Origin of the sequence: Subtercola boreus (assembly GCF_003399625.1) — a bacterium.
Classification (GTDB): Bacteria; Actinomycetota; Actinomycetes; order Actinomycetales; family Microbacteriaceae; genus Subtercola; species Subtercola boreus_C.
On the sequence record NZ_NBXA01000007.1, the window covers coordinates 173,014 to 286,665 of the forward strand.

Sequence of the window (113,652 nt, forward strand, 5' to 3'; positions counted from 1 at the left end):
GCGGTGACGCGACGATGCTCGTGCACAAGGGTCGCGAGTTCGAGCTGGCGGGCGCGGTTCCGGATGCCCAGCCGACCGATTCGTACGAATACACCGTCGTGCTCGACCTCCTGCGCCGCTCGCTCACTTCGTCGACCGACCGGTGGGGCACGATCGCCGACGAGATCGGCGGGGTCACCGAAGAGACCACCACCGGTGTGCACCGCCTCTACGAACTCGCCGCTGCGGGCGACCTGCGGTTTCCCGCCATCAACGTGAACGACTCGGTCACGAAGTCGAAGTTCGACAACAAATACGGCATCCGCCACTCCCTGCCCGACGGCCTCAACCGTGCCACCGATGTGCTGATCGGCGGCAAGGTCGTCTTCGTCGTCGGCTACGGCGACGTCGGCAAGGGCGCCGCCGAGGCCCTCAAGGGCCAGGGTGCGCGCGTGATCGTCAGCGAGATCGATCCGATCAACGCCCTGCAGGCCGCGATGGACGGCTTCCAGGTCGCCCGCATCGAGACGGTGCTCGACCAGGTCGACATCTTCGTGACCACCACCGGCAACCAGCACGTCATCACCGTCGACCACATCCTCGGCATGAAGCACCTCGCGATCGTCTCGAACGTCGGCCACTTCGACGACGAGATCGACATCGCGGGCCTCGAACGTGTCGCCGGCGCCGAGAAGGTCGAGATCAAGCCGCAGGTGCACGAGTGGCGCCTGCCGACCGGCCGCTCGGTGCTCGTTCTGTCGGAGGGTCGCCTGATGAACCTCGGCAACGCCACCGGCCACCCCAGCTTCGTGATGAGCAACTCGTTCACGAACCAGGTGCTCGCGCAGATCGAGCTGTTCGTCCGCCCCGAGAACTACCCCGTCGGCGTCTACGTGCTGCCGAAGATCCTCGACGAGAAGGTCGCGCGCCTGCACCTCGACGCCCTCGGTGTGGAGCTCACAGAACTCACCCCCGCGCAGGCCGCCTACATCGGTGTGCCCGTCGATGGCCCTTACAAGGTGGATCACTACCGCTACTGATCGCCGGGGGGGTCGCCCCGCCCTTGACGTGAAAGAGGAGGAGAGCCCCGCAGCGTGCCCATGGCACTCAATGGGGCTCTCCTCCTCTTTTGTGCAGTAGTGGTGTGGTGCGAAGGTCAGCGACGCTTCGTTGTTGCCCTGACGTTGGCCACGAACGCGGCCGTGCCGCTCAGCGGTCGGGGAACCCGTGCGGGCTGCCCGTCAGGGCCGGTGCGAGCCGCTCGAGCCGCGACGCCTCGAGGGCGAGAGAACGCGCCTCGCGCTCCCGGCGGAGTGCCGCGATGCCGAGCAACAGCACCTCGGGCGGCACCGGGGGCACGGGCGAGACGAACGGGGCCGCCTCGGCGGCAAGAGCCGCAGCGTGGCGGGCGCGGGCATCCGGAACCATCCGCGGCGACTCCGCGAGGAACTGCGCGATGCGCCGGGAGAGCCGGTCGGGCAGGCGCGCCACGTCGGCGACGGACGCCCAGGTAGCGAGCCCGGGCGGAACCGGCTGCGCATGCGACACGAGGTGCGGCACCCGCTCGTGCTGGCTGTAGGTTCCGGCGAGCAGGTCCCCGAGCCGCTTCGCGCGCGGGTTCAGCAGCGAGACCAGGATCGCCAGGCCGCCGAACGTGCCGTAGATCTCGAGCACGCCGGTCAGCGAGCGGATGAGGGCGTGCCGGAGCGAGATGGATCCGCCGTCGTCCCGCACCACCCGCGCACCGATCACCAGCTTTCCGACCGAACGGCCGTGCGTCAGCGTCTCGACTACGGTCGGCACCACCACGACGGCGAAGACGACGCTCGACAGGATGATCGCCTGCGAGATCGCATCGTCCGCCCGCGTCGCCGCCTGCCAGATGCTCGTGAGCAGACCCGCCAGCACAACCAGCAGCACTGAGATCAGCACGTCGATCAGGGTGCCAGCGGCCCGCAGGATGAAGCTTGCGGGGCGCACGTCGAGCGCCACGGCCTCGCCGGTGACGAGAACCTCGTCGTCGTAGTCGAGCGAGTTCGCCCGGGCGACGGGGCGGAGGATCGGCGCTGCCATGGCTATTATCTAAGCAGATGGACCTCGACGCCTACACTGCCGCCCATCGAGCCGACTGGGATCGCCTCGATGACCTCGGGCGACGCCGCGCATACTCGGGGCCCGAGGCCGACGAGCTGATCGAGCGGTACCAGTCCGGTGCAACCGACCTGTCCGCTCTGAAGACGGCCGCCGGATCCACCGTCGCGGGCGACCGGCTCTCGGTCTCGTTGTCCCGGGCGCGGCTCCGTTTCACCGCGTCCTCCGGCAACGCCCTCAGGCAGCTGCCGGCATTCTTCGCACTGCAGCTGCCCGCAGCGCTCTACCGGCTGCGCTGGATCGTGCTCACCGTCGCCCTCGTGACCGTCGTCGTCAGCTCCCTCTACGCGATCTGGGCGCTGAACGACCCGCGGGTGCTGGCGAACTTCGGCAGCGACGCCGACCTGCGGAAGATCGCCGAGCAGGACTTCGTGGACTACTACTCCGAGAACCCGTCTGCCTCGTTCACCGGCCAGGTCTGGACCAACAATGCCTGGCTCGCAGCCCAGTGCGTGGCATTCGGCATCGTGGGAGTCTATGTTCCCTATCTGCTGCTGCAGAACGCCCTGAACCTGGGGGTGAATGCCGCGGTGCTGTTCCACTTCGGGCATGCCGACGTGTTCTTCCAGTACATCCTGCCGCACGGGATGCTCGAACTCACAGCGATCTTCGTGGCCGCTGCCGCGGGCCTCCGCATCTTCTGGGCCTGGATCGCGCCGGGCGGAAGAACCCGCGCCCAGGCGCTCGCTGCCGACGGCCGCGCCCTGTTCACGGTCGCGATCGGGCTGGTGTTCGTGCTCCTCGTCTCCGGCATCATCGAGGGTTTCGTGACACCCTCACCGCTGCCGTGGCCCGTCAAACTGGCGATCGGTGCGATGGCACTCGCGGCCTTCCTCTTCTACATGATCCGGGTCGGCGGGCGCGCCCACCGCGCAGGCGAGACCGGCGACCTCGAGGAGTTCGACAGGGGCGCCCAGCGCCTCGTCGCAACCTGAGCCCTCCCTGAGGAGCACCCGCACGACTCGCGCCGCACGACGCCGCCCGCTGCCGCCCACCCCGCAGTGCGCCGCGCGCGGCCCCCAGCAGCTCAGAGCCGCCCGGCGGCCTTCAGCGCGAGGTACCGGTCGGCCACCGCCGGCGGGAGGTCGGCAGGCGAGCCTGTCACCACGTCCGCACCCTGCTGGCGGGCCGCGGCCGACACCCGCGCGACATCCAGAAGCGCGCGCTCCGCGGCTGCAGCCGTGTACGTCTGTTCGAGGTCGGCCCGCTGCCCCACCCGTTCGAACGTGCCGTGGTCGGTGACCGACGCGACCAGCACGGTGTGCCGCTGGGTCAGCTGCGGCAGCACGGAGAGGAGGCCCCGCGAGGATCCGGGCGTCTCGAGCGAGGTCAGCAACACCACGAGGGCGCGCTGGTTCGTGATCTCGCGCACGCGCGCCGGAACCGCCGACCAGTCCGTCTCGAGCAACTCAGGATCGACAGAGGCGAGAGCATCGACCATCCGCGAGAGCAGCTCCGCCCCCGTCTGGCCCTGCACCCGGGCACGCACCCGGCGATCCCACGCGATGACATCGATGCGGTCTCCGGCGCGGCTCGCCAACGCCGCCAGCAGCAGCGCGGCCTCGAAGGCCGTGTCGAGCCTCGGTTCGTCGTCGATCCGGGCGGCACTGGTCCGCCCGGAGTCGATCACGATCACCACCCGACGGTCGCGTTCGGGTCGCCAGGTGCGCACCACGAGTTCATCGCGTCGGGCCGTTGCGCGCCAGTCGATCGAACGCACGTCGTCGCCGCGCACGTACTCCCGCAGCGAGTCGAACTCGGTTCCCTGCCCTCGGATCATCACGCTGGTGCGACCGTCCAGTTCCCTCAGCCGGGCGAGGCGGCTGGGCAGGTGCCGCCGCGAATGGAAGGGCGGCAGAACGCGGATCCGCCCCGGTGCAGTGATGTTCGCCTGCCGCGCCCAGAGCCCCAGCGGACCGAACGAACGGATGGCCACCTCCTCGACGCGGCGTTCACCCCGTCGGAACGGGCGGAGCTCAGAGCCCACCATCCGCCGCTCGCCGGCCGGAAGGTGCACGGCGAAACGTGTGGTCACTGCGCCGGCCGAGGGCTGCCAGGCATCGCGCACCGTTCCGCGGAGGGCACGCCGACCGCTGTTCGTCAGGTACAGGTCGCTCCTCGCCGGTTGCCCGAGCCGCACCCGCAGAGGCAGATCGCGTTCGATGCCCACGCGCCGCGGGGAGCCCGCCAACAGGAGGTCGACGATGCCGAGCAGCACAGCAAGCGCAAGCCATCCGCCGAGCGCCTCGAACGCGAGCCCGTAGGCCTGCCCGAGCAGCACGACCGGCACGGCGCCGAGCGCGAGCAGCAGCACGAACCGCCCCGAGACGGCCATCAGCGACGCCCGCCCCTCGGACGGAGCGACTGCCGGCTCTGCTGCCGGGCATCCGCCGAACCAGTGTTCTCCATCAGATCGGCACCTGCACCTGCGACAGCACACCGCGGAGGATCGTGTCGACCGACACCCCCTCGAGCTCCGCCTCCGGTCGCAACTGGATGCGGTGCCGGAGCACGGGCAGCACCATCGCCTGCACGTGGTCGGGAGTGATCGACGAGAACCCGTTCAGCCAGGCCCACGCCTTCGCTGAGGCGAGCAGCGCCGTGCTCCCGCGCGGGCTCACGCCGAGCTTCACCGACGGGCTCTGCCGTGTGGCGCGCGCGAGGTCCACGGTGTAGGCGAGCACATCGGGTGCCGCGCCGACCCGGGCGGCCGCTGCCTGCGCCTGGTGAAGCTGGGCCGCGCCGAGCACGGGGCGCACGCCCGCAGCGGCGAGGTCGCGCGGGTTGAAGCCGGCCGCATGCCGGGCCAGCACCTGGATCTCGACATCGCGCTCAGGGATCTCGAGCGTGAGTTTCAGCAGGAACCGGTCGAGCTGCGCCTCGGGCAGCATGTAGGTGCCCTCGTACTCGATCGGGTTCATCGTCGCCGCCACCAGGAACGGGTCGGGCAGCGGCCGCGACATCCCGTCGACACTCACCTGGCGTTCCTCCATCGCCTCCAGCAGAGCCGACTGCGTCTTCGGGGGTGTGCGGTTGATCTCGTCGGCGAGCAGGATGTTCGTGAAGACCGGCCCGTCCCGAAACTGGAACTCGCCCGAACGGGCGTCGTACACGAGCGAACCGGTGACATCGCCCGGCATCAGGTCGGGCGTGAACTGCACCCGTTTCGTGTCGAGGCTGAGTGCCGCCGAGAGCGAGCGCACCAACAGCGTCTTCGCGACGCCCGGAACGCCTTCGAGCAGCACATGCCCCCGCGCGAGCAGCGCGATGAGCAGCCCGGTGACCGCGCCATCCTGCCCCACGACGGCTCTGCCGACCTCGGTGCGCACACGCAGGAGCGCCTGCCGGAGTTCGTCGTCGGATGCCCGGGGTGCCGCGCCCGGCGCCGGATCGGTGTTCGCTGCTGGTGTCTGGTTCGGCGGGGTGTCGCTCATGACCGGCTTCCTGTGGGAGGGGAGGGGGGAGAAGGTGGGGAGGCTGGTGTGCGTCCGACCGCGACCTGCACGCGGCGTTCGATCACCGACAGCTGGTGCGAGAGTTCGAGCAGCTCGGCGTCGGTTCGGGGGAGCCGGTTCACGAGAATTCCGGCAACGTCGGCAGCCGCGAGTTCGGCGACGGAGGCGACGGCGTCCACGACCTCCGGCAGCGTGGCGGAACGGGGGAGGCCGAGCAGCCCGGAGAGCCTCGTCACGGTGCCGATCCGCAGGGCATCCAGAGCCCGGGTGCGCGCGTTCGAGCGCGCATACAGCCGCGCACGACCCGTGACGGTCTCTGAGCCGCGAACGATAACCGGCAGATTCTCGACCACCACGGGCCCGAGCCTGCGGCCCCGCCAGAGTGCCGCGGCCAGGAACACCACGACCAGGAGCAGAACGAGCGGGGTGACCCAGCCGGGCGTGAGGGCGCCGAGGCTCGGGGGGCCCGTCTGGGAGAGGTCGGCCGCCGAGGGCAGGTACCAGACCAGCTGGTCGACGCCGCCGAGGAGGCCGAGCGCCACGCTCGCGTTGCCGGCCTCGAGGATGTGTTCGTTCGTAAGGATTCCGGATGCCCCGAGCACCGTCACGACGGAATCTCCCCGCTGCTCCTCGACGAGTGAGAAGCCGCCGTCACCGGCCGGAAAGCATCCGGCACCGGCACCGCCGCTGCCGGATCCTCCCTCTAACCGGTACCCGCTCCCCGACGTGGAGATCGTGCCGGCGCGTTCGGCCACGGGCAGTGCGCAGCCGGCGTCGGCGACGGAGGGAGAACCGACCACACCTGTCACCGAGACGCCGGGCGCGAGGGCGTCGAGTGTGAAGATGTCCGGTTCGACGAGCACGATCCGGCCGCCGAGCGCGGCGAGGTCTGCCGTGCGGTCCACGGGCAGGAAGCTGTTCGGGTCGTAGATGAGCACGGTCGGATCGCCGCCCGCCCCGCTCGCGCGGGCGTCGGCCACCGCCCGCACCGCCGCGTCGAGCGAGTCCGCCGTCGTCACCGTCACGCCCTGCTGGCCGAGCACCTGGGCGACCGCCTTCGCGCCGGTCGGGGCTGCGCTCGTCGTCGACATGTCTGAGCCGCCGTCCGCGCCGGAGACACCGCGGATGAGCAGCAGCACCAGGCTCGCGATCACAAGGAGCACGCCGGCGCCCAGCCAGAACGACCAGCGGCGGAAGAAGACCCGCACGGTGGGCGTCGACGTCGGCGGTGGTCCGGGCGTCACCGACGGCGGGGCGGTCGCACCCGCCTTCAGGGCGGTCACCGGGCCCCGATCCGTTCACGTCCCGCCGGAACCGCATCCCGCAGCGTCGCCTCGAGCGCCACCAGCTGCTCGTACGACTCGAGGGTCCCGGATGCCCCCAGGTACCGCACCTCGTCGAACACCCTCGCAGCCGACGCGAGCCGCCCTGCTTCGCCCGGGTACGACACGGCCGCGCGCAGAGCGACGTCCTGCGCCGTGCTGCCCGGATCGATGCGGATGACCGTGCGTTCCGCCTGTCGCCGTGCAAGAGACCGGTAGAGCTCTTCAATCGCCGTGCGATAGTCGCCCGACCGGGCCGCCTTCACCGCGGACGCCCGCAACTCAGCCGAGCTCCGCCGGTCATCCGACCCGAACAGGGAGCCCAGTTCCACGGGGGCCGAGCGGTTCCGGCGGGGACGCCCGAAGACGATGAAGGCCACCACGATGAGCGCGACCAGAACGATTGTCGCGAGCACCGGGAGGATGCCGCCGAAGTCACCGCCCGACGGCAGAACCAGACTGTTGAGCCAGTGCTCCACCGCCGATGCGGCCTGGTCGAGCCAGGTGGGTTTCGCCGACTGGTACTCGGGCCTGCCCAGTTCGCCCTGGAGGAGCTGGCGGGCATCCGGGGCCGAGGGATCGACCGGCACGTCGCCGAGAAGGAACACGACCGGGCCGCCCTCAGGCCCGCCCGGCAACCCGGAACGGATCCTCGTCAGCGTCTTGGCGCGCGCTCTCCCGGGCCTCGACGAACCGGATCAGTTCGAGATCGAGCCCCTCCTTGCGGATGCGGAGGTCGACGTAGATGACCGACACCGTCGCCGCCTGCACCACGGAGCTGATCGCGCCGAACACGAGCTGGATGACGCCGATCACCAGGTAGAGGCCGCCGATCAGCAGTATGTCGGACGGGAACCCCGAGCCATCCGTTCCGTTCGGTGCAAGCACGCCGACGCCGAGCCCGAAGATCAGGCTGATCGGCTGGACGACCACCTGCGACGCCACCGACACGATCGCACCGACGAGCCACTCGGTGCCGAGCGTCCGCCAGAAGTACCGGTCGGTCAGCCGCCACGACCGGGCGATCGCCGCCCGCACACCGGCCCGTTCGAGCACGATGACGCAGGGTACGAGCGACAGCTTCGTCGTGAGCCAGGCCGCCAGCACCGCGAGGGCGAGGAAGGCGAGGATGCCGAACACCACCGCCAGCACGGCCCCGACCGTGCCGATGAAGGTCAGCAGCACGATCACGCCGACCACGGCGCCCAGCACGACGACCGCGACGGCGGCCTGCAGGAGCGTCCAGAGGGCGAGCGGCCAGATGCGGCGGGCAGCGGCTCGCCAGAGTTCGCCCAGCCGGCGCTTCTCGCCGAGGATCTCCCGCGACACTTCGATGACCAGGATGCTCTGCAGCAGGGCGCTCGTGATGAGGGCGACGGCCAGCGGAATCAGGGTGCTGAGCAGCACGATCGCCGTCGATCCGGCCTGGATGGAGTCGTAGTCGGCTGCCGAGGCGGAATCCACCCGCGTGAACGCGAGCAGCGCGGCGCCACCCACGATGACCGCAGTGACGAGACCGATCGCGAACTGGATGATCAGGGCGCTGCCGAGCGTCGCCCGGGGGTTTCGGCGGAGCACCTGGAACGGCGCTCCGAGCAGTGTGCCGAAGCTGAGGGGCCGGAGCGGCACGAGCCCCGGCTTCGGCGGCGGCGCCCACTGCTGCTGCCCCGGGTACTGCTGCTGCCCCGGCTGCCCCGGGTACTGCTGCTGCCCCGGGTACGGCTGCCCCGGCTGGGGCTCGGGAGGGTACGGCAGGGGTGACTGTCGACCGAAAGCCGGAGGCGCTTCGACAGGCGGAACCCCCGCCGCCCATCCATCGTTGTTCTCGCTCACCGGTCAATGCTCGCACACCGCCGAGCGAGCATCCCGGCGGAAAGTGCGCCACATGGCCCCCACGGTGTCCGTTCGCGACAAAAACTCACTTGGACGACGCAGTGATGTCGTCCATGGGGAACATCGTGACGGTGACGGCAGGCACCCCGACAGCTCGAACGGGCACTGAACGCCCGGAGGGGACTGCCTCGCAGCCCTCCCCGGGCCCGCTCGACTATCCTCTACAGCATGGATGCTCGCATACTCGTGGTCGATGACGACCCCGCGCTCGCCGAGATGATCGGCATCGTGCTGCAGACCGAGGGTTTCGAGCCGATCTTCTGTGCCGACGGCTCCGAGGCGCTCGCCGCGTTCCAGCAGTCGAAACCGGAACTGGTGCTGCTCGACCTCATGCTCCCGGGGCTCGACGGCATCGAGGTGTGCGCCCAGATCCGGGCGGAGTCGGGGGTGCCGATCATCATGCTCACCGCGAAATCCGACACGATGGATGTGGTGAAGGGGCTGGAGTCCGGCGCCGACGACTACATCGTGAAGCCGTTCAACCCGAAGGAACTGGTGGCGCGCATCCGCACCAGGCTGAGACAGAACCCCGTGAACGCCCCCACCAGCGGAGTGCTCCGGATCGGCGACCTCGAGCTCGACATCGAGGGGCACGAGGTTCGCCGGGGCGCCGGTCGCATTAACCTCACCCCGCTCGAGTTCGACCTGCTTCAGGCGCTCTCCTCCAAACCCCAGCAGGTATTCACCCGCGAGATGCTGCTCGAGCAGGTCTGGGGCTATCACTACAAGGCCGACACGAGGCTCGTGAATGTGCACGTGCAGCGGCTGCGGGCGAAGGTCGAGGAAGACCCCGACAACCCCCGTATCGTCATGACCGTGCGGGGTGTCGGTTACCGGGCCGGCGCCGTCATCTGACGTGACGGCCCCCTGACGTGACGGCGGCGGATGCCCGGCAGGGCCGGAGCCACATCGGACCCTTCCTGGCGAGGGAGTGGCGCGCCTGGCCGCGGCAGTTGCGGGGCGCCTGGCGCCAGTCGCTGCAGTTCCGCACGATCGTCATCACCATCGCCCTCACGACGGTCGCCCTGCTGGGCGCGGGCATCTACACCTCGGTCAGCATCGGCAACGACCTGTTCCATTCGCGCCTGAACCAGGTGCTCGCCGACTCCAACCAGGCCGCCCAGGCCGCCCAGACCATCTTCGATGCCTCCGATTCCACGTCGGAGACCTCGGTGAGCACATTGCTGAACTCCGCGCAGTCGAAGATCACGTCATCCTCGTCGTCGCGCCTCATCGCCATCCTCACAGCGCCGGGCAACGACCAGGGAACCACCTCGTTCCTGCCGTTCGCGAGCCCCGCTCTGAATGCCAAGGGCCTGATCTCCGACTCCCTGAAGGGCCAGGTCACCGGCGGCGACGGAACCCAGACCCAGTACTGGCAGTCTGTGGCGCTGCCGAACAGCACCGGTGGCACCGACCCGGGCATCATCGTGGGGACCCCGCTCACCATCCCGAGCGCCGGCCAGTACCAGCTCTATCTCGGCTACAACCTCGCCGACGCCGGCCAGACCCTCAGCTTCGTGCAGCAGACGCTCTGGATCGCCGGCCTCCTGCTCACTCTCCTGATCGCTGTGGTGGCCTGGGTGATCGTGCGGCTGGTGATCGAGCCCATCCGCATCACGGCCGAGACCAGCGAGCAGCTCGCTGCGGGCCGGCTGGAGGTGCGCATCCCCGAGAAGGGCGACGACATCCTCGCCACGCTGGCGCGCTCCTTCAACGGCATGGCCGACAGCATGCAGGGGCAGATCACCCAGCTCGCCGAACTCTCCCAACTGCAGCAGAGATTCGTGTCGGATGTCTCGCACGAACTCCGCACGCCCCTGACGACCATCAGACTGGCCGGTGACATGCTCTACGACCAACGCGACACCTTCGAACCGGCGATCGGCCGCACCGCGGAGCTGCTGCACACCCAGACGGTTCGTTTCGAGATGCTGCTCGGAGACCTGCTGGAGATCAGCCGGTTCGACGCCGGATCCGCCGACCTGAACGTCGAGTCGACCAACCTCGTGCGCCTGGCAGAGGACGCGGTCGACCAGATGCAGCCGCTGGCCGCCTCGGCGGGCTCCGAGATCCGTGTCTTCGCCCCCGGCGGCTATGTCGAAGTCGAACTCGACGCGAGCCGCATCCGGCGCATCCTGACCAACCTGCTCGGCAATGCGATCGAGCACGGCGAGGGGCGGCCGATCGTGGTCTCGGTCGACAGCAACGTGTCCTCCATCGCCGTGGCGGTGCGCGACTACGGCATCGGCATGAGCCCCGACGAGGCCGAGCGCGTGTTCGAGCGCTTCTGGCGGGCGGACCCCTCCCGAAAGCGCACCATCGGTGGCACGGGCCTCGGCCTCGCGATCTCGCTCGAAGACGCAGCTCTTCACCGGGGTGCGCTCGAGGTGTGGTCCGAGAGCGGTGCGGGCAGCTGCTTCCGCCTCACGCTGCCGCGCATCCACGGGCATTCCGCCGGAACGTCGCCGCTGCCGCTGCCGCCGGAAGACGCGGGCCAGCCATACGGGGAGATCCAGTGAGGGCCGGGCGCCTGCGGGCGACAGCCGTGCTGGCGGTGGCCGTCGCCGCCGTTTTCGCGGTCTCCGGATGCACGGGCATCCCCGACAGCGGGGGAGTGCACGCCCAGCCCGCGAGTTCGGCACCCGACGACATCGACGTGATCCTGCTGCCGCCGGGGCCGGTGCCTGATGCGAACCAGACGCAGATCCTGAACGGGTTCCTGCAGGCCGCGGCGAGCCCGCAGAACGACTACGCGGTCGCTCGGAGTTTCCTCTCCACGGGTTTCCAGAAGCAGTGGGATCCGAACGCGGGCGTTCTGATCGATGCGGGACAACTCTCTTTCACCACCCAGTCCGACACCGCGATGAGCGTCAGTGTGACTCCGCAGGCCGAGGTGGACGGTATGGGGGACTACGTCGAGAACTCGTCGACCGCGGCCGTGACGATCCCGTTCCAGTTCACGCAGGAAGACGGCCAGTGGCGCATCAACCTGGCCAACCCGGGCATCATCCTCGAACAGACACGGTTCAACCAGGTGTTCAGTTCGCACTCCCTCTACTTCTACGATCCGACATACACCTACCTGGTACCGGATGTGCGGTGGTTCCCGAAAGACGAGACGACCGGTACGCGCGTGGTCAAGGCCCTCCTCGCGGGCCCCACGGCGTGGCTCGGACAGGGCGCTGTCGTCACCGCCTTCCCGGACGGCACCGAGACGTCGTCTGTGGTGGTGTCGTCGGGCAAGGCGAACGTCGACCTGTCGAATCAGGTGCTCACCCAGACGCCGGAGGCGCAGCAGCGGATGCAGGCACAGCTCGATGCCTCGCTCGGGTCGGTGGCGTCTGTCGCCGCGGTCGCGATCACTGTCAACCAGGCCCTGCTCGCCATTCCCGCGGGCGTGGCCCCGGTGTTCGCGCCGCGGGTCGATTCGAAGGCGCTCGTGCTGCAGTCGGGGGCCTTCGGCTACCTCAGCAGCAGTGCGCTCGTGCCCATTCCCACGGTGAGCGACAAGGTGCAGGCGCTCGCCCCTCTGTCGGTGACCTCGTCGTCGAAGGTGCTGGCGGTCGGTACCGCGACCGGCGTGTTCGCCGTGCAGTCGGGCGACAACCAGCCGGTGCTGGTCGACAGCCGGCCAGGGCTGCTGGCTCCGACACTCGACCCGTCAGGGTACGTGTGGACCGTTCCCGCAGGCGCGCCCGAGGCGGTGCAGGCCTACGGCAGCGACGGTTCCGTGCATCCGGTGGCGGTCGATTGGGATGGAGCCTCCTCCATCGTGTCGCTGGATGTCTCCCGCGACGGCACCCGGGCACTGGCGTTCACCCTCACAGACGGCGCTCCGCGGCTGATCGTTGCCGCGATCATCCGCAACTCGGCCGGGGCGCCCGAGAGGCTGGGAGACCCGGTGACTCTCGCGTCGGGCTCGGGAACGCCCCTCGACGCGACCTGGGTCGACTCGTCGAATGTCGCGTCGCTCACCGTGACGTCGGGCGGTGACGACAGGGTGGTTCTGCAGGAGATCGGTGGCATGAGTTCGCCACTCGGCATTCCGACGAACGGTGCTTCCCTCGCGGGGTCGAACGACGTGACCGGGCTCTGGCTGCTGACCTCGACGGGTGAGCTGCAGCAGCAACGCGGAAGCGGCTGGCAGACCACGGCGAAGTCGGTCTCGCTCCTCGCCACGCAGACCTGATCCATCGCGCTTCCCGTCTTCTCCTCCACAGGCCCGGGCCGGGCGGAGTTCTCCACCGATCGCACGGATGCCCGTTTCCCTCACCGGTGCCAGCGGAAGAGTGGGGGCCATGAACCTTCGAACCCTTTCCTTCCTGAAGACCGCCGTCGGCCGGGCGCTCGCGGCAGCCGTGGCCGTGATGCTGCCGACCGAGTGTGTCGGGTGCGGAGCACCCGACAGCGCGCTCTGCGCGGTGTGCAGCGAGACGATCGGGGCGTCGCTGCCGCCCTCGTCTGTTCCGCTGCCCCCGCCCGGCGCCCGATCGTGCGCACTCGTCATCGAGATGCCTCCCGAGCCGCCGCTCCGGGTGTGGGCGGGCACGCCCTACGGCACAGTGGTGAGTTCGGCGCTCTCGGCGTTCAAAGAGTCGGGCCGAACCGATGCCGCCCGTTCTCTGGCCCGCGTTCTCGAATCGGCGATCCTGGATGCGCGAGCTGAGCTCGAGGGCGGGTTGCCTCCGGGCGCGGTGCTCGAGCTCACGGTCACACCGTCGTCACGCGCCGCGTTCCGCCGGCGTGGCTACCACCCGGTGGAGCTTCTCGCGGCGCGGGCGCGCGGGGTGCTCCCGCTCGTGCGCACACTGCGGGTCGCCCGGCCCGTCGTTGACCAGGCCGGCCTCGGCAGAGAGGCGCGGAGGGCGAATCTCAGCGGATCCCTGGAGGTTCGGAGCAAGCTCTCAGGGGCGCTCGACGGGCGCCATTTCCTGGTCGTCGACGATGTCATCACGACCGGTTCCACGCTGGTGGAATGCCGCAGGGCGCTGGAATCAGCGGGTGCGACGGTGTGGGGTGCGGCGACGCTCGCTTACACGCCGAAGCACCGCGGAGCATCCACCGTGCGTCCGCTGGGCGAACGGGAGGGGCAGATGGGATGAACGGATGACACGGGGTGCTCCAGAGCACTACGGTGGGGGAAAAGGCGCGGAAGAACTCGCTTTGGTTCCAGGGCGGCACGTCTTTTTGAGACTAGGAGATTGCCATGGAGATCAACATCACGGGCCGAAACCTAGGGATCACCGATCGATTCCGGAGCTACGCGACCGAGAAGGCCGAGAAGGTCTCGCACCTCGCCGACCGGGCACTCGCCCTCGAGATCAAGGTGTGCCGGCACAGTTCTGCGAACGCCTCCGGTGGAGACGACCGGGTCGAGCTCACCCTCATCGGGCCCGGGCCGATCGTTCGGGCGGAGAGCGCGGGCAGCGACAAGTACGTGGCCTTCGATCTCGCGATCGCCAAGCTCCTCGAACGGATCCGGCGCGCGAAGGACCGCAAGAAGGTTCACCGCGGACAGCACCGGCCGGTCTCGCTCCGTGAGGCGTCGATGACCGACTTCAATCTCACCGACCTGAAGCCTGCCGAAGCCGAGGTGCTCGCCCAGGTGAGCACGGGAGCCGTGCAGCCGGCGCCGGCCGCGGTCGGTGCGGCAGAGTCCGAGTCGATCGATCCGGTCGAGGAGGCCTGGTCGCCGGTCGTCATCCGCACGAAGGTCTTCGCGGCGGCCCCGATGACGGTGGATGACGCGCTCTACCTGATGGAGCTCGTCGGGCACGACTTCTACCTCTTCGTCGACTCGGAATCCGGAAGGCCGAGTGTGGTCTACCGCCGGAAGGGCTGGGACTACGGAGTGATCGGGCTCGATGACAGCGCGTCGGCGCTGCTCGTGGATGCCCGCCAGGCTGAAGGAGTTCTCTCGTAGGGATCTCTCCCGCAGTATGGAGACGGACCGAGCTGGGGGGTGCGGCGCTGAGGCGCCGCACCCCCCAGCGTTCGTTGGACAGACCCTCAGGTACGACAACTAGTATTGCTATGATTACCGGCTGGATCATGGCTGGTTCGGTAGGAGATTCAACGTGGCTTCAGTTTTGGAAAAGGTCCTTCGTGTCGGCGAGGGCCGGGTGCTTCGTCGCCTCGAGAACTACGCGAAGGCGATCAACGCCCTCGAGGAGGACTTCACGCACCTCACAGACGAGGAGCTGAAAGACGAGACACCGCGGCTCCGAGAGCGCTTCGAAGACGGCGAGAGCCTCGACCATCTCCTCCCGGAGGCGTTCGCCGCCGTGCGTGAGGCCTCGAGGCGAACCCTCGGCCTCCGGCACTTCGACGTTCAGCTCATGGGCGGCGCGGCCCTTCACCTCGGCAACATCGCCGAGATGAAGACCGGTGAGGGCAAGACCCTCGTCGCCACGCTCCCCGCCTACCTGAACGCGATCGCCGGCAAGGGCGTGCACATCGTCACGGTGAACGACTACCTCGCCAACTACCAGAGCGAGCTGATGGGTCGCGTCTTCCGTGCCCTCGGCATGACGACAGGCGTCATCCTCTCGGGCCAGACTCCGCCCGAACGCCGCGACCAGTACGCAGCCGACATCACCTACGGCACCAACAACGAGTTCGGCTTCGACTACCTGCGCGACAACATGGCGTGGCAGGCGAGCGACATGGTGCAGCGGGGCCACAACTTCGCGATCGTCGACGAGGTCGACAGCATCCTGATCGACGAGGCGCGCACGCCGCTGATCATCTCCGGTCCCGCCTCGGGTGAGGCGAACCGCTGGTTCACCGAGTTCGCATCGATCTCGACCCGCCTCACGGCCGGCGACGACTACGAGGTCGATGAGAAGAAGCGCACCGTGGGCATCCTGGAGCCCGGTATCGAGAAGGTCGAGGACTACCTCGGCATCGACAACCTCTACGAATCCGCCAACACGCCCCTTATCTCGTTCCTCAACAACTCCTTGAAGGCCTCGGCCCTGTTCAAGAAGGACAAGGACTACGTCGTCATGAACGGCGAGGTGCTGATCGTCGACGAGCACACCGGTCGCATCCTGGCCGGGCGCCGCTACAACGAGGGCATCCACCAGGCGATCGAGGCCAAGGAGGGCGTGGTCGTCAAGGCCGAGAACCAGACCCTCGCCACGGTGACGCTGCAGAACTACTTCCGTCTCTACGACAAGCTCGCGGGCATGACCGGTACGGCCGAGACCGAGGCCGCCGAGTTCATGAGCACCTACAAGCTCGGCGTCGTCGCCATCCCGACGAACCGCCCGATGCAGCGGAAGGACCAGTCTGACCTGGTCTACAAGAACGAGCAGGCCAAGTTCGAGCAGGTCGTCGAGGACATCGTCGAACGGCACGCCACCGGCCAGCCTGTGCTGGTCGGAACGACGAGCGTCGAGAAGAGCGAGTACCTCTCGCGCCTGCTGGCCAAGAAGGGCGTGCGGCACGAGGTGCTGAACGCCAAGAACCACGCACGGGAGGCCGCGATCATCGCCCAGGCCGGTCGACTCGGCGCGGTCACCGTGGCCACGAACATGGCGGGGCGCGGCACCGACATCATGCTCGGCGGCAACACCGAGTTCCTGGCCGTGACGGAGATGAACTCCCGCGGTCTCAGCCCGGTCGACACCCCCGACGAGTACGAGGCCGCGTGGGACGACGTCTTCGCCGAGGTCAAGTCGGGTGTCGAGGAGGAGGCCGAGAAGGTCGTCGAGGCCGGCGGTCTCTACGTGCTCGGCACCGAGCGTCACGAGTCGCGCCGCATCGACAACCAGCTGCGCGGTCGGAGCGGTCGCCAGGGCGACCCGGGTGAGAGCCGGTTCTACCTCTCGCTGACCGACGACCTCATGCGCCTGTTCAACGCCGGAGCCGCGGAGAGCCTGATGGGTCGGGGCAATGTGCCCGACGACCTCGCGATCGAGTCGAAGGTCGTCTCGCGCGCCATCCGCAGCGCCCAGTCGCAGGTCGAGGGCCGGAACGCAGAGATCCGCAAGAACGTGCTGAAGTACGACGACGTTCTGAACCGGCAGCGCGAGGCCATCTACGGTGACCGCCGCCACATCCTCGAAGGCGACGACCTGCACGAGCGTGCACAGAAGTTCCTGAAGGACGTCGTCGAAGACGTGCTCGAGACCCACGCGGGCGAGGGCAACGGCGACGACTGGGACTTCGACGCCATGTGGACCGAGCTGAAGACGCTCTACCCGGTGTCGATCTCGATCGACGAGGTCGTGGCCGAAGCCGGTAGCCGTGGCAAGATCAGCCGGGAGTTCGTCGGCCGGGAGATCCTGTCCGATGCGCAGATCGCCTACCAGAACCGTGAGGCGACGCTCGGCGAGGCCGCGATGCGCGAGCTCGAGCGGCGCGTGGTGCTCACCGTCATCGACCGTCGCTGGCGAGACCACCTCTACGAGATGGACTACCTCAAAGACGGCATCGGCCTGCGGGCGATGGCGCAGCGCGATCCGCTCGTCGAGTACCAGCGCGAGGGCTTCGCGCTCTTCCAGCAGATGATGGGCCAGATCCGCGAAGAGGCCGTGGGCTTCCTGTTCAACCTCGAGGTCGAGGTGAACACCCCGGCAGGTTCTGTGGATGCGCCGAGTGTGCAGGCCAAGGGTCTCGAGAGCGGCAGTGCCAGCGTGGAGCAGCTCAGCTACACGGCGCCGAGCGACTCCGGCGGAGTCGAAGTGCGGAACCAGCGCGGACAGCTCGAGCAGGCCGCCACGGCTCTCGCCCAGCGCGCAGAGGCCGAGGGCAATCCGCTTGCTCCCGGTTCGACGCCCGTGCCTCCTGCGGCGAAGAACCCGCCCCGCGGCCAGGCTCCGCGGAGCCAGCCCACGACCACCGGGGCCTTCGGCCAGAAGTCGCCCGTCGGAGCGCCGCCCGCGGTCAACCGTGCCGACCGTCGGGGCCAGGGCAAGAAGAAGTAACGGCCAGACCGAGCGCCATCCACAGGGCCCCGCCATGCACCTGCGCAGGCGGGGCTCTGTCGCTCCGGGCTCGTCGAGGCCCGCTCAGAGCACGTTGATCGCGCTCGCCCGCCACCTCGTCTCGAGCCGTTCGAGGCGGAGCGCCACAGCCCGGGTGCGCGCCTTGCCGTGAACGATGACCACCCCTTCGATGACACCCGGCGCCGGTTCGCTGTGCACCGTTCTGCCGATCGTGAACGTCGGCCTGATCAGCCGCTCGCCCTTCACCTGCCGCGCCCGGGCGGAGAGAACGACGCGCTGCATCAGATGGTGGTACACATCTTCGGACACCCAGCGGGCGACCTGGTCGAGGTCGCGTACCCCGGCCAGCACCTCCAGCACGCACAGTGTCAGACTCTCGAGGATGCTCTGCGTCTCGGTGAACGGCTGATCGGTGTCGATGAGGTCGACGACTGCGGGGAACGAAATCATGGTGTGCGGCTCCGGTGGATTTGGTCGAACGGCGCACGACAGCTGGGTCTGCTGGCGGGAACCGCGACGACTGAACATTTATCAGGTTCGGGTGTTGTCATGAAAGCAGGGGAACCCACAGGTGTCCAGAGCGGCCCCTGCTCTGTGGAAAGAAAGCGCTGAGGCCGGGCCCTGTGGAGGACGTGTGCGACGTCGCAGAGCACTCAGCCGGGGAGCCGTAGGCTAGAGGCGTGTCAACATTGAGCGATCTCGTCCTCGCGCAGGGCAATTCCACCGAAGCCGACGTCGAGTGGCTGCATCTCCTCGTGGGTGACTGGCAGCTCCTCGCCGACCTGGCCTTCGCCGACATCGTGCTGTGGGTTCCGTCGAAGGACGGCAGCTTCGTCGCGGTGGCGCACGCACGGCCATCCAGTTCCGCGACTCTCTTCTACCGCGACTTCGTCGGGCAGGCCGTCAAAGCCGAATGGCGGAAGCAGGTCACCGACGCTTTCGAGAGCGCCCAGATCGTCGACACCGCGGCTCCCGACTGGTACGAGGAGACGCCGACCCGTGTGCGGGCCGTACCGGTGCTCCGGCGGCTCTCTCACACCGACATGAAGACGACAGACAACCCGATCGCGGTCGTCACCCGGCACACGAACCTGAGCGAGGCGCGCACGCCGAGCCGCCAGGAGCTCACCTTCAACGAGTGCGCCAACGATCTCTTCGCGATGATCGCGGCGGGGGACTTCCCCGACCTCGGTGCCCCCACAGGTCCACGGAGGGGTGCTCCCCGCGCATCCGACGGCCTGATCCGGCTGGACGCAGACGGCATGGTGACCTTCGCGAGCCCCAACGGCTTGTCAGCGTTCAACCGCATGGGCTACACCGAGGAACTCGAGGGCCAGGCGCTGGCCGAGGTGACGACGATCCTCCTGAACGGCACACTGGTCGTCGACGAGTCGCTTCCGCTCGTGGTCACCGGGCGGGCGCCCTGGCGCACAGACATCGATGCGAAGGGTGTGACAGTGTCGCTCCGCGCGATCCCTCTCCGCACCCGTGGCCAGCGCTTCGGCGCGATCGTGCTGTGCCGCGACGTCACCGAGCTGCGCCACGACGAGCGTGAGCTGATCACCAAGGATGCGACCATCCGGGAGATCCACCACCGGGTGAAGAACAACCTGCAGACGGTCGCGTCGCTGCTGCGCATCCAGGCCCGTCGCACCCACTCCGACGACGCGAAGGATGCCCTCTCGCAGGCCATGCGCCGCGTCGCCGCGATCGCGGTCGTGCACGACACGCTCTCGGAGGGGCTCAGCCAGAAGGTCGACTTCGACGTAGTCTTCGAGCGCGTGCTCATGCTCGTCACCGAGGTTGCCTCGGCCCACAACACGACCGTGCATCCGAAGTTCAGCGGGAGCTTCGGCGTGCTGCCGAGTGAATACGCGACACCTCTCGCGCTGGCTCTCACAGAGCTCGTCACCAATGCGGTCGAACACGGGCTCGCCGGCCAGGAGGGTCAGGTCGAGATCGTCGCCTCGCGGTCGGAGGAGACGCTCACCGTCGAGGTGCGGGACACCGGATCCGGTCTGCCGGAGGGCAAGGTCGGTTCGGGGCTCGGCACCCAGATCGTGCGCACCCTCATCCAGGGCGAACTGGGCGGAATCATCGACTGGCACACCATGGTGGGAAGCGGAACGGTCGTGACGATAGAGATCCCGTTCCGCTGGCTGAAGAAGCGCTGAAACCCTCCACCCGCCGGCTGTGGCCGGGCGGAGGGAGGGTTCCAGTGGTTGACCGGAATCCGGTCAGTCCTTCGTCGTGAGACCTACGAGGCGCGGCGTGCGCGAGCGGCGCGGCGCTTCAGGGCGCGGCGCTCGTCTTCGCTGAGGCCACCCCAGACGCCGGAGTCCTGGCCGGTCTCGAGGGCGTACTGCAGGCAGACCTCGGTGACGGTGCATCGGGCGCAGACGGCTTTCGCCTTGTCGATCTGGTCGACTGCCGGGCCGGTGTTGCCGACGGGGAAGAACAGTTCGGGGTCTGCAGTCAGGCATGCGGCCTTGTCGCGCCAATCCATGCGGGGTACTCCTTTGGGGTAATGCGTATGCCTCGGTCGAGCGACCTAAGATTCGGGTTCAGACGACGAGCAGCGGGAGAGGACGCGAATTGTGGATGAACCACGGCACGCCAAGACCAGCATCGGGTGCATAGGGATTACTCTCACGTCGCACCCCCACGACATTGTGAGCAACAATCGACCTCAAATATGGTCGCATACTGGTAGAGGCAAATCAAGGATTTTCTGGGTTGTGGAGATATGAGCGATCAGTCAGACGTGCGCGGACCGGGCTCTGCCGAGCATCCGGAAGCACCGTTCAGGCGGCCCGTACTGCTGGTGCTGCTCGCAGTGCTCCTGCTCGTGGAGGCCCTCGCGGTGCTCGCGATCGGTGCGTGGCTGATCGCCGAGCTCGGTCTCGCCGAGCCCGCATCGTATGCCACCGCAATCGCCCTCATCGTGCTGGTGCTGGCGGCGGGCGTCTGGGTGCTGTGCATCGCGATCGGGGTCTACCGGCTGAGGCCGTGGACGCGCGGCGCCGCTCTGACCTGGCAGATCCTGCAGGTGATTGTGGCGATCTGCATCTTCCAGGGGCTGTTCGCCGAGCCGGTCGACGGATGGCCGTTGCTGGTGGTCTCGCTTCTCGGCGTCGCCCTGCTGCTGTCGCCCTCGGTCGTCGCGGCCACCCGCCGACAGGACTAGGCGTCGATCTTCAGCTTCTTGCGGAGCGACGCAACATGGCCGGTCGCTTTCACGTTGTAGAGCGGCAGGCTGACAGCACCGTTCTCGTCGATCACGAACGTCGAACGGAGCACCCCGGTGACGGTCTTGCCGTAGAGCGATTTCTCGCCGTACGCCGCATACGCCTTGTGCACGGCGAGGTCGGGGTCGGAGAGCAGCGGGAAGTTGAGCCCCTGCGCCTCGGCGAAACCCTTCAGCACATCGGGGGAGTCCTTCGAGATGCCGAGCACCTGGTATCCGGCGCCCTTCAGCGAGTTGATGTTGTCGCGGAAGTCGCAGGCCTGGGTCGTGCACCCCGGCGTGTTCGCGGCCGGGTAGAAGTAGACGACGACCTTCTGGCCGCGAAGACCGGAGAGCGAGACATCCGTCCCGTTCTCGTCGGACAGCGTGAAGTCGGGAGCCTCGAGGCCGGCGGTCAGTCGTTCTGAAGTGTCGCTCACAGTGCGTCTCTCTCGTGGTCGTGGGGCCCCGTTCGCGGGCCCGCCAGACTCATGCTAGTGTTTGTCCTCGGCCGGGTTCACATCGGCCGGCCATGCACCTCTAGCTCAATTGGCAGAGCAACTGACTCTTAATCAGTGGGTTCCGGGTTCAAGTCCCGGGGGGTGCACCACAAGCGTCTTATAGTGGTGTCACGCGTTCTTCGTACGCACACCCCGACGGTCAAAGGAGACCGCTATGACACAGACCGAGATCCTTCGAGCGACCGATCCCCACGCCGGCCTCAAGCGGGCCGTCACCGTGGGCGGGTTGTCCCTCCTCAGCACCGTCACGGCGATTCTCGTTGTCGTAGCCTTCGTGCACTGAGATACGGTGTTCTCATGAATGAGAGCGCTTCCACAGATATTCCCGTGACCGCCGGCGACGCCGACTACCGCGACGCCGGGCTGCAGTTCCCCGCCGGCTTCACCTTCGGTTCGGCAACGGCGTCGTACCAGATCGAGGGTGCCTTCGACGAGGATGGGCGCGGCCCGTCCATCTGGGACACCTTCAGCAAGACCCCCGGCAAGGTGCTCAACGGGGACACCGGCGACGTCGCCGACGACCACTACCACCGGCTCGACGAAGACCTCGACCTGATGGCGTCCCTGAACCTGCAGGCCTACCGGTTCTCGATCGCGTGGCCACGGATCCAGCCCACCGGGCGCGGGCCGGCGAACCAGGCGGGCCTCGACTTCTACGGCCGGCTCATCGACGGTCTGCTCGCCCGCGGGATCAAGCCCGTGGCGACGCTCTACCACTGGGATCTGCCGCAGGCCCTCGAGGACGAGGGCGGCTGGCTGTCCAGATCCACGTCCAAGGCGTTCGCCGACTATGCACGCATCGTGGGCGAAGCGTTCGGTGACCGCGTGCACACCTGGACGACCATGAACGAGCCGTGGTGCTCGGCGTATCTCGGCTACGGTTCGGGCGCCCACGCCCCGGGGATCATGTCGGCAGAGGGCGCCCTGAAGGCCGTTCACCACCTGAACCTCGGCCACGGGTTGGCTGTGCTGGCGCTCCGCGAGGTCGTCACGAACGATCCGCAGTTCTCCATCACCCTGAATCTGCACAGCATCCGCGGCCACGGCCCCTCCGGCGCGGAGGCGGCGCGCCAAATCAGTGCCCTCGCGAACCGCGCCTTCACCGGACCGCTCCTGGAGGGTGCCTACCCCGACGACCTGCTCGACGACACCAAAGGCGTCACCGACTGGTCGTTCGTCGAGGACGGCGACCTTCCGCTCATCAACCAGCCGATCGACGTGCTGGGCGTCAACTACTACTCGACTGTGACCGTCGCGGTGTGGGACGGCGTGAGCCCCCGCGAGAGCGCCGACGGCCACCAGAACGTGGGCGGGTCGCCCTGGCCCGGAGCCGAGCGCATCGAGTTCCTGGTGCAGCCCGGGCCGTACACCGAGATGGGCTGGAACATCGACCCGTCGGGCCTTCTCGACCTGCTGACGTCTCTTCGCGACGAGTTCCCGGACCAGGCGCTCATGATCACCGAGAACGGGGCGGCCTTCGCCGACACGGTGACGGATGGCGCTGTGCACGACGATCTGCGGATCGACTACCTGCGCCGGCACATCACCGCGGCGCACCGAGCGATCGACGCGGGAGTCGATCTGAGGGGCTACTTCGTCTGGTCGCTGATGGACAACTTCGAATGGAGCCTCGGCTACTCCCGGCGGTTCGGTATCGTCCGCGTCGACTACGACACGCTCGAGCGGCTGCCGAAGGACAGCGCGCACTGGTACGCGGCGCTGGCGGGCAGCAACGTCATCCCCGCGTGACGCGCAGGTAAATTCCCCGGCCGTCCTCTGGCCTGCCGGGGGAGGGCCGACGTAAGCTCGGGCCATGGGGATCGTCCGGGAGAGCGGGTCAGGAGGCCGGCGCGCCAGGCTGCGCCTTCACCGGAACGTGCCGCTGGGCGTCTGCCTGGTCGTGGCTGTGGCCGGCACCGCCACGCTCTGCGGCCTGGCGCTCGATCGCACCGCTCCGCGCCAGCCCGCCGTCGAGGCCTCGGTCGATGTGGCGGCGACGGCGGGCGCGGTGCCGGGAGCGGATGGCGCCGGCGGTGCCGCGACCGCCCCGCCGTCCGAGCCCGGGGCTGCGAGCGGTTCCGCTGACGCGAATTCGGCGGCCTCTGCCGCACCTGTTGTGCCTGCCGGTGGTGTCGATCCTGCTGGTGGCGGGCCTGCCGCTGGCGGGCAGGATGCCGCACCGTCTGCCAGCGGGTCGACAATGGCATCGGGTTTCTCGGCCATCGACTTCACCTCGGGCGCCGGCTCGGAAAGCGGAGTGGAAAGCGCGGATTCCGGATCCGCGGGGGAGACGACACCGGGTGGCGGAGGCGTGACGGGGCCGGTGCCCGCCGATCCCCAGCCTGCTGATCCCGCTCCCGCTGATCCCGCACCGGCCGACCCGGCTCCGGCTGATCCGGCTCCGGCCGATCCGGCGCCGTCGGATCCCGTCGCTCCCGACCCGCTCCCCTTCGATCCCGAACCGGCCGAGCCTGTGCCGGCCGATCCGCTCCCGTTCGATCCGGCGCCGCCGTCGGATCCTGCGCCGCAATCGGATCCTGCGCCGGTCGCCCCTGCGCCGGTCGCCCCCGCGCCCCCCGCGGTCTCGCCGACCGATCCGCTGGTCTGAACCGCGCAGCCTCACGCGGCCTCCCGGCGCCGTGATCTAGGGTGAGCACATGAGTCAGTTGATCGGCACCCTCGTCATTCTCGGAGCATCCGGAGACCTCTCGGCCCGGCTGCTGCTGCCCGGCCTCGCGCAGCTGTTGACCTCCGAACCCGACCGCCGCCTGACCCTCATCGGAGCGGGCACAGAGGCTTGGACCGATGAGGAGTGGCACAAGGTCGTCACCACCTCTTTCGCTGAAGTGAACGCTTCGGGCGAGACGGTCGCGGGCATCCTGAAGGATTCGCACTACTTCCAGGCCGACGTCACGAAGCCGGATGACCTGCAGATGATCCTCGATGCCTGCGACGGTGTGCCCGCGATCTATTTCGCGCTTCCGCCGGCCGTCGCGGCACTGGCCTGTGAGGCGCTGGCGTCGGTGAAGCGGCCCGATGGCCTCACGCTCGCCCTCGAGAAGCCGTTCGGCACCGACGAGCAGAGCGCGATCGCCCTGAACGAGCTGCTGCTGAAGCTGGTGCCCGAGGAGCAGGTGCACCGGGTCGACCACTTCCTCGGCCGGTCCACCGTGCTGAACCTCCTGGGCCTGCGTTTCGCGAACCGCATCTTCGAGCCGGTCTGGAATGCCGAGCACATCGAGAAGATCGAGATCATCTACGACGAGCAGCTGGCGCTCGAGGGCCGCGCGCGCTACTACGACAAGGCGGGTGCGCTGGTCGACATGGTCCAGAGCCACCTGCTGCAGGTGATGGCGGTCGTGGCGATGGAGCCGCCGTCGACACTGCAGTCGAACGACCTGCGCGACGCCAAGCAGCTCGTGCTGCGGGCCACTCAGGTCTGGCAGGGAGACGCCATAGCGGCGTCGAGGCGCGCCCGGTACACGTCGGGGGAGGTGCAGGGGCGGCAGTTGCCGTCGTACGTCGACGAGGCGGGTGTCGACCCGAGCCGTGAGACCGAGACGCTGGCCGAGGTCACCTTCGAGGTGAACACGTGGCGCTGGGCGGGCATCCCGTTCACGCTGCGCTCGGGCAAGGCGCTGGCGGAGCGACGCCGGGAGATCGTGATCACGTTCCGGCCGGCCAGGCAGCTGCCGGTGGGGCTGAAGGGGCACAACGACCCCACGGTGCTGCGCGTGTTCCTGGCACCGGATGAGATGTCGCTCGAGATCAACATCAACGGCCCGGGCGACCCCTACGAGCTGGAACGCATCAGCCTCGACGCGCACTTCGGCGACGGGCAGCTGCTGGCGTACCGCGAAGTGCTGGCGGGCATCCTCGACGGCGACTCATCGCTGTCGGTGCGGGGCGACTCCGCGGTGGAGGGCTGGCGGATCGTGGCACCCATCGTGGAGGCGTGGAGGCACGACGAGGTTCCGATCGACGACTATCACGCCGGCACGGAGGGTCCGACCTTCTGGCCGCGGATCTGACGCCTGCCTGCCCGGAGTCCGGCGGGTGGCAGTTACCGGCCGGCGTCGACCAGATGGGTGCGCACGGCCGCGATGGGCGCGGGCATCGCGATCTCGCCGGTCTCGTCGAGCACGGTGAGGGCTGCGGCGAGGTCGGCCGAGACGGGAACGGCGACGATGGGTGCCAGCGGCGGCGCGGACACCTCCGCGGCTGACTCGGCTGCGGAGGCGCCCAGCGCAACGACCGGCGCCGCGGCGGCCGGCACCGAAACGACCGGCGCCGCGGCGGCCCCCACCGAAGCGACCGGCGCTGCGCTGACGATCGGTGCAGCGAGATCGGCCTCAGCAGCGAAGGCCCGAGCAGCGTGGCTCCCGACACGAATCTCGACAGGAGCCTCCGCTGGGGCGGCGAGGGGGTGTGCGGGCAGCGCGCGGGTCTCCGCGAACGCCGAGGTGGCGGCGACGAACGAACCCCCGAGCGGCGCGGGAGCCACCAGTGGCACGGCCTGGTGGTTGATGAGGGTACTGACGATGTCGTGGGCGACCGAGGAGGCGAGCATCGTGTGGAAGATGTCGTCGGTGTCGCTGTTCGCGCGCCGGGTGATCGCGTAGGAGCCGAGCGGGCCGAAGTTCGCGTGCAGAGTCTGGTTCACAAGCTCGTAGAGCCGCTCTGACGACATCGGGTTCTGCACCGCTTGAGCCTCGAGCCGGGCTCGTTCCGCTCGTGCCTTGCGCCGCCAACCAATCATCATGAGCCCTTCTCACCGCACCGTTCAGACAAGTCTGGCCGCTGGGCCGCCCGATCGCCGTCGGGACACGCCGGAAGAGTGCTTCGGGCCCTGCTACTTCTCGTTCAACTCGCGGGCTTCGCGGTCATCCTGCTGCACACTGCCGACCGCCAGCGCGACGGTGAGGGCCCAGCTGACCCACATGAGAACGAGGCGCCAGTCGCGGGGCCCCCGTCGCGTGGTCTGGATCACGGCGAAGCCGCTCGCGATCGCTCCGATGATGCTGCTGTTGAAGATGAACTTGCGCATGACACCAACCTACTTGTTCGACGCGTCCCTCGCCCGAGCCTTGACAGCCTTCCTGTCGGCCTTCTCGGCCTTCTTCTGCGTGCGCTTCTTCAGCGGCTTCGGCGTCTGTTCCCACGCCTCCTGCCGGCCGAACGCGAGCGTCTCCCTGAGCATCCGGAGCCGTTCCTCCTCGGTCTTCGCCTTGCGGGTGTTCACCTCGGCGACGACGCTGCCGTCCCAGTCGTTCGCCGAGAGGAATGCGAGCACCTCCTGCACCGGCTGCCCGCCGTACCCCGGCAGGAGGTGCTCGTCGAAGACACGGCCCTCATCGAGCGAACCCGATCCGTCGCAGAGGTGCACGTGCCGCAGGCGCGGTCCGAGCGCCTCGGCCATCTCGAGCGAGTCCCGCCCCGACAGCGCGGCGTGCGAGAAGTCGAGGGTGACGGCGGCGCAGTCCATCACCACCGGGTCCCAGCCCGGGGAGTAGGCCGCAAGGCTCGAGCCCTTGACCTTCCAGGGGAACATGTTCTCTACCGCGATCTCGACGCCGTAGGTCTCGGTGGTCTCCTGCACGATGCGGAGGAAGTTCTCGGCGTACCCCGACTGCCAGCGGAACGGTGGATGCACGACCACCGCGCTCGCACCGACTGCTCTGGCGAGGTCGGCCGACTTCTCGAGCTTCACCTTCGGATCCCTGCCCCAGACGAAGTGCGTGAGCAGCAGCACCGGGGCGTGGATCGAGAGGATCGGCATCCCGTACTTCTCGCTGAGAGCGAGCAGGGTGTCGGGGGACTGGGTGACCTCATCGCGGGTGACCATGACTTCGACCCCGTCATAGCCCGCCAGGCTCGCACAACGGAAGCCCTCTTCGACCCCCAGCGGATAGACGCACGAAGTGCTCATGCCGATACGCATCATGGGGCTGACGATAGTCGCCCGACCTGAACACTGCGCCAGTTTCGGGGCGATCTTCCGCGAAATTAGTGGCGGCTGGTACCGTGAAGACGGAACGCCCGCGGGCATCCTCCCGCCGACAATCGAACGGATCCTGTCATCTCCTCTGCCAGCACATCGGCGCGAACCGGCCAGTACGACCTCGTCGTGGTCTCCAATCGACTGCCCGTCGACAAAGTGATCGCCGACGACGGCACCGAGACCTGGCGCGGCTCACCCGGGGGCCTCGTCACGGCGCTCGAACCGATCATGCGTGCCAGCGAAGGCGCCTGGGTCGGCTGGGCCGGAGTCGCCGACGATGCCTCGGAGCCCTTCGAACACGACGGCATCTCGATCGTTCCCGTGACACTCAGTGCAGACGAGGTCGAGTTCTACTACGAAGGCTTCTCGAACGACACGCTCTGGCCGCTCTACCACGACGTGATCGCCCCGCCCACGTACCACCGCGACTGGTGGGAGTCGTACCTCGAGGTGAACCAGCGATTCGCGGATGCGGCGGCCGCCACGGCCGCCGACGGAGCAACGGTGTGGGTGCAGGACTACCAGCTGCAGCTCGTGCCGAAGATGCTGCGGGAGATCCGTCCCGACCTCGTGATCGGGTTCTTCAATCACATTCCGTTCCCGGCATACGGGATCTTCTCGCAGCTGCCGTGGCGCACCCAGATCATCGAGGGCCTGCTGGGTGCCGATGTGATCGGCTTCCAGCGGGTGGCGGATGCCGGCAACTTCAGCCGTGCGGTGCGCCGCCTCCTCGGGTTCTCGACCAAGGGCACCACCATCGAGGTGCCGATCGAGGACGCCGCCGAGGTCGAGGGGCGACCGAACCGCACGAGGGTCTCCCGTCGGGGGCAGCATGTGCGAACGGTCACGGCCCGCGCGTTCCCGATCTCCATCGACACCGAGAGTTTCGTCGAACTCGCCCACCGGCCCGACGTGCAGGCCCGCGCGAAGGAGATCCGGCAGGAGCTCGGAAATCCCGACGTTGTGCTGCTCGGTGTCGACAGACTCGACTACACCAAGGGCATCGGCCACCGGCTGAAGGCCTACGGCGAGCTGCTCGAAGACGGCAAGATCGATGTCGCTCACGCCAGCCTCATCCAGGTGGCGAGCCCCAGCCGCGAGCGCGTCAAGACGTACATGCAGCTCAGGGATGAGATCGAACTCACCGTCGGGCGGATCAACGGCGACTTCTCGACCATCAGCCATTCCGCGATCAGCTACCTGCACCAGGGCCGCCCCCGCGAGGAGATGGCGGCGCTCTACCTCGCCGCCGACATCATGCTCGTCACGGCCCTCCGCGACGGTATGAACCTGGTCGCGAAGGAATATGTCGCCTCTCGCTTCGACAACGGCGGCGTGCTGGTGCTGAGCGAGTTCGCGGGAGCCGCCGACGAGTTGAAGCAGGCGCTGCTCGTCAACCCGCACGACATCCAGGGCCTCAAGGAGGCGATCATGAAGGCGATCGCCATGCCGCAGAGTGAGCGCGCCAGGCGCATGCGCGCCCTCCGCAGGCGGGTGATCGAATTCGATGTCGCGAGGTGGTCGAAGTCCTTCCTCGACGAGCTCGCCGACCTGACACACGCCCCGAGCGCGAGCGAGGCCTCCGATGCGGCCGACGCCCTGTCTGACGCGGCCGACGACGAGGCGAAGGCCAACGCGTCGTCGAGCGTGCGGACGGCCCGCACGGCGCAACCGGATGCCCGGGCGAATCGTACCGGCACCGAGCATCCGTCCGGCACCGAGCATCCGACCGGCACCGAGCATCCGACCGGCACCGAGGCGGGTGGATCGCAGAAGTGAGCGGAATCATCGACGTCGATACCGATGAACTCGTCGCGAAGCTGACGGAGCTGGCCCGAACCCGGCAGTTGCTCGTCGCCCTCGACTTCGACGGCACGCTGGCGCCCGAGGTGGATGATCCCCAGCACGCCCGCGCCCTGCCCGAGGCCCGCGCAGCGGTGCTGAGACTGCTCGCCCTCCCCGCCACGCGGGTCGCCCTCATCTCGGGCCGCGCCATGGAGAGCCTCGAATACGTGGCGAACCTGCCCGACTCCGTGCTGCTGGTCGGGTCGCACGGCGTCGAGTTCCGGCTCGACACCCCCGACGCGACGGTCGACCTCGACACGGCCGAGCTCGAACAGGTCGATGTGCTGAGCGAGCTGCTCGAAGACGTCGCGGCGGGCCTCGACCAGGTCTGGATCGAGCCGAAGCCCGCGGGCTTCGCCCTGCACACCCGGCTCGCGACCGAGCGGGACTCCCGTATCGCCCACCTGCAGGCGCTCAGCGAGACCCAGGCGGAGATCGCCGGGCTCACCGTTCGCGAAGGCAAGAATGTTCTCGAGTTCTCGGTGCGGAGCGCCACGAAGGGTGAGGCCCTGCTGCACCTGAAGGAGTACGCCAAGGCGACGGCGGTGCTCTATGCGGGCGACGACGTCACCGACGAGGATGCCTTCGCGGTGCTCGGCTCGCGCGACTTCGGGCTGAAGAGCGGGCCGGGAAAGACGATCGCCGAGTTCCGGGTGGCCGATCCGCGCGAGGTGGCGGGCGTACTCACGCTGCTCGCCGACCTGCGGGCGACGGCGTTCGAGTCCGGTGTGCCCGGCCGGGCCTGATGCGCGGCACCGCCTGGCCCGCGGCACTGCCGGGCCAGCGATTCTTCCGGGCCCGCGACACTGCCTGATCCGCGATACTGGCGGTATGGATCCCGGTGCCCTCGCAGCTCTGCCGCTGGTGCTCGCCGGGGTGCTGCTGGTGAGCGGAGTGCTGAAGATCGGCGACCGCACGAACACGGCCGCCAGCATGGTCGAACTCCGGGTGCCGTTCGCCGACCGGGCCGGCTGGTTCGCCGCGTGGCAGCCGTGGCTCGAGATCGTCCTGGGCGTGGCGCTCGTCGCCCTGCCGGGCTGGGGAGCACTGGCCGCCGGCGGGGTCGCGGCCGTGTTCTTTGCAGCGCTGACGGTGTTCGTGCTCCGCGCCGCGCTCGCGCCGGGCGACGTGCACTGCAACTGTTTCGGCGCGCTCAGCCGGGAGCCGGTCGGCTGGCTGACCGTGCTCCGGAACCTCGTGCTGACCGGGGCTTCCGTGCTGGTTGCCGTCGGCGTGAGCGGCACAAGGGGGTTCCTTGCGACGGTGCAGGGATTCGACCGACAGTCCGTTACGTGGCTGGTCGTGGTGACCGTGGGGGTCGCGGCGTTCGCGGTGCTGTGGTTCGCCGGGCGGCGCCCGACGGGAGGGCCCCGCCGGGCATCCGGAGCCCGCGGCGTGCCCGGAACGGCAACCGACGCCACCGGATTCGACACCATCGGGTTCGACACCACGAGCTTCGACGCCACCGGGTTCGACACCTCCGAGGAGGAACTCGTCACTCCCCAGGGCGAGGTGCAGCGAGTGCGCCAGCTCGTCGGCGACCGTGCCACGCTGCTGGTCTTCGTGCAGGCCGACTGTCATGCCTGCAGCACGGTCGTGGCCCGACTGCCCGAATGGGCGGCCGCCCTCGAACCCGCCGTGTCGATCCGCGTCGCCACGTCGGCCACACCCGGGGAGCTCTCGGAGACCTACCCGGAGGTCGCCGATTCCGCCCTCCACGCCGCGCGGGGCCTCCGCCGGGCACTCGGCATCGACATGCTCCCCGCCGCGGTGCTCCTCGGAACGGATCGCAGAGTCGCCGCGGGTCCCGTGCTCGGGCCCGATGAGATCGAAGCCCTCGTCGGCGGCATCGGCGAGGCGCTGGCCCAGAACGCCTAGACCGACCGCCAAAAAGTGCTCCTTCGAGGTTCTAAACTCGTAACATGCCCGAAATAGACATGAAGCCGCGTTCGCGCGTCGTCACCGACGGAATCGAAGCCACGACCTCACGCGGAATGCTCCGTGCGGTCGGCATGGGCGATGCCGACTGGGACAAGCCGCAGATCGGCATTGCGAGCTCCTGGAACGAGATCACCCCCTGCAACCTCTCCCTCGACAGGCTTGCGCAGGCCTCCAAGGAGGGTGTGCACTCCGGCGGGGGATACCCCCTGCAGTTCGGCACCATCTCCGTCTCCGACGGCATCTCGATGGGCCACGAGGGCATGCACTTCTCGCTCGTCTCGCGTGAGGTCATCGCCGACAGTGTCGAGACCGTCATGCAGGCCGAGCGCCTCGACGGCAGTGTGCTGCTCGCGGGCTGCGACAAGTCGCTTCCCGGCATGCTGATGGCCGCGGCCCGCCTCGACCTCGCCAGCGTGTTCCTCTACGCCGGGTCGATCGCGCCGGGCTGGGTCAAGCTCAGCGACGGCACCGAGAAGGACATCACGATCATCGACTCCTTCGAGGCCGTCGGCGGCGTCAAGGCCGGCACGATGAGCGTCGAGGATGCCAAGCGCATCGAGTGCGCCTTCGCCCCGGGCGAGGGTGCCTGCGGCGGCATGTACACCGCCAACACGATGGCCTCCGTCGCCGAGGCTCTCGGCATGAGCCTGCCGGGCAGCGCGTCGCCGGCCTCAGCCGACCGCCGCCGCGACTACTTCGCGCACCGCTCGGGCGAGGCCGTCGTGAACATGCTGCGCCTCGGCATCACGACCCGCGACATCCTCACCAAGGATGCGTTCGAGAACGCGATCGCCGTCGCCATGGCCCTCGGCGGATCGACGAACGTCATCCTCCACCTGCTCGCGATCGCCTACGAGGCCGAGGTCGACCTCACGATCGACGACTTCAACCGCATCGGCGACACCATCCCGCATCTCGCCGACATGAAGCCGTTCGGCAGGTACGTGATGAACGACCTCGATCGCCAGGGTGGTCTCCCGGTGCTCATGAAGGCGCTGCTGGATGCCGGGCTCATGCACGGCGATGCGCTCACCGTCACGGGCAAGACCCTCGCCGAGAACCTCGCGGAGATCGACCCGCCGACGCTCGACGGCAAGGTGCTCCGAACGCTCGACAACCCGATCCACCCCACCGGCGGCCTCACCGTGCTGAAGGGCACGCTGGCCCCCGAGGGCGGCGTCGTCAAGACCGCCGGATTCGACGCGAGCGTGTTCGAGGGCCCCGCGAAGGTCTTCGAGCGCGAACGCGCGGCGATGGATGCCCTCACCAACGGTGAGATCAAGCACGGCGACGTGGTGGTCATCCGCTACGAGGGCCCGAAGGGCGGCCCCGGCATGCGGGAGATGCTCGCGATCACCGCGGCCATCAAGGGCGCCGGGCTCGGCAAAGATGTACTACTCTTGACAGACGGCAGATTCTCAGGCGGCACAACCGGCCTGTGCATCGGCCACATAGCACCCGAAGCGGTCGACGCAGGTCCGATCGCCTTCGTGCGCGATGGTGATCTGATTCGGGTCGATATCGCAGCTCGCTCGCTCGACCTACTCGTCGACACGTCAGAGCTAGCAGCCCGCCGTGACGGCTGGGCTCCGCTCCCCCCGCGCTATACCCGTGGCGTCCTGGCCAAATACTCGAAACTCGTGCATTCAGCTGCAGAAGGCGCGATCACCGGGTAAGGCACCTCCGTCCGGCCCAACCGCCGCCTGTCCCAGGGCGCACAGGCCGGTCACCATCGTCAAAGGATCCCCTCTTATGTCCACGGAATCACTTCCCGTGCCGTCCAACCTCCGAACTCCCGGCCGCCCCGCGGCGGCCAGAACCGAGCCCGAGATCCTCACCGGATCGGGAGCGATCCTCCGCTCGCTCGAGCTGCTGGGGGTGAAAGACGTCTTCGGCCTCCCCGGGGGTGCGATCATCCCGTTCTACGACGAGCTGATGGCCTCGACGGCCATCCGCCACATCCTGGTGCGCCACGAGCAGGGTGCCGGTCACGCTGCTGAGGGCTACGCTTCATCCACCGGCAAGGTCGGTGTCGCGATCGCGACATCCGGTCCCGGCGCGACCAACCTCGTCACCGCGATCGCCGACGCCTACATGGACTCGGTGCCGACGCTCTTCATCACCGGCCAGATCTTCTCGCACCTGATCGGAACCGACGGCTTCCAGGAGGTCGACATCGTCGGCATCACCATGCCGATCACGAAGCACTCGTTCCTGGTGCGGGATGCCGCGGACATCCCGGCCACGCTCGCCGCCGCCCACCTCATCGCCTCCACCGGTCGACCCGGCCCGGTGCTCGTCGACATCACGAAGGACGCCCAGCAGAACTCGGCCCCGTTCGTCTGGCCGTCGAAGGTCGACCTGCCCGGCTACCGCCCCGTCGTGAAGGCGCACGGCAAGCAGATCCAAGCTGCCGCAGCGCTGTTGGCCGTTGCGAAGCGCCCGGTGTTCTACGTCGGTGGTGGTGTGATCCGGGCATCCGCCTCAGCCGAACTGCTGAAGCTCGCAGAACTCACCGGAGTGCCCGTCGTCACCACGCTGATGGCGCGCGGGGCCTTCCCCGATTCGCACGCGCAGGCGCTCGGGATGCCCGGGATGCACGGCACCGTGCCCGCTGTGCTGGCGCTCCAGGAGAGCGACCTGCTCATCTCCCTCGGTGCGCGCTTCGACGACCGGGTGACCGGCAAGGTGAGCGAGTTCGCGCCCGACGCCAAGGTCGTGCACGTCGACATCGACCCGGCCGAGATCTCCAAGATCCGCCTCGCCGACGTTCCGATCGTCGGGGATGCCCGCGACGTGATCGTCGACCTCACCGCGGCCTACGCCGACGCCGTGGCGTCCGCGGTCGAGGTGGGTGCCGGCAAGCCCGACATCTCCGAGTGGTGGGCGCGCCTCGATGACCTGAAGAAGCAGTTCCCGCTCGGCTACGACGAGCCCGACGACGGACTCATCTCCCCGCAGTACGTCATCGAGCGCATCGGCCAGATCACCGGGCCCGAGGGCATCTACGCCTCGGGCGTCGGCCAGCACCAGATGTGGGCAGCGCAGTTCATCAAGTACGAACGCCCGAACGCCTGGCTGAACTCCGGAGGCGCCGGCACGATGGGCTACGGCGTGCCCGCAGCCATGGGCGCCAAGGTCGCGAACCCCGATCGCACCGTCTGGGCGATCGACGGTGACGGCTGCTTCCAGATGACCAACCAGGAGCTGGCGACCTGCACGATCAACAACATCCCGATCAAGGTCGCGATCATCAACAACTCCTCCCTCGGCATGGTGCGCCAGTGGCAGACACTGTTCTATGACGGCCGTCACTCGTTCACCGACCTGAACACCGGGGACGGCACGATCATGATCCCGGACTTCGTGAAGCTGGCCGACGCCTACGGCGCCCTCGGCATCCGGGTCACGAAGAAAGAAGACGTCGATGCTGCCATCCGGCTGGCGATCGAGACCAACGACCGGCCCGTGGTCATCGACTTCGTGGTGAGCCGCGACTCGATGGTGTGGCCGATGGTTCCCCAGGGAGTCGGAAACTCGTCGGTGCAGTACGCCCGCGAGCACGCTCCCGAGTGGGAAGAGGAGTAGACCCGTGAGCCATGTCCTGTCCCTGCTGGTCGAAGACAAGCCGGGTCTGCTGACCCGCGTCGCCGGCCTGTTCGCCCGTCGCGGCTTCAACATCGAGTCACTCGCGGTCGGTGCGAGCGAGATCGAGGGTCTCTCCCGCATCACCGTCGTGGTCGATGTCGAGGAACTGCCGCTCGAGCAGGTCACCAAGCAGCTCAACAAGCTCGTCAACGTGATCAAGATCGTCGAACTCGACCCGAACCAGTCGGTGCAGCGCGAACACCTGCTCATCAAGGTGAAGGTCGACAACGTCACCCGGTCGCAGGTGCTCGAAGCGGTCACTCTCTTCAGAGCGCGGGTCGTGGATGTCGCCACCGACGCCCTCGTCATCGAGGTCACGGGCGACAGCGGCAAGACCACGGCGTTCCTGCGTGTGCTCGAGCCGTACGGCATCAAGGAGATGGCCCAGTCGGGCCTGCTCGCGATCGGCCGTGGCAGCAAGTCGATCACCGAGCGCGTCTACAAGAACTGATCGCCCGCTTGCGCGTCCGCATCGAATGAACCGCGGCGGCAGGCATCCGAACCGAATTTCTCCACCACCCGTTATCAAACAAGGAGCTAGAAACACGTGACTGAAATCTTCTACGACGCAGACGCCGACCTGTCGCTCATCCAGGCGAAGAAGGTGGCCGTCGTCGGTTATGGCTCGCAGGGCCACGCCCACGCGCTGAACCTCCGCGACTCCGGTGTCGAGGTCGTCGTCGCCCTCAAGGAGGGTTCGGCATCCAAGGCCAAGGCCGAAGAGGCCGGCTTCCAGGTGCTCTCCGTCGCCGACGCCACCGCCTGGGCAGACGTCGTCGTGATCCTCGCGCCCGACCAGCACCAGCGCGGCATCTACAAGAACGACATCGCCCCCAACATGAAGCCCGGCACCGCGCTGGTCTTCGGCCACGGCTTCAACATCCGCTTCGGGTACATCGAGGCGCCCGAGGGCACGGACATCCTGCTCGTCGCGCCCAAGGGACCGGGCCACACCGTGCGCCGCGAGTTCGAGGCAGGGCGAGGCGTTCCCGTCATCGTCGCGGTCGAAGAGGATGCATCGGGTTCGGCCTGGGCGCTCGCCTGGTCGTACGCCCGTGCCATCGGCGGCCTCCGTGCCGGCGGCATCAAGACCACGTTCACCGAAGAGACCGAGACCGACCTGTTCGGCGAGCAGGCCGTTCTCTGCGGCGGCACCTCGCAGCTGGTGCAGTACGGCTTCGAGACGCTGATCGAGGCCGGCTACCAGCCCCAGATCGCGTACTTCGAGGTTCTGCACGAGCTGAAGCTGATCGTCGACCTGATGTGGGAGGGCGGCATCGCCAAGCAGCGCTGGTCGATCTCCGACACCGCCGAGTACGGAGACTACGTCTCCGGCCCGCGCGTCATCACGCCCGACGTCAAGGAGAACATGAAGGCCGTTCTCGCCGACATCCAGTCCGGTGCGTTCGCCGCCCGCTTCATCGCCGACCAGGATGCCGGAGCCCCCGAGTTCCTGGCCCTCCGCGAGAAGGGTGCCCAGCACCCCATCGAAGAGACCGGCCGCGAGCTCCGCGCGCTGTTCGCGTGGAAGCAGACCGACGCGGACTACACCGAAGGTTCAGCGGCGCGCTGATCCTTCGGTGCCGCTTGCGCGGTGCTGTGCTTGTTGGTGCGCCGGCCGGTGGCCGTCGCTCGGGCGAGGGATCAGTGGCGCGCTGATCCTTCGGTGCCGCTTGCGCGGGTAGCGTTGCGCGCCTGGTCCGCCACGCTTGCCTCGCAGGCAGCCGATGTCCCGTCACTTCGTGTGGCGGGACATCCGTCGTTTCAGGGTCCGGCTGGCCGGGCGGGAGTGTCGGCTGCGCCGCCACTTCGGGAGGAACTGGGGCGATCCGCGGCTGTATTCGGCCCGGTTCCGCTCAGCTCCTCCCGGGCGGCTTTTCGGGAGCCGGGCTCGGGGGTCAGGTGTCACCGGTCAGGGGTAGTGCACCGCGTTCGTGAGGATGCGGGCGTTCGTCAGGGCCGTGCCGACGGCCTGGTCGAGCTCGGTGAAGACGTCGGCGGAGCGGGCCACGCCGATCGCGCCGCCGAGTATCCCGGCTCCGGATGACCGGCCGAGGCGCGCGATGAGTTCGCCGTTCTGCTCGAAGAACTCCAGCCGGTACTCCAGCCTCTGCTTCTCGCGGCCGGCGAACGCCCCGAGCAGCACAGTCGTCGTGGCGCTGCCGCGCGTCACGTCCCAGCCACCGAGCGGTGACGTCGCCACCTCGAAACCCTGCGACCGCAGCGCGTCGGCCAGCACCTGGCGGGCCGCGTCGTGGTCACCAGCGATGAAGTAGTCGACTGTGCTCATGCCGCCATCCTAGTGACGGCGATCCGTCGACCACGCACTCCGCGCTGCTGCCGCGCGACGGGCGCGCGGGGTTGTGGGCGGGAGTCGGGGGCTGCCGGTAATCTGGAGCCATGGCACGCGATCCCGACGACGACGCACTCAGCTGGGGCGACGAGAACGACCCCACCTACGCCGCCTCCCACCCCGGGGCCCTCGATGAGGACGACCTCGAGGAAGGCATTCCTGTCGTCGACGCGTTCAGCTCGTCGGCGCCCGCTCCGGCGGTCGCGCCGGTCGCGCCAGTCGAGCCCCACGCACCGGGTCCCGCTGTCCCGGTCGAGGCGCTCGGCGAAGTACCCGCCCAGCGCACTACGCCGGCATCCACTCGTGCGGCCCCGGTCACGACGTCCCTCGCCCCGGCATCCGCGGCCGTTCCCGCCACCGCCGCAGCCCCCGCCGCCCCGACCCGCACCGTCGAGGAGGAGGCGGACACCGCAGAAGACGCAGCCGCCGAACGCGACCTCGCCGCGGCCGAGAAGGAGGCCGAGCCGCTCAGTTCCGCCGGGCTCATCGCCTTCGGAGTCTTCGGGGGAATCTTCCTGCTGTACACGGTCGGCTGGCTCGTGACGTTCATCCGCAATCCTGTGGCCGACACCTCGCTGGCCGGGATCGTGCAGTCCGCCCAGAACATCCTCGCCATCGCGGCCCCGGCCCTCTGGTTCATCGTCACGCTGCTGGTCGGTGCGAAGAGGCGTGTTCCTGTGCGGGTGGTCTGGCTCCTCATCGGCGTCGTCGTGCTGCTGCCCTGGCCCTTCCTGACGGGATACTGAACCTGTGACCTCTGAATCCGCACGGTCTGGTGCCCGCGGGCCTTCTCTTCGAAAGCCTGCCCGGCCCGGCACGACCACCTCCGGGCCCACGAGCACCAAGCGCCCTGCCAAGCGCGTACGCGGCCGTGCCGGCTGGATCGTCGCCATCGTGTTCGCCTTCCTCTACGCCCTCGACGCCTTCCAGGGCCTCTCGAACCTGATCGGGCTCACGCAGTCGTTCGCCAGCGTGGATGTCGCGATGCCCGGTAACGCGGTCTTCACCCTGGTCGGGCTGATCGTCGTGCCGATCCTCGTCTACGCGCTGATCCTCTGGGGAACCCGCCGGCTCAACGCGGGATCCGCCCTGCTCGTGTTCCTGGTCGGCTTCGCCGTCGTCGCCGTCATCACGCTCGACCTGCAGAGCCTCTACCGCAGCATCGTCCCGTTCGTCATCTGAGCCGCCGCGCACCCAGCGCTCGAGGGCGCAGGCCCCGGGGCATCCGGAGCCCGGGCGCGCGAGCCCAGCCCCGGGCATCCGGAGCCCGCCGCCCCTCAGCCCAGCCCGACGAACAGCACCAGCGCGATCAGCACCACCTGGCCCGCGGCCCGCGGCACCAGCGGGATCGCCAGCGCCCCGAACTTCTCCCGCCGCCCGGCCGCGTACGCGTTCGCCGGGAACACCGCCACGAGGAACACGGCCAGCGCCACTGCCGCAGCCAGACGGAGCGGCGGCACGAGCAACCCGATCCCTCCCGCCACCTCGCAGAGCCCCGTCAGGTACACCAGCGCACGGGGGTTCAGGGTGCCCTCCCAACGAAGAGCGGGCGGGATCATCGCTGCCATGGTGCGCACAGACGACGGCACGAAGTGGTTCAGCCCCATCAGCAGGAACACAGCCGCCACAGCGATCGTCACGACGAGGTGGATGACGCTGAGTGTCCCGGGTTCCATGCTCCCATTCTGCAGGCACTAAAGTTGAGGGGCTACGTCGCCCGCGAGCCCGCCGCCGGCGCTTCACCGTAAGGAATCCCTTCGTGTCAAAACCGGTCGTGCTGATCGCAGAAGAACTTTCCCCCGCCACCCTGGAGGCCCTCGGCCCCGACTTCGACGTGGTCAACGTCGACGGCACCGACCGCCCCGCCCTTCTCGCGGCGCTCGCCACGGCCGACGCGATCCTGGTGCGCTCGGCGACGAGAGTCGACGAGGAGGCCATCGCCGCGGCTCCGTCGCTGAAGGTCATCGCGCGCGCCGGCGTCGGCCTCGACAACGTCGACATCAAGGCCGCGACCACGGCCGGCGTGATGGTCGTCAACGCCCCCACGTCGAACATCGTCTCGGCCGCCGAGCTGACGGTGGGACACATCCTGAGCCTCGCCCGGCACATTCCCGCGGCGCACAGTGCGCTCGCCCAGGGCCAGTGGAAGCGGTCGAAGTACACCGGCACCGAGATCTTCGAGAAGACGGTCGGCATCATCGGCCTCGGCCGGATCGGCGCGCTCATCACCGCACGCATGCAGGCGTTCGGCACGAATGTCGTGGCGTACGACCCCTACATCACGTCGGCCCGCGCGCAACAGCTCGGCGTCACCCTGCTGACTCTGGATGAACTGCTCGCCCAGAGCGACTTCATCACGATCCACATGCCGAAGACGCCCGAGACGACCGGGATGATCAGCGACGAGCAGCTCGCGCTGATGAAGCCGACCGCCTACATCGTGAATGTCGCGCGCGGCGGGCTCATCGACGAGGACGCGCTGTTCCGCGCGCTCACCTCGGGCGTGATCGCGGGCGCCGGGCTCGACGTGTTCGTCAGCGAACCGCCCACCGACCACAAACTGCTCGGCCTCGAGAACGTCGTCGTGACCCCGCACCTCGGTGCGTCGACCGACGAGGCACAGGAGAAGGCTGGTGTCTCCGTCGCGAAGTCGGTGCGGCTCGCGCTGTCGGGCGAGCTGGTTCCGGATGCCGTGAATGTCGCCGGCGGAGTGATCGACCCCTCGGTGCGACCGGGTATCGCCCTCGTGGAGAAGCTCGGCCAGGTGTTCGCCGGTCTCGCGGGCAGCCCGCTCACGTCGGTGGATGTCGTCATCCGCGGTGAGATCGCGGCCTTCGACGTGAGCGTGCTGAAGCTCGCTGCGCTGAAGGGCATCTTCACGAACGTGGTCAGCGAGACCGTGTCGTACGTGAATGCGCCGTTGCTCGCCGAGCAGCGCGGGGTCACGGTTCGCCTGATCACCGATGCCGTCTCCGAGGAGTACCGCAACGTCATCTCGCTCACAGGCGCACTCAGCGACGGATCGCAGATCTCGGTCTCGGGTACGCTCACCGGTACGAAGCAGATCGAGAAGATCGTGGAGATCAACGGCTACGACGTGGAGGTTCCGTTCGCGGAGCACCTGCTCGTGATGATCTACGACGACCGCCCCGGCATCGTCGCGGTGTACGGCAAGGAGTTCGGCGACGCATCCATCAACATCGCCGGCATGCAGATCGCACGCACGGCCGCGGGCGGCAAGGCCCTCAGCGTGCTGACGATCGACTCGCCGGCGCCCGAGGAGCTCATGGAGCGCCTGCGCGTCGCGATCGCGGCCGACGTGCTGACCGAGATCGACATCACCGACTGACCCGGCCGCCCCCGCGGCGCGGGCGCCGCGCCGGCCCATCGAGTGGGCAGTTCGGGCCCCAATTCGAGAATTGGGGGGCCCGAACTGCCCACTCGATGCTGCAGGTGAGGCGGGGCGCGCGGCGGCCCGGGCGCGTGGCGGGTCAGGCGCGGGCGTGGGCCGCGACCAGGGTGTTGACGAGGGCGATGACCTCGTCCATGTCGTCGCTCTTCGGGTCGAGCTCGCCGAGCCCGCCGGGCAGCAGCGCCGAGTTGTAGTACAGGCCGTCGCCGATCAGCATGATGGTGCGGGCGAGGGCCCGATCGCCCACCACCTCGACGATCACGTCGAACCAGGAGACCTGCATCTCTTTGAGGGCGTCGCGCGCCCGCGGATGCGAACCCTGCGCCAGGCGTGTGGTCGCGATGATCGCGCGGTCGAGGTCGCTCTCGAGGTTCAGCGAGCTGCGGAGGAAGTAGTCGATCGGCCCCGTCACCGCCGTGCGGATGCGCTCCACATCGACCTCGACGAGCTCGACCAGCCGCGCCAGCAGCCCCTCGACGAGCGCGTCCTTCGAGCCGAAGTGGTAGAGCAGCCCGCCCTTGCTCACCCCGGCCTCCGTGGCGGTCGCCTCGAGCGTGGCGGCTCGTTCGCCCTGCGAGATCAGGATGCTCTCGAACGCATCGAGCACCCGGTCGCGGGCAGAGGGGGCTGGCGCTGAGGCTGGCGGCGCGGAAGGCATGTGCCCATCGTATCGGCTTGCCACTGTACCGGCTGGACGGTATACTGAACCCACAACCCACAGGCTTCCGACACCGGATGCCCGGGCAACGCCTTCAGCCAGAAACGAATCATGACCAGCTACACCCGCCCCATCGCCCTGCCCTCGCATTCCGAGGTGACCCACACCCACAAGGCCGACACTGACAAGGCCCACACCACACCGGAGCCCACCGACCTCCGGGTCGGCCGCCGCGGCTGGCTCGCGCTCGCCGTGCTCATGCTGCCTGTGCTGCTCATCTCCGTCGACAACACGGTGCTGAGCTTCGCGCTGCCGATCATCTCCGAGACCCTGCAGCCGACCGCGACCGCGCAGCTCTGGATCATCGACACCTATCCGCTCGTGCTCGCCGGCCTGCTTGTCGCGATGGGCAACCTCGGCGACAGGGTCGGGCGCCGCAAGCTGCTGATGATCGGTGCTGTCGGCTTCGGCGTGCTCTCGATCGTGGCCGCCTTCGCTCCGACGGCAGAGGCGTTGATCGTCTGCCGCGGAGCGCTCGCGTTCTTCGGTGCCATGCTCATGCCGTCGACTCTCTCGCTTCTCCGCAGCATCTTCGCCGACCGTCGTCAGCGCCGCCTCGCGATCGCCATCTGGGCGGCCGGATTCGCCGCGGGCGCCGCTCTCGGCCCGATCGTCGGCGGCGTGCTGTTGCAGCACTTCTGGTGGGGAAGCGTGTTCCTCATCGCCGTGCCCGTGCTGGTGCCGCTGCTGGTGTTCGGCCCGTTCCTCCTCCCCGAGTCGAAGGATCCGAACCCGGGCCGCCTCGACCTCATCAGCATCGGGCTCTCGATGGTGATGCTCGTGCCCGTCGTCTTCGCCATCAAGTCGGTTGCAACCGAGGGCGCCAGCTGGAGCGATCTCGGACTTGTCGCGCTCAGCGCCGTGGCGGGCATCCTGTTCGTCCGCCGCCAGCTCGCCTCACCGAACCCGATGCTCGACATGCGGCTGTTCCGGGTGGGTGCGTTCAGCGGTGCGGTGCTCGTGAACCTGCTGAGCGTCGTCGCGCTGGTGGGCTTCCTGTTCTTCGTCTCGCAGCATCTGCAGCTCGTGCTGGCGATGCAGCCGATGGATGCAGCTCTCGCCCTCGTCCCGGGTCTCATCGTGATGGTCGTGGCGGGTCTCGCCGTCGTGCCGCTGGTGCGCTGGGTGCGTCCGAACCTCGTCGTGGCCGGAGGGCTCGTGCTCTCGGCGATCGCGTACATCATCGTGATGCTCACCGGCCAGAACGCCACGGCGACCACCCTCGCGATCGCCTTCGTGGTGCTGGCGATCGGGATCGGGGCGGCCGAGACGATCTCGAACGACCTGATCATCTCCGTGGTGCCCGAGCACAAGGCCGGGGCGGCTTCCGCCGTCTCCGAGACGGCCTACGAACTCGGTGCGGTGCTCGGCACCGCCGTGCTGGGGAGCATCCTGACCGCGTTCTACCGGTCGAGCCTGGTGCTGCCGGCCGGTCTCTCCGAGACGCAGGCGACGGCCTCGACCGAGACTCTCGGCGGCGCGGTGAGCGTGGCCGGCGACCTGCCGTACAGCCTCGGCCAGGCGCTGCTGCACTCGGCCAGCGCGGCCTTCGACAGCGGCGTGGTCGTGACCAGCGGAATCGGCGCGGCCCTGATGGTGGCGGCCACCGTGCTCGCCCTCATCACCCTCCGCAAGGCCCGCGGCTAGCGCTCGGGCCCTGCCCCCTCCGCCCCGCCCCGACCCGCCCGTCGACGGGATCGAGTGGGCAGTTCGGGCCCGTGAAGGCTCCGCCTCCGGGCCCGAACTGCCCACTCGACGCAGGCGCGTGTCGACCGTGGGCGGCGGGTTGTACTGTGGAGGAATCAATCCCGATCCAGTGCTGGAGCCGCCATGTCTCGCGTCATTCGTCTTGCCGTCATTCCCGGGGACGGCATCGGTCCCGAGGTCGTCGCTGAGGCGCTGAAGGTTCTCGATGCGGTCGCACCGGGCGCCGGCGTGACGATCGAGAAGACGCCGTTCGAGCTGGGTGCTGCCCGCTTCCTCGCCACCGGCGATGTGCTGACCGACGACGACCTGGCGTCGATCGCTTCGCACGACGCGATCCTGCTCGGAGCGGTCGGCGGCGTGCCCGGCGACCCGCGCCTGAAGGATGCGAACATCGAGCGCGGGCTGCTGCTCAAGCTGCGCTTCGCCCTCGATCACTACGTGAACCTCCGGCCGACCACGATCTTCCCGGGGGTGGTCAGCCCGCTGGCGAACCCCGGAGACGTGGACTTCGTCGTCGTGCGAGAGGGCACCGAGGGTCCGTACGTCGGCAACGGCGGTGCGATCCGTGTCGGCACACCGCACGAGATCGCGAACGAAGTGTCGGTCAACACGGCGTTCGGCGTCGAACGGGTCGTGCGATTCGCCTTCGACCTGGCGAACAGCAGGCCGCGCAAGAAGCTCACGCTGGTGCACAAGAACAACGTGCTCGTCTTCAGCGGCAACCTCTGGATGCGCACAGTCAACGCCGTGGCCACCGAGTACCCCGACGTGGCCGTCGACTACCTGCACGTGGATGCCGCGACCATCTTCTTCGTGACGAACCCTGCTACGTTTGACACCATCGTCACGGACAACCTCTTCGGCGACATCCTGACCGATCTGGCCGGCGCAATCAGCGGTGGCATCGGTCTGGCCTCCTCGGGAAACATCAACCCGACGGGCGCCTTCCCCAGCATGTTCGAGCCGGTTCACGGTTCCGCTCCCGACATCGCAGGCCAGCAGATCGCCGACCCGACGGCCGCAATCCTCTCCGTCGCCCTCCTCCTCGACCAGCAGGGTCTGCCCGAGGCGGCGACGAGGATCCGAACCGCCGTCACCAGCGATCTCGCCGGCCGATCCGCCACCTCCGGCAGCCGCACAACCGCAGAGGTGGGCGACGCCATCGTCAATCTGCTCCGTTCAGAGCTCGTTTCCGAGGAGACAACATCATGACAGCCACGGCCCCTTTCGGCACATCCTTTCCGCTGAAGTTCGCGCTCACCCCGTCGACGGATGCCCGCGCAGAGCTCGAGCGCGAGGCGATCCTCGCCGACCCCGGTTTCGGCAAGCACTTCACCGACCACATGGTCCGGGTCGAGTGGACGCTCGACGGCGGCTGGCACGACGCCCAGGTGCTGCCCTACGGCCCGATCTCGCTCGACCCCGCGGCATCCGTTCTGCACTATGCGCAGGAGATCTTCGAGGGCCTGAAGGCGTACCGGCACGCAGACGGCTCCATCCACACGTTCAGGCCCGAGGCGAACGCGGCACGCCTGCAGCGGTCGGCCCAGCGGCTCGCGCTGCCGGAACTCTCGACCGAGGACTTCATCGAGTCGCTGCGGCAGCTCGTAGCGGTCGACGGATCCTGGGTGCCCGACGCCGCCGAGACGAGCCTGTACCTCCGCCCGTTCATGTTCGCGACCGAGAGCTTTCTCGGCGTGCGTTCGGCGCAGAAGGTCGGGTACTACCTCATCGCGTCGCCCGCCGGTGCGTACTTCTCGAACGGGGTGTCGCCCGTCAACATCTGGCTCTCGGCCGACTACAACCGGGCCGGGCGAGGCGGGATGGGTGCCGCCAAGACGGGCGGCAACTACGCCTCCTCGCTGCTTCCGCAGGAGCTCGCCTACGAGAAGGGCTGCGCGCAGGTGCTGTTCCTCGACTCGCAGGAGGGCAAGTACCTCGAGGAGCTCGGCGGCATGAACCTGTTCCTGGTCTACAGGGACGGCACGCTGGTCACGCCGAAATCCGACAGCATCCTTTCGGGCATCACCCGTGACAGCATCATGACGCTGGCACGTGACCGCGGGCACACCGTCGAGCACCGCCGGGTGGAGATCGAGGAGTGGAAGGCCGGTGCGGCATCCGGCGACATCGTCGAGGTGTTCGCCTGCGGCACGGCGGCAGTCATCACGCCCGTCGCGCAGCTTCTCGCCGACGACTTCGCGCTCGGTTCGGCGGATGCCTCCGCCGGGGAGCTCACGATGTCGCTCCGGCAGGAGCTGACCGACATCCAGTACGGCCGCATCCCCGACACGCACAACTGGCTGACGCGCCTCGACGGTTAGGCTTGCAGCGTGAAGATTGCGCGATTCAGCACAGGCGAAGACCCCCGGTACGGCATCATCGACGGCGACGAGATCGTGGTGCTGGAGGGCGATCCGATGTTCCAGGGATTCGTCACGACCGAGGAGCGCGTTCCGCTCGCCACTGCGAAGCTGCTGGCCCCGGTCATCCCGCGCTCGAAGGTGGTCGCGGTCGGAAAGAACTATGCCGATCACGCCGCAGAGATGGGCGGGGTGGTGCCCGAGCGGCCGCTGCTGTTCCTGAAACCGAACACGTCGGTGATCGGCACGGGCGACACGATCGTGCTGCCGCCGGACAGCCAGCGGGTCGAGCATGAGGCGGAGCTGGCGATCGTGATCGGCAGCGTCGCGAAGAACGTGCGCGCGGAGGATTTCGCCGACGTGATCTTCGGCTACACGATCGCGAACGACGTGACGGCCCGCGACCTGCAGAAGCTCGACGGCCAGTGGGCGAGGGCGAAGGGGTTCGACACGTTCTGCCCGCTCGGCCCGTTCATCGAGACCGAGTTCGACTGGCGCGATGCGCTGATCGAGGCCCGCGTCGACGGCGAACTCCGCCAGGAGGGCAACCTGTCGGAGATGATCTTCACGGTGCCCGAGATCGTCGCGTATGCGTCACGGGCGTTCACGCTGCTGCCGGGCGACGTGATCCTCACCGGGACGCCCGCCGGGGTCTCGCCGTTCGTTTCGGGCCAGACGGTCGACATCTCGATCGCCGGCCTCGGCACCCTCTCCAACCGCGCCCGCTGAGTTCCTGCGGAGGGGTTCCGCGCCTCTGTGTCGCTTCCGCGACTGCGCGCGCACGCGCGGAAGCGACAAACTGCAGCGGATGGCGCCGTGCAGGAGGGCGGTGGGGTGCCAGGAGTCCGCGTCAGGCCTGGATGACCGCGTTCACGTTTCCGGCCGGGTCGCGGAACCACGCGATGTCGGGCCCGTTGCCCCGCATGATGCCCTTCTCGTCGACCGGCATGCTGCCTCCCGCGTAGATGTTGGTGTCGACGCCGCGGCCCCGCAGATCATCCACCGCAGAGTCGATGTTCGGCACAGGGAAGTTCAGCATCGTGTACGACGCCGGCTCGTGGTCCGGCTTGGGGTACGCGAGCACGGTCCCGCCGCTCGGCAGATGCAGCTCCAGGAATCCCATGGCGTTGTCGGTCACAGTGAGGCCGAGGGTCTCGCCGTAGAATCGTCGTGCCGCGGGGATGTCGTCGACGGAGAATCCGCTGAACGCGCCGGTCGTGGTGAACATTCTGCTCCTTGCTGGGCGATGGTATGTGTACAATGTAAACAATTGCACGCTGTCGTCGTGTTGTCTAGGGGAGTGACCGGTGAGTGGACAGCTGAACACAGGTGCAGCATCCGGTTCGGCACGGACCACGTACCGGCACGGCGATCTTCGCGGCGCACTTCTCGCCGCCGGGGTCGAAATGGCCGAGCGGGGCGGCCCTGACGCCGTCGTGCTCCGCGAGGCGACCCGCCGCGCGGGAGTCACGCCAAACGCCGCCTACCGCCATTTCGCCGACCGGGGGGCCCTGCTCAGGGCGGTCTCGGACGTCTGCCAGGGCCGTGCTGCCGACACGATGGAGCAGCACGTCGACTCGGTGATAGGAGCGAGCAGCTCGGTCGATGCGGTTGGCGATGCAGCCGGCGATGCAGTCTGCGATGCGGCGGTGGATGCCCGGGCGATGCTCCGCGCGGTCGGAACCGGCTATCTCGCCTTCGCCCGCGACGAGCCCGGACTGTTCCGCACCGCCTTCTCGGTGCCCGACCAGCTCGCCAACAGCTTCGACACGGCCAAGGCCGGCGCGGCCGGGCGCACCCCGTTCCAGATCCTCAGCGCGGCGCTCGACGCGTGGGCCGCAGCCGGGATCCTCCCACCCGAGCGCCGTGCGAACGCGGAGCTCTACGCATGGTCGGCCGTGCACGGTCTCGGGATGCTCGTGATCGACGGCCCGCTCCGGGGCCTCAGCGCGCAGATGATCGACGGAGCGACCGCTCGGGTGCTCGACATGGTGGAACGCGGGCTCTGAGCCGAAGCCCGCGCCCAGCACGGCCGCTCCCTCGCACCGTAGAATTGGAGGCAGTATGTCATCCACAGAGCTCCCTCCCTACTCCACGGCCACCGGCACCGACGTCCGCGTTCGTTTCTGCCCGTCACCGACCGGCACACCGCACGTCGGGCTGATCCGCACCGCCCTCTTCAACTGGGCGTATGCCAGGCACAACGGCGGAAAACTTGTTTTCCGTATTGAAGACACCGACGCAGCCCGCGACTCCGAGGAGAGCTACGAGCAGCTGCTCGACGGTCTCCGCTGGCTCCGCATCGACTGGGACGAGGGCATCGACGTCGGCGGCCCCCACGGCCCGTACCGCCAGTCCCAGCGCTCCGGCATCTACCTCGACCTCATCGAGAAGCTGAAGGCCAGCGGCCATCTCTACGAGAGCTACTCGACCGCCGAGGAGATCGACGCCCGTAACGCCGAAGCGGGACGCCCGAAGCAGCTCGGCTACGACAACTTCGATCGCGAGCTGACCGAGGCCGAGCGCCAGGCGTTCCGCGACGAGGGTCGCCTGCCGGCCTTGCGTCTGCGAGTCCCCGACACCGATCTGAGCTTCGACGACCTGGTTCGCGGCGAGATCACCTTCCCGGCGGGATCGTTCGTCGACTTCGTCGTCGTGCGCCCGAACGGGGCTCCGCTCTACACGTTCGTGAACCCTGTCGACGATGCGCTGATGGGGATCACCCACGTGTTGCGGGGCGAGGATCTCCTCTCGTCCACACCCCGTCAGATTGCGCTCTACAGTGCGCTGGTCGAAATCGGCGTCACCACGTTCATTCCGCGCTTCGGCCACCTGCCCTATGTGATGGGCGACGGCAACAAGAAGCTGAGCAAGCGCGATCCTGAGGCCAACCTGTTCCACCACCGGGACCGCGGTTTCATCCCCGAAGGTCTCGTCAACTACCTGGCACTCCTCGGCTGGTCGCTCACCCACGACCGCGACGTGTTCTCGATCGACGAGATGATCGCCGCCTTCGACGTTGTCGACGTGAACCCGAACCCCGCCCGGTTCGACCTGAAGAAGGCCGAATCGATCAACGGCGACCACATCCGGCTCCTCGCCGTCGACGACTTCGCAGCACGCACCCTCCCGTACCTGGAGTCCGCGGGCATCCTGACGCTGCCGGCGACGGATGCGCAGCTCGCCATCCTCGCCGAGGCCGCCCCGCTCGTGCAGGAGCGCATGGCTCTGCTCGGCGAGGCGCCGGCGATGCTCGGGTTCCTGTTCGAGACGGCCGCGTCTCTCGACTACCAGCCGGATGCCCTGGCCGCCCTGCCCGAGAACACGGGTGTGATCCTGGCCGCGGCCGTCGGCGCCCTCGAGCTGATCGAGCTCTCGGAGTTCACGCACGAGCGCATCAAAGACGACCTCGCGGCAGCGCTGATCGAGGGACTCGGCCTGAAGCCCCGGATCGCCTACGGCCCCCTCCGGGTGGCGCTCTCGGGCCGCAAGATCTCGCCGCCGCTGTTCGAGTCGATGCAGATCCTCGGCAAGGGCGAGACGCTCGCGCGGCTCGTGAGGCTCTCCGCGCTGCATGCCGGCGCGGGTGCGGCGGGCGGTTCGCCGTCGGCTCCGGATGCTGCGGCTCCCGCGTCATAACGATGGGACGACTGATCCGTTCCGACGCGGTCGCGGCCGCCGTCGGCGACATGACAGACGCAGCGCTCGCAGCTGCGCGCACGCAGGCAACTGCTTCTGCTGCTGCGACCGCGGCTGTCGCGCAGCCCGCTGACGCCGCGCAGCCCGCCGACGCCGCACAGCCCGCGGAGCCGCCCACGTCCACCGGGCTCCGCGCGGAGCCACCGGCGCCCGCCGAGCCTCCCGCGAAACCGCCCGTGGTCACCTTCGGGCCCGCGAAGAGCGCTCGCCGGCACGGACCCGCGTCGGGGCTCCTTCCCGATCGGGCCTCTGGGGCGAGCGACTCGTCGCCTGCCGCAGAGGGCCGCCTTGACTCGGAACCCGACCCGGACGAGGTGTTCGACGTGGTCATCATCGGCGCCGGCCCGGCCGGGCTGAGCGCGGGCTTGAACCTCGTGCGCGCACGGCGGCGCGTGCTCATGCTCGACAGCAACCGCCCCCGGCACTCGGCCACGCTCCGTTCGCACGGCTTCCTCACACGCGACGGCGTCTCGCCGCTCGAACTCCGCAAGCTCGGCCGCGAGGAGTTCGAGCACTATCCGGAGGCCAGCTTCCATCAGGCACTCGTGACGGGCATCGAGCGCGTGGAGGAGCCCCCCGCAGCATCCACCCCCGCAGCATCCACCCCCGCCGCGCCCACCCCCGCAGCATCCGCCCCGCCCGGGGGCGAACTCTTCGTCGTGCGTTCGAAGGGCATCCGCGGTTCGGGCGACCGCATCGCGACGACCCGTGCGGTGCTCATCGCCACCGGGCTCTCCGAGACGCTGCCGGCCCTTCCGGGCATCCGCACCTATTACGGAACCGACCTGCACAGCTGCACCGAGTGCGACGGGTATGAGCAGTCCGACGCGCCCCTCGCCCTGATCGGGGAGACCGGCGACCTCGCCGAGCGCGCGCTGCTGCTCTCGCAGTGGTCGAACGACCTGATCGTGTTCACAAACGGCATCGCGGAGCTCGACGCGGGCGAGGAGACGGCTCTGGATGCCCGGGGCATCGGCGTCGAACGACGCCCGATCGCGAGCATCGAGGGGGACCGCGGCGGGATGACCGGCGTGGCGCTCGCCGACGGATCGGTCATCCTGAGGAGCGGCGGCTTCATCCGCCCGGTGTGGACGCCGGCGCTCGACTACGTCGGCATGCTCGGCGTCGCCACGGACGATGACGGCCTGCTCGTGACGGATCCGCTCGGCCGCACGTCGGTGTCCGGCGTGTTCGCGGCGGGCGACTCGACCCCGCCCGGTGCGCAACAGCTCGTCGTCGCCGCGGGCGAAGGCGCCAAGGTGGCCGCGGCGATCAACCGCCACCTGATCGGCGTGCTCTGACGACGCTGCGCAGCCGTTTGAAGGCTCCGCGGCCCGCCGCCCGCCGCGGAGCGTAGCGCCCGGGAGGAGCACAGCCGATCCGGGGCGTATACGGCCGTGGATCAGCTGGGCTCCTCCCGAAGTGCGGCAAGCGCGGGCTCGAGGTGGGAGGTGGGAGGTGCGAGTGGCTGGTCGCGAGCGGCGAGGCCGGTCGGTCGGGCCGGCGGGCGGGGCGGGGCGGGCCGGGGCAGTGGCGCTCTGGCTCCGCGCCTCTTGCCCAGGGTCCGCGCCTGGGCCACACTGGTCGCGTGGCCCGGGGGAGCCCGCGACCCGACAGGAGACGCACCATGACCATTCTCAGCCCATACATCAGCTTCACGGGCGACGCCCGCGCGGCCCTCGACTTCTACCAGAGCGTCTTCGGTGGGGAGATCATCCGGAGCACCTTCGGCGAGATGCACGCGAGCGAGGATCCGGCCGAGGCCGATCTGATCATGCACTCGCAGCTCACGACGCCCGGCGGGCTCACGCTGATGGCGTCGGACACGCCGAAGTCCATGCCGCACAACCCCGGCGACACGATCTCGGTGTCACTGTCGGGCGGACCGGCCGACGAGGCCGAACTCACCGGCTTCTGGCGCGCGCTCTCCGGCGACGGCCGCACCGTGACCGTGCCCCTGATGAAGGCGCCCTGGGGCGACCAGTTCGGCATGTGCGCCGACCGGTTCGGCATCAACTGGCTGGTGAACATCGCCGGCGCGTGACGGGCGGGTGGATGCCCGGGGTGTGGACACCCGGGGCCTCGGTTTTGGCAGAGCCCGAACGTAGGCTAAAGTAGACCGTCGGCCCGAGATCGTGGGGCCACGCCCTTGGGGTATGGTGTAATTGGCAACACGGAAGATTCTGATTCTTTTGTTCTTGGTTCGAGTCCAGGTACCCCAGCGCTAGCAGTTCAGGAAAGGCCCGGTGATCCCGGGCCTTTTTTGTGTCTCCGGGCGTCACGCTGTGTCACCTCCCGACATGTTCGGCGTTCCGGCGCGCCCCGCGCATAGTGTTGCGGCCATCGACCGGAAGGAACACCGTGACCCTCACGAATGACACGACCAGCACCACGACCAGCGCAGCCGACACGACCAGCGCAGCCGACACGACCAGCGCAGCCGACAAGCCCAGCACCGCAGCCAGCGCCGTCGGCCTCGCCGACCGCTGGCGGGGCGCAGCCCGCCCCGAGACCAGCGCCGACTGGATCGCCCGTGCCGGGGAGGTGGCCGACATCCTGCGCGTCGACGCTCTCGAGCGTGATCGCGAAGGAGCGGCCCCTCACGCCGAGGTGGCGCTGCTGAAGGCCTCCGGCCTCGTCACGCTCCTCGGCCCGGCGGCGTTCGGCGGCGGCGGGCAGACGTGGGAGACGGCCTACAGGGTGATCCGCACGGTCGCCCGCGGCGACGGATCCATCGGCCAGCTGCTCGGCTACCACTACCTGTGGGCGTGGGCCGCGCGGCTCGTGGCGACGGAGGAGCAGATCGCCGCCGTCGAGCAGCTCTACACCGAGAACGCCCTGCTGTTCGGGGGAGCGGTCAACCCGCGCGACTCCGATCTCACCATCGTCGAGGACGGCGACCAGCTCGTCTTCACCGGCCACAAGTCCTTCTCGACCGGCGGCGTCGTCAGCGACCTGACGGTGCTCGAGGGAGTGCTGCAGGGCACAGAGACGCACATCTTCGCGATCGTGCCGACCGACCAGCCCGGCATCGTGTTCGGTAACGACTGGGACAGCCTCGGCCAGCGGCTCACCGAGTCGGGGTCGGTCGAGATCCGCGACGTGCGCGTGGACTGGGCGTCTGCGGCCGGGTTCGTCGGCAGGATCTTTCAGCCACTCGTCTACAACACGCTGAATGTGCCGGCGATCCAGCTGGTCTTCGCGAACTTCTACCAGGGCATCGCCGAGGGTGCGCTGCAGGCGGCATCGGCGTACACCCGCACGAGTTCGCGGGCCTGGCCGTACGGCGGCGACAACAAGCAGCGCGCAAGCGAGGAAGCCTACGTGCTCGACGGCTACGGCGAACTGGCCTCGAAGCTGTGGGCGGATGAGGCCCTGCTCGATGCCGTGGGTCGCGAGATCAGCGTGGTGCTGCACGCGCCGCGGGGCGAGCTCACCGAGCGTCGCCGCGGCGAGATCGCCGTGCGGATCGCCGCGGCGAAACTGCGGATCGTGGAGGACGGGCTCGAGACCGCGACGAAGGTCTTCGAGCTGACGGGCGCCCGGGCATCCGCGAGTTCCGTCGGGCTCGACATCTTCTGGCGCAACCTCCGCACGCACAGCCTGCACGACCCGGTGGCGTACAAGAAGCGCGAAGTCGGCCAGTACGTGCTGCTGAACGAGGTTCCCGAGCCCAGCTGGTACACCTGATCCTCGGGCAGGGAGGCATCTCGTAAACTGGGAGGGATGAGACTCCTCCTGATCAGACACGGCCAGACGCTCGACAATGTGAACGGCGCCATCGGTGCCGTCATACCCGGGCCGGGGCTCACGGAGCTCGGCCAGAAGCAGGCGGCGGCGATTCCCGCGGCGCTGTCGGGCGAACGTCTGGCAGCGATCTACGTGTCGACGATGAAGCGCACCCACGAGACGGCGCAGCCGCTCGCGAACGAGCGCGGGCTCGAGGTGCGACAGGTCGAGGGGCTCGAGGAGATCACCTCCGGAGACCTCGAACAGCGCTCCGACGAAGAGGCGATCACGATCTACATGTCCACGGTCTTCTCGTGGTGGACGAGCCTCGACGGGCGGATCCCGGGCGGCGAGGACGGCCACGAGTTCTACCGCCGATACACCGGGGCGATCGAGGGCATTGCTGCCGAGCATCCGGATTCCACCGTCGCGGTCTTCAGCCACGGGGCGGCCATCCGGGCCTGGAGTTCCTACGCTGCGGCCAACATCGACCCCGACTTCAGTCGCACCCATCCGCTCCACAACACGGCGGTCGTCGTGCTCGAGGGTTCACCCGGTGACGGCTGGAACGTCACCTATTGGGCCGGAGAGCCGATCGGCGGTGCGCAGCTGGAGGATGCGCTGGCCCCCGATCCGACGGCCGACGCGCTAAGCGACTAGTTCCCCGCAGGGAACGCAGCCCGGCGCGCGAGGCTCAGTACCAGCCGGCTGACTGGCTGTGCGCCCAGGCGCCGCATGGGGTGCCGTAGCGGCCCGAGATGTAGCCGAGGCCCCAGGTGATCTGCGTGGCCGGGTTCGTCGCCCAGTCGGCGCCTGCACTGGCCATCTTGTTGCCGGGGAGCGCCTGCGGGATGCCCGTGGCACCCGACCCGGCGTTGTAGGCGTTGACGCGCCAGCCCGACTCGCGGTTCCAGAGCGAGACGAGGCACGAATACTGGTCGTCGCCCATTCCGCGGTCGGCGAGCATCGCCTTGGCGATGGCCTGGGCCGAACCGGGGTTCGGGGTCGCTGCAGCGGGCGCACCCGAACTGCCGCTCGAGGACGATGACGATGAGCTCGAAGCGTTCTGCGCGGCCGTCTTGGCGGCGAGGTCTGCTGCAGCCTTGGCTGCTGCAGCGGCAGCAGCTGCCGCCTTCTGCGCGGCGAGCACAGCGGGATCGGTGGCGATGTAGTCGTCACGCTGGGCGGAGATGGCTCCGGCGGCCTGGCCGTCGAAGCTCTGGCCGACGGCCATCGCGTTCTGCGTGGGGGTGAAGGCGAAGGACGCGTTCTGCATCGTGGAGGCGTTTGCGAAAGGAATGGCGACTGTGCCGGCAAGGCCCAGTGCGCAACTCACGGCGAGGGCCTGTACCAGGCGGCGACGCACGGTTCCGTTCAGCAAATTCATCCAGTTGTCCTCTGTTTCGATCACGAATGCGTAACGACCCTACCCCGCCTTGCTTCACAACTCAATGCGTGAGGGGTCAGCCAGTGGCGGTGGGGGTCGGTGTCGCGCCGTCCACGGGCTGCTCGGCAGAGCCCGGAAGGGCCTTCAGATAGGTGAGCGTGCCGAGCTGCGCCCCGTACATCGACCGGATCACCATCGTCGGCCCGTCGAGCACGGCCGACGAGGCGAGGTTCAGCCAGGTCACGACACCCTCACAGGTGCGGCTCGTGATCGCGAGCTTGCCGAACGAGACGGAGCCGTCTTCGGCGAACCGCCAGGTGCTCGTGAAGTCGTTGCAGCCGTCGTTGCCCTTCACCGTGCCGTCGTCGTTCATCGTGAGTTGCAGGAGCCGGTCGCGCCCCGGTTCGGTGTTCGTCCAGAGACCGACCACCACGGTTGTTCCGCGTGCGACGGCCTTCTCGGTCATCGTGCGCTTGTGCACCTTCACCAGGTCGCTGCCGTCGTGGCCCACCAGGGTGAGGTCGGTGCCATCGAAACGCGCCGAGACCGAATCGATCAGGAAGAGGGGGAGGTGCGCGCCGTCGCAGTAGATCTGCGTCTGCGGGCCAGAAGTCGTGGTGAGCACACCCGCCAGGTCCATCGACCAGGTGCCCGTGGAGTCGTTGCAGCCGTCGGAGCCCGTCCAGGTGCCATCCCGTTCGAAGGTGAGGAAGGGCTGGTCGGGCGACGAGTAGGTGTCCGCGATGATCCAGGTGCCGGGGAGGGTGCTCGTCGACGCGGGGGTGTACTGCGGAGCATCCGGAACCGGCGTGGCGGGCGCGGAACAACCCGTCACCGCGAGGGCGACAGCGCCCACGACGGCCAGTGCGAGGAGTCGGATGGTCGGCACAGTCTTCTTTCGTTTCGTTCTGCACCCCCCACGATACTGAACGTGGCTGTCGGATGACCGGGCTTGTGTCAGCGCGAGAGCGCGATGCCGAGCAGCAGAGCGAGTTGCAGAACGGTCAGCGTGTATGAGATGTAGAAGCCCGCGGTGGCGATCCCGGCTCCGGATGCGCCGGTCTGGGCGATCTGCCGCAGGGAGAGGTGCGAGAACAGGATGCCCACCGGCGACGCCAGCACGCCGAACAGCAGCGCCATGCCGGCGAGGAAGTTCGAACCGACATCGGGGTCGGTGGCCGCCGCCGCCCGCCGGGTCTGCCGGTAGCCGAGTACCGCCAGGGGAGCCAGAACGAGGAGGCAGAGCGCAAAGACGAGGATGGCGGAGGTGGCGGAGGTCACGAGCAGACTGTAGCGGTTCGAGGTGAACGGGCCTCCGGCCTCCGCCCCCGCCTCACAGGTCGAGCGTGTCGCCCGGCGCCAGCGGGAAGAACTCGCCGCCGCCCTGCTCCGTCGCCCACTGGAGGCGATCGTTCCCGATTCCCTTGCCGGCCGCCGAGAGGGTCATCTCGTGGGTCGGGAACGCGCGTTTCGGTGCCACGGCCAGAACGAAGTCCATCGCGTCGCCGATCTTCAGCCACGGTGCGCCGACCGGCGCGGCCAGCACGTCGACATCGACGCCCGGAACCGTGTACGAGTCGCCCGGGTAGTACAGAGTGTCGTTGACGAGCACACCGACGTTGTCGACGACCGGCAGGGTCTCGTGGATGACCGCGTGCTTCTCACCGAAGAACCGCAGCGTGAACGGCTCGACCGTCACCTCGTCGCCCGCCCGCACGACCGTGATGTCGAAGTCGGGGGCCGCCGCAGCAACACCCGACGGCGCGAAGACCGGGATGCCGGGGTTCTGGCCGAGGATGCGGTTCAGCTGGTCGGCGTTCCAGTGGTCGCCGTGCTCGTGGGTGATCACGATCGCGACCGTGCCCGTGGCGTCGGCCAGCGGCGCGGTGAACCCGCCGGGATCGACGACCAGCTTCCGTCCGGACTTCTCGAGCAACAGGGTGGCGTGTTCCAACTTCGTGAGTCTCATAGTCGGTAGCCAACACCTCAGCGGTTGCCGCTGCAAGTCGGCGCGCTCCGGCGGCACGGATGACCGGGGTGAGCGATAATCGGGAGGTGTCCGAATCCCAGAGCCGGCGACTCGTGGTCGCGATCAACCCGACAGCATCGTTCGGGAGCACCCGCGGCCTCGGTGCGCGCGTCGTGGAGGAGCTCCGCCGGGACGGACACGACATCACCGAACTGCGCGCCGAGGACTTCGGATCCCTGACGGCTGCGGCACGGTCGGCGCTCGCCGATCATCCGGACGCCCTCATCGTGGTGGGCGGCGACGGCATGGTCAGCCTCGGCGTGAACCTCGTGGGCGGCACATCGACGCCGCTCGGCATCGTGCCCACCGGCACGGGAAACGATTCTGCGCTGGGCCTCGGCATTCCGTTCGAGTTCGATGCGGCCCTTGCCGCACTCCGGTCGGCGCTGCTCAGGGAGCCCCGCACCATCGACCTCGGCTATCTCAGCCACGCGGGCGGCGAGCTCTGGTTCGCCTCCGCCCTGTCTGCGGGCTTCGATGCGCGGGTCAACGAGCGGGCGAACCACATGAAGAGGCCGCGCGGTGCCTCCCGCTACACGATCGCGCTGCTGATCGAGTTGCTGCGGCTCCGTTCACGCCGGTACACGCTCGAGGTCGACGGGCAGACGCGTACCGTCGACTCGGTGCTGCTCGCCGTGGCGAACAACCGCTCGATCGGCGGCGGCATGCTGATAGCTCCGGATGCCCGCCTCGACGACGGCCTGCTCGACCTGTTGATCGTGGCTCCGCTCTCGCGGGTGCGGTTCCTGAGGCTGTTCCCGAAGGTGTTCAAGGGCACGCACGCCGGTCTGCCGGTCGTGTCGCTGTCGCGCGTTTCGTCGGTGACGGTCGCGGTGGATTCGGGCGACATTGTGGCGTACGCCGATGGAGAGCGGGTCGGCCCGCTGCCGGTGACCGTGTCGGTGCGCCCGGGCGCGCTCCGCGTGCTGGCGTAGCCCCGCCCCGCCCGCCCCGCACCTGCCCCCGCCCGCCGCGGCCCGTCGGTCCGCGCCTGCCGCGGCAACTGCCTGTTTCGGGTTCATCTGGCGCGCATTCCGTCCGGCAGCCGATAGTCTCAGGAACGCACTGGGGGTCAGTGCAGGGGGATCCACGCGGCGCTCACATCATTCTCGCTGCCTTCGGTTCGTTCTGCGCGGGCGCTCGCGACGATCTGGCGGTACTGACGCAGACGGACGCGAAGCCGCTCTGTACCCTCTTCTCCCTCTCGAAAGGCGCCACCATGTCCGAAGCACCGCAGCAGTTCGCTCCTCCCGCCCAGCCGCCGTACGCAGCACCCCAGCGCACAGAGGGGACCGCGATCGGCGGGCTGATCACCGGCATCCTGTTCTGGCCCGCGGGGCTCATCCTGAACCCCATCGCCCTTTCCCGCACGAAGAAGAACGGCACCGCCGGCCGGGGCCTCGCGATCGCGGGCCTCATCCTGTCGCTCCTCGGCCTCGTCACGACGATCATCATCATCGTTGCGACCGTCGCCCTCGCGGGTGCCACCGTGGCGGCCATCGACAAGACCGTCGGGGAGGCCAACACAGTTTCGGCCACGGGAGTTGTCGGCGACACGCTCGTCACCGACAAGAACATCGCGATCACGGTCTCGGCGGTCACCTGCGGCCTGGCCTCTGTCGGCGACGGCGCCTTCTCCACCGCGGCCCAGGGCGAGTTCTGCGCCGTCGACCTCACCGCTACCAACCAGAGCGGCGACGCGGCTGCCATCAGCTCGAGCATGGTGAAGGGCTTCATCGGCACCAGCGAGTACAGCGCTGACTCGTCAGCCGCGCTCGGTGACGACACGACCCTGATCTTCGACAACGTCAACCCGGGCAACAGCGTGACCGGGAAGGTCTACATCGACGTTCCGAAGGGCTCGTCGCTCGACAGCATCGAGGTCGACGACGCCTTCCTCGGCGCATCGGTGAAGTTCACCCTCTAGCAGCACGACCACCCGGGGCCAGCCCGGCTGAACGCAGCCGCCGGCAGTGCCAGTGCGGCCTTACGGCGTCACCTCGAGGTCGAAGGTCAGCACCTCGCCCGTGTCGGAATCGGTGACGCTCACGCTGGTGCCTCCGACGGCGAGCGGCTGGATGCCCGGATTGAACGTCGCGCTCCCGTCATCCATTCCGGCGACGAACTCGGCCACCTGGGGGTCGGAGACCGAGCCCGTCCAGACGGTGACCTTCACATCGCCGCTCTCGAGCACGACCACGTTGTCCAGGGGAACGGTGACGGTGCTGCCGTCGATGGAGGAGAGGTCGGCGATGACCGGGGCGATGACCCCCGCGCCGGCGTTGCCGTTGCCGTTGCTTCGGCCCTGGTCTCCGGTCTGGCCGCCGGTGCGACCGTTGTCGCCATCCGCGCTGCCGGTGAACGTGCATCCGGTGGCCGCGAGCCCTGCGAGAGTGAGGACGACCGCGGTTCGAAGGAGTCTCGAATGGTGCGTGCGCATGCCGACTCCCTCGCCGAACGGCGCCGAATTGGCGGCCACCCTGAACGTATGGCATACTCATTGAGTTGTCTATTCGGCCCCATCGTTTAGCGGCCTAGGACATCGCCCTCTCACGGCGGTAACACCGGTTCGAATCCGGTTGGGGTCACATCGAATCAGCTGACAAGCCCGGTTCCCTTGTAAAAGAGGGAGCCGGGCTTTCTGTTTCAGTGGCCGAGTTCCGCGTCGGCCCTGTGCTCGAGTCGGGCGTCGCTCACGCTCGTCTCAGGCAGCACGTCCATAATGGAGTGATCGATTCCGTGGCCTGAACGGCCCGCGGGCAGAGGATCCAGAAGGAGCATCGACGCGATGGCAGGACTCAGCCTCTCCAAAGGCACCAACCTCTCGCTCACGAAGACCAGCCCGGGGCTGACGATCGCGACTGTCGGTCTCGGCTGGGATCCGCGCACCACAGCCGGCGAGCAGTTCGACCTGGATGCCTCGGCCATCCTGGTGGCGGCGAACGGCAGGATCCGCTCGAGCGACGACTTCATCTTCTACAACCAGATGTCGACGCCCGACGGCTCCGTCGTGCACCAGGGCGACAACCGCACGGGCGAGGGTGACGGCGACGACGAGCAGATCGTGATCGACCTCGCTGCGGTCGCCGCAGACGTGGAGCGGATCGTCATCGCGGTCTCGATCCACGACGCCGACAACCGTCGCCAGAACTTCGGCCAGGTGCGTTCCGCCTTCTGCCGGGTGCTCGACCAGGACCTCGAGGAGATCGTGCGCTACGACCTCACCGAAGACGCGGCGCGTGAGACGGCGATGCTGTTCGCTGAGATCTACCGCAACAACGGTGAATGGAAGTTCCGTGCCGTCGGCCAGGGCTACGAGACCGGTCTCGCCGGCATCGCGAAGGACTTCGGCGTCCCCCTCGACTGACCCCGGTCTCCTCCGGTTCACCTCTCCCCAAGTGCTACAGCGTGCTACGTTAGGAGCATGGAAACCGTGACGCACCGAGAGATGCGCAATCGGAGCGGCGAGATCCTGCGCCGCGTCGAGGCTGGAGAATCTGTGCAGGTGAGCAACAACGGCCGTCCGGCAGCTCTCATTGTTCCGGTCGGGGGCAACCTGCTGGAGGGTCTCATTGCCCGCGGTGAAGCGCGTCCCGCCCGTGCGAGCATCGAGAGCCTGGCCGCGATCACGCGGGTAGTGTCCCTGATTTCTTCTCAGCAGATGCTTGAGGACAGCCGAGGTCGTTGGTGACCGTTGCCTACCTGGATACCTCTGCCGCAATGAAGCTTCTGGTCGAGGAGAAGGAGTCTGCCGCCCTTCTCCTCGCACTCGCGGATTCGTCTCGGCAGATTGCTGCTTCGTGGTTGCTGCACACAGAGTTGCACTGTGCAGCGGGGAGGAATCCAACAATCATCGACACTGCGTCGATTGCAATCGTGCTGGATGCCGTTGTGTTGGTCGACGTCACGCGCGGAGACCTGCTCGCTGCGGGCACTCATGCGCCTCTGCGATCGAACGACGCGATTCATCTGACGGCGGCGCTTCGTATGGGTGCCGACGAGATCCTCACCTACGACGGTGAGCTCGCCCGCGCCGCAGTCTCCGCTGGGCTGCGGGTAGTTGCACCGGCCTGAGCGCTTCCCCTCTGATGCTCCTCGTGTGTGGTGGGTCACCACTTCTCGTTGACGACGCGGAGCCACGCGCGGATCGCCGGCCAGCGACCGTGCAGTGCGTAGGCCGCGCCGACGAGCGCGAGCAGCGGGAACACCGCGGTGCTGAACCGCACTCCGACGAGGGCGACCTCCTGCACGGGCACGAAGAGCAGGGCCATCCCCACGGCCCAGACGACGGGCACAGGCAGGAGCATCCACCGCGCCGGCCCGTGCAGGATGCCCGCCCGCACGATGGCGACCGCAGCCACCGCGGAGGCGACGAGCCCGAGGATGCCGACCGACTGGAACACCCAGCCGCCGAAGATCGCAGCGGGGGTGCCAGCCGAAGCCAAGACGGCTGACGGGTCGGAGACGACCGGGGTCACGATGCTGGCGATGCCGAGCACGAGCTCGTGGATGCCGAAGACGAACAGCGCCACCCGCCCCACGCCGGAGTCGCCGACGATGCTGCGCTCGCCGGGCACGCCGAAGGCGAGGATGCCACAGGCGACGGCGAACACCATCCAGACCACCAGCTGCGCGCCGGGGATGTTCGGCCAGGCCGGATCGATCGTGCCGGCCACCGGGTAGAGCATGGCGAGCACGATGCCGAGCCCGCCGAGCAGGGTGGTGCGGGCCGTGCCGACGACGCCCGCCGAGCTGGAGGCGCGGATGCCCTGCGGTGCTTCTCGGCTCACAACGTGCTCCCTCGTGTCGACCCTGACGCCCCCCAGCGTAGGGGATCGAGGGTCTCGGGTGCGGAGGGGGCCGCAGGTCGGGCTACGCCGTCGCGGCGCGGGGGCGGCGGGCCGGGCGGCGACGCGACCGCGCGGATCCCCGGCCGAGCAGCCTGTCGACGCTGAGCCTTCCGGCGCCGACGGCGGCGAGTACGAGGCCGATCGCCCCGATCATCCCGACCAGTTCCCAACCGCCGTCAGCGGCGAAGACGCCCGACCCCGCATGGGCGAAGAACAGCGCGCCCGCCATGGCGACGGCGACGAGGATGCCGGCCAGGGCCGTGAACGCACCGAGTGCGAGCAGCAACCCGCCGCCGAGTTCGACGGCGATCGTGAATGCCGCAGCGCCTTCGGCGAAGGGGATGCCCATCCCTGCGAAACCTGAGGCGGTGGCGCCGAAGCCGTTCGAGACCTTCTGCAATCCATGGGAGATGAGGACGGCGGCGAGGGCGAGGCGTGCGACGAGCAGAACGATGTCGGCGAGAGGGCGAGGCAGGGAACGGAGCATGGCGGGACCTTTCCTGGGTCGTCGGATGACCGGGGGAGCGTCATCGGGAGCGAAGGCGATGTGTGCCCCAGCCTTTCGGACCCGGCTGGCCGAGGCATCCGCGTTCCCGGCGAAACCCCTGAACCCGCTCAGCCCGGGCGCGCCGGGGACGGCCCGGCGCTCGGCGGCCCGGCGGCCTCAGCCGCGCAGGTCTTCGCCGGTCGCGCGGATGCTGTCGAGTTCGTCCTGCAGTTCGCGCTTGGCGGGATCGGGAGCGGGATCTGACGCCGGCGCGGAAGCGGCCGTCGATGCGGTGTTGGTCTCGGTCGGCTCGGGGTCTGTCATCGGAGTTCCTCTCGTCGCGGGCGGCGCTGACGCCGCATCCGCTCCCACGCTACGCGGCATCGCGACGGCCCCGCAGGGGGGTTGACCGGCGCATCCAATCGCGAGTCCGGATGAGGTGCGGCCAGAGCGGCCGGCCAAGCTCCGCTCAGCGCGCCGTGGCGTAGAGCGTCGCGTCTGCCGGCTCGAACGAGAACCAGACGCTCGACCCCGGAGTGACGTCGAGGTCGGCGACCAGTGCCGGGGCGACATCCGCTGCCAGGTCGTCGCTGCCGAGGCGCACCAGGTCACCGCGGGGTTCGAGATCCCGAACCACGCGTCGCAGGGAGTTCGCAGCGCCTGCGGGACGTTCGCCGGAGATGCGGATGCCCGACGGCCGGATCGCGGCCGTGCAGGCAGTGCCGGGTGTGACATCCGCCGGCCCGGGCAGCTGCAGCTCGTCGCCCGCTGCGGTGCGCATCCCCCCGGCGGTGCGGATGCCCGCCAGCACGTTCAGACCCGCGATGCCGGCCGTGAAGGGGTCGCGCGGTTGCTCCAGCACACTGCGGGTAGGGCCGTCTTCGACGACATGCCCCCTGTCGATGACGATCACGCGGTCGGCAAGGGTGAAGGCGTCGAGCACGTCGTGCGTCACGATGATGGCCGTGCGCTTCTCGAGGACGCGGCGGAGCATCCGGCGGATCGCCGGCGCGACGGCCACATCGAGGGCGGCCATCGGTTCGTCGAGGAGCAGCAGCCGTGGTTCCGCGGCGAGGGCGCGCGCCACCGCGATGCGTTGAGTCTGCCCTCCGGAGAGTTGCGCGGGCCTGCGGGTCTCGAACTCTGAGGCATCCACTTCGGCCAGCCACCGCCGGGCGGTGCGAAGAGCGTCCGCGCGTTTCACGCCGGCGCTGGTCGGGCCGAATGCCACGTTGTTCAGCACGCTGAGGTGCGGGAAGAGCAGGGCCTCCTGGGCGAGGAGCGAGATGCCGCGCGCGTGCGGCGGGGTGAAGACGCGGCCCCGGAACAGCGTCTCGCCGCCCAGCACGGCCTCGCCGGCATCCGGTGTGAGCAGCCCCGCGATGAGATTCAGCAGCGTCGACTTGCCGGACCCGTTCGGGCCGAGCACCGCGAGAGTCTCGCCCTCGGCCAGCTCGAACGAGACGTCGAATCCGCGGCGCGCGACGGTCGCGCTGAAGCTGAAGCTCACAGCAGCCCACCTCCCGCGCGGGTGCGGGAGCCCGCCTGGTGAGCGAGACCGACGACGAGAACGGCGACGGCGACCAGCACGAGGGCGAGGGCGACGGCGGTGTCCGGATCGGTCTCCCGCTGCAGATAGATCTCGAGCGGCAGGGTGCGGGTGACGCCCTGCAGGCTGCCGGCGAAGGTGAGGGTGGCCCCGAATTCACCGAGCGCTCGGGCGAACGAGAGAACCGATCCTGAGACGAGAGCGGGCAGCACCAGGGGGAGCGTGATGCGCCGCAGCACCGTTGTCGGGCCGGCCCCGAGCGTTGCGGCGACGGCTTCGTACCGCGTGCCGACCGTTCGGAGCGCGCCTTCGAGGCTGAGCACGAGGAAGGGCAGGGCGACAAAGGTCTGGGCCAGGATCACCGCGGTCGTCGAGAAGGCGATCTGGATGCCGAGAACGTTCATCGGCTCACGCAGCAGCCCCTGGCGGCCGAAGGTGTAGAGCAGCGCGATGCCGCCCACCACGGGAGGCAGCACGAGGGGCAGGAGCACCAGGGAGCGCGCGATCCGCTGCCCGGGGAAGGAGGTGCGGGCCAGCACCAGTGCCATCGGCACGCCGAAGACGATGCAGAGTGCTGTGGCGGCCGCACTCGTGCGGAGGCTGAGCAGCAGGGCATCCACCGACGACTCGGAGGTGATCAGCGGGATGAACTCTCCCCAGTTGACGCGCACGACCATCGCCACCAGCGGCAGCACCACGAAGAGTGCGCCGATGATGGCGATGGCGAGGACCCAGCGGGGAACGGACCCCGGGCCCGAGGGAGCGATGCGCGGCACGGGCTGCCGCTAGGGCTTTCCGAACCCGGCGGTGGTGAGCACGGCCTGGCCGTCGGCGCCCGTCACGTAGTCGATGAACGCCTGGGCGAGCCCGGGGCTCTTCGTGGCGCTGAGCGCAGCGATTGGGTAGGTGTTCACGGCCGCGCTCGACTCCGCGAAGGGGACGCCCTCGACGGTGCTGCCGGCGCCCTGCACATCGGTTGCGTAGACGAGACCGGCGTCGGCCTCGCCCGAGCTGACCTTGCCGAGCACGTCGGTGACGGCCGACTCCTCGCTCACGGCGGGGATGGTGACGCCGGTCGCCTGCTCGACGGTGACCGTCGCCGCACCGCACGGCACGGCCGGCGCGCAGATCACGGTCGTGATGTCGGGGTTCGCGAGATCCTGGAACGACTTCACGCCCGCCGGATTGCCGGGCGGGGTCGCGATCTCGAGGATGTTGGTGGCGAAGTCCACCGGGGTGCCGCTCACCAGGGTGGCGGCGGTGAGCTTGGTCATGTTCTTCGTGTCGGCCGAGGCGAACACGTCGGCGGGGGCGCCGCCGGTGATCTGCGTGACGAGGTCGGAGGAGCCGGCGAAGCTGAAGGTCACCGTAGTGCCCGGGTTCGCGGCCTCGAAGTCGGTGCCGAGCTTCGTGAAGGTCGCCTTCAGCGAGGCGGCGGCGAAGACGGTGATGGTGCCGGCGGGTGCGGTCGTCGCCGTGGCGCTCGCCGATGCGTCCGGTGCGCTTGTGCCGGCCGCGGGTTCTGCGGACGTGCCGGCGCAGGCGGCCGCCCCTGTCACGACGGCTGCCGCCAGCACAAGGGCTGAGAGGTTTCGGATGCTGCGCCCTGAAGCCTTGGTGCGTGTCATGTGTTCTGAACCTTCCCCGCAGGGGTTTCGACGATCACCGTCGTGGCTTTCACGACGGCTACAGCAATGGAGCCGAGTTCGAGACCGAGCTCCCGCACGGCCTCGCTCGACATGAGCGAGACCACCCGGTGGGGCCCGCACTGGAGTTCCACCTGGGCCATCACCCTGTCCATGGTGATCTCGGTGACGAGACCCACGAAGCGGTTGCGGGCCGAGCGGCCGATGTCGGACGGGTCTTCGGGCAGTACAGCGTTCTTCCGAGCGAGCTGCGCCAGCTCGAAGCCGTCGACGACAGTGCGCGCCGAGTCATCCCTGCTGCTTGCGAGAACCCCGTTCTCGATCCAGCGGCGAACAGTGTCATCGCTCACCCCGAGGTAGTGGGCGGCGTCCCGTATCCGTATCTGCGACATGGGGACCATTCTATTTCCGCAAAGACGGATCTCTGGCCACTTCTCCGGTTCAGCTACCGGTTCACGCCGATGGTGTACGCCCGAGTGCGGATCCCGAGTGCGGATGAACGCCCACACGGGCGCGGATATACTTCTACCGCTCAGAGAACACACTCTGTCTGGGTCATCCGGACGCAGCCGGAACCGTCGAAATGGAGCGTTCATGGGAACCTTCACCTACAACACAGGCCTCAAGGTCGACTTCGACGACCGGGTGCTGGCGCACATCCAGATCGTCGTCGGGGCGAAGCTCCGCCGGGGTGAGCCGCTCTACTTCAGCTGGCGGGATGACGACGGGGTCGGCGACGGACGCACGACGGTGTGGCTGCACCCGTCGATGCCGCTCGTCTACAAGTACTTCGGCAGCAAGATGCCGCGCATCAACCCGGCGTGGGTCGAGGTTCTCGCCGAATCGGCGAACACCGCAGGCGGACTGCGGCTGCTGCCCGAACCGGAGGCGCCACCCGTCGCCGCCTCGCCCATGAAGGTGCACGCCTCCTGATGAAACGCATCAACATCATCTACGGCGGCGAGACCTACAGCATCGGAGACCGCGAGCTCGACGATGTGCTCGCCGACATCGCTTCCGGCCTCGCCTCGACAGAACCCCAGTGGCTGTCGGTGAACTACGGCGAGGGAGTGCCCCGCAAGGCGCTGCTGCTGCTCACGGCGGGAGTCGACATCGCGGTCATCCCGGTTCCCGGGTTCGACGAGGATGCGGACCAGGTCTCCGACGAGCCGCCGCCGCCGCGCGCCCGCTGAGCCCTTCAGTTCATCGCGCAGGGCGCCAGCGGCAAGATCGCGGGTGCAGCATCCATCGTCGCGTTCCGTCCATTCGCGTTCCTCGGGCCGTAATCGGCCGCCAAGTCGATCCTGCTCGGCCGGGTCTTGGTGCCGAACGACGTGGCGCAGCTCGTCTCGTTCCTCTAGTCCGCGGATTCGGACTACATCACCGGCCAGACGATCCTCGTCGACGGCGGGATCCAGTTCTCGTAGCCGCGCTGCGGTTGTTCTGCCGGCCGTCCGTGCATCCCTAGACTGTGACCGAAGTGATTTCGTGGGGAGATCACACCAGGGGGAGTTCAGGCGTATGGCTGAGAACAGTTCGTTTCGCGTCGGTGAGGGCCAATTGGTCATGCCGTTCTACATCATCGCCGACACGTCTGGGTCGATGGCCGGTGATCTGGACGCTCTGCACCAGGCCGTCCGTGACCTGATCGATGAGCTCCGCCGGGACCCTCAGACGGATGACGTCGCCATGCTGTCTGTCATCACGTTCGGGACGTCTGCCGGAGTGGATGTCCCGTTGTCGAGGCTGTCAGCCATCGAGTCGGTTCCCCCTTTCGTCTTGAAAGGGGGAACCGACTTCTCTGCAGCGTGGAAGACCTTCGCCGTCACGGTCGAGCAGGACTATGCCTCGATCAAGGCGGCGAACGGTTCGATGTTCAGGCCCTGTGTCTTCTTCCTGACCGACGGCGAACCCGCCGACCGAGCGACATTCCGACAGACTTTCCAGGGTCTGCAGGGAAAAGACGTCACCCCGCGGTGGCCCTACGTCATGGCTTTCGGTTTCCGAAATGCGAAAGAGGACGTTCTGAAGCAGCTCGCGTACCCCGACTTCGGTGAGAAGCGAGGTCGATGGTTCCTGTCGGACGGCCGGGACGCCAGCGCGGTTCTGCAGGAGATCCGTCAGACCTGGGGTGCCACCATCCTGCAGTCCACCATGACTGCGTCTTCTCCGAGCCCCTCCATCGTGCCGGCTGCGCCATCCGCCTCGTCGCAGCTCCAGCACGGAGAAGTGGACAAAGTCGACCAGGCCTTCTGAACATGGCTGGGCATGGTGCCGTCGAGTCACGCACAGCAACCGGCCCGGCAATCGGTGAGCCGGGCAGGATGGCGTCAGAGACGCGGGGTGGCGTGCCACTCTTCGTTTCGTCCGGCGCAGACGCGGAACTGAGCGAGAGCGCGCTCGGCCTTCTCGAGATCAGGGCAGCCTCGATCAGGGGACTCCAACACCGAAGCGCGGGAACGGAGCGGCAGGATGCCTTCTCGGTCACGTGGGACGAGGATTCGCAGACGCTCCTGGTGCTGGTGGCCGACGGCGTGGGGTCGCTCCCGGATTCTCGGCTCGCCAGTACTCGTGCGACCGAACTGGGGCAGAAACTGTGGCGGGAGGGTTTCCGCGATCTCCCGGAACTCGTCCGGGAGATCAACGCCTCCGTCGTCGACCTGGCCCGCGAGTCTGCGACGAAGAGCATGGCGACGACACTCACGGCTCTCACAATCGGCGTCTGCGAAGCAGGGGGCTTCGATCTCGCGCGTTGTTCGATCGGAGACAGTCCGATCTGGATTCTCCAAAATTCCGAGTGGACTCTCTGGTCGCCGGATGGGGACGTGGACGAATCGTTCAGCGCTCCGATCACGGCCATACCGTTTGCCGAGGCTGCCGTGAACGTGCAGTCACAGCTGATCTCCCACGGTGCTGTCTTCGTGATGACGGACGGAGTCGGAACTCCCTTGCAGCTGTCTCCGGATGTGCGGCTCTCCCTTGCCGCATGGTGGGAATCGCCGCCGAACCTCTTCGAGTTCGGGTCTCAGGTCTCTTTCGCACGTCGCTCCTTCATCGACGACCGCACTGTCGTGGGGGTGTGGCTCGGCGGCTCAGGACGAATCCCGGAGCCCACCGCGTGAGTATCGCGTACTCGTCGCTCCAGCTGGCGAGGAGGCTGGGCGAGGGCGGCGAGGGTGTCGTGCACGAGGTGGCGGGGCTCCCGGTGCGTCACGACCCGCGGAGGATGGCGTTCAAGGAACCCAAGAAGATCCTCGAAGCTCGGGCTCAGGAGAAGGTGCTCACCGGAATGCGAGATTCGGTGGCGTTCCGCGAATCGCTCTCTGCATCGGATCGAGCCGAACTGGATGCGCTCGCAGTCTGGCCCGTTGCCATGGTCGTCGATGCGGGGAAGGAGATCGGCTGCCTCATGCCCCTCATTCCGTCCCCGTTCCTCGAGACCATTGTCGACTCGGCTGGAGCGCCGATCGCAGAGACTCGGGGACTCGGCGCTCTGTCCCGTGACGAGGAGACGCGCAGAGCGCTGAAGATCGACACGGATGACGACTTGGTGTTCAGAATGCAGGTCATGGCGAACCTGGCCAGGGCAATCGAGTTTCTGCACCACCGGGGAATCGTGTACGGGGACATCAATCCTCGAAACGCCGTCTATGATCTCGGCTCGGGCGCGGTGCTCCTCCTCGACTGCGATGCGACGGCCAGCATTTCAGACAGCACTCGTGCAACCAGGCAAGGGCACTTTCCCTTCTGGGAGCCGCCAGAGTACGCCGGCCTCTCCGCAGCGAGACTCCAGGGGTTCGCGAGCGACTGTTACAAGCTGGGTTTGGCACTGCTGCGGTTTTTGGATCCAGGCCCCGGGTCCACTCAGAGAAAGGCCCTCACCGCCGCACTCGAAGCGAGGATCACTCCAGAATTCAGCGCTGTCATCGCGCGGGCAGTAGACCAGGATCCGCATCAGCGTCCCTCTGCCGCTGAACTCTCCGAGAGTCTCCGGCAGGTCATCTCGTGGGCCGTCGCGCCCCCCTCAGTGAACTTCGTCTCCGTCTCGCGGTCGGCAGTGGTGAGGGGGCAGGACGTGCGGGTTGAGTGGTCGATCTCGTCACGGTCGACCTACACCGTCGCCATCCAGGATCCGCAAGGAACCTGGCATGAGGCGGATGCGGAGAGCGGAGCGGCAAGCATCCGGATCGCCTCCAGCGGGGTCGTTTCGATCAGAGCCCGATCGTCGTACAGCGAGGTTGCGGTGGAAGTCGGGCAGGTGGAATGCTACGAGTTGCCGAAATTCTCGGTGAGGATGGGCAGGCTGCCGAGGCTCGCTCTCCCGGGCTTCGCCTTTCCCCAACTCCCACCGGCCACCCTTGCCGCGCTCTCCGTGCCTTCACCGGCGCTTGTCGGGGCGGGCCCGTCGCTCACTGACGAGATCGCCGGATTGTCTGAGCTGATGCGGGGCATCTTCGACGATGTCGCGAGTGTGCTTCCCCCGGAGATGCCCACTGCCGATCGCTCAGGATCCGGCCTGGCAGGGAGTATCAGCGAATCGATGGCGGAACTGAGATCGATTGCCCGCTTGATGGCGTCTACTCGCCCCAGGCGTGACTGATACCTGAGACGACGTGAGCGACACCGTTGTGGGAGTGAGACACGGCACGGGAGTTACCGCCATCCAACGTGCCAGCAGATGAGTCGAAATCCGTCTCGCTGACATTCAACCACCAGTCTCCGATTCGTTCGAGGAGCGGCGCGCGCAGATCCGCACCGAGCTCCAGGATGCCGGGGCGAACGACGACCAGATCGCCCAGCTCATCGACGATGTCGACGAGTACACCGGCCGCGGCGTCTTCTGGGTCGACCCCGCTGCCCGCTGGGACTACCTCGCCGAGAACGCCAAGGGGCTCGAAGCGGTGGGCAGCGAACCGGCGAAGTCGGTCGGGCTGCTGATCGATGAGGCTATGGATCTCATCATGACGGCGAACCCCTCGCTCGCCGCCACCCTGCCGCACGTCTACAACCGCGACAACATCGACCAGCGCCGCCTCGGCGAGCTCATCGACCTGCTGAACACCGCGCGCTTTGCCGGCGAGGGTGCCAAGCGGGCCCGTGACCTGCTCGGCGAGGTGTACGAATACTTCCTCGAGAAGTTCGCCGCCGCCGAAGGAAAGCGCGGGGGAGAGTTCTACACCCCCGCCGGCGTCGTGCGCGTGCTCGTCGAAGTTCTGGAGCCCACCCACGGCCGCGTGTACGACCCCTGCTGCGGTTCGGGCGGCATGTTCGTGCAGGCCGAGAAGTTCCTCGAGCACCACGACCGCGAGGGCAGCGACATCTCGGTCTACGGCCAGGAGTTGAATGAGCGCACCTGGCGCATGGCGAAGATGAACCTCGCCATCCACGGCCTGAACGGCAACCTCGCCTCTCGCTGGGGTGACACCTTCGCCCGCGACCAGCACCCCGACCTGCAGGCCGACTTTGTCATGGCCAACCCGCCCTTCAACATCAAGGACTGGGCGCGCAACGATAGCGACCCGCGCTGGCGCTACGGAGTGCCGCCCGCGGGCAATGCCAACTACGCGTGGATCCAGCACATCATCTCGAAGCTCGCCCCCGGCGGCAGCGCCGGTGTCGTCATGGCGAACGGCTCGATGTCGTCGAACTCGGGCGGCGAAGGCGACATCCGAGCCCAGCTCGTCGAAGCGGACCTCGTCTCCTGCATGATCGCCCTCCCCACCCAGCTGTTCCGCAGCACGGGCATCCCCGTCTGCACCTGGTTCTTCTCCCGCGACAAGAGCGCAGGATCCCACGGCTCCGTCGACCGCACCGGCCAGGTGCTCTTCATCGACGCCCGAAACCTCGGTCACATGATCGACCGCGCGGAGCGCGCGTTCAGTGACGACGACATCGCCAAGATCGCGGGCACGTTCCACGCCTGGCGCGGCACCACGTCAGCCCAGGATGCCGGACTCACCTATGCGGATGAAGCGGGCTTCGCCTACTCGGCCACCCTCGCCAAAATCGCCGCCGCCGACTATGCCCTGACCCCCGGCCGCTACGTAGGCGCGGCCGAGGTGGAGGGCGACGGCGAGGATATCCACCTGAAAATCGAACGCCTGCAGTCCGAGCTCTACGCCCAGTTCGCAGAGTCTGAGCGCCTTGCGAGCTCTCTTCGAATTCTTCTGGGAGGTGTCAAGGTTGGCCACTGAAGGCATGCTTGGTCAGTTCGTTTCCCTACAGCGCGGCCAGTCCTATCACAGCGCTCTTCTTGGGCTACCTGGCCCGATGTTGTTGGGGCTCGGCACAATCGAGCGAAATGGGGGATTCAAGGGTTCAAAGTTGAAGACGTATGGTGGTGAAACGTCAGACAAGATTTTGCTCACGCCTGGCGATTTGTACGTTTCGCTCAAAGACGTGACGCATTCCGCTGATTTGTTGGGAGCAGTTGCTCGAGTTCCAGCTGAAGTTCCACTCGGCCGGTTGACGCAGGACACGATCCGCCTCAACATCGAAAATGATTCGGTCGACTCAGCGTTCCTCTACTACACACTTCACGCTCCGGCCTACCGTGCATATTGCCGTGTGCATTCCACAGGTACAACTAATCTTGATCTCAGCCAAAAAGACTTCCTGAGCTACCGCTTCTGGGTTCCGGGCCGAAGCGAACAGCGGGCGATTGCGGAGGTGCTGGGGGCGCTGGACGACAAGATCGCCGCCAACACCAAACTTGCCACCACGATTGAGGAGCTCGTCGGGGCAGTTTTTGTGAGCCTTGAACCATCTACGGCCGGCGACGTCTTTCTGGGAGATCTGCTGTCGTTCGAGTACGGCAAACCATTGCCAGCCGAGATTCGAGTTCCTGGAGCAGTCAAGGTCATTGGAAGCGGAGGGGCTGTCGGAGTTCACGACACCCCTATCGTCGCAGACAGCGGAGTGGTCGTCGGGCGTAAGGGCACAGCGGGAGCCGTCCACTGGGTAGACGGGCCCCACTGGCCGATTGACACAACTTATTTTGTCGAGCCAAAGGGTCCGGACGTGAGCTCCGAGTATGCGTTCTTTGCTCTTCGAGGACTTGGCCTCAAAGAACTCAACTCAGACTCAGCCGTACCAGGACTCAATCGAAATGAAGCTATGGCAATCAGGCGGCCGTTCCACTCCGGCTTGGTCCGACGAAAATTTACGGAGACGGCCCGTCCCATGATCACATTGTCTTCGCAAATTTCCCGAGAGAGCCAGCAACTCGCCGAGCTCCGCGACACCCTCCTCCCGCAACTGATGTCCGGCGCGCTGCGCGTGCGCGACGCCGAAACGATCGTCAGCGAGGCCGTCTGATGGCCGGCTACACCGAGGCGCAGTGGGAGCAGCTCGCACTCGATACGCTCGCCGAGCCGCTCGGTTGGACGCCGATGACCGGCGACAGGGTCGCCCCGGGCACGGGGGAGCGCGGCAGCTGGGCCGAGCTGCTGATCCGTCCGCGCCTGCTGGCCGCGTTGCAGAAGCTCAACCCGACGGTTCCGGTGCAGTACCTGCAGCAGGCCGTCGCGGAGATCGCCTCGCCGAAGTCGGCCGATGCGATCACGGAGAACCACCGCATCCACGAGTTTCTGGTGAACGGGTTCCGGCTCAGCTACATCGACTCCGACGGCAGTGAGGCGAACCCGACGATCCTGCTGGTGTCGCACGATCCCGACCAGAACGACTGGCTTGCGGTCAACCAGGTGACGATCATCCAGGGTGACTACAAGCGTCGGTTCGATGTGGTGCTCTATGTGAACGGCATGCCCCTGAGCATCCTGGAACTGAAGCGCGCCGGCAGTAAGGGGGCGACCGTTGCGGGTGCGCACGCCCAGCTGCAGACGTACCTCCGCGAATTCCAGATGGCGTTCCGGTTCTGTGTGTTCACGGTCGCCTCCGATGGGCTCGACACGAAGTACGGCACGCCGTTCACTCCGCTCAACCACTTCTCGCCGTGGAACGTCGACGACGACGGCAAGCCGGTGGGCAGGGAGCTGACGGCCTCCGGTGACGTGACGACCTCGCTCGAGCATGCGCTGAGCGGGCTGTTCAACCAGGAACGCTTTCTGCAGCTGATGCGGAGCTTCACCGCGTTCGACGAGGGTGAAGACGGATTCACGAAGCGCATCGCCAAGCCGCACCAGTACTTCGCGGTCACTCGGGCTGTCGGGAGCACGATCCAGGCGGTGGCGAGCAACGGCAAGGCCGGGGTGGTCTGGCACACGCAGGGCTCCGGCAAGTCGATGGAGATGGAGCTCTACACGAACCTGGTCGGTCGGAACTCTGCGCTCAAGAACCCGACCGTCGTGGTGATCACCGACCGCAACGAACTCGACGGTCAGCTGTACGAGAGTTTCAAGCGCAGCCTGCTGCTGCCGAGCATGCCGAAGCAGATCACGAGTCGCAAGGAGCTGCGTGACGAGCTCACGCACCGCGTCACGGGCGGCATCTACTTCACGACGTTGCAGAAGTTCGGGCTGTCGAAGGCCGAGAAGCAGTCGGGAACCGAGCATCCACTGCTCTCCGACCGGCGCAACATCATCGTGGTCGTCGACGAGGCGCACCGCAGCCACTACGACGACCTCGACGGGTACGCCAAGCACCTGCGGGATGCCCTGCCGAACGCCACGCTGATCGCGTTCACCGGCACGCCGATCTCGTTCGACGACCGGGACACGCAGGAGGTCTTCGGGCCCTACATCGACATCTACGACCTGACGCGGGCAGTGGATGACGGTGCCACCGTTCCCGTCTACTTCGAGCCGCGCCTGATCAAGGTCGGGTTCGCGCCGGAGATGACGGAGGCCCAGCTCGACTCGCTCGCCGATGAGGCCACCGTGGGTCTCGACGACACGGAACGCGCGCGCATCGAGGCGACCGTCGCTGTCGTCAACGCGGTCTATGGAGCGCCCGAACGCATCGAGGCGCTCGCCGCCGACATCGTGGCGCACTGGGAGGAACGCCGCTCGCAGCTGCAGCCGTTCATCTCGGCACCCGGCAAGGCGCTCATCGTCGGCGCCACCCGTGAGATCTGCGCGCGTCTGTACTCGGCGATCGTCGCCCTGCGCCCTTCATGGCACTCGTCTGATCTTGCCAAGGGCCGCATCAAGGTCGTCTACTCGGGTACGCCATCCGATCCGTCGCCGATCATCGACCACGTGCGTCGCGACTCGCAGAACGCTGCGATCAAGGAGCGGCTGCGGCAGGTGGACGACGAACTCGAGATCGTCATCGTCAAAGACATGATGCTGACAGGGTTCGACTCGCCGCCGCTTCACACGCTCTACCTCGACCGCCCGCTGAAGGGCGCGCTCTTGATGCAGACGCTGGCGCGGGTGAACCGCACGTTCCGCGGCAAGCAGGACGGGCTGCTCGTCGCCTACGCGCCCCTCGTCGACAACCTTGCGAAGGCGCTCGCCGAGTACACCGACAACGACCGCGAGAACAAGCCGGTCGGCCGCAACATCGATGAGGCGATCGGCCTGACGGTGCAACTCGTGGAGGAGCTGCGGGTGCTCCTGGCGGGCTACAACTGGAAGGCCGTGCTGAAGGCGGGCGGGCCAAAGGCGTTCTTGAATGCGGCGCACGGTGCCACCAACTACCTGCGCGATGTGGGCACCCCCGGCAACCATCCGGCCCCCGGCGAGGAGTCGCTCGCGTCGCGGTACCGCGCGCTCTCCAGCCAGCTGGCCCGTGCGTGGGCCCTGAGTTCGGGCACCCAGAACCTCGCGGAGCTGCGCCCGGAGGTCGGCTTCTACGAAGAGGTTCGCGTCTGGATGGCGAAATTCGACGCCAACGATAGGCAGGCTCGCAACGAGCCGGTGCCGGAGGACATCCAGAGACTGCTCGGCAACCTCATCGCCCAGGCGACGGATGCCGGCGATGTGCTCGACATCTACGAAGCGGCCGGCATGCCGAAGCCGTCGCTCGCCGACCTCACACCCGAGTTCGTCACGAAAACGCAGGCAGCCCGCAACCCGCAGCTCGCGATCGAGGCGCTGCGCAAGCTGCTGATGGATGAATCGTCGGCCGTCACCCGCAACAACCTGGTGCGGCAGCGCGCGTTCTCGGAGCGCATCTCCGAGCTGATGAAGAAGTACACCAACCAGCAGCTCACCTCGGCGGAGGTCATCGCCGAGCTGGTGGCGCTGGCCCGCGAGGTCGCGGCAGAGGCGGCGCGTGGTTCGCGCTTCACCCCGCCGCTGAACAGCGACGAGCTGGCGTTCTACGACGCGGTCGCGGCGAACGAATCAGCCGTCGAAGTGCAGGGTGAAGGCGTGCTCGCGGCCATCGCGCGCCAGCTCGTCGACATCATGCGGCGTGATGTGCGCACCGACTGGACCGTGCGCGACGACGTGCGGGCGAAACTCCGCTCATCGATCAAGCGACTGCTGGTGCTGAACGGCTACCCGCCCGACAGGCAGCCTGAGGCGATCAAACTCGTGATGGAGCAGACGGAGTCGATGGCGCCGCGCTACAGCGCGGAGCGCGAAGTGGTGGGCTGAGGAGGGCCTCGCACCGCGACAGGGGCGTAATTCACGTCGAGTAATGTCGAACTACAGGGGGAAGATGTGGATTTTGAAGCATTCTTGGCTGACGGCAGGCGCGCGAAGCTGTTCGACGATGGGAGGTGGACTTTTCGAGCTCCGGCCCGCGATGCGGGGTCCGGAGCGAACGGCTTTCGGAAGGTCGCGTGGGGTGTCGACCGATCTGTCGTCATCGCGGCAGAAGGACGAGAGCCGGACAGTAGTGGTGACGACTATGTGGGGTACGAGCTTCTCCTTGCACAACTGACTGCAACGGCGCTCTACCTTTTCGTCGACGACGTTCTGACCCGAGCAAAGTACCTCATCACTCAAGAGCACAGCCATGACGGTGCGTTTCTGATGGACTTCAGGACGCTCGGAGACTTTTTGGGACAGAAATATGGTCCGCCCACGAGCGTGGAGGAGTTCTGGAACAACGACCTCTATCAGGACTCACCCAACGAATGGGGCATGGCGGTTTCGGCGGGTCATCTCAGCCGCTATGAAATCTGGAATTTGCCGGAGACGGACATCTATCTGGTTCTGGCTGGCGATAACTATCAGGTCCGACTCGAGATCGAATACACAGCCAAGGCCTTGGTCGAGTTCGAGACCGCGGTTAAGACCGCCGCGATTCTTGACGACCTCTAAGAGTCTGCCGTCGGCTACAGAACGGCAAAATTTTGGGAGCACAAAATGAGTGACGATATTCAGATTTCAGGCGAGTCAGGCCCAGGGGACCAGAGCGAGGGCGAGCGCAGAATGCCTCTCGGCCTGGTTTTTCCGTGGTTGGAGGGCGCCGATGATCTCGCTTTCGACATCGACGTTCCGCCGGGCGGGACGCTGGACGAATTCACCAAGGCCCGCGTTGCCAACGTCGCGGTCGAGAGTCGCAGCTCTTGGGGGCTGGGCGATCTGTTCCCATCGGTTCCGGGAGCGACGTCGCGCCGCGAGTACAGCTCAAGCGTGCGGCTTGTCAATGTGCTCGACCGCGAGCGACTCGACACGTTCGCCGACCTCGCAGAACGTAGTCTGGTCGAGGTGATGGCGCTCCGCAATATGGGCGCAAAATCGGTGAACGAACTGCTCACATCCTTGGTTGAACTGGGGCTGACGCACGCATTGACCGAACCGCGCGCCGATATCGGCGCGGCCGGAGAGTTGGGTTCAGGGATGGCAGCGGCGGGCTCGTCAACGCGGCGCCGAACGCGCAGGGCATCCGAAGTGCCGGGAGCCCTGTCCGTTACCGACCGCCTCCGGGATGATCTCGAGATTCTGAGTCAGTGGAATGTCGCGCGAGGTCAGTCCTCGAGTCCCCTCCTCGGCAACCCGTTCGACACGGCTGGCGCGCCGACCTTTGTCTCCGACGCTGCCGATCGGGTGTTCCATTTGACGTCGACTGACTGGCTTGGCGCTGACGCCCACTTCGACAGCCTCGGGGATCTGCTCTCGGAGGAGGTGCTGGCTCTCGGCGAGAGGGAACAGGACATCGTCGTGCTGCGCCTGGCCAGTCTTGACCGCCTCAGTCTGGATGCGCTGGGCGACCGCATGGGCGTCACCAGGGAGCGGGTTCGTCAGATTGAGGCGAAACTTAAGTTGCGCATTCAGGCTTGGATAGCGCCCGACACGTTGCTCGGTATGCGTGCAGCAGCACTCCGACAACGTGCGGATCCCGTTGCGCACGTCGACGACGTGCTCACGGACATCCCGAGCGCGGCGGGTTCCGTGATCTCCTCTGATGTGCCGGCGTGGCTTTTCCTCGACCTGCTCGACGACGGGTTCGAGAGCGACGGTGACTGGCTGGCCGTTCCCTCATGGCAAGCCGTGGTCGAAGAGGTGAAGGTGCGATTCGACCAGTTGGCGGGCCCGCACGGTTCCGCTCCGGACGATTTGCTCCTCGACTCGTTGACGGAGTGGAGCGGCCTTAGTGAAAAGCGCGTAGGCGAGCTACTCCGCGATCTGGAGTACCTGCCGGTTCGCGGGGGCTGGGTTCATTTGGAGAGGCGTTCCCTCCCGAACTTCGTAGCCGCCTACCTCGAGCGGCGCCAGGAAGCATGTTCACTTGACGAACTCGACGCGGCCGTGCCCTACGAGCATTCGACTGTGTCGCTCCGGAATGCGCTCGCGGTCGATGAGCGACTTATCCGTGTCGGGCGTGAGAACTGGGAGCTGACTTCGTGGGGCGGCGAAGCTTACGCGGGCATCAAAGACGCCATCGCCCGTGCCCTCGACTCCGCCGACGGTGTTGTGGCGATCCAGACCCTGGTCGATGACCTCGCGCCCCGGTTCAACGTCGCCGAGACAAGCGTGCGTGCCTATGCCGCGGCCTACCCGTTCACTCTGGCGCAGGGTCTGGTTCGGTACGCGACCGAGCGGAAGGTTCGACCAAAGAGTCCTGGACAGACGCGCCGCCTCTACCTCGGTGACGGTGACGGTGAGGTGCGGTTTCGCCTGACGGTCACGAAAGATCACCTTCGCGGCAGCGGGAGCCCCGTGCAGAGCGGGGTAGCAGCTGCGCTCCATGTGCAGCCGGGAACCAAGTCCGGATTCTCGGGGCCGGCCGGATCCATCACGCTCAGTTGGGTCAATCCGCAACCCCAGCTCAGCAGCATCCGCTCCATCCTGATCGCGATCGATGCGGCCCTCGGCAACGAGATCATGCTTGCGTGGTCAGCCGGAGTCGTTACAGCGTGGGTAGTGGACGAGAGCCCGCCCGAAGCTCTGCAGCAAGCGTCCGCGCTGATGGGCATCCGTTCAGTGCGTGGCGACATTGCCCGGGACAGGACGGCAATCGCGCGAGCCATCGACCTGGACGAAACCGCAACGTGGAGCCAGATCCGCGAGCGGCTGGATGCTCGCGGTGAAGCCGACCTGACTGAGTTGCTCGACGCTCTGACCTGAGAGCATCGGCGGGCCGGAGCCATCCGACGGCCCTGTCATTCCGATGTCGGAGGCGTGGCATAGTGTCGGAAAAGCAGGGGGGCCGCACGCATAGTTTGAGAGGTACCCCTTGCCAGTTTTCGACTCTCCTTCCCGGTGCAGCCTTGGGCAGCACGTCCGGTTCCGGTGGTACGGCTACCCTCCTGCGGAGGTCGGCGATGACATCGAGACAGCCGTCGATGTACTGTTCGAGTCGATCGACGGCGGGAGCCGTGTCTGGAACCTCTACAACGAGCGGATGGTGAGGAGCGAGTTTCGAGCGCGGATTCTGTCGGCTCAACGAGGTGAACTGTCACCGATAGACGAAATCAAATCGGTCGACGTACGAAACCCGCCGCCGCTCTACGAGATCCGGTGGCAGGGAATCACGGTGACATCGCTGCTGGAGGCCGGGAAGAAGCGCTTCGACCAGGTTCTGGTTCGCCAATATCATTCGGAACCAGTGGCCGCTCCTGGCTACTTCATCGGCCATCACGCTCACGAGAAAGTTGTGAGCGGCGGCACTGTGAGCGAGAGGCAAGACGCCGAGATTGCAGTTGCCAAACGCTTTTACGACGCTGGAAGCGCTTCAGGCTGGGGAATCGAACCTGGTCAAAGAGTACCCAGCGATATATAGTTTAATCTATGAATGACGACGTGAGGCGGATCGACAATCGTGCGGACTCCCTAGTGGAAAGTCACACTCAGATGATGCGCGACCTGATTGGGCTCCGCAAGAAGCACGACCTCTCGCAGGAGACTGTTGCGGGGCGAATGGGAGTCAGCCAACCCACTGTGGCCGCCTTCGAACGCTACGATTCCAACCCGACACTCTCGAGCATCCGGCGGTATGCGCTTGCAGTGGGCGCGCGAATCCGACACTCCGTCGATGACGACTGCGCCGAGGATGATCTGCTGGAATTCGACGCCGACCTCGGCTCCTCGCAGCACGAAGAGAGCCGCTAGACGTGCCGGGCTATGTGGTCGTCTACAACAGGAAGTCGTGCGATTGGAGCGTCGAAGAGTTCGCCGGGCCCGAGGGCCACAGGGCGGCATTGCTTCGCCGCTTCGAGCTGGAGCGGGACCGAACCGATCCTGATGTCAAGAAGACTCACTCGCGGTACGTCGACGGTCGCGAGCTCGCTCGGCTGTAACAGGTTCTGACGTGCTCATTCGGTAGAGAACACCGCGTGCATGGGTGGGTGCGCGGTACGCTTCGGCGGTGACGGGTTCGCAGGGTCACCTACCTCGCGCTGCTTAACACGACGCACGGGCTGATCGCGCTGCGGGCTGCACCCACGGTGCTGGCATGGTTCGGACGGCTCGTTGCAGGCGAAGCGATTGCGTCTACCTGCTGACTCACCATGTAGTCGATCGGTGTGGTATGCTCACTTATGCAGCGCGGGTAGCTCGTTCGGATCGCCCAGATCCTTGCCGGTGAGGCGTTATGCCCCAGGAGTCCATGGACTGCCTGGGGCTGCTTTCTTCATGGGGGCTTCACCGGGGAACAAACATCAACGAGAAGCTTGCCCGCCTCTATGCCGAGAATCGTCGGCCGGTGGCTTTTGTCGACGAGAGCTATGAAACGCGGGGCCTCGACACCTTCTACGTCATCGGTGTGGCGGTGGTGAACCACGAAGAAACTGCACCTACTCGGGTCAAGCTCGGCAGCTTCTATGGAGGGCAGGCGCTGCACGCGGCACCGATGTTCGCCAACCGGGAGATAGCTTCGCTTCGCCAGGCAACCGAGCTCGTGGCACAGCAGAACGATGGACTCGATGTGGTGGTCTGTGCGCCGATTGAACCGGCAGGGGGTCGGGACTCCGCGCGCCAGCGGTGCCTGGTTGCGGCGGTGACCAAAGTGCAGAGGGACTTCGGAAGCCTGCTCTTCGTGATCGATTCGCTGGGAACGCCGACCGAGAACCAGGTCGATCAACATTCCTTCCGAGACCTCAGACGACGACCGCTGGCTGGCATCGACCGGGACACGGTTGCGGTGCACTGCCGACCGTCAGAGGAGATTTTACTCGGTCTGCCCGACGTGTTGGCCTGGGCCTACCGGCAGCTGCACGTGGGACGTGATGCGGGTTGGTTCGAACCACTGCGCCAATACTGCGACGTCACGATGCTCTGACGGGACGGGGGCGAGGAGCGAGGGGAGCGGGGGTCAGAAGTGGGTGGTGCCGTAGACGGGGGCAACCGGGGCGAGCAGGGCGCCGAGGCGGCGGGCGGCGCCGGGGGTGTGCTCGGCGATGCGTCCGGCCGCGAAGAGCGTCAGCGGGTCGACCCCGCCGAGGTAGAGCGAGCCGAGTTCGGGAGCGTCCAGCGAGAGGTCAGGTGTGAGGTCGGGGGCTGGGTCCACCCGGGTGACCGTCGCCCTGGCATCCGCCACGCGCAGGCGGAAGGTGCCCGCCGCGTAGCCGAGCGCATCCGTGACCCGCAGCACGATCTCGCCCGAGGTGCCGGGCAGGTAGCCGCGCGCTTCGAAGGCGGCGGGAACGTCGAGCACGCGGAGCCAGAGCCAGTCCTCGACAAAGGTCTGCGTGACCGAACGCCAGTCGGCGAGGGCCCAGCGGAGGGGGTCGGCGGCGGGGGCGGTCTCCCAGTCGACGCGGCCGGTGAGGTCGATGGAGGCGAGGAAGTCCCAGAGGCCGAGGTAGGCGCTGTCGGTGGCCGCGACGAGGTCGAGAACCTCGAGCGTGCGCGGGCTGCCGTTCTCGCGCGAGCGGTAGGAGACGTAGCCGTCGGGGTCGCCGGAGTCGTCGTAGTGCGCGGCCGCGTAGACGGAGAGGTCGGGTTGTCCGCTGTCGGTGAGCTCGCCGGAGTTCCGCGGCCAGGTGGCGGCGTGCCGGTCGACCGAGCCGGGGTTCCGGGCGTGGAAGCGGGCGAAGACCGCGGGGGCGAGGCGGGCGAGCTCGGGCAGGTCGATGTACTCCGAACGGCCGGCGGGGGGAACGAGCATCCGGAACCGCTCGTCGGTGCTGACGGTCACGTGGGAGACGGTCGAGGCCACCCCGAAACCGAAACGACGGTAGATGGTGGCTTCGGAGACGGTGAGCGCGGCGAGCGGGAAGCCGGCGTCGGATGCCCGGCGGAGGTTCTCGGTCATCATCGCCCGCAGCAGGCCGCGGCGGCGGTGCGTCGGCCGCACGGTCACGTTCGAGATGAGGTGGGTGGGCAGCAGGTCGGCCGCGCCGACGTTGAGGGTCGCGGTGTAGGAGGCGAAGGTGGCGACGGGGGAATCATCGGTCAGGTACGCTCCGGTGAGCTGTCGCCCGTCGGACACGAGTCGGGCTGCGGCGGCGGCGGTGCCCGCCGAATCGAGCCTGTTGTCGTGGAAGCCCCGCCGCTCGGCGTCGAGCCAGACGGCGGTGTCGGGTTCGGCCGATCCATCGGCGGCGACAGCGGCGGAGAAGGTGCGGAACGTGTACTCGTCGGTGGTGCCCATCCCTTCAGGCTAGCGCGCAGGCTTCGCCGCGTTCTGCCGGTCGGCGCGTTTCTGCCGGGCCAGCACGCGCCCGGCCGTGCCCGCCACAGCTGGAAGCATCCGCGCCACCCGCCGTGCGGCTGGGCGCCACCTCCTGTTCGCCTTCGCCGCCTAGCGTCGGGGGTGTGCTGAACGGGAATCCCACGCTCTCTGACATCGACCTGCCCGCCGACCTCGACGACCGGGTGGACTTCTGGACCCACCATCGCAAGTACACGCTGCTGCACCACCGGCAGGGCACCTGGTGCCTCTTCGCCGTCGAGAAGTCGAGGCCGCAGATGACGCACGTGTTGGATGCCCGCGGCGCGGAGTGGGTGGCGTCACCGATCGATCTCGGCGGCGGCCGCGCCGTGCACGCACCGGACTGGCGGGGCGCCCTCCGCCGCGTCGTCGTCTAGACCGGGTCGACCTCGCCCGCGGTCTGGCCGTCGCCAACTCCAGCCCCAGCCCCGCCGCCGGCGCCGGAGGCCACGCGGTCGGGATTGAAGCGGTACCCCATCCCCGACTCCGTGAGCAGGTACCGGGGCTGCGAGGGGGAGGGTTCGAGCTTCTTCCGCAGCTGCGCGATGTAGACACGCAGGTAGCCGGTGTCGTTGGTGTGGAACGGCCCCCACACCTCGGTCAGCAGTGCGTCGCGGGTGACGAGCCGGCCGGGGTTCCGCAGCAGCACTTCGAGGATCGCCCACTCGGTGGGCGTGAGCCGGATCGTCTGCGGCTCGGCGGCCGTGCCGTGGTACACGTGTTTTCCGACGAGGTCGACGGTGACCGTTCCGAAGCTGATCACCGGGGCGTCGTCCACGGTGAGCACCCGGCGGGTGAGGGCCCGGATGCGCGCCAGCAGTTCGTCGATGCTGAACGGTTTCGTGACGTAGTCGTCGGCGCCGGCATCCAGAGCCTCGACTTTGTCGGCCTCTCCCGTGCGGCCGGAGACCACGAGGATCGGCACTTCGCTCCAGCCGCGGATGCCGTGGATCACGTCGATGCCGTCGAGGTTCGGCATGCCGAGGTCGAGCATCACGAGATCGGGGTGGTGCTCGATGGCCTGGTTCAGGGCTCCCGCGCCGTCGGCCGCGGTGACGATGTCGTAACCCCTGGCGCGGAGGGTGATGGTGAGGGCGCGGATGATCTGGGGATCGTCGTCGGCGACGAGAATCTTCACGGGGCTGTCTCCGGCATCGGTTCGGGGGTGGGGGAGGGTTCGGGGATGGATGCGGCGGGCAGCGCGATGACCATGGTCAGGCCGCCGCCGGGGGTGTCGTCGGCCTCGAGCGTGCCGCCCATACCTTCGACGAACCCCTTCGAGAGGGCGAGGCCGAGCCCGAGACCGGTGAGGTTGTCGGTGTCGCCGAGACGCTGGAAGGGCACGAAGATCTCTTCGCGGCGGCCTGGCGCGACACCGGGTCCGCGGTCGGCGATGCGGATCTCGACGGTGCCGGCGAACTCGCTCGTGGAGATCAGTACGCGGGCACCGGGAGGTGAGAAGCGCACGGCGTTCGAGAGCAGATTGACGATGACCCGTTCGAGCAGGCCGTGGTCTGCCGTGACCGGGCGGGTCGACTCCGGCAGGTCGAGTTCGATGGTGTCGGGGCCGAGTCCGAGCTCGTCGATGGCCGGCAGCACGATGTCCTCCACGTCGACGGGGCTGAGGAAGACGGCGAGGGCGCCGGCCTGCAATCGGGTGACGTCGAGCAGGTTCGTGACCAGCAGGGAGAGGGTGTCGAGGCTCTCGCCGGCGGTGGCCAGCAGTTCGTCGCGGTCGGCCGCCGAGAGGGTGACGTCGGTGGCGCGGAGCCCGCCGACGGCGGCGGTGGCGGCGGTGAGGGGTCGCCGGAGGTCGTGGCCGACCGCGGCGAGCAGGGCGCTCCGTACCCGGTCGGCCTGGGCGAGAGGCCCGACCTCACCGGCGGTCTCGGCGAGGTCGCTGTACTCGAGGGCGGCGTCGAGCTGGCTGGCGATGACGGTGAGCAGCCGGCGCTCCGAGGCGGCGAGGTCGCCGCCGTGCAGTTCGAGTTCGGCGTGGTCGCCCACGGGAATGCGCGTGATGCGCTCGCCGGAGGAAGGAGCAGAGCCGGACGCAGAGTCATCCACGACCCCGGCGGTGTTCGTCACCGCACCGTCGACGACCAGCCGCACCGCCGACAGGGTGAACGCCTCACGCGTGCGGTCGACGAGCGCCTGCAGGGCATCCTGGCCGCGCACCACGCTGCCCGCGACCGTGGCGAGCAGCTCCGACTCACCGGTGGCGCGTGCCGCAGCCCGCGAGCGTCTCGCCGCCTGGTCGACGACCACGCTGACGAGCACGGCATTCAGAACGTAGAGGCCCAAGGCGACGAGGTGCACCGGCTCCGTCACCGTGATCGTGTAGACGGGGGCCACGAAGAAGAAGTCGAGCGTGAGCCCGGAGAGGAGCGCTGCGAAGAGTGCGGGCCCGAAGCCGCCGATCAGGGCGACGACCACCACGAGCAGCTGGTAGGTCAGCACGTCGCTGGTGATCGAGTCGTCGGATCTCAGGGCGACGAGCAGCCAGGTGACGAGCGGGCCTCCGACGAGCGCCACGGCGAGGCCGAGCATCCGGCGCCGGAGCGAGAGCGCCCCGCCGAGTCTCGGCAGAGCGAACCGGCCGCCGGCCGCGGCGTGGGTGACGATGTGCACGTCGATGTCGCCGGATTCGCGGATGACCGTGGCGCCGATCCCCGGCCCGGTGAGTGCCGCGCTCAACCGGCTGCGGCGACTGACACCGATCACGAGCTGGGTGGCATTCTCGGCACGGGCGAACTCGACGAGCCCGTGCGGGATGTCGTCGCTGATGACCTGGTGGTACGAGCCGCCGAGCGAGTCGACGAGTTTCCGCTGGGCGAGGAGTGCCCCGGGGTTGGCGTTCCGCAGTCCGTCGTTGCTCGAGACGTGCACGGCCAGCAGCTGACCGCCCGAGGATCGGGCTGCGATGCGGGCCCCGCGGCGGATGAGCGTCTCGCCCTCGGAGCCCCCGGTCAGGGCGACGACGACGCGTTCCCTGGCCTCCCATTTGTTCTGGATGCCGTGTTCGCGCCGGTAGTCCTTCAGCGCGCTGTCCACCTCGTCGGCCAGCCAGAGCAGCGCGAGTTCCCGGAGCGCGGTGAGGTTCCCGAGGCGGAAGTAGTTCGAGAGGGCCGCGTCGATACGCGTCGCCGGGTAGACGAATCCGCCGGCGAGACGGTCTCGGAGGGCCTGCGGGGCGAGATCCACGACCTCTATCTGTTCGGCCGAGCGCAGCACGCTGTCGGGCACGGTCTCCCGCTGGGGGGCGCCGGTGATCTGTTCGACCACGTCGGTGAGGGAGTCGATGTGCTGGATGTTGACGGTCGAGATGACGCTGATGCCGGCATCCAGCAGCGTCTCGACGTCCTGCCAGCGCTTCTCGTTCTGCGAGCCGGGGGCGTTGGTGTGGGCGAGCTCGTCGACCAGGGCGATCATCGGGCGGCGGGCGAGCACCGCGGCGAGATCCATCTCGCTGAGTTCGACCCCGCGATGCACGGTGACGGCGCGGGGAATGGTCTCGAGGCCCAGCAGCATGCTCGCGGTGCCGCGCCGGCCGTGGGTCTCGACGACCGCGACGACCACGTCTTTGCCCTCACCCTTCAGCCGGCGGCCCTCTTCGAGCATGGTGTAGGTCTTGCCGACCCCGGGCGCTGCACCCAGCAGCACCCGGAACGTTCCCCGCTTCATCCGGTGCCGTCGCCTAGCCGGCCAGCTGGGCCAGCGCGATGTTCAGCCGCAGAACGTTCACCGTCGGTTCGCCGAGGTAGCCGAGGTCACGCGACTGCGTGGCATTGTCGACCAATTTCTGCACCTCTTCTGTGGAGAGCCCGCGGGTCGTGGCGATCCGCTCGACCTGAAGCTGAGCGTACTCGGGACTGATGTGCGGATCGAGTCCCGACGCGGAGGCGGTGACGGCATCGGCCGGGATCCGGTCGGGGCTCACGCCGTCGGATTCCGCGATCGCGGCCTTGCGCTCGTCGATCGCGGCGAGCAGGTCGGCGTTCTCCGGGCCCCAGTTGCTGCCGCTGGAGGCCGCGGCGTCGTACCCGTCGCCCGCCGCGGAGGGCCGGGACTGGAACCACTCGGGCAACGCGTTGCCGTCGGCGTCGGTGAACGACTGGCCGATGAGGGCCGAACCGACCACGGCATCGCCGGAGCGCACCAGCGAGCCGTTCGCCTGGGCGGGAAGGGCGAGCTGCCCGATCCCGGTGATGAGGAGGGTGTAGGCGACGCCGAGAACGGCGGTGAAGACGATCATCGCGCGGAGGGCGACCCAGTACTGGCGCCCTGCGGTGCGTGAGGTGGTACTCATGGTGTGAGCCTTTCAAATGCTTCTAGAAACCGGCTCATTAGAAACCGGGGATGAGCGTGACGAACAGGTCGATGATCTTGATGCCGATGAACGGCGCGATGACCCCGCCGAGCCCGTAGACGAGCAGGTTGCGGCTCAGCACCTTCGACGCGCTGAGCGGGCGGTACTTCACCCCGCGGAGGGCGAGCGGGATCAGGATCACGATGATGATCGCGTTGAAGATGATGGCCGACAGGATGGCCGAGGCCGGCGAGTGCAGCTGCATGATGTTCAGCACCTGCAGCCCGGGGAAGATCCCGGCGAACATGGCCGGGATGATCGCGAAGTACTTCGCCACGTCGTTGGCGATCGAGAACGTGGTGAGCGCACCGCGGGTGATGAGCAGCTGCTTGCCGATCCGCACGATGTCGATCAGCTTCGTCGGGTCGCTGTCGAGGTCGACCATGTTGCCGGCCTCCTTCGCGGCCGAGGTTCCGGTGTTCATCGCCACGCCGACGTCGGCCTGGGCGAGCGCGGGGGCGTCGTTCGTGCCGTCGCCGGTCATGGCGACGAGGTTGCCACCCTCCTGCTCCCGCTTGATCAGCGCGAGCTTCTGCTCGGGGGTCGCCTCGGCGAGGAAGTCGTCCACGCCGGCCTCGGCCGCGATGGCCGCCGCGGTCAGCGGGTTGTCTCCGGTCACCATGACGGTGCGGATGCCCATCGAGCGGAGCTCGGCGAAGCGGTCGGCGATGCCCTCCTTCACGACGTCCTTCAGGTAGATGACGCCGAGCACCCGGGCGACTCCCGCCGGGGTCTTGGCGGCCACGACCAGCGGGGTGCCGCCGGCCTTCGAGATGCGTTCGATGCTCTCTTCGAGCTCGGCGTGCTCGGTGCTGGCGATCCGCCCCGACTCCTCGACCCAGGCGGTGACCGACGAGCCGGCGCCCTTGCGGATCTGCGAGCCGTCGGGCAGGTCGAGCCCCGACATGCGGGTCTGGGCGGTGAACGGCACGATCTCGCCCGCGACCGTGATGTTGCGGTTGAACCCGTGCTTCACGGCGAGGTCGACAATCGACTTGCCCTCGGGGGTCGGGTCGGCGAGGGAGGACACGGCGGCGGAGTACCGCAGGTCATCCGTCGACACACCCGTCAGGGGCGTGAACTCGGCGGCCTGGCGATTGCCGTAGGTGATGGTGCCGGTCTTGTCGAGCAGCAGGGTGGTGACGTCTCCGGCGGCCTCGACGGCGCGGCCCGACATGGCGAGCACGTTCCGTTGCACGAGGCGGTCCATGCCGGCGATGCCGATGGCCGAGAGGAGGCCACCGATCGTCGTCGGGATGAGGCAGACCAGCAGGGCGATCAGCACGGGCAGGCTCACCTGCGCCGCCGCGTAGCTCGCGATCGGGTTGAGGGTGAGACAGACGATCACGAAGACGATGGTGAGGCTGGCGAGCAGGATGTTCAGGGCGATCTCGTTCGGCGTCTTCTGCCTCGACGCGCCTTCGACCAGCGCGATCATCCGGTCGACGAACGTCTCGCCGGGCTTGGATGTGATCTTCACGATGACGCGGTCGGAGAGCACCCGCGTGCCGCCGGTGACGGCGCTGCGGTCGCCGCCGGATTCCCGCACGACCGGGGCGGACTCGCCCGTGATCGCGGATTCGTCGACCGAAGCGATGCCGTCGACGATGTCGCCGTCACCCGGGATGAGCTCGCCGGCGGTGACCACGACCACGTCTCCGAGGGTCAGGTCGGCCGAGGAGACGACGGTCACCGAGCTGTTGTCGGCGCTGGGGTCGGCCTTCTGGTCGTAGTTGTCGACCCGGTTGGCCGACGTGCTGGTGCGCGTCTTCCGCAGGCTGTCGGCCTGCGCCTTGCCGCGGCCCTCTGCCACGGACTCCGCGAGGTTCGCGAAGACGACCGTCAGCCAGAGCCAGACGGCGATGCCCGCGGTGAACGAGGCAGGGATGGCGGCCCCGCCGGACTCCTCAGCGCCGCCGATGAAGGGTTCGGCGATGGCCAGCGCCGTGGTGAGCACGGCACCGATCTCGACGACGAACATGACGGGGTTCCGCCACATCTCGCGCGGGTCGAGCTTGCGGAACGCGCCGGGTGTGGCGGCGACGAGCTGGCCGAGGCTGAACGCCCCGCCGTTCTTCGGCGCGGCCGGTGTCTCGGTGGGCTGGGGGTCTGACGGCCTGGTGGGTGTGAGTGTGGACATGAGTGTTACTGCAGCCCTTCGGCGAGCGGCCCGAGCGTGATGACCGGGAAGTAGGTGAGTGCGGTGATGATGACGGTGACGCCGACCAGCAGCCCGATGAACTGCGGGCGGTGGGTAGGCAGCGTGCCGGCGGTGGCGGGGATCTTGTCCTGGGCGGCGAGAGAGCCGGCAAGGGCCAGTACGAGCACGATCGGCAGGAACCGGCCGAGCAGCATGGCGACGCCGAGCGCGGTGTTCAGCCACGGGGTGTTCGCCGTGATGCCGGCGAACGCCGATCCGTTGTTGTTCGCTGCCGAGGTGAACGCGTAGAGCACCTCGCTGAGGCCGTGCACGCCCGGGTTCCAGATCGACGTGGTCGTCACGTCGTCCCGGATACCCGGAATCGCGAAGCTCGCAGCGGTGCCGAGCAGCACGATCGTCGGCGTGACGAGGATGTACAGGCTCGCCAGCTTGATCTCGCGCGGCCCGAGCTTCTTGCCGAGGTACTCGGGCGTACGGCCCACCAGCAGGCCGGCGATGAAGACGGCGATCACGGCGAGGATCAGCATTCCGTAGAGACCCGATCCGACGCCTCCCGGGGCGACCTCGCCGAGCATCATGTTCAGCATCGGCATCATGCCGCCGAGGGCGGTGAACGAGTCGTGCATCGAGTTGACGGCGCCCGTCGAGGTGAGCGTGGAGGTCGTGGCGAACAGCGTCGACCCGAAGATCCCGAACCTGTCCTCCTTGCCCTCCATCGCCGAGCCGGCGGCCTGGGCAGCAGAGCCGGCGCCAGAGCTCTCGAAGAGCGTCAGGGCAGTGAGGGACACGACGAAGATGGTCGACATGACCGCGAGGATCGCGAAGCCCTGCCGGGTGTCGCCGACCATGCGGCCGAAGGTGCGGGGAAGACTGAACGGGATGGCGAGCATCAGCACGATCTCGACCAGGTTCGTCCACGCCGTCGGGTTCTCGAACGGGTGCGACGAGTTCGCATTGAAGAAGCCGCCACCGTTCGTGCCGAGCATCTTGATGGCCTCCTGCGAGGCGACCGGCCCGCCCGGGATCGACTGCGTGCCACCGGTGAGGGTGGTCACGTCGGTGAAGCCGTTGAAGTTCTGGATGACGCCGCCGGCGATGAGGACGATCGCAGTGAGGATCGCGAACGGCAGGAGCAGGCGGAGGATGCCGCGGGTGAGGTCGACCCAGAAGTTGCCGATCGTGCCCTCGCGACGGCGGGCGAAGCCGCGCACCAAGGCGATGGCGACAGCGATGCCGACGGCGGCCGACACGAAGTTCTGCACGGCGAGGCCGGCCAGCTGCACGCTGTAGCCCATCGTCACGTCGGGCGAGTACGACTGCCAGTTCGTGTTCGTGACGAACGAGATGGCCGTGTTGAAGCTCAGGCCCTCGGGGATCGCGGGCATGCCGAGCGACTCTGGCAGCACCGCCTGCAGGCGCTGGATGGCGTACAGGATGAGCACGCCGACGAGGGAGAACGCGAGCACGCTCCGGAGGTAGGCGCGCCAGGTCTGCTCGCTCTGGGAGTCGACCCCGATGACGCGGTAGAAGCCGCGTTCGACGCGGAGGTCGCGCTTCCCGGTGTAGATCATGGCCATGTAGTCGCCGAGCGGGCGGTGGATGAGCACGAGCAGGAGCACCAGGGAGGCGACCTGGAGGATGGCGAAGAAAGTGTCCATGGGGGTTAGAAACGCTCCGGTTTCACGAGGGCGTACACGAGGTAGCCGAGGGCAGCGACGGCGAGGACAGCCGCGAGGATGCTGAAGACGATCACAGTTTCTCGACCCCCCTGGCCACGAGGGCAACGATCGCGAACAGCACGATGATGCCGGCTACGTAAAAGACGTCAAGCACGGGAGGCTCCATCCGGGTGGTGATGTGGTGAGGTGGTGGCAGGACTGCTACAGCACACGATTAGACACCTCGGAAGGCGTCGTCTTCACGGTCTTCACGGTTCCCTAACGCTGGGGAGCGGGATCCTTACGCTTCTCCTACGCCCCGACGGAATCGCCCGGTCGACGGCGGGCTGCGGACGGCTCGGCGCGGTTGTTCTACGCTCTGTAGACTGAGCATCGGCGACGATCTGCGGGAGGCCCCATGAGCGACAGGATGGCGCGCACACTGCGCGGCCTCGTCGCGGCCTGCTTCGCGACCTTCGTCGCCGCCTTCTCGCACGTCGCTGTGGGTGGAACCGCCCCCGGCATCGTCGGCCTCTCGCTCGGGATCGCGTTCGCGGCGTTGGCCTGTGTCGCCCTGGCCGGCCGCTCGCTCTCGGTGCTGAGGATCAGCATCGCCGTCGGCCTCAGCCAGCTCGTGTTCCACCTCGTCTTCAGCCTCGGCGGCCCGTCGGCCACGACCGCGGTGATGTCGGGCCACCACGGGGGCGCGGTCTCGTTCGTCACCGACCCGACTGCGGCTGCGACGGCTGCTGCGTCTTCCGCTGCGGCTGGCGGCGGCAGCCTGTCCATGGCCGGCGACGCTCTGATGCAGGGCCACTCGTGGATGTGGGCGGCGCACGCTGCGGCCGCGCTGGTCACCGTGCTGGCGCTCGTGCGCGGTGAGTCGAGCGTGCGCGGGCTCATCCGGAGCGCGACGCTCCGCCTCCGGATGCTCGTCGCCCTGCCGTTCGTCGAACCCCGTGCGGTAGGCGCATCCGTTGCAGGGCGCATCGTGCCCGAACCCTCGCACTTCCGCGACCTCGGCGTCTTCCTGGGCGCGATGCGGCACCGGGGGCCGCCGGCCGGGATCCCCGCCCCGGCCTGACGCTCTGCTTCGTGCGTTCGGTGTCGGTGGCGGTCCTCCTCATACCCACTTACTCACCCACACCGTCAAGGACACCTTCACCATGCAGAAACGCACCCTCATCCGTTACACCACCGCTCTCACGGCGGCCGGCCTGCTGGCCCTCGCCGCGCCGCTGTCGGCCAGCGCGCACGTCAGGGTCACCCCCGACCAGGCTGTCGCCGGCAGCTACTCCACGCTCACCTTCAAGGTTCCGACCGAGTCGGCGACAGCATCCACCACCAAGCTCGAAGTCGACCTGCCGACCGACACCCCGTTCGGCAGCGTCTCGTACCAGCCCCTCCCGGGCTGGAGCGTGGAGGTCATCACCTCGACGCTGCCGACCCCGGTCGTGACCGACGACGGAACCGTGACGGAGGCTCCGACGAAGATCGTCTGGACGGCAGACGCCGGTTCCGCCGTGGCGCCGGGCGCCTTCCAGCTGTTCTCGATCTCGGCGGGCCCCGTTCCCGACACGGGAAGCATCGCTCTGCCGGCCCACCAGACCTACTCCGACGGGAGTGTCGTCGACTGGACAGAGGCGACACCGGCGTCGGGTGTGGAGCCGGAGTTGCCGGCCCCGACGCTCTACATCAACGACGCGCCGCCGGCCGAGGCCGGCGCGGCAGGGGCGACGGTGTCGGCGACCTCCGCGCCCACAGCTGACACGGCATCCGGCAGCACCGTGGCCATCGCGACCGGCGTCGGCATCGGCGGGCTCGCGCTCGGTGCGATCGCCCTCGTCGTGGCCGTCGTGGCACTGACCCGCAAACGCCCCGCAGGCCGGTAGCAGCCCGACTCCCGACGCACCACGGTGTGCGGGCGTGCATCCATCTCGACGCCCGCGCACCGTGCGTGCCCCTCTTGCGACTCCACACCCCGATCCGGGAAGAAGTACCCGCGTGACCCACCCAGCCGACCCCGAATTCCCCGAACCGACGCACCTCCCCTTCACCCTGCCCCGTCTCGGCTGGCCCGAGGCCGTGCTGCTCGCCAGCATCCCGCTCGCCGTGGCGCTGACGCTCGCCGGATTGACGCTCACCGGTGCGTTCTCGAACTACACCTTCATCGACCCCGGGCTGCTCGTCACGCGCGGGTTGCCGATCGCCCGCGTCATCCACGACGGGGCCGCTGCCGTGACGGTGGGCCTCCTTCTGCTGGCGACGTTCGTGCTTCCGGGCCAGAACCGGGTGCCGGGCATCGCGTCGTACTCCCAGTGGTCGGCCGCGCGCTGGGCTGCCCGAGCCGCGGCTGTCTGGGCCGCCGCCGGGATCGCCGTGCTGGTGTTCACCGCGGCGACCACCATCGGCGTACCCGTCACCGACGAGCGGTTCGCCAAGCAGTTCCTCTTCTTCGCCACCGGGATCGAACTCGGCCAGTCCCTGCTCGTCTCGGTCATCGGGGTGCTTGTCGTCTTCGTGACGCTGCTCGTCAGCAAGCGGGTGTCGGTGATCGCGTTCGCTGCGGCCGTGGCCCTGCTCGCCCTCCTGCCGCTCGCGCTCTCCGGGCACGCCGCGGGCTCCGACGAGCACGCCAACGCCGTCGACAGCCTCGCCATCCATCTGCTCGGGGTCTCGACCTGGGTGGGCGGACTCATCGGGCTGATCCTGCTCCGGAAGCGCCTCGGCCGTGACCTTGCCGTGGTCATCGGCCGATACTCCGTGCTCGCCGCGTGGGCATTCGTGGCCGTCGCGCTCTCCGGACTCATCAACGCCTCCCTCCGGATCTCGTCGCCCGCCGACCTGCTGCAGAGTTACGGGCTGCTGATCGTGGTGAAGTCGGTCATCCTGATCCTCCTCGGGCTCGCCGGGTTCTGGCAGCGCCAGCTCATCATCCCGAAGCTCAGGAAGGACCCGGCCGACCACCGGGCCTTCATCCGGCTGGCCGTCACCGAGGTCGTCTTCATGGCCGTCGCGATCGGGGTGTCGGTCGCCCTGTCGAAGAGTGCGCCGCCGGTGTCGCAGGGGTCGGTCGCGGCGACGGATGTGCAGCTCTCCCTGCTCGGATTCCCGTTCCCCGAGCCCGCGACGATCGGCCGGATGCTCACCGCCATCCACCCCGACTGGGCCTTCCTCGGCGGCGCAGCGGTGCTCGCGGGGTGCTACCTCGCCGGAGTCGTTCGTCTGCGCCGTCGGGGTGACGCGTGGCCCGTCGGCCGCACCGCCTCCTGGTTGGTCGGCTGTGTGCTGCTGGCGTATGTGACCAGCGGCGGGCCGGGCGTCTACGGGCAGGTCAGCTTCAGTACCCACATGATCCAGCACATGGGCCTGATGATGTTCGTGCCTCCGCTGCTCGTGCTGGGGGCGCCGATCCTGCTCGCCCTCCGTGCGCTGCCGAAGCGGCACGACCACAGCAGGGGGCTCCGCGAATGGATGCTCGTGGTCGTGCACTCCCGGTTCCTGAGGGTGATCTCCTTCCCTGCCGTCGCGGGGATCCTCTTCGCCGGCAGCCTCGTGGTGTTCTACTACACCGACTGGTTCGAGTTCTCGCTCGACACCCACCAGGGCCACGTCTTCATGTGCCTGCACTTCCTGGCCACCGGGTACCTGTTCTTCTGGGTGATCATCGGAGTCGACCCCGGACCCCAGCGGCCGAGCTACCCGCTCCGCATCATCCTGCTGCTGGCGACGCTGGCCTTCCACGCCTTCTTCGGGCTCGCCATCATGTCGTCGGACACGATCTTCGCCATCGACTGGTGGCACGCCCTCGGCTACACCGACGATGCGGCCCTCCTCGCCGACCAGCACGTGGGCGGTGGCATCGCCTGGGGCGCGGGGGAGTTGCCGGTGCTCTTCGTGACGCTCGCCGTCGTGCGGCAGTGGATCACCTCGGAGGAACGCGAAGCGAAACGCTACGACCGGAACGCCGCACGCACCGGCGAGGCCGAGCTGCTCGCCTACAACGAGCGCCTCAGTGCGCTCGCGGTGCGCGACCGGGACCGGGACCGCGACCGGGACCGCGACCTGTCCTGAGCTTCGCCGGCATCGGCATCGGCATCTGTGCCTGTGCCCGTGCCCGTGCCGCTGCCTGCTCGGGCATGGCGTTGTAGATCTGCGTGCAGCAGAACTCGTACTCGGCCGGGGTCACGAGTCCGCGGTCGTTCCTGTCGTCGAGGGCCCGCAGGCGGTCGGTGGCCGCCTGGTAGAAGTCGACGTCGCCGATCGTCTCCATGCCGCCGCCGAGCGGAATGGTGACCACGGTCAGGCACTTCAGCCGTGGTCGGAGGGTTCGGGTCATCCGCAAGCCGGCGAGGAGCCCGAGCGCGTACACCGCTACCGCGGCGGCGGTCGCGGCCGGGGCAGCGGTGTACGCGCTGAGTGCGAGGAGCGTGAAGAGAGCCACGACCGCGCCGACGACGGGCCAGGTGCGGGAGAAGTGCAGGGCGCGGCGTTCGGCGTGGGTGGTGCCCGGAGGGTAGACGGTGAGCCGCGTGCGGTTCCACGATGTACGCCCGGCGGGGCTGACGTCGATGCTGCCCCAGCGGTGCGGTCCCTCCAGCAGGTGCTCGGCGGTGCGGGAGGCGAAGGCCGTTGCCGGGTGGTGGTGTGCGGCGAAGAGGGAGTGGTACTGGGTCATGGGCTCAGGCTAGATTCGGATTCCGACCTTCGGCGGAGTCCTGACGGACTTCATACGCTTCCTTGACGGTCTTCTGACGGGCTTGGCGGAAGTGGTGGGAATTCTTTCCGGCCCGTGTCGATTCCGCCGCATCCCGTTCGACGTCATAGTAGGAGCACGCATTCCGCGGCCCGCACCGAAACGGAGAACCCCATGAAGTACATGCTGATCATGCGAGCGACAGACGAAGCCAAGGCCGCCTACGAACAGGCTGACTTCGCCCAGATCATGCAGCAGATGGGGGTCTACAACGACGCCCTGGCCAAGGCGGGCGTACTGCTCGCGGGCGAAGGTCTCGCCGACAGCATGACCGACAACTTCGTCGTCGACTTCGCCGGCGAGGCACCCCTCGTGACCGACGGCCCGTACGGCGAGACCCACGAACTGTTCAGCGGTTTCTGGATCCTGCAGGTCGGCTCGAAGGAGGAGGCAGCCGAGTGGGCCTCCCGCGCGCCGCTCGGCGCGGGGTCGAAGCTCGAGGTGCGCCGTGTCTCGGAGATGAGCGACTTCGCCGAGTTCAGCGACACCGATGCGATGAAGAACGAGGCGGCCTGGCGCGACGCGAACGGCCAGGCGTGAGCTGTGGCTGAGGCCGGAACAGCTGCCGCTGCTGCCGACGCCGCTGCCGCTGCCGCCGTCGCCCGCATGGTCGACGGCGTGTGGCGCATCGAGAGCGCCCACATCGTGGGAACCCTCGCACGCCTCACCGGCGACATCGGCCATGCCGAAGACCTGGCTCACGAGGCCGTTGTCGACGCGCTCACGCAGTGGCCGTCGGCCGGTATTCCCTCAAACCCCGCCGCCTGGCTCACCGCGGTCGCGAAGCGCAAGGCGATCGACGGTTGGCGACGACGCGAACGGTTGGATGCCCGCTACCAGGAGCTGGGTCTCGACCTCGGCTCGGGCACGGCCGCCCTGCCCGCAGACGATGCCGCCTGGCAGCCGATCGACGACGACGTGCTGCGACTCATCTTCACGGCCTGCCACCCCGTGCTCGGGCGCGAGGCGCAGATCGCTCTGACGCTCCGCATCGTCGGCGGGCTCACCACGGAGGAGATCGCGCGGCTGTTCCTCGTACCGGTCGCGACGGTTCAGGCGCGCATCACCCGCGCCAAGAAGACGCTCTCCGCCGCGCGTGTGCCGTTCGAGGTGCCCGATCCGGGCGAGTGGTCCGCGCGCCTCAGCTCCGTGCTCGGCGCGGTCTACCTCATCTTCAGCGAGGGATATGCGGCGACATCCGGAGAGCACTGGATGCGCGTCGACCTCGCGAATGAGGCCCTCCGCCTCGGCCGCGTCCTGGCGGCGCTCGTTCCCCGCGAACCGGAGGTGCTCGCCCTCGTCGCGCTGATGGAGCTGCAGGCGTCCCGCTTCGGGGCACGAGTGCAGACGGACGGCACGCCGATCCTCCTGGTCGACCAGGATCGCAGTCGCTGGGACCGTTCCCAGATCGCGCGGGGGCGCGCCCTGCTTGCGAGATCGGATGCACTCGGCCGAGGTCGCGGCAGCTATGCCCTGCAGGCGGCAATCGCCGAGCGTCACGCGACCGCGCCGAACGTCGACGGAACCGACTGGGCCCACATCGTGCTGCTCTACGAGGCGCTCGGCCAGCTCGCCCCGAACCCGGTGGTCGAACTCAACCGGGCGGTCGCGGTGTCGATGGCGACCGGGCCCGCCTCCGCGCTGCTGATCGTCGACCGGCTCGCCTCGGGCGGGGCGCTCGCCGGGTCGCACCTGCTGCCGAGCGTGCGGGGCGAGCTCCTCTCCCAGCTCGGACGCACCGACGAGGCCCGCTCAGAACTCACCACGGCGGCGGCGCTCGCCGGGAACTCGCGCGAGCGCGCTGTGCTGCGTGCGAAGGCCGCGGCCCTCGCTCCCTGACTCTCGTCCCGCCCGCCTCCCCGCCCACGGTTCCGCTCACATTTGTTGCTTCCGCTGGTGCGCGCGCAGGCGCGGAAGCGACAAATGTGAGCGCAACGGTGGGGGTGGGGGAAGGTGGGGTGGGAAGGTGGGGTGGGAAGGTGGGTGGGAAGCGGCTGGCGGGAGCGCCTGCACCTCTTTCCCATATTCGGGTGCTTTGCTGAGGGCGACAGCAGACCGCCACACGACCGCCGGGGGAGACCGTGACAGCACTGAGCTTCGCCGCGCAGCCTTCGCTCTCGCTTCGCTCCCGTCGTGTGGCCGTGATTCTGTTCGCGCTGGTGGTGGCGCTCCTGTGCGTTTCGCAGTCCGCTCCCGCAGCCACCGCTTCGGCTTCGGCCACGCGCATCGCCGCGCCAGCTCCGGCCGCACCCGCACCCGTCACAGCCGCCGACGCGGAAGGCGCAGGAGCGGCGGAAGCTGCCGACGCGCCACTGTCCGCCGACGCGCCACTGTTCTCCGCCGCGGCCACCCCCCTGCACCGCGACGCGCGCCACCGCCAGGGCGCAACACCGCTCGCCGCCGCCGGGGTGCTCCAGGCGGGCCTCGCCTCGCCGACGTCACTTGCCGTCGGGCTAACCCCCCGCGCATCCGGAACCGCAGCCGGCCACGCCGTACCCGCCGGCCGCACCGTCACCCTCCTCCTCTCGATCAACCGCACCTAGCTCGGGCACGGGGCCGCCCAGCGGCCGGAACGGAAGCGGCCACCCAGCGGCCGTCGTCCGTCACACCCCCCCCACAGCCGAGCACCGATGCATCCGAGAGTCCGAGCACATGACGCAGCACCCCAGCAACAGCACCACCCGCACCTCAAGCACCCCAAGCACCTCCCGCGGCTCCCGCGTCGGCCGCGCCGTGGGCGCGAAGATCGGGGCCGCCACCGGCCTTGTCGGCCTCAGTGCGATCGCGGGCCTGCTCGTGACCGCCATGATCACGCCGGTGGTCGCCGTCGCGGGGGTGGGTGCGACCAGCACGCTGGGGGTGTTCACGAGCCTGCCCGACTACATCCGGCCCGACCAGCTTCCGCAGAAGAGCAACATCTACGCCGTCGATGGCACCGGGGCGAATGTGCTGCTCGCCTCGGTCTTCGAGCAGGACAGGGAGGAGGTCGCCTGGGCCCAGATCTCCCCGTTCGCGAAGGACGCCGTGGTCTCCACCGAGGATCCGCGCTTCTACCAGCACGGCGGCGTCGACGTGGCGGCGACCGTGCGTGCGGCGCTCGGCAACGCGGCATCCGGCGGCGTCGAGTCGGGGGCGTCGACGATCTCGATGCAGTACGTGAAGAACATCCTGGTGCAGCGTGCGGAGGCGATCACTGACGAGGCCGAGCGCACCCTCGCCTACCAGCAGGCCACACAGACCTCCATCGACCGCAAACTCAAGGAGATGAAGCTCGCGATCGGCCTCGAGAAACAGTTCTCGAAGAGCGACATCCTGCTCGGCTACCTCAACATCGCAAGCTTCGGCGGGGTGACCTACGGCATCCAGTCCGCCGCGAAACGCTACTACGGTGTGGATGCCGCGAACCTCAGCCTCGCGCAGGCCGCCAGTCTCATCGCCATCGTGAACGAGCCGAACGGATTGCGGCTCGACGACCCCGACAACATCGCCTCGAACCAGGCGCGCCGCGACCTCGACATCCTCCCGGCGATGCTGAAGGCCAACACGATCACCCAGGCGCAGTACGAGGAGGCGCTCGCCACGCCGGTCGCGCCGCAGATCACGGAGGTGTCGACCGGATGCTCGACCGCCAACAGTCTCGGGGCCGGTTTCTTCTGCGACTACGTCGGGCGCCAGATCGTCAACAGAGCGCTGCTCGGAACAGACGAGGCGGGCGTCGCCAAGAACCTCGACCGCGGCGGGTACGACGTTTACACCACGCTCGATGTGGATCTGCAGACAGCGGCCCACGCACAGCTCGACGAGTACGTTCCGCGCTCGAGCGGCGCACTCGACCTCGGAGCGTCGCTGGTGACCGTCGAGCCCGGCACCGGCAGGGTGCTCGCAATGGCCCAGAACAAGGAGTACAATACCGACCCCGGCGCGGCGACTCCCGAGAGCACCGCAGTCAACTACGGCACTCGGTTCCCCGACGGCGGATCCACGGGCTTCCAGGTCGGCTCGACCTACAAGATCTTCACTCTCGCCGAGTGGCTGAAACAGGGAAACGCGCTGAACGACCGGGTGAACGGCAACCAGCGCACGTTCACCATCTCGGACTTCGAGAACTCCTGCCAGGGCCCGGGGCCCGGCACCTACTCGTCGAAGAACGACGGCGGCGGCAACCCGGGCACGATCAGCGTGCTGAACGCGACCGCGTCGAGCGTGAACAACGCCTACCTGACGATGGCCGAGCGCCTCGACCAGTGCGAGATCCGCAAGACCGCCGAGGCGTTCGGGGTGGCGCGGGCCGACGGCGACGAGCTGACCTCGTACCCCTCGGATGTACTCGGCACGAACGAGATCGCCCCGCTCGACATGGCGGCGGCCTTCGCTGCCGTCGCCAACGAGGGTGTCTACTGCGCGCCCGTCTCGATCGCCCGCATCGTGGACTCCGCGGGCGCCGAGCTCGCGTTGCCGCCGGCGTCCTGCACCCCCGCCGTCTCGCCGGAGATCGCCGCGACCATGGCCTACGCGCTCACCAGCGTCGTCACGAGCGGCACGGCCACGGCATCCAACCCCCGGAACGGCATCCCGCACTTCGGCAAGACGGGCACCACCAACTCCGAGAAGGACACCTGGTTCGTCGGCTCGACGACCAAGCTCACCACGGCGGTCTGGGTGGGCAACGTGGTCGGTGAGGTGTCGCTCCGCAACACGTCGATCGACGGCACGAACGGGGCCAGCCTCCGGCACCTCGTCTGGCGCGGATACATGCTCGCCGCCGACGGCAAGTACGGCGGCGACGCGTTCCCGGCCCCCGACCGTGCCCTCGTGCAGGGCGTGCAGGTGTCGATCCCGTCCGTCGTCGGCCAGTCGGTCTCCGCGGCGCGCGCGGCCATCGAGGGTGCGGGCTTCGAGTTCCAGGACGGTGGATCCACGGCCTCCGACCAGCGCGCCGGCACCGTCGCCCGCACCACCCCCTCGGGCTCCGCGGGCCGCGGTTCGACGGTCACGGTCTACACGAGCGACGGCAGCCAGGTGCCGGCGCCCGCGCCCGCCGAGGCCCCGGGCCAGACGACCGGCCCGGGCCAGGCGGCAGTGCCCCGCCCGGGCGCCACGGTGGGGCCGGCACCCGCCGACTGACGCCGCCGGAAGCCTCCTGGCGCCCGAACCGACGCGCCAATCGAAAGGCCAGAGCCGGCCGAAGAAATACAATCGAAACGTCCGAGGCGTATAAAGGGTAATACAGCACGCATCACTGCACGCATCACACCGCTACATCACCTGCACTCACATCACCTGCACTCACATCACCTGCACTCTGCTCGAGAGGTTCTTCCCGTGAAACTACCCACCAGACCCGCCAGGGTCACCGCCCTCGTGGCCATCGGCCTCGCCTCGGTGCTCGCCGTCTCGGCCTGCACCGACAACTCGGTGTCGACCTCGTCGACGGGCGCCGCCGACAAGACGCTCGTCATCGACAAGTCGTTCGACCTCAAGACGAGTGACCCGGCCCGGGCGTTCGAACTCACCGGCAGCATCGTCGACAAGGCGATCTACGAGACGGTCCTCGACTTCAACGGCAGCGACGTCACGAAGGTCGTCCCCGGCATCGCCACGTTCGAGGAGAACGCCGACAACACGGTGCTCACCCTCACGATGGATGGCACCCACACCTTCTCCGACGGCACCCCGGTCACGGCCGACGACATCGTCTTCTCGCTGCAGCGCGTGCAGGGCATCGCGGGCAACCCGTCGTTCCTGCTCGACGGCGTGACCGTAGCGAAGGTCGACGACAAGACCATCACGCTCACCAGTGCCACCTCGAATCCGGCCCTGCCGTTCATCCTGCCGAACCCCTCGCTCGGAATCGTGAACTCGAAGGTTCTGAAGGCCAACGGCGGCACGACCGGTGCGGATGACGCGGCCGAAGCCTTCCTCAACACGACGTCGGCCGGGTCGGGCCCGTACCAGCTCGAGTCGTACGACGTGACCACGAAGGTCGCGTTCGCGCTGAACCCGAACTACGCGGGCACCAAGCCGGCCTACAGCCGCGTCGTGCTCGAGAACGTCGAGGGCCCCACGCAGAAGATCAACGTGCAGGCCGGTTCGGCCCAGGTCGCCCTCGACCTGAACGCCGACCAGGTGCAGGGCGTGGACAGCTCCGTGAAGGTGCTGAAGAACGCCTCGCCGTACCTGATCTACAGCTGGTACAACCAGGACCCGGCCGTCGGTGCCGGCGTCACCAACAACGCCGACTTCGTGAAGGCTGTGCGCCAGGGCATCGACTACAGCAAGCTGCTGTCGATCGCCGGTGAAGGTTCGACGCAGCCCGGCGGCATGGTTCCGTCAATGTTCCTCGGCGCGATCACGAGCGACCCGGCCAACGTCTTCGACATCGACAAGGCGAAGGCGTCGCTTGCGGCATCCGGATACTCGGGCCAGCCGGTCACGTTCTCGTACCCGAACGACATCACGGTCAACGGCCTGCAGATGCAGACCCTTGCCGAGGCCATCCAGTCGCAGCTGAAGGATGTCGGCGTCACGCTGACGCTCGCTCCGTCACCGATCTCGACCTTCCTCGACGCGTTCCGTGCGGGCAAGCTCCAGTCGGGCATCATGTACTGGGGCCCGGACTACCCGGACCCGGCCGACTACCTCGTCTTCAACCCGGGTGAGTCACTCGGCCTCCGCGCCGGCTGGGCTGCGGGAAGCGACGCCACTGTCACGTCTGCCGCCGATGCCGCTTCGGCTGCGAGCGGGGACGACGCCCGCAAGACCGCCTACGAGGCCTGGCAGAACGCCGCGAACGCGACGGGACCGTTCATCCCGGTCATCCAGCCCGGCCAGTACGCCGTCACGACCTCGGAGATCACCACCCTCGATCTCAACCCGGTCTGGACCGTCGACATCGCCGACATCAAGTAACCGCCGACTCAGTCATTCGCTCACACAGTCAATCTCCGACACAAAGTAGAGAACAGCTCATCAGCACCACAACATCCAGCGCCCAGGTGCCGGTCACGCTCCGTCGTGGCCCGCACCTGGGGCCGTTGGCCCGGTACATCCTGATCCGCTTCGGTATCAGCGTTCTGCTCATCTTCGGCGTCACGCTGGTGACGTTCACCCTCGCGAACCTCGTGCCCGCCGACCCGGCGCAGGCCGCGCTCGGTGAGCGTGCGGCATCCGATCCGGCGATCGTGGCCGCGTTCCGCGAGGCGCAGGGGCTCGACAAGCCGGTCGTCACGCAGTACCTCCTCTACATTGCGCACCTCTTCCAGGGCAACCTCGGCACGTCGACGCAGTCGCACAACCCGGTCACCCAGGATCTCTCGGTCGCCTTCCCGGCGACCGCGGAGCTCGCGCTGTTCGTCATCGTCTTCTCGATCATCATCGGTGTGGGGCTCGGAACGTGGGCCGCCCTTCGGCAGAACCGTTTCGTCGACCAGCTCTTCCGGGTGGTCAGCCTGATCGGCATCTCGATCCCGACGTTCTGGCTCGCACTCGCGGCGTTCTACGTCTTCTTCTACCAACTGCACTGGGCGCCGGGAACCGGCCGTCTGAGCGCCTCGCTCCAGGCGCCGCCGAAGGTCACCGGCCTGTACACGGTCGACGCGCTGGTCGCAGGCCAGTACACGACCTTCTGGAATGCGCTCTCGCACCTGATCCTGCCGGGTCTCGTGCTCGTGCTCTTCACGGTCGGTCTCCTGGTGCGCTTCTCCCGCTCGGCGGTGCTCGACGTTCTGAACCAGGAGTACGTGCTGGCCGCGCGGGCCAAGGGCCTCAGCTCGGCGGCCGTCATCTTCCGCTACGTGCTCCGCGGGGCATCCCTGCCGATCCTCACGATCGTCGGCCTCGCCTTCGGCTCGCTGCTTTCGGGCACAGTGCTCACCGAGCAGGTGTTCGGCTGGGGAGGTATCGGCCAGTACGCCTACAAGTCGGCGACGACGCTGGATCTGCCCGCCGTCATGGGCGTCGGGCTCGTGGTCGGTGTGGTGTACATCCTGACCAACTTCATCATCGACGTCGTCTACGGCGTCATCGACCCCCGGGTGCGTGTGCAGTGAGTCGGCCTGACCTTCAAAATCCTGTCCCCCTGGATCCCGCTCTGGATGCTCCCACCGCCGGTGCCGCCACGCGCCTCCGTTTCGCGGCCGTGCGCTCGCGCCTCCGCCTCCCCTCGGCCTATCGACGCCCGATGGCCGTCATCGGTTTCACGATCATCGCGCTCTGGTTCATCGTCGCGATCTTCGTGCCGTGGATCGCGCCCTTCGATCCGCTCGCCCAGCAGTTCGACAGGCTGCAGCCGCCGGGGCCGGTCAACTGGTTCGGCACGGACTCGCTCGGCCGCGATGTGCTCAGCCGCACCCTCTACGGAGCCCGGATCTCGCTGCCGCTGGCACTCATCCTCGTCGTCGCGTCGGCCATCATCGGGTCGGTGCTCGGCGCCATCGCGGGGTACTTCGGCCGCGCTGTCGACGAGGTCATCATGCGGGTCGCCGACCTGGTGTTCGCGTTCCCCACGATCATCCTGGCCATGATCGTGACGGCCGCCCTCGGGCCGAGTCTCACGAATGCGGTCATCGCGCTGCTGTTCGTCTCGTGGCCGAGTTACGCCCGCGTGATGCGGTCGATGGTGCTCGGGGCGCGCTCGCGCGAATACGTGGTCGCCGGCCGGCTGCTCGGGTTCAGCCCGTTCCGGTCGTTGCAGCGCGACATCCTGCCGAACGTAGCCGCGCCCGTGCTGGTGCTCGCCACGCTCGACTTCGGCAACGCCATCCTGCTGCTGTCGGGGCTGTCGTTCCTCGGTCTTGGGGCCACGCCGCCGACGCCGGAGTGGGGCGCGATGGTCGCCGACGGCGTGCAGAACTTCAGCGACTGGTGGCTTGCGGCCTTCCCCGGGCTCGCGATCTTCACCGTCGTCGTGGCGTTCAACCTCGTGGGCGACGCGCTCCGCGATTCGCTCGACCCGCGCACCGCGGGCGCTGTGCAGGGGGTGAAGATATGAGTGACACCACGCCGCACGGGCTCAGCCTCCGTGGCCTGACCCTAGAACTCGGCTCGAAGGGGTCTGCCAAGCAGATCCTCCGCGGTATCGACCTCGACATCCCGGCAGGCTCGATCACCGGGCTCGCGGGCGAGTCGGGTTCGGGCAAGACGATGACGGGCCTCGCGATCTGCGGACTGCAGCCGGCCGGATCCCGTCTCGGCGGCACCATCTCCTACACAGGACCCCGCGGTGCGGCGCCGAACCTGCTCGCGCTCCGGCCGCGGGCGATGAACGCGCTCCGGGGCCGCGAGATCGCGATGATCTTCCAGGACCCGACAGCGAGCCTGCACCCGATGATCACCATCGAGGCGCAACTCACGGACGGGATGCGGCACCACCTCCACATTTCGCGGTCGGAGGCGCGCACGCGGGCTCTTGCGCTGCTCTCGCGCGTTCGTGTTCCCGATCCTGAGACGGCGTTGAAGAAGTACCCGCACCAGTTCTCGGGCGGGCAGCTGCAGCGCATCGCGATCGCCATCGCGCTGGCCTCGGAGCCCAGCGTGCTCATCGCCGACGAACCCACGACCGCGCTGGACGTGACCGTTCAGGCGGGCATCCTGCACCTGCTGCGGGAGCTCTGCGACACCCTCGACCTGGCGATCCTGCTCGTGACGCACGACCTAGGCGTGATGTCGGCGCTCGCCGACACGGTGACCGTCATGCGCTACGGCGAGGTGGTGGAGCACGGCTCGCGCTACCAGGTGATCCGCGAGCCGCAGAGCGCGTACACGAAGGCGCTCATCGATGCGCTGCCGCACCCGCCGGCAGAGAACACAACCGAAGGACAACTCTGATGGCCGGCCAGCTCGCCGTGCGCGACGCCCACGTTACCTACAAGCTCCCCGGGCGGCGCCTCCTCGCGGCCGTCGACGGCGTGAGCTTCGACCTCGCACCCGGCGAAGTGCTCGGGTTGGTGGGGGAGTCGGGCTGCGGAAAGTCGACCCTCGCCCGCGCCATCTGCGGTCTCGAGCCGCTCTCGTCCGGAACGGTCACCTTCGACGGGCAGTCGATCCCGACTCTCGGGCTCCGGCGGCGCCCGGCGCACCTGCTCCGCATCCAGATGGTGTTCCAGAACCCGTACAGCTCGCTGAACCCGCGCCGCCGGGTCGGGGACCAGATCGCGGATGGCCTCGCCATCGCTCCCGCTTCGGAACGGTCATCCGTGGCCCAGTTGCTCGACGACGTCGAACTCGACCGGAACGCGGCGGGGATGTTCCCGCACCAGTTCTCTGGCGGACAACGGCAGCGCATCGCGATCGCCCGCGCAATGGGGGCGCGGCCGGACATCCTCGTCGGCGACGAACCCATCGCCTCGCTCGACGCGTCGCTCCAGGCCAAGGTCGCCACGCTGATGCGTGACGTCGCGCTGAAGAACGGCGCCTCGCTGCTGTTCATCAGCCACGACCTGTCGGTCGTGCGCGTCGTGGCCGACCGGGTGGCCGTCATGCAGGCCGGACGCATCGTCGAGACCGGCCCCGTCGCCTCGGTCTGGTCGGCCCCCGCCGACCCGTACACGCAGCGCCTGCTCGCCGCCATCCCCGTGGCCGACGGCCTCGGCCGCCTCCCCGCCGCCTGACCCCCGCCCCTCCGCCTGCCCCCGCCCCACCGCATCCTCCGCCCCCGTCCCGCCGCCTGCCCCCCGCCTCGCGGCTCCACCCCGCTCTCGTCCGGGAGGAGCGCCGCCGATCCTCGCTGTATACAGGGTCGGATCGGCTGTGCTCCTCCCGAACGGGAACAGCGGAGGGCGTGCGGGGTCGCCGGGCTTCACTCCAGCGGCAGCCCGAGCCCAGCGCGGAGCTGGCGGGCGCTCCAGCGATGCTCCTTCCGGGCGACGATCGCCCGGATCAGAGCCTCCACACGCGGCCATTCGAAGATCACCTGCGCGTAGGTGAACCGCAGAACCGAGCATCCGTACTCGTGGAGGAGGAAGTCACGACGTCGGTCCTCGGCGAAAGCGGCTTCCGTCGAGTGCCACTCCCTGCCGTCGAGCTCGATCACGAGTCTGTCACCCACGACGAGGTCGACGGCGCCCACGCCACGCACCTGCACCTGGGTGCGGTAGGTGATCCCGAGCGCGCGGAGCCGGAGACGCGCGGTGGTCTCCAGCCCCGAGTGGGAAGATGCACTCGACAGGGCGAGCACCTCCCGATGCTCGTGTGTGAGTCGTGAGGCGTGGATGCCCAGCCGGTACCGATTGGTCAGTCTCTTCTTCAGCGCTGAATCGAAAGCGGCTACAGCGTGATTGCGCTCCTGGCAGTCGACCATCTGCATGAGGGCCTCTTCAAGGGAGTCCCTGGCGACGACAGGGGCACATGAACCCGTTCGGCTCCGATGGAGGCAGACGCCGTGGGCCGATGGTTCGCCGAGCGGTTCAGCCCTGTCGTCGGGGGAGGAGAGGTGGCCTGCATGCCGTCCGACCCGAACGTGTAGGAGGCCATCCGTCGCGCACCAGACGCCCAGGGGTTCGAGTGCGGAGAGCGAGGTGAGGGTGCCGCCGACCCGGACTGCCCGGATGACGTCGCGGGGCGCATCCAGCGTGTGCACCCATCCGCGACGGAGACGGATGAGGGTGCCGGCGCGAACGGCGTGGCGCACACCTGCGGGAGTGACGCCCAACGTCTCGAGCTGGCTGGTGTGGGCGACCCCGCCGAGCCGGGTCATGCGTTCTTCGAGTTCCATGCCGAGCAGTGTGGCCGCGCGTCGCGCCGTCCGGGGCGCTGTCGGCAAATCTGTGGACAACTTTTTCGCGCGACATCCGCTCAGGGAGGAGCACGGCCCAACCGAGGCGAATAGAGCGTCGGATCGGCTGAGTTCCTCCCGGGCGGACGGGCGGACGGGCGAGCGGGCGGGAGGGCGCGTGCGGGCGCGGGCGGGCGCCTACAGCTCGAGGGCGGGCGCCTACAGCTCGAGGGCGGGCGCGCCCGCGCCGCCGCTGAGGTACGCGGCGTCGGTCTCCCGCAGCACGCGCAGGATGTTGCCGCCGGCCAGCGCCGCGAGGGAGGCCGCGCTCCAACCCCGGCGCGCGAGCTCCTCGAGCAGCACGGGGTAGCCGTCGACGCCCTCGAGTCCCGTCGGGAACTCGTCGGTGCCGTCGAAGTCGCCGCCGAGGCCGATGTGCGCCGCGCCTGCCACCGACCGGGCGTGCTCGACGTGGTCCGCGACATCCGAGACCGTCACCCGAGGGGCCGGCCCCGTGCGCGGCCCGTCGAACCAGTCCGAGTAGGCGGCGCTCAAGAACTGCGGCACGAACGTCACCATCAGCACGCCGCCGTTCGCCGCGAGGCGGGCGAGCACGTCGTCGGGCACGTTCCGCGGGTGCGGCGAGAGCGCCTGGCACGAGCTGTGGCTGAAGATCACGGGGGCGGATGTCGCGTCGAGCGCCTGGTGCATCGTGGCCGGTGAGACGTGCGAGAGGTCGACGAGCATCCCGAGCCGGTTCATCTCGCGGATGTAGTCGACACCCCGCGGTGACAGTCCATCGTGCTCCGGGATGTCCGTTCCCGAGTCGGCCCAGCTCGTGTTGTGCACGTGCGTGAGCGTCAGGTAGCGCACCCCCAGCCGCGCGAGCATCCGGAGCACTGCGGGCGAGTCGTTCAGGCTGTGGGCGCCCTCGGCTCCGAGGAGCGACGCGATGCGGCCGGAGGCCACGGCGGCCTCGACCTCGTCGGCGGTGCGGACGATCCGGAAGTCGTCGGGGTAGCGCGCGGCGAGCCGGTACACCCAGTCGATCTGCTCGAGCGTGGCCTGCACAGCGGCGGCGCTGCCCGCGACGGAACCGGCGCCGCCCGCGCCGCCTGCACCCCCTTCGGGGAGACCCGTCGAGTCCTCGACGTACACCGACCAGAACTGGCCGCCCACGCCGCCCGCGCGGAGCCGGGCTATGTCGGTGTCGGTGGCGAGCCCCGCCTCGAGACCCTCGACCGAGTACCCGCGGTGCAGCCGGCACTCATAGGCCCAGTCGTTGTGCCCGTCGATCACCGGGCTGAGAGCGAGAGCCTCCCGCACGGTCGCGCGGGCAGTGGCCAGGGTGTCCGTCTCGGTCATGTTCCAACGCTACGGCATCCGCCCGGCGCGGTCGGGCCGGGTGCGAATCAGGCGCCGCACGCGCCGCACCACAAGCCACACGACAACCCCGGCCAGCGCGGCATAGACGGCGTAGTTGAGCACCTCCGAGTACCGGTCGATGAGTTCGTACTGCGTTCCGAGCAGGGCGCCGAGCCCGATCAGCAGCCCGTTCCAGAGCAGGCTGCCGGCCAGCGTGAAGACGCTGAACGTGAGGAGCGGCATCCGTTCGGCGCCCGCCGGCAGCGAGATCAGGCTCCGGATGCCCGGCACGAGCCGCCCGAAGAACACCGCCGTGCGGCCGTGCCGTGCGAACCAGTCGGCCGCCTTCGTGAAGTCCTCGCGATCGACGAGAGGCAGCCTCGACAGCCACCGGATCGAGCGCTCGAGACCGAGCGCCGCCCCGAGCGCGTACAGCAGCAGCGCACCGAGGTAGGCGCCGAGCGTGCTGAGCACCACCACGAGCACCATGTTGAGGCGCCCGAGCTGGGCGAGGTACCCGGCGAGCGGCAGCACGATCTCGCTCGGGATGGGCGGGAACACCGTCTCGAGCAGAGTGAACAGGCCGACGCCCCACTCGCCGAGGCTGTTCATGAGGGTGAGGGCGAATCCGATGAGGCCGCCCGGTTCGCCCACGGCGGGCTCCGAGGCAGAGGGCGCCAGGGCGGCGGGTCCGGAATCCGTCAGGGGTCGAGGGCCAGCAGATGCGACGCGAAGAATCGTGGGCATGCCACGAACAGTACCGATCCGATCCGGGAGAACGCCGCCAGCCCCCGCCCCGCCAGCCCCAGCGCCCCCAGCCCCGCCAGCCGATAGTGTTGGCCGGGAACGCCCCCGACAGCAGATCAAGGATGACAATGCCCGTCAACAAACTCGGAGTCCACGCCCTCGTCTTCTCGGGCGGCACCTCGCCCGCCGAGGTCGACTACGCCATCGAGCAGACGAAGGCGGCGGGTTACGACGTGCTCGAACTGTCGCTCCAGGATGCCCAGGCCCTCGACACCGGCCACGCCCGCGCCGCGCTCGAAGCGGCCGGTCTCGGGGTCGTCTGCTCCCGCGGGCTCGCTTTCGACGCCGACGTCTCGAGCGAGGACACCGCCGTCGTCGCCCGCGGTGCGGAGCTGCTCCGCACGAGCATCCAGGCCGTGCACGAACTCGGTGGCACGCTCCTCACCGGAGCCCTCTACAGCGCCTTCGGCAACTACGGTCGCGCGCTCACCGCCGCAGGCCGCGCGAATGCGGTCGCCGTGCTGAAGGATGCCGCGAAGGACGCCCAGGGCAAGGGGATGACCCTCGGGCTCGAGGTCTGCAACCGCTACGAGACGAACGTGGTCAACACCGCCGAGCAGGCGCTGATGCTGGCCGACGACATCGGCGAGGACAACGTCACCGTGCACCTCGACAGCTACCACATGAACATCGAGGAGGACGACTTCGTCCGCCCCTTCGCCCTCGTGGGAGACCGTCTCGGCTACGTGCACATCGGGGAGAACCACCGGGGCTACCTCGGCAGCGGGCACCTCGACTTCACGACGTTCTTCCACTCGCTGGCCGACATCGGCTACACCGGCGGCATCACGTTCGAGTCGTTCTCGAGTGCTGTCGTCTCGGAGACGCTCTCAACCGACCTCTCGATCTGGCGGAACCTCTGGAACGACGGGCCCGCGCTCGCGAAGCACGCGCACACCTTCATCACGAATGCGCTCGAATCGAACGAAGTCCACTGAGAATCGACCGCTCGTAAGCACGTTTTCGGGAACATTGCCAGTCCCCGCACAGAAAACACCGAACTTCTAGGCTGGGGGCGCGTTCCACGACTGGCGCGCGCATTCACAGCAAAGCAAGCACACAATGCTCGGTCTCATCATCAGCCTCATCGTCATCGGCCTCATCGCCGGTGCCCTCGCCCGCCTGATCATCCCCGGCAAGCAGGACATGTCGATCCTCATGACGATCATCCTGGGCATCGTCGGTTCGTTCGTGGGCGGGTTCCTCGCCTACGTCATCTTCCGCAGCGACAACATGGACGGCTTCTTCCAGCCGTCGGGCATCATCGGCTCCATCATCGGCGCGATCATCGTGCTGTTCATCTACACCCGCGTGAAGGCCCGTCGCGCGTAGTCCCTCCCCGACGGCCCGCGATACCTTCGGGTTCTCGCTATTCTGGCGGGATGACCTCGCCTCCCGAGCCGTCCCAGCCCGACCCGTCCGTCACCGGTGTCGATCTCGATCTGCTGCACCGCACGATCGCGATCGCCGCCGAGGCCGCGGCCCACGGCAACCATCCGTTCGGCGCTCTGCTGACCGATGCGGATGGTGCCGTGGTGCTGACCGCCGAGAACTCGGTGACCACGGATTCGGATGTCACGGCCCACGCCGAGACGAATCTCGTGCGCCTGGCGAGCGCCGCCTTCTCCGCAGCCGAGCTCTCCGCTTACACCCTCTACACGAGCTGCGAGCCGTGCGCCATGTGCTCGGGCGCGATCTTCTGGTCGGGCATCGGCCGCGTCGTGTTCGCCCTCGACGAGATCGGCCTGCTCGCTGTCGTCGGCCCCGATTCGGATGCCCCCACACTTCTTCTCCCCTGCCGCGAGGTCTTCGCGCGCGGCAATCGCGCAGTGGATGTCGCGGGCCCGGCCCTCCTCGACGAGGCCCGCCAGCCGCACCTCGGCTTCTGGGCCCCGCACCCCGCCTCGCCTCCCGTCCCGCACCCCGCCCCGCCGGTCGTCGAAGGCTGATGTCGACCGTGCTCGCAGACGTCGTCATCGTCCTCGTCGGGATCGTCTCCGCGGTGCTCGTCGGGCTCGTCTCGAGGCGGGTGCTCGGGGGGCCGGTCGGCTGGCCGCGGAGCATCGTCGTGGGCATCCTCGTCTTCGTCTCGGGGCTCCCGTTCGCCTTCTGGGTGGGAGAGCGCACCGGCACGGTGTCGGGAGACAATCACACGTTCCAGACGTCGAACACCGTCGGCATCATCGTGCTCGTGCTGAGCGTCGCGTGGATCTTCGCGCTCGGCGTCGCTGTGCTGGTCGGCCTCGAAGCCCTGGTGCCCACCCGGCCGAAGGCCAACCCGATCGACGTCGTGCGCGGTGCCCTCGCGCAGCGGCGCCGCACCCGTCGCTACCTCCAGATCCTCGAGATCGCATCGCGGCACGGAGCCGGCTTCATCTTCTCGGGCCGGGCTCGCCGGTCATCCGATCTCAGCACGGCGCAGCAGCGCGCGAACGCCGTGATCTCGACGATCAACGCCTCGGGCGTCACCTTCGTGAAGATCGGGCAGGTGCTCTCCACCCGTCGCGACCTCATTCCCGAGCCCTATCTCAGCGCCCTCGCCTCCCTGCAGTCGAGCGCGACGACCCTGCCGTGGCCGGAGATCCGTACGGCCATCGAGAGCGAACTCGGCCGCCCGATCGATGCCGTCTTCGAGCACATCGACCCCACCCCGCTCGCCGCCGCCTCCGTCGCCCAGGTGCACCGGGCGACCCTGCTCGACGGCACGAAGGTGGTCGTCAAGGTGCAGCGCCCGACCGCCCGCGCGCAGGTCGAGGCTGATGTCGACATCATCCTGCGCCTCGCCCGCCGCGCCGAACAGCAGACCCAGCAGGGCCGGGACCTGCGGGCCGAGTCGGTGGCAAGAGGCTTCACAACCACGCTGCTCGACGAGCTCGACTACACGATCGAGTACAACAACACCGAGATGATCCGTTCGACCCTGCGGCGGATCGCGGAGGCCGGTTCGCGTCCACAGCCCGGCTCCCAGACGGCTCCCCTCAGTGTTCCCGTGGTCTACCCTGACGCGAGCAGCCGGCGCATGATCACGATGGACCTCGTCGACGGCACGCCGCTCAGCCGGTCATCCGATCGCCTCGCCCTGCTGAACGCCGACGAACGGAACACACTCGCGACCGGGCTGATGAACACGGTGCTCGAGCAGATCCTCGTCTACGGGGTGTTCCACGCAGACCTCCACCCCGGCAACGTCATCCTGAGGGAGGACGGATCGCTCGGACTGATCGACTTCGGTGCCATCGGCATCATCGAGCGGAGCCAGCGCGAGCGTCTCGCCACCCTGCTGCTCGCCGCATCGAACGAGGACGACATCGCGGCGACGGATGCCCTGCTGCTCATCGTCGATGTGCCGCCGGAGACCGACATCGACTCGTTCCGGCACGACATCGGCATCATGCTGACGACTGTGCGGCACCGGAACGGCGGGGCGGGCGGATCCATCTTCACGCTGATGCTCGACGTGATCCGACAGCACCACATCGCCCTGCCGTCGACCCTCGCGTCGGCGTTCCGCAGTTTCGCCACCCTCGAGGGGTGCCTGCACGTGCTGGTGCCCGACTTCGACATGATGGGGGCGGCGCTCGACCGGGTGCCGCAGCTCCTTCTGCGCATGCTCAGCCTGAAGCGTCTCGCCGCCTCGGCCCAGGCGGAGGCCTCCAATTCGGCCGCCATCCTCCGCACGCTGCCGAGGCGCGCCGATGCGCTGCTCACACAACTCGAGAAGGGCACGCTCGGCGTGAGGGTGCGGCAGTTCGCGGCATCGGATGACCGGGGTTTCATCAACGGGATCGTCGGTGAGATCGTGGGGGCCTTCGTGTCGATCGCCGCCGTCGTCGTGGCGATCGTTCTCATCGTGTCGGGCACGGGGCCTCTGCTCGCTCCGAACCTCGACCTGTTCGACCTGCTCGGTGCCGTCATCGGGTTCTTCGGATTCCTCGGGGTGATGCGCGTCGTGCGGAACGCGCTCGTTCGCCGCGGGCGTGGCGGTGGACCGACCAGCCGCAGTGGCACCTAGCGCGTCGCGGCCCCGACCGCCGACACCCGCAGGAAGTCGAGCTTCGCTGCGGCGTCGGATCCCGTGGCCGCCGTGTAGGCGACGATGCGCACGTCACTGCCGGCCACGCTGAACACATCGCAGTCGAGCTCGACGTCACCCACGACAGCATTGCGCATGACCTTCCGCTCGGACTGGTGCTCGCCCACCGCTCCGCTCTCCCAGAGTCGGCGGAACTCGGGGCTCGCGTGAAGCAGTTCCGTGACGAGCGCGCCGACCCCCCGATCATCCGGATACCGGCCCTGCACCCTGCGGAGGTCGCCGACGAGAGAGACGCCGAAACGCTCGAGGCTGCCCGACCGGCTGACGATGCCGTTCTCTCCCTCGTGGAGGGGCTCGCCGGTGAAGAGCGAGCGGATGAGGTTCGGCCGGGAGCCCGGGCGCGCACCCGTCACCGGCTCGCCGAGGAGCGCCGCCCAGAGCGGGCTCCACGAGATGAGGTCCCACGACGCGGTGAAGACCGCCAGCGGCACCTCGCCGAGGCGGGCGACGAGGCGCTGCACCCCCGGCGGGATGTGGGCGGGCACCTCGCGGGGCGACGGAGGAAGGAGCCCCGCGACGATGAACAGGCGGTCGCGCTCCGCCTCGCTCAGCTGGAGGGCCCGGGCGAGGGCCGCGGCGACCTGTGCCGAGGGCCGGCGGGCCCGGCCCTGTTCGAGTCGCACCACGTAGTCGACGCTCAACCCCGCGAGGGCGGCGAGCTCTTCGCGCCGGAGTCCCGCAGCCCGGCGGGAGTCACCCGCCGCGAGTCCGACGTCGACGGGGGAGAGACGGTCGCGCCAGGAACGGAGGAGTGCCCCGAGGTCGCCGTGCGGATCATCCTGCATCACCCCAGTCTGCGCCCTCCGGCGCCGCTCCGCCCGTCGATCGAAGGGTGCAGGGTGGTACCGCCAGTCCATATGCTCCGCCGGGCCACGACACCCCCGCATCCACGGTCAAGACTGGGCACATGAC

109 protein-coding genes, 3 tRNA genes and 2 pseudogenes (2 of these 114 cut by a window edge) are annotated in these 113,652 nt (G+C 68.3%); 74 read left to right on the forward strand and 40 right to left on the reverse strand.

From position 1 onward, the window contains the following. A protein-coding gene (gene ahcY / locus B7R21_RS04400) for an adenosylhomocysteinase (protein ID WP_116282032.1) crosses the window boundary here: on the forward strand, positions 1–1,019 show its 3' portion. The gene continues 499 nt to the left of window position 1, outside the view; 1,019 of the gene's 1,518 nt are visible here — the last part of the coding sequence; its start codon lies off the left edge, out of view; the stop codon is at positions 1,017–1,019. Positions 1,020–1,188: 169 nt separating this feature from the next. Here the strand turns inward: ahcY and B7R21_RS04405 are convergent, their stop codons facing one another. Next, positions 1,189–2,052: an RDD family protein gene (locus B7R21_RS04405; protein WP_116282033.1), complete on the reverse strand. Its 864-nt coding sequence runs from the start codon at positions 2,050–2,052 to the stop codon at positions 1,189–1,191. A 17-nt stretch (positions 2,053–2,069) separates the two neighbouring features. Here B7R21_RS04405 and B7R21_RS04410 point away from each other — a divergent pair, with 17 nt between their 5' ends. Then, positions 2,070–3,065, forward strand: a complete 996-nt coding sequence (locus B7R21_RS04410; protein WP_116282034.1) for a stage II sporulation protein M — start codon at positions 2,070–2,072, stop codon at positions 3,063–3,065. Positions 3,066–3,157: 92 nt separating this feature from the next. On the opposite strand, the gene B7R21_RS04415 is transcribed toward B7R21_RS04410, so the two are convergent. The 5 genes from B7R21_RS04415 to B7R21_RS04435 all read right to left on the reverse strand — a co-directional run bounded on the left by B7R21_RS04415 (position 3,158) and on the right by B7R21_RS04435 (position 8,740). Continuing rightward, entirely contained in the window at positions 3,158–4,465 is a 1,308-nt protein-coding gene (locus B7R21_RS04415) for a DUF58 domain-containing protein (RefSeq protein WP_116282035.1), read from the reverse strand. A 73-nt stretch (positions 4,466–4,538) separates the two neighbouring features. Next, positions 4,539–5,564, reverse strand: a complete 1,026-nt coding sequence (locus tag B7R21_RS04420) for an AAA family ATPase (protein ID WP_116282036.1) — start codon at positions 5,562–5,564, stop codon at positions 4,539–4,541. Continuing rightward, positions 5,561–6,868: a DUF4350 domain-containing protein gene (locus B7R21_RS04425; protein ID WP_116282037.1), complete on the reverse strand. Its 1,308-nt coding sequence runs from the start codon at positions 6,866–6,868 to the stop codon at positions 5,561–5,563. Before B7R21_RS04425 ends, B7R21_RS04420 begins: the two co-directional genes overlap by 4 nt. Beyond that, entirely contained in the window at positions 6,865–7,515 is a 651-nt protein-coding gene (locus B7R21_RS04430) for a DUF4129 domain-containing protein (protein WP_116282228.1), read from the reverse strand. The genes B7R21_RS04425 and B7R21_RS04430 overlap by 4 nt, the downstream gene beginning before the upstream one ends. A gap of 13 nt (positions 7,516–7,528) precedes the next feature. Further along, complete coding sequence (locus B7R21_RS04435; RefSeq protein WP_147305799.1) at positions 7,529–8,740, reverse strand: hypothetical protein; 1,212 nt, start codon at positions 8,738–8,740, stop codon at positions 7,529–7,531. Positions 8,741–8,968: 228 nt separating this feature from the next. On the opposite strand from B7R21_RS04435, the gene mtrA reads away from it, so the two are divergent. The 6 genes from mtrA (at position 8,969) to secA (ending at position 17,736) form a co-directional block, all read left to right on the forward strand. After that, positions 8,969–9,655, forward strand: a complete 687-nt coding sequence (mtrA, locus tag B7R21_RS04440; RefSeq protein ID WP_116282039.1) for an MtrAB system response regulator MtrA — start codon at positions 8,969–8,971, stop codon at positions 9,653–9,655. 17 nt (positions 9,656–9,672) lie between these two features. After that, a complete protein-coding gene (gene mtrB, locus B7R21_RS04445) occupies positions 9,673–11,322 on the forward strand; it encodes an MtrAB system histidine kinase MtrB (protein ID WP_253259630.1) in 1,650 nt (549 codons plus the stop codon). After that, positions 11,319–12,992 (forward strand): LpqB family beta-propeller domain-containing protein, encoded by a 1,674-nt coding sequence (locus B7R21_RS04450; RefSeq protein WP_116282040.1) that lies wholly within the window; start codon positions 11,319–11,321, stop codon positions 12,990–12,992. Before mtrB ends, B7R21_RS04450 begins: the two co-directional genes overlap by 4 nt. Positions 12,993–13,101: 109 nt before the next feature. Next, positions 13,102–13,905, forward strand: coding sequence for a ComF family protein (locus tag B7R21_RS04455; RefSeq protein WP_172592050.1), 804 nt, complete (start codon positions 13,102–13,104; stop codon positions 13,903–13,905). 104 nt (positions 13,906–14,009) lie between these two features. Continuing rightward, on the forward strand, positions 14,010–14,726 hold the full coding sequence (hpf, locus tag B7R21_RS04460; protein ID WP_116282042.1) for a ribosome hibernation-promoting factor, HPF/YfiA family: 717 nt from the start codon (positions 14,010–14,012) through the stop codon (positions 14,724–14,726). A gap of 154 nt (positions 14,727–14,880) precedes the next feature. Next, positions 14,881–17,736: a preprotein translocase subunit SecA gene (gene secA / locus B7R21_RS04465; protein WP_116282043.1), complete on the forward strand. Its 2,856-nt coding sequence runs from the start codon at positions 14,881–14,883 to the stop codon at positions 17,734–17,736. An 84-nt stretch (positions 17,737–17,820) separates the two neighbouring features. On the opposite strand, the gene B7R21_RS04470 is transcribed toward secA, so the two are convergent. Beyond that, positions 17,821–18,207: an Rv3235 family protein gene (locus B7R21_RS04470; RefSeq protein WP_116282044.1), complete on the reverse strand. Its 387-nt coding sequence runs from the start codon at positions 18,205–18,207 to the stop codon at positions 17,821–17,823. A gap of 230 nt (positions 18,208–18,437) precedes the next feature. Here B7R21_RS04470 and B7R21_RS04475 point away from each other — a divergent pair, with 230 nt between their 5' ends. Next, positions 18,438–19,931, forward strand: coding sequence for a sensor histidine kinase (locus B7R21_RS04475; protein WP_116282045.1), 1,494 nt, complete (start codon positions 18,438–18,440; stop codon positions 19,929–19,931). A gap of 83 nt (positions 19,932–20,014) precedes the next feature. Here the strand turns inward: B7R21_RS04475 and B7R21_RS04480 are convergent, their stop codons facing one another. Beyond that, on the reverse strand, positions 20,015–20,263 hold the full coding sequence (locus tag B7R21_RS04480) for a WhiB family transcriptional regulator (RefSeq protein ID WP_055808652.1): 249 nt from the start codon (positions 20,261–20,263) through the stop codon (positions 20,015–20,017). Between the two features lie 240 nt (positions 20,264–20,503). Here B7R21_RS04480 and B7R21_RS04485 point away from each other — a divergent pair, with 240 nt between their 5' ends. Beyond that, on the forward strand, positions 20,504–20,944 hold the full coding sequence (locus B7R21_RS04485) for a hypothetical protein (RefSeq protein ID WP_116282046.1): 441 nt from the start codon (positions 20,504–20,506) through the stop codon (positions 20,942–20,944). Here B7R21_RS04485 and bcp read toward each other — a convergent pair. Continuing rightward, positions 20,941–21,423 (reverse strand): thioredoxin-dependent thiol peroxidase, encoded by a 483-nt coding sequence (bcp, locus tag B7R21_RS04490; RefSeq protein WP_116282047.1) that lies wholly within the window; start codon positions 21,421–21,423, stop codon positions 20,941–20,943. The genes B7R21_RS04485 and bcp overlap by 4 nt on opposite strands. Before the next feature lie 94 nt (positions 21,424–21,517). Here bcp and B7R21_RS04495 point away from each other — a divergent pair. The 5 genes from B7R21_RS04495 (at position 21,518) to B7R21_RS04510 (ending at position 25,535) form a co-directional block, all read left to right on the forward strand. Next, positions 21,518–21,593: transfer RNA gene (locus tag B7R21_RS04495), tRNA-Lys, on the forward strand. Positions 21,594–21,658: 65 nt separating this feature from the next. Then, entirely contained in the window at positions 21,659–21,787 is a 129-nt protein-coding gene (locus tag B7R21_RS20860) for a hypothetical protein (protein WP_301182550.1), read from the forward strand. Between the two features lie 14 nt (positions 21,788–21,801). Continuing rightward, positions 21,802–23,253, forward strand: a complete 1,452-nt coding sequence (locus B7R21_RS04500) for a GH1 family beta-glucosidase (protein ID WP_116282048.1) — start codon at positions 21,802–21,804, stop codon at positions 23,251–23,253. Positions 23,254–23,317: 64 nt separating this feature from the next. Further along, the gene (locus B7R21_RS20865) at positions 23,318–24,112 is read left to right on the forward strand and encodes a hypothetical protein (protein WP_147305800.1); all 795 of its coding nucleotides are present in this window, start codon (positions 23,318–23,320) and stop codon (positions 24,110–24,112) included. A 49-nt stretch (positions 24,113–24,161) separates the two neighbouring features. Further along, on the forward strand, positions 24,162–25,535 hold the full coding sequence (locus tag B7R21_RS04510) for a glucose-6-phosphate dehydrogenase (protein ID WP_116282050.1): 1,374 nt from the start codon (positions 24,162–24,164) through the stop codon (positions 25,533–25,535). A 32-nt stretch (positions 25,536–25,567) separates the two neighbouring features. On the opposite strand, the gene B7R21_RS19985 is transcribed toward B7R21_RS04510, so the two are convergent. The 3 genes from B7R21_RS19985 to B7R21_RS04520 form a co-directional block, all read right to left on the reverse strand. Continuing rightward, positions 25,568–26,266 carry a hypothetical protein gene (locus B7R21_RS19985; protein ID WP_172592051.1) on the reverse strand — a complete coding sequence of 233 codons (699 nt, stop codon included), beginning with the start codon at positions 26,264–26,266 and terminating at the stop codon, positions 25,568–25,570. Between the two features lie 90 nt (positions 26,267–26,356). Further along, positions 26,357–26,551: a hypothetical protein gene (locus B7R21_RS04515; RefSeq protein WP_116282051.1), complete on the reverse strand. Its 195-nt coding sequence runs from the start codon at positions 26,549–26,551 to the stop codon at positions 26,357–26,359. A 9-nt stretch (positions 26,552–26,560) separates the two neighbouring features. After that, positions 26,561–27,448 (reverse strand): sugar phosphate isomerase/epimerase family protein, encoded by an 888-nt coding sequence (locus B7R21_RS04520; RefSeq protein ID WP_116282052.1) that lies wholly within the window; start codon positions 27,446–27,448, stop codon positions 26,561–26,563. Between the two features lie 135 nt (positions 27,449–27,583). Here B7R21_RS04520 and B7R21_RS04525 point away from each other — a divergent pair, with 135 nt between their 5' ends. The 7 genes from B7R21_RS04525 to ilvC all read left to right on the forward strand — a co-directional run bounded on the left by B7R21_RS04525 (position 27,584) and on the right by ilvC (position 36,512). Beyond that, entirely contained in the window at positions 27,584–29,284 is a 1,701-nt protein-coding gene (locus tag B7R21_RS04525) for an alpha,alpha-trehalose-phosphate synthase (UDP-forming) (protein WP_116282053.1), read from the forward strand. Continuing rightward, the gene (otsB, locus tag B7R21_RS04530; RefSeq protein WP_253259632.1) at positions 29,281–30,096 is read left to right on the forward strand and encodes a trehalose-phosphatase; all 816 of its coding nucleotides are present in this window, start codon (positions 29,281–29,283) and stop codon (positions 30,094–30,096) included. Before B7R21_RS04525 ends, otsB begins: the two co-directional genes overlap by 4 nt. A gap of 85 nt (positions 30,097–30,181) precedes the next feature. Next, positions 30,182–31,228, forward strand: coding sequence for a MauE/DoxX family redox-associated membrane protein (locus tag B7R21_RS04535; RefSeq protein ID WP_116282055.1), 1,047 nt, complete (start codon positions 30,182–30,184; stop codon positions 31,226–31,228). A gap of 44 nt (positions 31,229–31,272) precedes the next feature. Beyond that, positions 31,273–32,967, forward strand: a complete 1,695-nt coding sequence (gene ilvD, locus B7R21_RS04540; protein WP_116282056.1) for a dihydroxy-acid dehydratase — start codon at positions 31,273–31,275, stop codon at positions 32,965–32,967. Positions 32,968–33,043: 76 nt separating this feature from the next. Next, positions 33,044–34,879: an acetolactate synthase large subunit gene (locus B7R21_RS04545; RefSeq protein WP_116282057.1), complete on the forward strand. Its 1,836-nt coding sequence runs from the start codon at positions 33,044–33,046 to the stop codon at positions 34,877–34,879. Between the two features lie 4 nt (positions 34,880–34,883). Beyond that, positions 34,884–35,390, forward strand: coding sequence for an acetolactate synthase small subunit (gene ilvN / locus B7R21_RS04550; protein WP_116282058.1), 507 nt, complete (start codon positions 34,884–34,886; stop codon positions 35,388–35,390). A 96-nt stretch (positions 35,391–35,486) separates the two neighbouring features. Beyond that, positions 35,487–36,512: a ketol-acid reductoisomerase gene (ilvC, locus tag B7R21_RS04555; protein ID WP_116282059.1), complete on the forward strand. Its 1,026-nt coding sequence runs from the start codon at positions 35,487–35,489 to the stop codon at positions 36,510–36,512. 339 nt (positions 36,513–36,851) lie between these two features. Here the strand turns inward: ilvC and B7R21_RS04560 are convergent, their stop codons facing one another. Further along, positions 36,852–37,229: a hypothetical protein gene (locus B7R21_RS04560; protein WP_116282060.1), complete on the reverse strand. Its 378-nt coding sequence runs from the start codon at positions 37,227–37,229 to the stop codon at positions 36,852–36,854. A 110-nt stretch (positions 37,230–37,339) separates the two neighbouring features. Between B7R21_RS04560 and B7R21_RS04565 the strand changes: the two genes are divergently transcribed. Together B7R21_RS04565 and B7R21_RS04570 are read left to right on the forward strand one after the other, a co-directional pair. After that, positions 37,340–38,038: a hypothetical protein gene (locus tag B7R21_RS04565; protein ID WP_116282061.1), complete on the forward strand. Its 699-nt coding sequence runs from the start codon at positions 37,340–37,342 to the stop codon at positions 38,036–38,038. A gap of 4 nt (positions 38,039–38,042) precedes the next feature. Beyond that, complete coding sequence (locus B7R21_RS04570; protein ID WP_147305801.1) at positions 38,043–38,474, forward strand: hypothetical protein; 432 nt, start codon at positions 38,043–38,045, stop codon at positions 38,472–38,474. Between the two features lie 95 nt (positions 38,475–38,569). Here B7R21_RS04570 and B7R21_RS04575 read toward each other — a convergent pair whose 3' ends face one another. Continuing rightward, the gene (locus tag B7R21_RS04575; protein WP_116282063.1) at positions 38,570–38,968 is read right to left on the reverse strand and encodes a DoxX family protein; all 399 of its coding nucleotides are present in this window, start codon (positions 38,966–38,968) and stop codon (positions 38,570–38,572) included. An 83-nt stretch (positions 38,969–39,051) separates the two neighbouring features. Between B7R21_RS04575 and serA the strand changes: the two genes are divergently transcribed. Next, the gene (gene serA, locus B7R21_RS04580; protein WP_116282064.1) at positions 39,052–40,641 is read left to right on the forward strand and encodes a phosphoglycerate dehydrogenase; all 1,590 of its coding nucleotides are present in this window, start codon (positions 39,052–39,054) and stop codon (positions 40,639–40,641) included. 142 nt (positions 40,642–40,783) lie between these two features. Here serA and B7R21_RS04585 read toward each other — a convergent pair whose 3' ends face one another. Then, the gene (locus B7R21_RS04585; protein ID WP_116282065.1) at positions 40,784–41,362 is read right to left on the reverse strand and encodes a TetR/AcrR family transcriptional regulator; all 579 of its coding nucleotides are present in this window, start codon (positions 41,360–41,362) and stop codon (positions 40,784–40,786) included. Between the two features lie 111 nt (positions 41,363–41,473). Here B7R21_RS04585 and B7R21_RS04590 point away from each other — a divergent pair, with 111 nt between their 5' ends. From B7R21_RS04590 to B7R21_RS04605, 4 genes are all read left to right on the forward strand, one after another. Beyond that, entirely contained in the window at positions 41,474–43,069 is a 1,596-nt protein-coding gene (locus B7R21_RS04590; RefSeq protein ID WP_172592052.1) for an MFS transporter, read from the forward strand. Positions 43,070–43,252: 183 nt separating this feature from the next. Beyond that, positions 43,253–44,341: a 3-isopropylmalate dehydrogenase gene (locus tag B7R21_RS04595; protein ID WP_116282066.1), complete on the forward strand. Its 1,089-nt coding sequence runs from the start codon at positions 43,253–43,255 to the stop codon at positions 44,339–44,341. Beyond that, the gene (locus tag B7R21_RS04600; protein WP_116282067.1) at positions 44,338–45,453 is read left to right on the forward strand and encodes a branched-chain amino acid aminotransferase; all 1,116 of its coding nucleotides are present in this window, start codon (positions 44,338–44,340) and stop codon (positions 45,451–45,453) included. Before B7R21_RS04595 ends, B7R21_RS04600 begins: the two co-directional genes overlap by 4 nt. Before the next feature lie 9 nt (positions 45,454–45,462). Next, complete coding sequence (locus tag B7R21_RS04605; RefSeq protein WP_116282068.1) at positions 45,463–46,221, forward strand: fumarylacetoacetate hydrolase family protein; 759 nt, start codon at positions 45,463–45,465, stop codon at positions 46,219–46,221. A 121-nt stretch (positions 46,222–46,342) separates the two neighbouring features. Here the strand turns inward: B7R21_RS04605 and B7R21_RS04610 are convergent, their stop codons facing one another. Then, positions 46,343–46,720, reverse strand: a complete 378-nt coding sequence (locus B7R21_RS04610) for a VOC family protein (protein ID WP_116282069.1) — start codon at positions 46,718–46,720, stop codon at positions 46,343–46,345. Positions 46,721–46,799: 79 nt separating this feature from the next. Here B7R21_RS04610 and B7R21_RS04615 point away from each other — a divergent pair, with 79 nt between their 5' ends. The 7 genes from B7R21_RS04615 to B7R21_RS04645 all read left to right on the forward strand — a co-directional run bounded on the left by B7R21_RS04615 (position 46,800) and on the right by B7R21_RS04645 (position 53,580). Continuing rightward, a complete protein-coding gene (locus tag B7R21_RS04615) occupies positions 46,800–47,501 on the forward strand; it encodes a TetR/AcrR family transcriptional regulator (protein ID WP_253259633.1) in 702 nt (233 codons plus the stop codon). A 55-nt stretch (positions 47,502–47,556) separates the two neighbouring features. Then, on the forward strand, positions 47,557–49,131 hold the full coding sequence (gltX, locus tag B7R21_RS04620) for a glutamate--tRNA ligase (RefSeq protein ID WP_116282070.1): 1,575 nt from the start codon (positions 47,557–47,559) through the stop codon (positions 49,129–49,131). Positions 49,132–49,133: 2 nt separating this feature from the next. Continuing rightward, the gene (locus B7R21_RS04625) at positions 49,134–50,492 is read left to right on the forward strand and encodes an NAD(P)/FAD-dependent oxidoreductase (RefSeq protein ID WP_367379383.1); all 1,359 of its coding nucleotides are present in this window, start codon (positions 49,134–49,136) and stop codon (positions 50,490–50,492) included. 326 nt (positions 50,493–50,818) lie between these two features. Beyond that, complete coding sequence (locus tag B7R21_RS04630) at positions 50,819–51,235, forward strand: VOC family protein (protein WP_116282071.1); 417 nt, start codon at positions 50,819–50,821, stop codon at positions 51,233–51,235. 106 nt (positions 51,236–51,341) lie between these two features. Continuing rightward, positions 51,342–51,413 (forward strand) — tRNA-Gln (locus tag B7R21_RS04635). A 139-nt stretch (positions 51,414–51,552) separates the two neighbouring features. Continuing rightward, positions 51,553–52,881 (forward strand): acyl-CoA dehydrogenase family protein, encoded by a 1,329-nt coding sequence (locus tag B7R21_RS04640; RefSeq protein ID WP_253259634.1) that lies wholly within the window; start codon positions 51,553–51,555, stop codon positions 52,879–52,881. A gap of 36 nt (positions 52,882–52,917) precedes the next feature. Further along, positions 52,918–53,580, forward strand: coding sequence for a histidine phosphatase family protein (locus tag B7R21_RS04645; RefSeq protein WP_116282072.1), 663 nt, complete (start codon positions 52,918–52,920; stop codon positions 53,578–53,580). 34 nt (positions 53,581–53,614) lie between these two features. On the opposite strand, the gene B7R21_RS20595 is transcribed toward B7R21_RS04645, so the two are convergent. The 4 genes from B7R21_RS20595 to B7R21_RS04665 form a co-directional block, all read right to left on the reverse strand. Beyond that, the gene (locus B7R21_RS20595; protein ID WP_253259635.1) at positions 53,615–54,307 is read right to left on the reverse strand and encodes a lytic transglycosylase domain-containing protein; all 693 of its coding nucleotides are present in this window, start codon (positions 54,305–54,307) and stop codon (positions 53,615–53,617) included. Between the two features lie 76 nt (positions 54,308–54,383). Then, entirely contained in the window at positions 54,384–55,196 is an 813-nt protein-coding gene (locus B7R21_RS04655) for an META domain-containing protein (RefSeq protein WP_116282073.1), read from the reverse strand. Between the two features lie 68 nt (positions 55,197–55,264). After that, positions 55,265–55,588 (reverse strand): DUF4190 domain-containing protein, encoded by a 324-nt coding sequence (locus B7R21_RS04660; RefSeq protein ID WP_116282074.1) that lies wholly within the window; start codon positions 55,586–55,588, stop codon positions 55,265–55,267. Positions 55,589–55,640: 52 nt separating this feature from the next. Further along, positions 55,641–56,276 (reverse strand): MBL fold metallo-hydrolase, encoded by a 636-nt coding sequence (locus B7R21_RS04665; RefSeq protein ID WP_116282075.1) that lies wholly within the window; start codon positions 56,274–56,276, stop codon positions 55,641–55,643. A gap of 86 nt (positions 56,277–56,362) precedes the next feature. On the opposite strand from B7R21_RS04665, the gene B7R21_RS04670 reads away from it, so the two are divergent. Beyond that, entirely contained in the window at positions 56,363–57,271 is a 909-nt protein-coding gene (locus B7R21_RS04670; protein ID WP_253259636.1) for a YegS/Rv2252/BmrU family lipid kinase, read from the forward strand. 284 nt (positions 57,272–57,555) lie between these two features. After that, on the forward strand, positions 57,556–58,263 hold the full coding sequence (locus B7R21_RS04675) for a DUF4190 domain-containing protein (protein WP_147305802.1): 708 nt from the start codon (positions 57,556–57,558) through the stop codon (positions 58,261–58,263). A 60-nt stretch (positions 58,264–58,323) separates the two neighbouring features. On the opposite strand, the gene B7R21_RS04680 is transcribed toward B7R21_RS04675, so the two are convergent. Next, on the reverse strand, positions 58,324–58,776 hold the full coding sequence (locus tag B7R21_RS04680) for a hypothetical protein (RefSeq protein ID WP_147305803.1): 453 nt from the start codon (positions 58,774–58,776) through the stop codon (positions 58,324–58,326). A 75-nt stretch (positions 58,777–58,851) separates the two neighbouring features. Between B7R21_RS04680 and B7R21_RS04685 the strand changes: the two genes are divergently transcribed. The 4 genes from B7R21_RS04685 (at position 58,852) to B7R21_RS04700 (ending at position 60,410) form a co-directional block, all read left to right on the forward strand. Then, a tRNA-Glu gene (locus B7R21_RS04685) sits at positions 58,852–58,924 on the forward strand. A 200-nt stretch (positions 58,925–59,124) separates the two neighbouring features. Next, complete coding sequence (locus tag B7R21_RS04690) at positions 59,125–59,703, forward strand: TerD family protein (protein ID WP_147305804.1); 579 nt, start codon at positions 59,125–59,127, stop codon at positions 59,701–59,703. 57 nt (positions 59,704–59,760) lie between these two features. Further along, complete coding sequence (locus tag B7R21_RS04695; protein WP_116282080.1) at positions 59,761–60,027, forward strand: type II toxin-antitoxin system Phd/YefM family antitoxin; 267 nt, start codon at positions 59,761–59,763, stop codon at positions 60,025–60,027. Further along, positions 60,024–60,410 (forward strand): type II toxin-antitoxin system VapC family toxin, encoded by a 387-nt coding sequence (locus tag B7R21_RS04700; protein ID WP_116282081.1) that lies wholly within the window; start codon positions 60,024–60,026, stop codon positions 60,408–60,410. The genes B7R21_RS04695 and B7R21_RS04700 overlap by 4 nt, the downstream gene beginning before the upstream one ends. A 35-nt stretch (positions 60,411–60,445) precedes the next feature. Here the strand turns inward: B7R21_RS04700 and B7R21_RS04705 are convergent, their stop codons facing one another. The 7 genes from B7R21_RS04705 to B7R21_RS04730 form a co-directional block, all read right to left on the reverse strand. Continuing rightward, positions 60,446–61,126, reverse strand: a complete 681-nt coding sequence (locus B7R21_RS04705; protein ID WP_116282082.1) for a hypothetical protein — start codon at positions 61,124–61,126, stop codon at positions 60,446–60,448. Positions 61,127–61,208: 82 nt separating this feature from the next. Continuing rightward, positions 61,209–61,673 carry a DoxX family protein gene (locus tag B7R21_RS04710; protein WP_116282083.1) on the reverse strand — a complete coding sequence of 155 codons (465 nt, stop codon included), beginning with the start codon at positions 61,671–61,673 and terminating at the stop codon, positions 61,209–61,211. 177 nt (positions 61,674–61,850) lie between these two features. Beyond that, positions 61,851–61,997 carry a hypothetical protein gene (locus B7R21_RS19990; protein WP_172592053.1) on the reverse strand — a complete coding sequence of 49 codons (147 nt, stop codon included), beginning with the start codon at positions 61,995–61,997 and terminating at the stop codon, positions 61,851–61,853. Positions 61,998–62,142: 145 nt separating this feature from the next. Then, positions 62,143–63,183: a sulfate/molybdate ABC transporter ATP-binding protein gene (locus tag B7R21_RS04715; RefSeq protein WP_116282084.1), complete on the reverse strand. Its 1,041-nt coding sequence runs from the start codon at positions 63,181–63,183 to the stop codon at positions 62,143–62,145. Then, on the reverse strand, positions 63,180–63,998 hold the full coding sequence (locus B7R21_RS04720) for an ABC transporter permease (protein WP_116282085.1): 819 nt from the start codon (positions 63,996–63,998) through the stop codon (positions 63,180–63,182). The genes B7R21_RS04715 and B7R21_RS04720 overlap by 4 nt, the downstream gene beginning before the upstream one ends. 9 nt (positions 63,999–64,007) lie before the next feature. After that, positions 64,008–64,850 (reverse strand): molybdate ABC transporter substrate-binding protein, encoded by an 843-nt coding sequence (modA, locus tag B7R21_RS04725; RefSeq protein WP_116282086.1) that lies wholly within the window; start codon positions 64,848–64,850, stop codon positions 64,008–64,010. After that, positions 64,847–65,260, reverse strand: coding sequence for a TOBE domain-containing protein (locus B7R21_RS04730; RefSeq protein WP_116282087.1), 414 nt, complete (start codon positions 65,258–65,260; stop codon positions 64,847–64,849). Before B7R21_RS04730 ends, modA begins: the two co-directional genes overlap by 4 nt. Between B7R21_RS04730 and B7R21_RS21105 the strand changes: the two are divergent. From B7R21_RS21105 to B7R21_RS04805, 14 genes and pseudogenes are all read left to right on the forward strand, one after another. Beyond that, positions 65,259–65,369: pseudogene (locus tag B7R21_RS21105) on the forward strand (hypothetical protein); the annotation flags it as partial. The gene B7R21_RS04730 and the pseudogene B7R21_RS21105 sit on opposite strands and share 2 nt — an antisense overlap. 93 nt (positions 65,370–65,462) lie before the next feature. Beyond that, on the forward strand, positions 65,463–65,801 hold the full coding sequence (locus tag B7R21_RS04735; protein ID WP_116282088.1) for a DUF7882 family protein: 339 nt from the start codon (positions 65,463–65,465) through the stop codon (positions 65,799–65,801). Further along, positions 65,801–66,061: a hypothetical protein gene (locus B7R21_RS04740; protein WP_116282089.1), complete on the forward strand. Its 261-nt coding sequence runs from the start codon at positions 65,801–65,803 to the stop codon at positions 66,059–66,061. Before B7R21_RS04735 ends, B7R21_RS04740 begins: the two co-directional genes overlap by 1 nt. Positions 66,062–66,389: 328 nt before the next feature. Beyond that, positions 66,390–67,124 (forward strand): vWA domain-containing protein, encoded by a 735-nt coding sequence (locus B7R21_RS04750; protein WP_116282090.1) that lies wholly within the window; start codon positions 66,390–66,392, stop codon positions 67,122–67,124. A 92-nt stretch (positions 67,125–67,216) separates the two neighbouring features. Next, positions 67,217–67,990, forward strand: coding sequence for a protein phosphatase 2C domain-containing protein (locus B7R21_RS04755; RefSeq protein ID WP_172592054.1), 774 nt, complete (start codon positions 67,217–67,219; stop codon positions 67,988–67,990). Further along, positions 67,987–69,468 (forward strand): protein kinase domain-containing protein, encoded by a 1,482-nt coding sequence (locus B7R21_RS04760; protein ID WP_172592055.1) that lies wholly within the window; start codon positions 67,987–67,989, stop codon positions 69,466–69,468. The genes B7R21_RS04755 and B7R21_RS04760 overlap by 4 nt, the downstream gene beginning before the upstream one ends. 115 nt (positions 69,469–69,583) lie before the next feature. Further along, positions 69,584–71,062 (forward strand): annotated as a pseudogene (locus tag B7R21_RS04765) (SAM-dependent methyltransferase); the annotation flags it as partial. Further along, the gene (locus B7R21_RS04770) at positions 71,052–72,185 is read left to right on the forward strand and encodes a restriction endonuclease subunit S (RefSeq protein WP_147305805.1); all 1,134 of its coding nucleotides are present in this window, start codon (positions 71,052–71,054) and stop codon (positions 72,183–72,185) included. The pseudogene B7R21_RS04765 and the gene B7R21_RS04770, both read left to right, overlap by 11 nt. Next, entirely contained in the window at positions 72,185–75,373 is a 3,189-nt protein-coding gene (locus tag B7R21_RS04775; protein ID WP_116282094.1) for a type I restriction endonuclease subunit R, read from the forward strand. The genes B7R21_RS04770 and B7R21_RS04775 overlap by 1 nt, the downstream gene beginning before the upstream one ends. Positions 75,374–75,439: 66 nt before the next feature. Next, entirely contained in the window at positions 75,440–76,045 is a 606-nt protein-coding gene (locus tag B7R21_RS04780) for a hypothetical protein (RefSeq protein WP_147305806.1), read from the forward strand. A 45-nt stretch (positions 76,046–76,090) separates the two neighbouring features. Continuing rightward, on the forward strand, positions 76,091–78,295 hold the full coding sequence (locus B7R21_RS04785; protein ID WP_116282096.1) for a sigma factor-like helix-turn-helix DNA-binding protein: 2,205 nt from the start codon (positions 76,091–76,093) through the stop codon (positions 78,293–78,295). Between the two features lie 109 nt (positions 78,296–78,404). Then, entirely contained in the window at positions 78,405–78,950 is a 546-nt protein-coding gene (locus tag B7R21_RS04790) for a hypothetical protein (protein ID WP_116282097.1), read from the forward strand. A gap of 74 nt (positions 78,951–79,024) precedes the next feature. Then, the gene (locus B7R21_RS04795; RefSeq protein ID WP_253259637.1) at positions 79,025–79,279 is read left to right on the forward strand and encodes a helix-turn-helix transcriptional regulator; all 255 of its coding nucleotides are present in this window, start codon (positions 79,025–79,027) and stop codon (positions 79,277–79,279) included. A gap of 481 nt (positions 79,280–79,760) precedes the next feature. Further along, positions 79,761–80,447, forward strand: coding sequence for a hypothetical protein (locus B7R21_RS04805; protein WP_147305807.1), 687 nt, complete (start codon positions 79,761–79,763; stop codon positions 80,445–80,447). A 33-nt stretch (positions 80,448–80,480) separates the two neighbouring features. On the opposite strand, the gene B7R21_RS04810 is transcribed toward B7R21_RS04805, so the two are convergent. Beyond that, positions 80,481–81,761: a GNAT family N-acetyltransferase gene (locus B7R21_RS04810; RefSeq protein WP_116282101.1), complete on the reverse strand. Its 1,281-nt coding sequence runs from the start codon at positions 81,759–81,761 to the stop codon at positions 80,481–80,483. 164 nt (positions 81,762–81,925) lie between these two features. Between B7R21_RS04810 and B7R21_RS04815 the strand changes: the two genes are divergently transcribed. Then, positions 81,926–82,198, forward strand: a complete 273-nt coding sequence (locus B7R21_RS04815) for a hypothetical protein (protein ID WP_116282102.1) — start codon at positions 81,926–81,928, stop codon at positions 82,196–82,198. Here the strand turns inward: B7R21_RS04815 and B7R21_RS04820 are convergent. Genes B7R21_RS04820 through kdpF form a run of 6 tightly spaced genes read right to left on the reverse strand, consistent with a single transcriptional unit; the run spans position 82,195 to position 90,104 of the window. Then, positions 82,195–82,959: a response regulator gene (locus B7R21_RS04820; RefSeq protein ID WP_116282103.1), complete on the reverse strand. Its 765-nt coding sequence runs from the start codon at positions 82,957–82,959 to the stop codon at positions 82,195–82,197. The two genes, B7R21_RS04815 and B7R21_RS04820, sit on opposite strands and share 4 nt — an antisense overlap. Continuing rightward, positions 82,956–85,505 carry a DUF4118 domain-containing protein gene (locus B7R21_RS04825; protein WP_116282104.1) on the reverse strand — a complete coding sequence of 850 codons (2,550 nt, stop codon included), beginning with the start codon at positions 85,503–85,505 and terminating at the stop codon, positions 82,956–82,958. The genes B7R21_RS04820 and B7R21_RS04825 overlap by 4 nt, the downstream gene beginning before the upstream one ends. A 13-nt stretch (positions 85,506–85,518) precedes the next feature. Continuing rightward, positions 85,519–86,130 (reverse strand): potassium-transporting ATPase subunit KdpC, encoded by a 612-nt coding sequence (gene kdpC / locus B7R21_RS04830; RefSeq protein ID WP_116282105.1) that lies wholly within the window; start codon positions 86,128–86,130, stop codon positions 85,519–85,521. A 37-nt stretch (positions 86,131–86,167) separates the two neighbouring features. After that, on the reverse strand, positions 86,168–88,330 hold the full coding sequence (gene kdpB, locus B7R21_RS04835; RefSeq protein ID WP_116282106.1) for a potassium-transporting ATPase subunit KdpB: 2,163 nt from the start codon (positions 88,328–88,330) through the stop codon (positions 86,168–86,170). A 5-nt stretch (positions 88,331–88,335) separates the two neighbouring features. Continuing rightward, the gene (gene kdpA, locus B7R21_RS04840) at positions 88,336–90,009 is read right to left on the reverse strand and encodes a potassium-transporting ATPase subunit KdpA (protein ID WP_116282107.1); all 1,674 of its coding nucleotides are present in this window, start codon (positions 90,007–90,009) and stop codon (positions 88,336–88,338) included. Between the two features lie 5 nt (positions 90,010–90,014). Continuing rightward, entirely contained in the window at positions 90,015–90,104 is a 90-nt protein-coding gene (gene kdpF / locus B7R21_RS04845) for a K(+)-transporting ATPase subunit F (RefSeq protein ID WP_116282108.1), read from the reverse strand. A gap of 323 nt (positions 90,105–90,427) precedes the next feature. Here kdpF and B7R21_RS04850 point away from each other — a divergent pair, with 323 nt between their 5' ends. The 3 genes from B7R21_RS04850 to B7R21_RS04860 all read left to right on the forward strand — a co-directional run bounded on the left by B7R21_RS04850 (position 90,428) and on the right by B7R21_RS04860 (position 94,083). Continuing rightward, entirely contained in the window at positions 90,428–91,093 is a 666-nt protein-coding gene (locus tag B7R21_RS04850; protein ID WP_147305808.1) for a hypothetical protein, read from the forward strand. An 82-nt stretch (positions 91,094–91,175) separates the two neighbouring features. Beyond that, the gene (locus B7R21_RS04855) at positions 91,176–91,901 is read left to right on the forward strand and encodes a YcnI family copper-binding membrane protein (protein WP_116282110.1); all 726 of its coding nucleotides are present in this window, start codon (positions 91,176–91,178) and stop codon (positions 91,899–91,901) included. 112 nt (positions 91,902–92,013) lie between these two features. Further along, positions 92,014–94,083 (forward strand): bifunctional copper resistance protein CopD/cytochrome c oxidase assembly protein, encoded by a 2,070-nt coding sequence (locus B7R21_RS04860; RefSeq protein ID WP_253259638.1) that lies wholly within the window; start codon positions 92,014–92,016, stop codon positions 94,081–94,083. On the opposite strand, the gene B7R21_RS04865 is transcribed toward B7R21_RS04860, so the two are convergent. After that, entirely contained in the window at positions 94,022–94,687 is a 666-nt protein-coding gene (locus B7R21_RS04865) for a DUF6611 family protein (RefSeq protein ID WP_116282112.1), read from the reverse strand. The two genes, B7R21_RS04860 and B7R21_RS04865, sit on opposite strands and share 62 nt — an antisense overlap. 192 nt (positions 94,688–94,879) lie before the next feature. Between B7R21_RS04865 and B7R21_RS04870 the strand changes: the two genes are divergently transcribed. From B7R21_RS04870 to B7R21_RS04910, 9 genes are all read left to right on the forward strand, one after another. Next, positions 94,880–95,305 carry a YciI family protein gene (locus tag B7R21_RS04870; protein WP_116282113.1) on the forward strand — a complete coding sequence of 142 codons (426 nt, stop codon included), beginning with the start codon at positions 94,880–94,882 and terminating at the stop codon, positions 95,303–95,305. A 66-nt stretch (positions 95,306–95,371) separates the two neighbouring features. After that, positions 95,372–96,604 (forward strand): RNA polymerase sigma factor, encoded by a 1,233-nt coding sequence (locus B7R21_RS04875; RefSeq protein ID WP_116282235.1) that lies wholly within the window; start codon positions 95,372–95,374, stop codon positions 96,602–96,604. Between the two features lie 242 nt (positions 96,605–96,846). Further along, positions 96,847–97,308, forward strand: a complete 462-nt coding sequence (locus B7R21_RS04880; protein ID WP_116282114.1) for a hypothetical protein — start codon at positions 96,847–96,849, stop codon at positions 97,306–97,308. A gap of 109 nt (positions 97,309–97,417) precedes the next feature. Continuing rightward, positions 97,418–99,889, forward strand: a complete 2,472-nt coding sequence (locus B7R21_RS04885; RefSeq protein WP_116282115.1) for a transglycosylase domain-containing protein — start codon at positions 97,418–97,420, stop codon at positions 99,887–99,889. A 198-nt stretch (positions 99,890–100,087) separates the two neighbouring features. After that, entirely contained in the window at positions 100,088–101,674 is a 1,587-nt protein-coding gene (locus B7R21_RS04890; RefSeq protein ID WP_116282116.1) for an ABC transporter substrate-binding protein, read from the forward strand. Between the two features lie 86 nt (positions 101,675–101,760). Further along, positions 101,761–102,813 (forward strand): ABC transporter permease, encoded by a 1,053-nt coding sequence (locus B7R21_RS04895; RefSeq protein ID WP_116282117.1) that lies wholly within the window; start codon positions 101,761–101,763, stop codon positions 102,811–102,813. Beyond that, positions 102,810–103,754, forward strand: coding sequence for an ABC transporter permease (locus B7R21_RS04900; protein ID WP_253259639.1), 945 nt, complete (start codon positions 102,810–102,812; stop codon positions 103,752–103,754). Before B7R21_RS04895 ends, B7R21_RS04900 begins: the two co-directional genes overlap by 4 nt. Next, positions 103,751–104,590 (forward strand): ABC transporter ATP-binding protein, encoded by an 840-nt coding sequence (locus tag B7R21_RS04905; RefSeq protein ID WP_116282119.1) that lies wholly within the window; start codon positions 103,751–103,753, stop codon positions 104,588–104,590. The genes B7R21_RS04900 and B7R21_RS04905 overlap by 4 nt, the downstream gene beginning before the upstream one ends. After that, complete coding sequence (locus B7R21_RS04910; RefSeq protein WP_116282120.1) at positions 104,590–105,372, forward strand: ABC transporter ATP-binding protein; 783 nt, start codon at positions 104,590–104,592, stop codon at positions 105,370–105,372. The genes B7R21_RS04905 and B7R21_RS04910 overlap by 1 nt, the downstream gene beginning before the upstream one ends. A gap of 188 nt (positions 105,373–105,560) precedes the next feature. On the opposite strand, the gene B7R21_RS04915 is transcribed toward B7R21_RS04910, so the two are convergent. The 3 genes from B7R21_RS04915 to B7R21_RS04925 all read right to left on the reverse strand — a co-directional run bounded on the left by B7R21_RS04915 (position 105,561) and on the right by B7R21_RS04925 (position 108,452). Continuing rightward, complete coding sequence (locus tag B7R21_RS04915; protein ID WP_147305809.1) at positions 105,561–106,475, reverse strand: type IV toxin-antitoxin system AbiEi family antitoxin domain-containing protein; 915 nt, start codon at positions 106,473–106,475, stop codon at positions 105,561–105,563. A gap of 219 nt (positions 106,476–106,694) precedes the next feature. Continuing rightward, positions 106,695–107,840, reverse strand: a complete 1,146-nt coding sequence (locus B7R21_RS04920) for a dipeptidase (protein ID WP_116282122.1) — start codon at positions 107,838–107,840, stop codon at positions 106,695–106,697. A 9-nt stretch (positions 107,841–107,849) separates the two neighbouring features. After that, positions 107,850–108,452 (reverse strand): DedA family protein, encoded by a 603-nt coding sequence (locus B7R21_RS04925; RefSeq protein WP_253259654.1) that lies wholly within the window; start codon positions 108,450–108,452, stop codon positions 107,850–107,852. Between the two features lie 263 nt (positions 108,453–108,715). On the opposite strand from B7R21_RS04925, the gene B7R21_RS04930 reads away from it, so the two are divergent. The 4 genes from B7R21_RS04930 (at position 108,716) to B7R21_RS04945 (ending at position 112,659) form a co-directional block, all read left to right on the forward strand. Further along, positions 108,716–109,585, forward strand: a complete 870-nt coding sequence (locus tag B7R21_RS04930) for a sugar phosphate isomerase/epimerase family protein (RefSeq protein WP_116282124.1) — start codon at positions 108,716–108,718, stop codon at positions 109,583–109,585. A gap of 124 nt (positions 109,586–109,709) precedes the next feature. Next, positions 109,710–109,979, forward strand: a complete 270-nt coding sequence (locus tag B7R21_RS04935) for a GlsB/YeaQ/YmgE family stress response membrane protein (protein ID WP_116282125.1) — start codon at positions 109,710–109,712, stop codon at positions 109,977–109,979. A gap of 50 nt (positions 109,980–110,029) precedes the next feature. Continuing rightward, a complete protein-coding gene (locus tag B7R21_RS04940) occupies positions 110,030–110,596 on the forward strand; it encodes a nucleoside deaminase (protein WP_116282126.1) in 567 nt (188 codons plus the stop codon). Then, the gene (locus tag B7R21_RS04945; RefSeq protein WP_116282127.1) at positions 110,596–112,659 is read left to right on the forward strand and encodes an ABC1 kinase family protein; all 2,064 of its coding nucleotides are present in this window, start codon (positions 110,596–110,598) and stop codon (positions 112,657–112,659) included. The genes B7R21_RS04940 and B7R21_RS04945 overlap by 1 nt, the downstream gene beginning before the upstream one ends. Here B7R21_RS04945 and B7R21_RS04950 read toward each other — a convergent pair. Further along, positions 112,656–113,525, reverse strand: coding sequence for a helix-turn-helix domain-containing protein (locus B7R21_RS04950; protein ID WP_116282128.1), 870 nt, complete (start codon positions 113,523–113,525; stop codon positions 112,656–112,658). The genes B7R21_RS04945 and B7R21_RS04950 overlap by 4 nt on opposite strands. Before the next feature lie 122 nt (positions 113,526–113,647). Here B7R21_RS04950 and B7R21_RS04955 point away from each other — a divergent pair, with 122 nt between their 5' ends. After that, positions 113,648–113,652, forward strand: partial view of an SDR family NAD(P)-dependent oxidoreductase gene (locus tag B7R21_RS04955; RefSeq protein WP_116282129.1) — the 5' end (the start) only. Its footprint extends 688 nt past the window's final position; 5 of the gene's 693 nt are visible here — the first part of the coding sequence; its start codon is at positions 113,648–113,650; its stop codon lies beyond the right edge, outside the window.

Excerpts from the sequence above, each read along its gene's own strand:
- B7R21_RS04645 (WP_116282072.1), top strand. The coding sequence starts at position 52,918 with ATGAGACTCCTCCTGATCAGACACGGCCAGACGCTCGACAATGTGAAC.
- B7R21_RS04855 (WP_116282110.1), top strand. The coding sequence starts at position 91,176 with ATGCAGAAACGCACCCTCATCCGTTACACCACCGCTCTCACGGCGGCC.
- B7R21_RS04850 (WP_147305808.1), top strand. The coding sequence starts at position 90,428 with ATGAGCGACAGGATGGCGCGCACACTGCGCGGCCTCGTCGCGGCCTGC.
- B7R21_RS04420 (WP_116282036.1), bottom strand. The coding sequence starts at position 5,564 with ATGAGCGACACCCCGCCGAACCAGACACCAGCAGCGAACACCGATCCG.
- B7R21_RS04675 (WP_147305802.1), top strand. The coding sequence starts at position 57,556 with ATGTCCGAAGCACCGCAGCAGTTCGCTCCTCCCGCCCAGCCGCCGTAC.
- B7R21_RS04405 (WP_116282033.1), bottom strand. The coding sequence starts at position 2,052 with ATGGCAGCGCCGATCCTCCGCCCCGTCGCCCGGGCGAACTCGCTCGAC.
- gltX (WP_116282070.1), top strand. The coding sequence starts at position 47,557 with ATGTCATCCACAGAGCTCCCTCCCTACTCCACGGCCACCGGCACCGAC.
- B7R21_RS04630 (WP_116282071.1), top strand. The coding sequence starts at position 50,819 with ATGACCATTCTCAGCCCATACATCAGCTTCACGGGCGACGCCCGCGCG.
- B7R21_RS04695 (WP_116282080.1), top strand. The coding sequence starts at position 59,761 with ATGGAAACCGTGACGCACCGAGAGATGCGCAATCGGAGCGGCGAGATC.
- ilvD (WP_116282056.1), top strand. The coding sequence starts at position 31,273 with ATGCCCGAAATAGACATGAAGCCGCGTTCGCGCGTCGTCACCGACGGA.
- B7R21_RS04665 (WP_116282075.1), bottom strand. The coding sequence starts at position 56,276 with ATGAGACTCACGAAGTTGGAACACGCCACCCTGTTGCTCGAGAAGTCC.
- B7R21_RS04455 (WP_172592050.1), top strand. The coding sequence starts at position 13,102 with ATGAACCTTCGAACCCTTTCCTTCCTGAAGACCGCCGTCGGCCGGGCG.
- B7R21_RS04595 (WP_116282066.1), top strand. The coding sequence starts at position 43,253 with ATGTCTCGCGTCATTCGTCTTGCCGTCATTCCCGGGGACGGCATCGGT.
- B7R21_RS04945 (WP_116282127.1), top strand. The coding sequence starts at position 110,596 with ATGTCGACCGTGCTCGCAGACGTCGTCATCGTCCTCGTCGGGATCGTC.
- B7R21_RS04935 (WP_116282125.1), top strand. The coding sequence starts at position 109,710 with ATGCTCGGTCTCATCATCAGCCTCATCGTCATCGGCCTCATCGCCGGT.
- B7R21_RS04480 (WP_055808652.1), bottom strand. The coding sequence starts at position 20,263 with ATGGATTGGCGCGACAAGGCCGCATGCCTGACTGCAGACCCCGAACTG.
- B7R21_RS04560 (WP_116282060.1), bottom strand. The coding sequence starts at position 37,229 with ATGAGCACAGTCGACTACTTCATCGCTGGTGACCACGACGCGGCCCGC.
- B7R21_RS04925 (WP_253259654.1), bottom strand. The coding sequence starts at position 108,452 with ATGAACAGCCTCGGCGAGTGGGGCGTCGGCCTGTTCACTCTGCTCGAG.
- kdpC (WP_116282105.1), bottom strand. The coding sequence starts at position 86,130 with ATGAGTACCACCTCACGCACCGCAGGGCGCCAGTACTGGGTCGCCCTC.
- B7R21_RS04915 (WP_147305809.1), bottom strand. The coding sequence starts at position 106,475 with ATGGAACTCGAAGAACGCATGACCCGGCTCGGCGGGGTCGCCCACACC.
- kdpB (WP_116282106.1), bottom strand. The coding sequence starts at position 88,330 with ATGTCCACACTCACACCCACCAGGCCGTCAGACCCCCAGCCCACCGAG.
- B7R21_RS04805 (WP_147305807.1), top strand. The coding sequence starts at position 79,761 with ATGCCCCAGGAGTCCATGGACTGCCTGGGGCTGCTTTCTTCATGGGGG.
- mtrA (WP_116282039.1), top strand. The coding sequence starts at position 8,969 with ATGGATGCTCGCATACTCGTGGTCGATGACGACCCCGCGCTCGCCGAG.
- B7R21_RS04810 (WP_116282101.1), bottom strand. The coding sequence starts at position 81,761 with ATGGGCACCACCGACGAGTACACGTTCCGCACCTTCTCCGCCGCTGTC.
- B7R21_RS04535 (WP_116282055.1), top strand. The coding sequence starts at position 30,182 with ATGGATCCCGGTGCCCTCGCAGCTCTGCCGCTGGTGCTCGCCGGGGTG.
- B7R21_RS19985 (WP_172592051.1), bottom strand. The coding sequence starts at position 26,266 with ATGATGATTGGTTGGCGGCGCAAGGCACGAGCGGAACGAGCCCGGCTC.
- B7R21_RS04825 (WP_116282104.1), bottom strand. The coding sequence starts at position 85,505 with ATGAAGCGGGGAACGTTCCGGGTGCTGCTGGGTGCAGCGCCCGGGGTC.
- B7R21_RS20860 (WP_301182550.1), top strand. The coding sequence starts at position 21,659 with ATGACACAGACCGAGATCCTTCGAGCGACCGATCCCCACGCCGGCCTC.
- B7R21_RS04730 (WP_116282087.1), bottom strand. The coding sequence starts at position 65,260 with ATGTCGCAGATACGGATACGGGACGCCGCCCACTACCTCGGGGTGAGC.
- B7R21_RS04625 (WP_367379383.1), top strand. The coding sequence starts at position 49,134 with ATGGGACGACTGATCCGTTCCGACGCGGTCGCGGCCGCCGTCGGCGAC.
- B7R21_RS04500 (WP_116282048.1), top strand. The coding sequence starts at position 21,802 with ATGAATGAGAGCGCTTCCACAGATATTCCCGTGACCGCCGGCGACGCC.
- B7R21_RS19990 (WP_172592053.1), bottom strand. The coding sequence starts at position 61,997 with ATGACAGACCCCGAGCCGACCGAGACCAACACCGCATCGACGGCCGCT.
- B7R21_RS04610 (WP_116282069.1), bottom strand. The coding sequence starts at position 46,720 with ATGTTCACCACGACCGGCGCGTTCAGCGGATTCTCCGTCGACGACATC.
- B7R21_RS04870 (WP_116282113.1), top strand. The coding sequence starts at position 94,880 with ATGAAGTACATGCTGATCATGCGAGCGACAGACGAAGCCAAGGCCGCC.
- B7R21_RS04515 (WP_116282051.1), bottom strand. The coding sequence starts at position 26,551 with ATGCGCAAGTTCATCTTCAACAGCAGCATCATCGGAGCGATCGCGAGC.
- B7R21_RS04930 (WP_116282124.1), top strand. The coding sequence starts at position 108,716 with ATGCCCGTCAACAAACTCGGAGTCCACGCCCTCGTCTTCTCGGGCGGC.
- B7R21_RS04885 (WP_116282115.1), top strand. The coding sequence starts at position 97,418 with ATGACGCAGCACCCCAGCAACAGCACCACCCGCACCTCAAGCACCCCA.
- B7R21_RS04680 (WP_147305803.1), bottom strand. The coding sequence starts at position 58,776 with ATGCGCACGCACCATTCGAGACTCCTTCGAACCGCGGTCGTCCTCACT.
- B7R21_RS04470 (WP_116282044.1), bottom strand. The coding sequence starts at position 18,207 with ATGATTTCGTTCCCCGCAGTCGTCGACCTCATCGACACCGATCAGCCG.
- B7R21_RS04485 (WP_116282046.1), top strand. The coding sequence starts at position 20,504 with ATGAGCGATCAGTCAGACGTGCGCGGACCGGGCTCTGCCGAGCATCCG.
- B7R21_RS04940 (WP_116282126.1), top strand. The coding sequence starts at position 110,030 with ATGACCTCGCCTCCCGAGCCGTCCCAGCCCGACCCGTCCGTCACCGGT.
- B7R21_RS04710 (WP_116282083.1), bottom strand. The coding sequence starts at position 61,673 with ATGCTCCGTTCCCTGCCTCGCCCTCTCGCCGACATCGTTCTGCTCGTC.
- B7R21_RS04575 (WP_116282063.1), bottom strand. The coding sequence starts at position 38,968 with ATGGAACCCGGGACACTCAGCGTCATCCACCTCGTCGTGACGATCGCT.
- B7R21_RS04585 (WP_116282065.1), bottom strand. The coding sequence starts at position 41,362 with ATGCCTTCCGCGCCGCCAGCCTCAGCGCCAGCCCCCTCTGCCCGCGAC.
- B7R21_RS04410 (WP_116282034.1), top strand. The coding sequence starts at position 2,070 with ATGGACCTCGACGCCTACACTGCCGCCCATCGAGCCGACTGGGATCGC.
- B7R21_RS20595 (WP_253259635.1), bottom strand. The coding sequence starts at position 54,307 with ATGAATTTGCTGAACGGAACCGTGCGTCGCCGCCTGGTACAGGCCCTC.
- B7R21_RS04905 (WP_116282119.1), top strand. The coding sequence starts at position 103,751 with ATGAGTGACACCACGCCGCACGGGCTCAGCCTCCGTGGCCTGACCCTA.
- B7R21_RS04590 (WP_172592052.1), top strand. The coding sequence starts at position 41,474 with ATGACCAGCTACACCCGCCCCATCGCCCTGCCCTCGCATTCCGAGGTG.
- B7R21_RS04520 (WP_116282052.1), bottom strand. The coding sequence starts at position 27,448 with ATGATGCGTATCGGCATGAGCACTTCGTGCGTCTATCCGCTGGGGGTC.
- B7R21_RS04690 (WP_147305804.1), top strand. The coding sequence starts at position 59,125 with ATGGCAGGACTCAGCCTCTCCAAAGGCACCAACCTCTCGCTCACGAAG.
- B7R21_RS04920 (WP_116282122.1), bottom strand. The coding sequence starts at position 107,840 with ATGACCGAGACGGACACCCTGGCCACTGCCCGCGCGACCGTGCGGGAG.
- B7R21_RS04740 (WP_116282089.1), top strand. The coding sequence starts at position 65,801 with ATGAAACGCATCAACATCATCTACGGCGGCGAGACCTACAGCATCGGA.
- modA (WP_116282086.1), bottom strand. The coding sequence starts at position 64,850 with ATGACACGCACCAAGGCTTCAGGGCGCAGCATCCGAAACCTCTCAGCC.
- B7R21_RS04785 (WP_116282096.1), top strand. The coding sequence starts at position 76,091 with ATGAGTGACGATATTCAGATTTCAGGCGAGTCAGGCCCAGGGGACCAG.
- kdpA (WP_116282107.1), bottom strand. The coding sequence starts at position 90,009 with ATGGACACTTTCTTCGCCATCCTCCAGGTCGCCTCCCTGGTGCTCCTG.
- B7R21_RS04415 (WP_116282035.1), bottom strand. The coding sequence starts at position 4,465 with ATGGCCGTCTCGGGGCGGTTCGTGCTGCTGCTCGCGCTCGGCGCCGTG.
- B7R21_RS04950 (WP_116282128.1), bottom strand. The coding sequence starts at position 113,525 with ATGCAGGATGATCCGCACGGCGACCTCGGGGCACTCCTCCGTTCCTGG.
- B7R21_RS04600 (WP_116282067.1), top strand. The coding sequence starts at position 44,338 with ATGACAGCCACGGCCCCTTTCGGCACATCCTTTCCGCTGAAGTTCGCG.
- hpf (WP_116282042.1), top strand. The coding sequence starts at position 14,010 with ATGGAGATCAACATCACGGGCCGAAACCTAGGGATCACCGATCGATTC.
- B7R21_RS04775 (WP_116282094.1), top strand. The coding sequence starts at position 72,185 with ATGGCCGGCTACACCGAGGCGCAGTGGGAGCAGCTCGCACTCGATACG.
- B7R21_RS04875 (WP_116282235.1), top strand. The coding sequence starts at position 95,372 with ATGGTCGACGGCGTGTGGCGCATCGAGAGCGCCCACATCGTGGGAACC.
- B7R21_RS04565 (WP_116282061.1), top strand. The coding sequence starts at position 37,340 with ATGGCACGCGATCCCGACGACGACGCACTCAGCTGGGGCGACGAGAAC.
- B7R21_RS04865 (WP_116282112.1), bottom strand. The coding sequence starts at position 94,687 with ATGACCCAGTACCACTCCCTCTTCGCCGCACACCACCACCCGGCAACG.
- B7R21_RS04910 (WP_116282120.1), top strand. The coding sequence starts at position 104,590 with ATGGCCGGCCAGCTCGCCGTGCGCGACGCCCACGTTACCTACAAGCTC.
- B7R21_RS04750 (WP_116282090.1), top strand. The coding sequence starts at position 66,390 with ATGGCTGAGAACAGTTCGTTTCGCGTCGGTGAGGGCCAATTGGTCATG.
- B7R21_RS04795 (WP_253259637.1), top strand. The coding sequence starts at position 79,025 with ATGCGCGACCTGATTGGGCTCCGCAAGAAGCACGACCTCTCGCAGGAG.
- B7R21_RS20865 (WP_147305800.1), top strand. The coding sequence starts at position 23,318 with ATGGGGATCGTCCGGGAGAGCGGGTCAGGAGGCCGGCGCGCCAGGCTG.
- B7R21_RS04735 (WP_116282088.1), top strand. The coding sequence starts at position 65,463 with ATGGGAACCTTCACCTACAACACAGGCCTCAAGGTCGACTTCGACGAC.
- B7R21_RS04510 (WP_116282050.1), top strand. The coding sequence starts at position 24,162 with ATGAGTCAGTTGATCGGCACCCTCGTCATTCTCGGAGCATCCGGAGAC.
- B7R21_RS04545 (WP_116282057.1), top strand. The coding sequence starts at position 33,044 with ATGTCCACGGAATCACTTCCCGTGCCGTCCAACCTCCGAACTCCCGGC.